Genomic DNA, 112,413 nt, shown 5'->3' on the forward strand with positions numbered 1-112,413 from the left:
TCGGCGTCGGCGATCCGGCGATCCTCAAGGCGGTCGACGATTGCGCGCGGCAGGACGGCCTGCTGCTCTGCCCGGAAGGGGGCGCGACGCTCGCCGCCTATCGCGAGGCGCTGCGGACCGGCGAGGTCGATGCCGGGGAAAAGGTCGTGCTATTCAATTGCGCCACCGGGCTCAAATATCCGATGCCGGAGGCGCCGAACTGGCTCGATCGTCACCAGCCGATCGATTTCGACGCGCTCTGACCCCTCAGGCGGCGGCGTCGCGCTCCGTCGCCGCCAGCAGCACGCCGGCCTGCGCGGCAGCCTCGCGCGTCGCCTGCGCGAGCCGCTTCACCTCCTGCGCGACGACCGCGAAACCGCGCCCGTGTTCGTTGGCGCGTGCCGCCTCGATCGAGGCGTTGAGCGCGAGGAGATTGGTCTGGGTGCTGATCGTCTCGATCGAGGTGACGATCCGCGCCACCTCCTCCATCGTCGCCGACAGATTGCCGCGTAGCGCGCTCTCCTGCGCGTAGCGGTGCGCGGCGGCGCCGGCGGCGAAGGCGCGGATGTCGACCATGCCGAACAGATGCAGCGCATTGCTCAGTTCCGCATAATCCGCCACGCGGTCGCCCAGTGCCTGCCGCATCAGCGCGTCGCGCACCCGGTAGTTCTCGATCAGGCCGTCCAGATAATCGTCCGGGTCGCCGCCGTTGGCGGCATAGCGCCGCCCGCGCGCCTCCATCTCCTGCGCCAGGGCCTCGTCGAACGGCCCGAGGAACTTGGCGCGGGTATAGGCGTGTTCGCGCTGCTCCAGCGCCTCGCGCGTCATATCGGCGGGATAGAGCCTGCGCGACAGCGGATCGTGGCAGAAGGCCTTGCACTGATCGAGCAGCGTGCGCTCGAGGAGCGACCAGATTTGCGCCAGCGCGGCGGGGATCGCCGGATCGCGGGTGATCGCGGACAGGCGATTGCGTGTATCAGGCGGAACGCTGGATGGAGACAGTGATGCCATGCCGATTTTGACTAAGGTTAAATCGTTAAATGTATCAAAACCGACGGATCGGAACGGCATCGCTCATCGGAACGGCAGCAATGTCTCATATTGGGTCAGGGGCGGGGCGCCGGGGATGATCGCGCCGTGGCGGAGCAGGAAGGCGTGCCGCACGATCTCCCCCTGCTGCTCGATGCCGTAGCGGTGCAGCGGCTGGCCGGGCTTCAGCGCATAATCGTACCGACAGAAGGGATGCCGGGCGAGCGGCAGGAAGATCCCGCGCTGATGCTGCCAGATATGCACCATCTCGTGCACGAACAGCCCCTGATCGGTCAGCGCGGCGGCCGCGAAATCGTCGCGATAGGCGGTGCCGGCCGGATGGAAATGGATGCAGCCGCTGGGCGCCATCACCGTGTCGCGTGGCTGGAAAAAGGCCCATTTGCGCCGCGCGATCCGCACCTGCGCATAGTCGATCGAGTCGTGGAAGACGCCGCGCGCCAGCGCGATTTCGCCGGGGGTGAGGGGACGCGCGCTCTCGGCCATCGGTCCGCCACCGTCAGAAGGACGGCGCCGGCGCCCCGGCGGCGACGACCACGGCCCGCGCCGCGATGCGTCGGCCGTTCGCCAGCGTGGCGCTCAGCGTCACGCGGTCGCCCGGCTTCACCGCCGGGTTGACGCCGAACAGCATCAGGTGCCGGCCGCCCGGTCCGAAAATCAGCGGCGCGTTGGCCGGAAGCGTCACCGTCGACAGCGGCGTCATCCCGGCCTGTCCGCCGCCGCCGCCGGTGCTTTGGTGCATCTCCGCGCGCAGCGAGACGTCGGAATTGGCGGCGACGATCGTCTGCGGGACGGTGCCGCCGTGGAGCGTGAAATAGCCGGCGGCCGGGCGTCCGGGGACCGCCGGCAACCGTACCCAGGCATCGGTCATCGTCAGCGGATCGGGCTTGACGCAACCCGCCAGCGTGGCCGCGATCGCCAGCGGCAGCAGATATCGCACCATCATGTGTCTCCGGACGGGAACCTTCCTGCCGCTCTATGGAATGGCGGTTCTTGCGGCAAGGCGAACCCCACCTATATCGCCCGCCGAGACGGAGAGATTGCGCTGCCGTAACGGGGCGTGTCCTCCAGTGTTTTCGTTTGTGAGGGGCTAGGGTTAAGCACGTATGGCTAAAGTAATCGGGATCGATCTCGGCACCACCAACAGCTGCGTCGCGGTGATGGAGGGCGGCAAGCCCAAGGTGATCGAGAACGCCGAGGGCGCGCGCACGACGCCGTCGATCGTCGCCTTCGCCAAGGACGGCGAGCGTCTGGTCGGCCAGCCGGCGAAGCGTCAGGCGGTGACCAATGGCGACAACACGATCTTCGCGGTTAAGCGCCTGATTGGCCGCCGCTTCGACGATCCGATCACCAAGAAGGACACCGAGCTGGTCCCGTACCACATCGTGCGCGGCGGCAACGGCGACGCATGGGTGCAGGCGGGCGGCAAGGATTATTCGCCGTCGCAGATCAGCGCCTTCACGCTGCAAAAGATGAAGGAAACCGCCGAGAGCTATCTGGGCGAGACGGTGACCCAGGCGGTCATCACCGTGCCGGCCTATTTCAACGACGCGCAGCGCCAGGCGACCAAGGACGCCGGCCAGATCGCGGGCCTCGAGGTGCTGCGCATCATCAACGAGCCGACCGCGGCGGCGCTGGCCTATGGCCTGGAGAAGCAGGACGGCAAGACGATCGCGGTCTACGACCTCGGCGGCGGTACCTTCGACGTCTCGATCCTCGAAATCGGCGACGGCGTGTTCGAGGTGAAGGCGACCAACGGCGACACCTTCCTGGGCGGCGAGGATTTCGACAACAAGCTGGTCGATTATCTGGCGGAGGGCTTCAAGAAGGATGAGGGCATCGACCTCACCAAGGACAAGCTTGCGCTGCAGCGCCTGAAGGAGGCGGCCGAGAAGGCGAAGATCGAGCTGTCGTCGGCGGCCTCGACCGAGGTCAACCTGCCGTTCATCACCGCCGACCAGAACGGGCCGAAGCATCTGGTCAAGACGATCAGCCGCGCCGATCTGGAGCGTCTGGTCGACGGCCTGATCCAGCGCACGATCGAGCCGATGAAGAAGGCGCTCGCCGATGCCGGCGTGAAGACCAGCGACATCAGCGAGGTCGTCCTCGTCGGCGGCATGACGCGCATGCCCAAGGTCCGCGAGGCGGTGAAGAACTTCTTCGGCAAGGACCCGCACACCGGCGTCAACCCGGACGAGGTCGTGGCGATGGGCGCCGCCATCCAGGCGGGCGTGCTGCAGGGCGACGTCAAGGACGTGCTGCTGCTCGACGTGACCCCGCTGTCGCTGGGCATCGAGACGCTGGGCGGCGTGTTCACCCGCATGATCGACCGCAACACGACGATCCCGACCAAGAAGTCGCAGACCTATTCGACCGCGGACGACAACCAGGGCGCGGTGACGATCCGCGTGTTCCAGGGCGAGCGCGAGATGGCGGCGGACAACAAGCTGCTCGGCCAGTTCGACCTCGTCGGCATCCCGCCGGCGCCGCGCGGCGTGCCGCAGATCGAGGTGACGTTCGACATCGACGCCAACGGCATCGTCAACGTCTCCGCGAAGGACAAGGGCACGGGCAAGGAGCAGCAGATCCGCATCCAGGCCTCCGGTGGTCTGTCGGACAGCGACATCGAGCAGATGGTCCGCGACGCCGAGCAGTTCGCCGAAGAGGACAAGAAGCGCCGTGCGGCGGCCGAGGCGAAGAACAACGCCGAAAGCCTGATCCACACCACGGAGCGCCAGCTGGCCGACAATGGCGATAAGGTGGACGAGTCGCTGAAGTCGGAGATTCAGGCGGCGATCGACGAGGCCAAGGCCGCCGTCGAGTCGAACGACGCCGATCGCATGACCGAAAAGGCGCAGTCGCTCGCGCAGGTCGCGATGAAGCTCGGCCAGGCGATCTACGAGAAGCAGCAGCAGGCCGATGCCTCGCCGCAGGGCGGTGCGACGGCCGAGGAAGCGAAGGCGGAAGACGTCGTCGACGCCGAATTCTCGGAAGTCGACGACCACAAGGCGTAAAAGGCGTAAGAAGGCCGGCTCCCGTTTTCCGGTGATCGGTCACGAAAGACCCGCAAACACTGCGACTTTTGTGACCTTTCACCGAGGACGGGAGAGGTTTGCGTAGAGGGCGGGCATGAGCACCACGGTCGACTATTACGAGCTGCTCGAATGCGAGCGCGATGCGGACGGTGCGACGCTCAAGTCCGCCTATCGCAAGCTCGCCATGAAGTACCACCCGGACAAGAATGCCGGGTGCAAGGATTCCGAGGCCAAGTTCAAGGCGGTCAGCGAGGCCTATGAGGTCCTGAAGGACCCGCAGAAGCGCGCGGCCTATGATCGCTACGGCCATGCCGCCTTTCAGAACGGCGGCGGCGGCGGTGGCGGGGCGCAGGATTTCGGCGCCTTCTCCGACATTTTCGAAAGCGTCTTCGGCGAGTTCATGGGTGGCGGGCGCGGCGGCGGCCGCGCGCAGCCCCGGCGCGGCGCCGATCTGCGCTACGACATGGAGATCAGCCTCGAGGAGGCGTTCCACGGCAAGGCGACGGAGATCACCGTCGACGTCTCCGCGCAGTGCGACACCTGCCAGGGCTCGGGCGCCAAGCCGGGGACGCAGGCGACAACCTGCCGCCATTGCGGCGGCCATGGCAAGGTGCGCGCCCAGCAGGGCTTCTTCGTCGTCGAGCGGGCCTGTCCGGTCTGCCAGGGCTCGGGCCAGGTGATCGCCGATCCGTGCGCCGACTGTCGTGGCGACGGCCGGATCGAGCGGACCAAGACGCTGGCGGTGAACGTCCCGCCGGGCGTCGACGAGGGCACGCGCATACGCCTGACCGGCGAGGGCGAGGCGGGGCCGCGCGGCGCGCCCGCCGGCGACCTATACATCTTCCTCCACATCAAGCGGCACGCGATCTTCGAGCGCGAAGGGACGACGCTGTTCGCGCGCGCGCCGATCAGCTTCACGACCGCCGCGCTCGGCGGCACGCTGTCGATCCCGGGGCTGGACGGCCGCACGCACGAGGTGAAGATTCCGGCCGGCATCCAGTCGGGCAAGCAGTTGCGCCAGCGCGGCGCCGGCATGCCGGTGTTGCAGGGGCGGGGGCAGGGCGACCTGGTCATCCAGATCGAGGTGGAGACGCCGACCAAGCTATCGACCCGCCAGCGCGAATTGCTCGAGCTGTTCCGAGAGACCGAGACGGGCGACGAATGCCCGGCGAGCCAGGGCTTCTTCGCCAAGTTGAAGAACGTGTTCGCGGGGGAATAGACGTCATCGGGCCTGTAGGCCCTCCGGGGGATGCGACATGCTGGTGATCGCGGCGACGTTCCTGATGGCCTGGGCGGCGATGCTGCTATGGCCGGGGGTCGGTTCCTCCGCGATATTGCGCGATTGGCTGGTGGTCCGACCCGCAGCGCGGCTGGCGGCGATCCGTCGGGGCGATGTTGCCGTGGCTGTCGTGATCCTTGCCGGCGTCGCTGTCATGACGCTTTGCGAGGATGGTTCGGCCGTTCGGCTGCTCCTCTATGCGGTGCCGGACGCGGCTGTGTGGATGACGTCGATCGAAGTGTCGGCGTGTATCGATGCGGCCGTCGCCGTCGCGGTGGCACTGTCGACATGGCGCGGCGGCACGCGCGCGATGGGCGGGCGTGTGCGCATCCACGGGATGCACCGCGCGACACGCGCCCCGCGCCGCACTGCCCGCAGGGCGGCTGCGAACGACGATCGGGACGGTGACCGAAGGCGCACCGCGTGACGTGGCGCTGTCAGCGGAACAGCGCGACGATCGCCTGGATCACGGTCGCACCGCCGATCGGCGCGATCAGCAGCAGCAGCATATTGATGCCGATGATGGCGGCCAGCGTATCCTGCTGCCGTTTCGACAGCTGGGGCGTCTTGCGGACGGGCTTCGGCTCCCACCGGGGCGGCGGCGGCTGGTCCCTGAAATCGACGAACATGCGCATGCTCCTGCTGCCGCATCAACGCCGCGCGCCGGCTCCGGTTCGATCGTGCCGATGCGAATCGCGCCGGGGCCCGCAACCGGCCATTGTGGGCAGGGCAGCAGACCTATCTTGCGTCGGCCGCCGATCCCAGCTCCAATCGCTTGGTCCCTTCTTCGGAGAGCCGTCATGAATCGTTCGCCCGTCGTCCTGTCGCTCGCCGCCGCCGCCGCGCTGATGCTGCCCGCCGCGGCGCCCGTCGCGGCGCCGCGGGTGAATATCGCCAAGTTCGACACTTTGCCGCAGCCGCTGCCGCTGCCCTATCACGCGGGCAATGCGAAGGCGGAGATCGCCGCGGCGCGTGCACGCGCGATCAAGGCGCACAAGCGGCTGCTGATCGATCTGGGCGGCAATTGGTGCCTCGACTGCCGCCTGCTCGCGGGGGTGATGGACCTGCCGCAGATGAAGCCGTTCGTCGCGAAACATTTCGAGGTGGTGACGGTCGACGTCGGCCGCTTCGACCAGAATCTCGACATTCCCGAAAGCTACGGCATCAAGGGGCGTCTCGCCGGCGTGCCGGCCGTGCTCATCGTCGACCCGAAGCCCAACCGCCTCGTCAACGCCGGCCGCGAGACCGCGCTCGCCGATGCGCGCAGCCTGACGCCCCAGGCGCTGGCCGACTGGATCGCGGGCTGGGTGGGGTAAGGCGCCTGCCCCCTTGCGGCCTCGCGTAAATGCCGCATCATCGCGTCGATAGCGAATGGGAGCATCTATGCGGGGCAAGGTACTGGGCGTCGACGTCAGGACGGGGGAGGGCCTCGTCGCCGGGGACGACGGGCGGCGCTATCGCTTCGCCCAGACCGACTGGGCGACGCGCGGCGAACCGGCGGTGGGCATGGCGGTCGACTTCGAAGCCGCCGATGACCGGGCGCTGAGCGTCTTTCCCATGCCGGGCGAACGCGGCGCTGTGACGCTGCCGCCCAAGCCCGAGGCGCCCGTCACCGACCGCAACAAGCTGGTCGCCGCCCTGCTCGCCTTCTTCCTCGGCACGCTCGGCATCCACCGTTTCTATCTGGGTCGGACCGGCAGCGGTGTCGTCATGCTGATCCTGTCGATCACGATCGTCGGACTGTTCGTGACGGGCATCTGGGCGCTGGTCGACACGATCCGCTACCTGATCATGTCTGACCGTGAATTCGCCGCACGCTACCCCCGCACCACCTGAACGCGACGCTGGGACGGCGGGCGCGCCCCGGCGGTCGGCCGGGGCGTCCGGAGTCGGTTAGTGTGCGATCCAGCAAAGCTGGATCGGCGCGGTACCGGCCCTCACCCCCACCCGGCCGCCCATCCAGGATACGCTGTGTGGGCGGCCGGGTGGGGGTGAGGGCCGGTACCGCTTCCACGCAGTGGATCAAACTCTAGTCCGCGCGCTTCGGAAAGACGCGGTCGAAGATCGTGTCGACATGGCGCAGGTGATAGTCGAGGTCGAAGCGCGACTCGATCTCTGCCGGCGACAGCGCCGCCGTCACCTCGGCATCGGCCTTGAGCAGGTCGAGCAGCGACAGCGCGCCATCGCTTTCCCACACCTTCATCGCGTTGCGCTGGACCAGCCGATAGGCGTCCTCGCGGCTGACGCCGGCCTGCGTCAGCGCCAGCAGCACGCGCTGCGAATGCACCAGGCCACCCATACGGTCGAGGTTCTTCTGCATCCGCGCCGGATAGACGAGCAGCTTGTCGATGACGCCGGTCAGCCGCGCCAGCGCGAAGTCCAGCGTGATCGTCGCATCCGGCCCGATGTAGCGCTCGACCGACGAATGGCTGATGTCGCGCTCATGCCACAACGCGACATTCTCCAGTGCCGGCGTGACATAGCCGCGTACCATCCTGGCGAGGCCGGTCAGGTTCTCGGTAAGTACCGGGTTGCGCTTGTGCGGCATGGCGGACGAACCCTTCTGGCCGGGGCTAAAATATTCCTCCGCCTCCAGCACCTCGGTCCGCTGCAGGTGGCGGACCTCGGTCGCCAGCCGCTCGATCGACGAGGCGATGACGCCCAGCGTCGCGAAGAACATCGCATGGCGATCGCGGGGGATGACCTGGGTCGAGACGGGTTCGATCGCCAGGCCCAGCTTCTGGGCGACATGCGCCTCGACGCGCGGGTCGATGTTGGCGAAGGTGCCGACCGCGCCGGAGATGGCGCAGGTCGCGATATCCGCCCGCGCGGCGATCAGCCGGGTCCGGCATCGATCGAATTCCGCATAGGCCTGCGCCAGCTTGAGGCCGAAGGTGACGGGTTCGGCGTGGATGCCGTGGCTGCGTCCGATCGTCGGCGTCAGCTTGTGCTCCCGCGCACGCCGCTCCAGTACCGCGAGCAGTCCGTCGAGATCGGCGATCAATATGTCCGCCGCACGCGCCAGCTGTACCGCCAGCGTCGTGTCGAGCACGTCGGACGAGGTCATGCCCTGGTGCATGAAGCGCGCCTGCTCTCCGACATGTTCGGCGACCCAGGTCAGGAAGGCGATGACGTCGTGCTTGGTCACCGCCTCGATCGCGTCGATCGCGGCGACGTCGATGACCGGGTCGGTCCGCCACCACGCCCACAGCGCATCGGCGGCCTCCTGCGGCACGACGCCCAGTTCGGCGAGCGCGTCGGTGGCGTGCGCCTCGATCTCGAACCAGATGCGGTAGCGCGCCTCCGGCGTCCAGATGGCGGTCATGTCGGGGCGGGAATAGCGGGGGACCATGGGGTTCCTTCGTCCTGTCGGGGGCACGGCTCGCCGCGTCGGTTTCGTCGCGACTCGTGGTTTCCTGCGGCGCGTTAGCAAAGTGGTCGCGCGGCGACAAACGGTCCGGTGCGGAACCGTTGAAAGCCCGTACCCGTTTACCCATATGAAATGGATGCCACGGTGGCCTAAGATCATCGTGCGTAACGTTTCGAACGACAATGGGAGACAAGCAGATGTTGAAATATGCTTTGCTCGCCGGCGCGATGACGATTGCTGCACCGGCACTTGCGCAGACGACGGCAAATCAGCCGCAGACGCAGCCCGGTCGTACCGCAATCACGCCAACCGATCCGGCGACTGTCAAGGATCAGAGCGCCACGACGCAGTCCTCGCCAGCAGCACAGCCGGCAGATGCGGCTGCGCCGGCCGAACAGGCGGCACCGCAAACCGCGCAGGCGACGTCGGCAGACGCGGCCGCGACCCAGTCGGGGAATGCGGACGCGACGGCGGTCGCTCAGCAACCCGCTACCCAACCCGCCAGCGGTCCGGCCCAGGTCGCCAGCATCGTCGACACCGAATTCCCGTCCTACGACGCGAACAAGGACGGACAACTGACGCGGTCGGAGTTCGACAGCTGGATGCTCAAGCTCAAGGAAAAGAGCGATCCCACCGCATCCGCCGATAGCGCCGCGACCAAAAAGTGGCTGGGCGCCGCCTTCACCCAGGCGGACAAGGATCGGAACAAGGAGATCAGCAAGGCCGAGCTGCTCGGGTTCCTGACCCAAGGTAAGTCCTGATCTTTCGTGAATGATCGATCGAGGGCCGCCGGAGCGATCCGGCGGCCCGTTCGCATCAGATCAGGCCCTGCGCGCGCAGGCTGACATGGCCGTGCAGCCCGATGATCAGGTGATCGTGGACCGCGATGTGCAGTCGTTTGCCCGCGTCGGCGATCGCCCGGGTGATCTCGATATCCGCGCGGCTGGGGGAAGGATCGCCCGACGGATGGTTATGGACGAGGATGACCGCCGCCGATCCGAAGTCGATGGCGCGTCGGATCACCTGGCGCACATAGACGGCGGTTTCGTCGATCGACCCCTCGCTCATCACCTCGTCGCGGATGAGCATGTTGCGCGTGTTGAGGTGAAGGACGCGGAAGCGTTCGATCGTGTGATGCGCCATGTCGGCACGCAGATAGTCGAGCAGCGCCTGCCAATTGCCCAGGACTGGGCGCTCCGTGACGTCTGCCTGGAGCAGGCGGAGGGCGGCGGCATGGGCGATCTTGATTGCCGCCGCGCTGGTCTCGCCCATGCCGGGTACGCGTGCGATCGCCTCCGCATCAGCGGTGAGTAGGCCGCCGATGCCGCCGAACTCGCGCAACAGCGCCTTGGCGAGCGGCTTGGTGTCCCGGCGCGGAATCGCGAGCGCAAGGAGGTATTCGATGAGTTCGTGGTCGAGCAGGGCCTCGCCACCATGTCCGAGTATCCGGCGACGCAGCCGCGCGCGATGTCCCGCAGTGTCGTCGGGGCTTTCGGCCATCAGGAGAGGCTAGCGCTCGGATCCCCGGAGGGGAAGGGGCAAGGCAGGGCCGCCGCGCCGGATGCGGCGGCACGGGATCGAAGGGGCTGATCCAGAGTGCCGACGCGACGGGGCATGGGGTGGAAAGAGAAGGGCGCCCGGATCGCTCCGGACGCCCGCCCTCTTGTGGCTTGTCGCCGTCACTGGCCGCCGGCGAATCGCCGGCCCGCTCGATCAGGCGCTGTAGTACATGTCGTATTCGACCGGCGACGGGGTCATCTCCCAACGCGCGACCTCTTCCCACTTCAGCTCGATATAGGCTTCGATCTGCTCCTTCGAGAAGACGTCGCCCTTGAGCAGGAAGTCATGGTCCGCAGAGAGCGATTCGAGCGCCTCACGGAGCGACGCGCATACGGTCGGCACTTGCGACAGCTCCGCCGGCGGCAGGTCGTACAGGTTCTTGTCCATCGCCTCGCCGGGATGGATCTTGTTCTGGATGCCGTCGAGGCCCGCCATCATCAGCGCCGCATAGGCGAGATAGGGGTTGGCCATCGCATCGGGGAAACGCACCTCGACGCGCTTCGACTTGGCGCCCGTGCCGTACGGAATACGGCACGACGCCGACCGGTTGCGCGACGAATAGGCGAGCAGCACCGGCGCCTCATAGCCCGGCACCAGCCGCTTGTAGCTGTTGGTGGTCGGGTTGGTGAAGGCGTTCACCGCCTTGGCATGCTTGATGATGCCGCCGATGAAATAGAGGCAGGTATCCGACAGGCCAGCATAGCCGTTGCCCGCGAACAGCGGCTCCTTGCCCTGCCAGATCGAGAAGTGGGTATGCATGCCGGAGCCGTTATCTTCCTTGATCGGCTTGGGCATGAAGGTCGCCGACTTGCCATAGGCATGCGCGACCTGGTGCACGACATACTTGTAGATCTGCATGCGGTCGGCGGTGGTGGTCAGCGTGCCGAAGGTGAGGCCGAGCTCATGCTGTGCCGCCGCCACCTCGTGGTGGTGCTTGTCGCAGGGCAGGCCCATCTCGAGCATCGTCGAGACCATCTCGCCGCGGATGTCGACGGCCGAGTCGACCGGCGCAACGGGGAAATAGCCGCCCTTGGCGCGCGGACGGTGGCCGAGGTTGCCGCCCTCATAGTCGCGACCCGTGTTGGTCGGCAGCTCAATGTCGTCGATCTTGAAGTACGAGCCGGCATAGTTCGTGTCGAACTGCACGTTGTCGAACATGAAGAATTCGGCTTCCGGGCCGACGTAGACGGTATCGCCGATGCCGGTGGTCTTCAGATAGGCTTCGGCCCGCTTCGCGGTCGAGCGGGGATCGCGGGCGTAGAGCTCGCCGGTCGAGGGCTCGACGACGTCGCAGAACACGATCAGCATCGGCGTGGCCGAGAAGGGATCGGTGTAGACCGCGTCGAGATCCGGCTTCAGGATCATGTCCGACTCGTTGATCGCCTTCCACCCCGCGATCGACGAGCCGTCGAACATCAGCCCGTCGGTCAGCTCGTCCTCGCCCAGGATCGAGGCGACCATGGTGAGGTGCTGCCACTTGCCCTTGGGGTCGGTGAAGCGGAGATCGATCCACTCGATCTCCTCGTCCTTGATCTTGTTCAGGATGTCACTGGCAGTCGTCGCCATGGTAAGCCCCTTGCTCTCGAAAAGGTCGGCCGGAACTGGCCGGTATGGGTCGGTGCGGTGCGATCGAACGCCATATGCTGCACCGCGTCAAATGACGTAGATGTCAGATCGCGTCAGATCGCTGCTTCATCGCGTTCGCCGGTGCGAATGCGCAGCGCCGTTTCGACCGGGATGACGAAGATCTTGCCGTCGCCGATGCGGCCGGTCTGCGCCGCGGCGGCGATCGCCTCGACGACGCGCTCGGTCAAGGCGTCGTCGACGACGACCTCCAGCTTAACCTTGGGCAGGAAGTCGACGACATATTCGGCGCCGCGATACAATTCGGTATGGCCCTTCTGCCGTCCGAAGCCCTTCGCCTCGGTCACCGTGATGCCGCTCACGCCGATCTCGTGCAGCGCTTCCTTCACCTCATCCAGCTTGAACGGCTTGATGATGGCTTCGACCTTCTTCACCGCGAAAATGCCCTTCATAATGCCGCTTCGCCCGGGCGGGCGACCGGTGCCGATTGTGCCAGCAGCGGACACTTCCAACAACGGGGATTCTGGGATTTATGATGCCTGTTTGCGCGGCAGCCGACCGTGATCTGCCCGCTTTTTGCGCACGTGTGTCCGTCGGACCTGCAAGAGCCTGCATCGATCCGTGATGCTTTGTGGATCGTCCAGACTGCCTACGGTCGTCGGTCGGTTGCGACGCTGCATCCGAGCAACGGCGCAGCGCGCGTCATTCAGCTACGGCGATGGGGAATCCTGGCGGTGGGATCGATCAGGAGCCGGCCGATGCCGTCATCGCGGCCCGCGCGTTACCGTGAACCGGACCAGCTTTTGCGCAAAAAGGGGGGGCAGCCTTACGGCGCCCCCCCCCCATGCAATCATGCCGTCGGCGACGGTCAGTCCTGGCGCGCGAGCCACTCCTCGAGCCACTTGATCGTATAGTCGCCTTGCTGGAATTCCGGATCGTCGAGCAGGGCTTGGTGCAGCGGAATGGTCGTCTTCATCCCGTCGATCACGAACTCCTCCAGCGCGCGGCGCAGACGGCGCAGCGCGCCCTCGCGGGTCGTCCCGTAGACGATCAGCTTGGCGATCATCGAATCGTAATAGGGGGGGACCTTGTAACCCGCATAAAGGCCCGAATCGACGCGCACGTGCATGCCGCCCGGTGCATGATATTGCTTCACCAGGCCCGGCGAGGGCGTGAAGCTGCGCGGGTCCTCGGCGTTGATGCGGCATTCGATCGCATGGCCGCGGAACTGCACATCCTCCTGCCGCAACGTCAGCGGATGCCCTTCGGCCACGCGGATCTGCTCGCGGACGAGATCGAGACCGGTGATCATCTCCGTCACGGGATGTTCAACCTGCAGGCGGGTGTTCATCTCGATGAAGTAGAACTTGCCGTCTTCCCACAGGAATTCGATCGTGCCCGCACCGCGATAGCCCATGTCGGCCATCGCCTTGGCGACGATGCCGCCCATGCGCGCGCGCTCTTCCGCGGAAATGACGGGCGAGGGCGCCTCTTCGAGCACCTTCTGGTGACGGCGCTGAAGCGAACAGTCGCGTTCGCCGAGATGGATGGCATTGCCGTTACCGTCGCCGAAAACCTGGAATTCGATGTGGCGGGGATTGCCCAGGTACTTCTCGAGATAGACGGTGGCGTCGCCGAACGCGGCCTTTGCCTCCGTCCCCGCCTGCTGCATCAGCGTCTCCAGCTGATCCTCGGACTGGCAGACCTTCATGCCGCGGCCGCCGCCGCCCGACGCCGCCTTGATGATCACGGGATAGCCGGCGCGCGCCGCGATGGTCTTCGCCTCGGCCAGGTCGCTGATCGGACCATCCGACCCCGGCACCAGCGGCAGGCCGAGCGCGCCTGCGGTACGCTTCGCCTCGATCTTGTCGCCCATGGTGCGGATATGTTCAGGCTTGGGGCCGACGAAGAGCAGGTTGTGAAGCTCTACGATCTCGGCGAACCGGGCGTTTTCCGACAGGAAGCCATAGCCTGGGTGGATCGCATCCGCGCCAGAAATCTCGGCGGCCGAGATGATGTTCGGGATGTTGAGATAGCTGTCCGCCGCCGCCGGCGGCCCGATGCAGATCGCCTCGTCCGCCAGGCGTACATGCATGGCATCGGCATCGGCGGTCGAATGTACCGCTACGGTGCGGATGCCCATCTCGCGGCAGGCGCGGTGGATGCGCAGTGCGATCTCGCCGCGATTGGCGATCAGCAGCTTCTTGATCGGACGCATGACCTTACTCGACCACCACCAGGGGCTGGTCGAACTCGATCGGCTGGCCATTTTCCACCAGGATCGCCTTCACCGTGCCGGCGGAGGTCGCGGTGATGGGATTCATCACCTTCATCGCCTCGACGATCAGCAGCGTGTCGCCCGCAGACACGTTTTGGCCGACGCTGATGAACGGCTTCGCGCCCGGTTCGGCGGCAAGATAGGCGGTGCCGACCATTGGCGACTTGACCGCGTTCGCCGACACTGTGGGGGCCGAAGCGCCCGCTTCCGCGGCCACGGGGGCGGCAGGCGCAGGGGCGGCGGCCGGAGCCGGCGCATAATGAACCGCCGGCGCGGCGGCGGCGGCCTTGCGCGCGACGCGGATCTTGCGATCGCCCTCTTCGACCTCGATCTCGGTCAGGTGCGTGGCGTCGAGCAGTTCGGCGAGCTGCCGCACGAGGTTGACGTCGACCTGCATATTGCCCCCCTGGGCGCTGTTCTGGCTATTATCAGTCATGGCGGAGCCTCCTGTCAGAACCGCGCGGCGGCTTCAAGCGCGAGCATGTAGCTCAACGCACCGAATCCCGCGATGCTTCCCTTTGCGGCGCGCCCGACGAAACTGTTGTGGCGAAAGCTTTCCCGCGCATGTGGGTTTGAGAGGTGTACCTCGATCACCGGGGTCGTCACGCTCTTGATGGCGTCGTGGATCGCAACCGACGTGTGCGTGAACCCGCCCGCGTTGAGCAGCACCGCCTTGGCCCCTTTCGCCTGCGCCTCGTGCAGCCAATCCACCAGATGGCCCTCGTGGTTCGACTGCCGCATGTCGATCGCGAGCCCGAGTTCGCGGGCGCGATCCTCCAGCTGCCCGGCGATGTCGTCGAGAGTGTCATGGCCATAGATCTCCGGCTCCCGCAGCCCCAGCAGGTTCAGGTTCGGGCCGTTGAGAACGAAGATCGTCGCGGGGACGGTGTCGGACATGTCCGCTCCTTGGGTTGCGGCACCCGGAAGCCGGGCCTAGATCGAGCGCGTTCTCCTAGCCCGATCGCCCCTCGCTTGTCGAAGGGCAGTTCTTCCCGCGCCGAACGGGCGGCGCCGGAAGGGCAGGGCTTCGACAGGCTCAGCCCGAATGGAAAGGGTGGGGCTGCGCCCCGCATAGCGACTCATGGCCCATACCGACGGCACCGTCTCCATCACCGTCAACGGCGAGCACAAGCGCGTTGCCGCCGGCCTGTCCCTCGCGCAGCTCGCGTCCGAGCTGGGACTCGTGCCGGAAAAGGTCGCGGTCGAGCGTAATCTGGAAGTCGTGCCGCGCTCGACGCTGGCCGATGTCACGGTGGAGGATGGAGACGACATCGAAATCGTGCACTTCGTCGGCGGCGGCGATCATGCGCGGGCGGTCGATACCGACAGCTGGACCGTGGCGGGTCGCACGTTCCGCTCGCGGCTGATCGTCGGTACCGGCAAGTACAAGGACTTCGCCCAGAATGCCGCGGCACTCGAGGCGTCGGGGGCGGAAATCGTCACCGTCGCGGTGCGCCGCGTGAACGTCAGCGATCCGAAGGCGCCGATGCTGACCGACTATATCGATCCCAAGAAGGTGACCTACCTGCCGAACACCGCGGGCTGCTTCACCGCGGAGGAAGCGATCCGCACGTTGCGGCTGGCGCGCGAGGCGGGCGGATGGGACCTCGTCAAGCTGGAGGTTCTGGGCGAGGCCAAGACGCTCTATCCCGACATGCGCGAGACGCTGAAGGCCACCGAGGTATTGGCGCGCGAGGGGTTCAAGCCGATGGTCTATAGCGTCGACGATCCGATCGCGGCCAAGCAGCTCGAAGAGGCGGGGGCGGTCGCGATCATGCCGCTCGGCGCGCCGATCGGCTCCGGGCTGGGGATCCAGAACCGCGTGACCATCCGGCTGATCGTCGAGGGCGCGAAGGTGCCTGTCCTGGTCGACGCGGGCGTGGGCACCGCCTCCGATGCTGCGGTGGCGATGGAGCTTGGCTGCGACGGCGTGCTGATGAACACGGCGATCGCCGAGGCGAAGGATCCGGTGATGATGGCGGCCGCGATGAAGTCCGCGATCGAGGCGGGGCGGTTGAGCTATCGTGCGGGACGCATGGGACAACGCCGCTACGCCGATCCCTCGAGTCCGCTGGCCGGGCTGATCTAAGTGCCCGTCTAAGTGCCCGCCGCTCGTCGCAAAAACTGTGCCCGTTACGGATTTGTCACGGAACCGGCACGAGCCACGGCCCGTTATTGCTGACGTGGATCAAGCGGCCCGAAAGGCGGGTCGCACGAAGCGCAGGAGGCCGGAATGGGCGAGCTGACCGACAAGATCAAGGGCAATGTCAACGAAGCGATCGGCAAGGCGAAGGAAGCGATCGGCAATCATACCGACAACGCCGATCTGGCCGCCGAGGGCAAGGCGCAGCAGCTTGAAGGCAAGGGCGAGCAGGCCAAGGGCAAGGTCAAGGGCGCGCTCGGCGACGACATCTGATCGGCGCCTAGACAGAATGACAGGGTCGTTCCGCTCCGGCGGGGCGGCCCTTTTCGTTGATCGAACAGGGGAAGAATGCATGAGGAAGACGATGATCGCCGCGGTGCTGGGCAGCATGGCGCTTTCGCTCGCGGCATGCGGCGGCAAGGGCGACGACAAGCTCGGCCATGACGTCGAAAAGGCCTATGACAATCGCGCCGACGCGATGGAACAGGCCGCCGACAACATGAAGGATCAGGCCGACCAGATCCGCAAGAGCGGCAAGCAGCAGGCGGACGCAATCGATGACGCCGATGTCAACGCTCAGGCGATGACCGACGAGCAGAAGGCGGCGCTGATCAACGGTACCGAGAAACTGCGCTGACCGAAGCGTGATCAGCCGGCGCGGCCAGCGACTTGCGTCAGCGTCGTGCCGGCGGTGATCGCCTCGACATCCGTTTTCAGATGCAGCAGCCGAACACCCTGCACGCCCTGCGCGCGTTCAAGGGCAGGGGCGAAGTCCTCGGTGCGTTTCACGGTTTCCGACCAGCAGCCGTAGGCGCGCGCCAGCGCGGCGAAATCCGGATTGGCGAGACGGGTCGCGGAGATGCGGCCGGGAAACTCCCGCTCCTGATGCATGCGGATCGTTCCATAGGCGCCGTTGTCGACCACGAGCACCAGCATCTGCGCGTCGTGCTGAACCGCGGTCGCCAGCTCCTGTCCGTTCATCAGGAAACAGCCATCGCCGGCAAGCGCGACGACGGTGCGCCCCGGGTGACGCAGCGCCGCGGCGACTGCCGCGGGGACGCCATAGCCCATCGCGCCCGCCGTCGGCGCGAGTTGCGTCCCCGGCCCCGCATAGGGCCAGTAACGATGCCACCAGCCGCTGTAATTGCCTGCGCCGTTGCATAGGATCGTATCGGCGGGCAGCAGGTCGCGCATCGCCGCGACGCAGGGGCCGAGATCCATGATCAGATCGCGGGGCCGTGGCGTCGACCAGTCGCGCCATTCGTCATGGGCCCGCCCGCCTGCATCGCGCGCTGGCAGCGCGACGGCGAGCAACGCCTGCGCGAATTCCGCCATGCCCGCGCAGATCGCGATATCGGTACGATAGGTGCGGTCCAACTCCTCTGGGTCGGGGTGAACGTGCACCAGGCGTTGTCCCGGATGGTCGGGGGTCACCAGCGTATAACCGTCGGTCGTCGCCTCACCCAATCTCGGGCCCACGACCAACAGCAGATCCGCCGCGCGGACACGCTCGACAAGCCGCGGATTGGGACCATAGCCCAGATTGCCCGCCCAGGCGGGCGACGTGTTGGGAATTGCGTCCTGCCGGCGGAAGGCGGCGGCGACGGGAATACCGACACGTTCGGCCCAGTCGACGAAATCGCGCGCCGCATCCTGGTCCCAGCCCGCACCGCCGACGATCGCGACCGGTCGCTCCGCCGAGGCCAGCGCTTCCGCCACGCGCTGCATCTGTGCCGGATCGCAGGTCTGTTGAATGCGCGCGACGCGAGGCCGGTCGACGGCTTCGACACGGTCGAACAGCATGTCTTCGGGCAGGGCGAGGACGACGGGACCGGGCCGCCCGCTCATGGCGACGGCATAAGCGCGCGCGACATATTCGGGAATGCGCCGCGCGTCGTCGATCCGCGCCGCCCATTTGGCGAGCGGGCCGAACATCGCGGCGAAGTCGATCTCCTGAAAGGCCTCGCGATCCCGCGTCGCGCGGTCGACGTCGCCGATGAACAGGATCATCGGCTGCGAGTCCTGCATGGCGACATGGACGCCGATTGACGCGTTCGTCGCACCCGGGCCGCGGGTCACGAAGGCGATGCCGGGGCGGCGGGTCAGCGTCCCGTCGGCACAGGCCATGAACGCCGCGCCGCCTTCCTGCCGACAAACCACCGTTTCGATCGCCGGCGTGTCGTGCAAGGCGTCCAGAACCGCCAGGAAGCTTTCGCCCGGCACGGTGAAAATGCGCTCGCAGCCCTGCGCGAGCAATTGGTCGACCAGAATCCGGCCGCCGGTGCGCGTTCCACTCTCCATCGCTCGTCCTTGGCGACTTTGCGCCGCCAAGTCGAGACGGCGGTCGCTCAGCGGAAGTCGAACCAGCCGCGCGGCCTGCCGTCGGTGAACGCCGGGCGCGCGCTACGCGCGGCGACCGGGGCACGGCCGGTGAGGCGTTCGGTCAGCGTCGGCCGGGCGACGACAGGATCGACGACAGGGGTGGCTGCCACCGGCGTCGCATTGGCGAGGCGCTCGTTCTCGCGCTCCAGTTCGGCCGTGCGCCGATTGGCCTCGGCCAGCCGTGTTTCGCCGTCGCGGCGATGCGCCGCATGCGCCTCGCGTTCGGCCGCATAGCGTTCCTTCCACTTGCGGCCGCCAGGATGGCTGGCGAGACCGAACAGCCAGCCGGCGATCAGCGCAAGGGCCAGCGCGGCGAACTGCGTCGGGGTGGTGAAGAGCATCGTCGGACTCCCTGTTACGGGAGCACAACGACGCTGGGCAGCGATGGTTCAGCGCCGTGCGTCGCCGCCTCGCGACCGGATCAGAACGCGTCGCTGATCGAACAGGCTGCCGGACCCAGGATGACGATGAACAGCGTCGGCAGGATGAACAGGATCAGGGGAACCGTCATGATCGCAGGCAGGCGCGCGGCCTTTTCCTCGGCGCGCATCATGCGCTCGTTACGGAACTCGCCCGACAGGACGCGTAACGCGGAGGCGAGCGGCGTGCCGTATTTCTCCGTCTGGATCATGGTCGTGACGACGCCCTTGATCGCATCGAGATCGACCCGCGTCGCCAGATTCTCGAACGCCTGGCGGCGTTCGGTCAGAAAGCCCAGTTCGATGGCGGTCAGCGTGAACTCGTCGCCCAGTTCGGGATAGGCGCGGCCAAGTTCCTTCGCCACGCGGTGGAAGGCCGCATCGACGGTCAGGCCCGCCTCCGCGCAGATCACCAGAAGGTCGAGTGCGTCCGGCAATCCCTTGCGGATCGCGTGGCTGCGCTTGGTGATCTTGTTCTTGAGGTAGATATCGGGCGCCTTGTACGACAGCACGAAGGCCATCGCGACGATGCCGTAGCGCTGCAGCGCGGAATAGTCCGCGAACGTGTCGGTGCCGTAGACGAAGAAGGTCGCGAGGCCGCCGATGACGATCGGCAGCGCGAGGCGGCCGAAGATGACCGCGACCGCCCAGTCCTTCGACCGGATGCCGGCCTGCATCAGCTTGATCTGCGCGATCTTGACCTGGCTGTCCTGCAAGACCTTCAGCGACGACAGGATGCTGCGCATCCGGTCGGCCGTATCGTTGCGCTGAACCAGTTTCGCGCGGCGTTTGGTCGACGCGGTGATACCTGCCTTCAGCTGTTCGCGCCGGTCGTTGAGCGCCTTGACGCGCTTGGACATGGGATCGCTGACGGTCGTCACCGCGTAAATCGCGATCATCACCGCGAACGCCGCGACGCCGGAGAGGATCGTCGCGACCCAAAGGACGTCGACGCCGAGGAGGGTGGGGCCGGTTGCCTGCATGTTGCCTGTCCTTGCCCGTCAGATCTCGAAGCTGACCATCTTGGCCATGATGAAGGCGCCGATGCTCATCCACAGAAGTCCGCCGAGGCCGGCGACCATCAGGCGCTGGTCGACGAAGAAGTTCTGCATGTAGCTGGCGTTGATCATCCAGATCATGCCGAACACGATGAACGGCAGCGACCCGACGATATAGGCCGATGCCTTCGACTCGGACGACATCGCCCTGATCTTGAGCTTCATCTGGCCGCGCTGGCGCAGCACGGTGGCGAGGTTCGCCAGCGTCTCGGCAAGGTTGCCGCCGGTTTCGCGCTGGATCGCGATGGTGATGACGAAGAACTGGAATTCGGGCGTGCCCAGCCGGTCGGCGGTGTCCTGCAACGCCGCATCCATGGATTTGCCGATCTTCATCTTGTCGGATACCATCCGGAATTCCTCGCCGACGGGGCCCTCGACCTCGTTGCCGACGACCGCCATCGTCTCGCTGACGGGCAGACCGGATCGCAGACCGCGCACGAGCAGTTCGATCGCATCCGGAAACTTCGCGGTGAACTTCGCGATGCGCCGCTTGATGAAATAGCCGACGATGTAATGCGGCAGGCCGGCGCCGACGAAGAGCGCGAGGAACATCGCAAGCAGGATCGGCGCGCCCTTCAGCCACAGCAACGCCGCGACGAGCGCGAACAGGCCGGCACTCGCCATGCCATATTGCCCGACGGTCCAGTCCTTGCCCGTCATCGCCAGCCGCTTTGCCAGCTGCGCCGGGTTCGGCAGCAGCTTGCCGAAGGCGACGTCCGTCCTGGTCTGCGCCCGTCCCGCGGTGATGCGGCGCATCTGCGCCTCGGCGACCGCATCCGCCTCGCCGTGCCGGCCGCGGACGGCCGCGATCCGCCGCGCCTGCGAGCGTTGCGGCGACGGCCCCGCCAGGGCGAACGCCACGAGGCCCAGCGCCAGCGTGGCACCGATCGCGAGCAGGAAAAGGGGCAGCGTATCCATGACGTTCGATCAGGGCTCCATGACCGCTATCGGCATTCGCCGGTTCACTTGCGCGGGCGCTTGGCGAGCAGCGAGGCGAGCAGCGAGGTGCCCTTGCCGCCGCTCTTGCCGGCACCCGGGACACCGGCATCCAGCGCCTCGTCGCCAACGCTCAGCACGCCCTTGACCAGGTCGAGCAGGGGCGCGACGGTCTTGGAATTCTTGCCCGCCTCCGCCATCGGCTTGCCGAGCTTCGCCGCCTGAGCCGCCAGTTTCTGGTCGAACGGCACGACATGATCGATCTTGCGTTCGATCGATCCCTCGAAATCCTTGCGGCTGATCTCGAGCTGCCCGGCGGCATGCATGCGGTTGGCGACGACGGTCACCTGCGTCTGCGGGGCGTTGGACTTGAGCCACGACAGGATGCGGATCGTGTCGCGCGCCGCCGCCAGCGTCAGTTCGGTGACGACCACCGCGGTCTGTATGTCGCTGATCAGGTGTGGATGCTGCACCAGCATCGCACGCGGAAGATCGACCACGGTGCATTCGAAGGCGGCCCGCATCTCTTCCTGCAACTGGTAGAAGGCGGCGCCGTCGGTCATCAGCGGCTGGTTGATCGGCGCTTCCGCGGACAGCACGGCGAGCTTCTCCGACGCCTTCACCATTGCCCGCTCGATGAACAGGCCGTCGATCCGGCTGGGGTTTTCGATCGCGTCGGTCAGCCCGCGGCCCGGCTCGAGATCGAGCGCCAGCGCGCCGGTGCCGAAATGGACGTCGAGGTCGAGCAGCGCGGTCGCACGCTTCTCCTTGTCGCTCATCAGCCAGGCCAGCGAGGTCGCGACCGTCGAAGCGCCGACGCCGCCGCGCGTACCGATGACGGCGGTCGAGCAATGCGGACGATCGACGACCGCCTCCGTCGCCTTGGGCGCGTTCAGCATCGCCTGTGCGTGACCGAGCGCTTCGCGCAGCATGTCGGGATGCACCGGCTTCAGCAGATAGTCCTGGATGCCGCTGGCCACCAGGTCGCGATACAGCCGGACGTCGTTGACCTGACCGGCGGCAATCACGACCGTCCCCGGCTCGCACACCTCGGCGAGCGCATTGATGTCGTTCAGCGGGTCGCCCGATTCCGCCAGGTCGACGAACAGGATCTGCGGGCTGGCCGATACCGACAGCGACTGGACCGCGTTGCGCAGCCCGCCCTTGTGCACCTTCTCGACCGTCCAGCCGAGCTCCGCGGCGACCGCGCGCAGCGTGTCGGCGGTGGTGTCGTCGCAGGCGAAGGCGGCAAAGGGTTCGCGCAGGCCGGTACCAGGCTTCCAGGGCGCGTTCATGTCACTTTCCTCCCGTCGCGGGCAGCGTACCCGTGGCGCCCGTCGCCGTGCGCTTGCGGTAATTGTCGATCGCCTTGCTGGTCAGCGCCGGATCGACGACCGATCCCGCCTCCGTCCCCCGAACCAGGTCGTCGGGACGCGCCACCATCGCGGCGAGGTTGCTGTTCACCGCGCATCCGAAATTGGACGAGGTATGCTGATCGAGTTCGGTGCTGCTGTCGCGACTCCAGTCGGGACAGCCCGGCACCGACGCCCGCATGCGGGACACGATGACGCGCACGGCGCCCTGCGCGACAGGCGCGTTCGTGACGGGCGTATCGGTCGACAGCAGCAGGCCATAGCGTGCGACGACGCCGGCAACCTGTTCATGGGCAGTGGGCGCATAGTCGCCCGGATCGTCGATCGCGATGCGGTCGCCGAAGCCGACATGCATGCCTTCCATCCAGCCGGCGAGGCGATAGTCCTCGCCGGGCGCGAGCGCGCCGCCGCGCGTCGCGAGATCGAGCGCGTAGCTGGTGCGGTCGACGACCGGCTGGTGCACGGACTCCACGCCGCGGTTCTGGGTGCCCATGCACCCGCCCAGCATCAGTGCGGGAACGGCGAGCGAGGCAAGGAGGATCGGACGGATCATCGGGAAGGTCATCCTTCGCGCGCTTAGTTGGAGAAGCCGGGGGCGGGGACGTCCGCCTTGCGGGACTTGCGATCGCTACGGGCGTCGGAGGCGGCCGGAGCGGCATCGCGCCGCGGTTGCGCCGGTACCGGAGCGGATGCGCCGTAACTGGGCGCCATGCCGGGCACGCTGCCTGGCGCCATCGACGGCACCGGGCGGCGATCGCCGCTGACCCCCGTGCCGAGTTCGCCGAGCAGCAGACGGCCGGCATCGGTGGGGGCGCGATAGCCGTCGCTCGGCAGCGCGACCTGCGACAGGCTGTTGATCGGCTTCACCAGATAGGGGGTGATGATGATGACGAGTTCGGTCTCGCTGCGCTGGAAGCCGTTCGACCGGAACAGCGTGCCGATGATCGGCAGGTCGCCGAGGAACGGCGTCTTCTGGATCGAATTATTGTGCGTGTTCTGGAGTAGGCCGCCGATCATCATGCTCTGGCCGGACCCCAGTTCCAGCGTCGTTTCGACGCGGCGGGTGGTCAGCCCGGGCACGCGGGTACCGTTCATCGTCACCGCGTTCGAGTAATCCAGCTGCGACACCTCCGGCCGCACACGCAGGCTGATGCGCCCGTCGGCGAGCACCGTCGGCGTATAGGCCAGGCTGACGCCATATTGCTTGTATTCGACCGACACGGTGCCCAGCGCCTGCGCGATCGGGATCGGCACCTCGCCGCCGGCGAGGAACGTGCCCGTCTCGCCCGACAGCGCGGTGAGATTCGGATTGGCGAGCGTCGTCACCATGCCCGTCGTCTCACCGAGGTCGAGCGCGCCGAGCAGGTCGAGGCCGAGCAGCCTGCCGGCGAAGCCCAGCGTCCCGCCGGTTGCCGCGCCCGTCAGCAGCGTGCTGCCGGTCGATGCGGTCGTGCCCCCGGTGAACAACCCTCCGCCGTTGGCCCCACCGCTTAAAGGAGTATATTGTGTCTGGGCCCGCCCCTGCGCGATGCCGAATTTGAAACCGCCGGTGCCGTCGAACGACTGGATGTTGACGCCGACCTGCTTGATGAAGCTGCGGCTCACTTCCGCGACGCGCACCTGCAGGTTGACCTGCAACGGTGTCGCCGTCTTCAGGCGGGAAAGCACCTTGGTGCTTTCGCCGACATAGGCCTGCACCAGGCGTTCCGCTTCGGCCGCGTCGCCGGGGCTGGCGATCGTGCCGGTAAGCAGGACTAGACCGTTCATCGGCGTCGCGACGATCTGTGCTTCCGGCATCGCAAGACGCAGCATCGCGCCGATCGAGTCGTAGTTGTTGCCGACGCGGACTGTGCTTGCGTAGACGACCGCGCCACCCTTGGTCGTCGCGGAGATCGTTGTCTCGCCCGGCTTCTTGCCGAAGATGTAGAGCTGGGTCGGAGAGCGGACCTGTACGTCGGCGACCGCGTCGTCGGCGACGAACACGTCGCTCATCGGGCGTGGCAGCGTGACGAGCCGACCGCGACCCGTGTTGACCTGGACGAGGCCGCTGGGGGCGCTGGGCCCACCTGGCGTCGGCCGCGCATCGGCGAGGCCGGCGGGCGTCGCCAGCACCATGGCCAGCGCGAGCGGCGCGCGTGCGAAAGGCTTCGAGGACTTGCGCATGATTACTTGTTTCCCCCGACCGGAACGACGGTCACGCTGGTGCCGCGCGCGACACGCACGACGGGACCGGTTGGTATCGCGGCCGCACCCGGTGCGGTCGCGGCGGCGCCACCCGGAGCGGGCATGCCCACCCCCTGCGCCTGCACGGCAAGCCCGGAGGCCTTGCCAGGCACGGAACTACGCTGGAAGCGCGAGACGTCAGCTCCCGTGGCGAAGGTGCTGTCGCCCGACTGCGGGCGGCTGGCGGACGCCAGCATCATCGCCTTCTCGGCCTTGGCATCGCCGTTGGCCGGCACCTTGACCGATCCGTTGGCAATCGCTTCCTCGAGCTGCGCCGGATTGTCCGCGAGGCTGCGCAGCGACAGCGACAGGTCGCCGACGGTGCGCGCCACCGCGATCTGCTCCGCCATCTTGGGCGTCGCTTCGAGCGTCACGTTGGAATAGGTGCTGACCTTGGTCTTGCCGTCTTCTCCGACGCTGTTGTCGGTGCGCTGGTCGGTCGCCAGGACCCGCACGTTGCGCATGATCGTTTCCGAGACCTTGAGCGGCTGGCCGTCGCCGCCGCCCGTGACGGATTGGGTCAGCACAAGATCGACGCGGTCGCCCGGGAAGACGAAGCCCGCGACGGCCGCCTGGCCGGAAACCGCGACCGTGACGGCGCGCATGCCGGGACCCAGCGCGGCGGCCAGGAAGCCGCGGTCGCCGGGCTTGACGAGCGCGCCCTGCGTCACCGGCTGGCCCGCGGTGATCGGGTTGCGCACGACCGTTCCCTGCAACGCCTTGAGATCGGTGCCCGCCTTCAGGAAATAGGCGCCGTCGACCAGTTCCTTGGGCCAGGGCTGGAATTTCAGCGCCGAGGCATCGAGGATGGTGCCGACCGGCAGCGTGCGAGTCGCGACCAGCACTTCCGGCCCGTCGACGGGCCGTAGGCCCGGCTGCGTCATGGCGGCGGCCTGCGGTGCGGCGGAACCGGCGAGCAGCGTGCGGGCGAAGAACGCCGTGATGCCGGCGATCAGCAGCGCTCCCACCAGCAAAACGATCTTGCGACTATCCATGTTGCAACGGGCCTTTTCTGCGCACCGGTGGTTGATCCGGCGCTAAGTATTGAGGTGGAGTGGTTAAAATCCGGTTGGTGGTCCCGCCGGGACGACCGTCAGCAGGGCTGCGGCAGCGATGGCGACGCCGTAGGGCACTTCGACCACCGCCTCGCGACGCCGCCAGCGGTGCTCGACGACCATCAGCATCGTGATCGCGCCGCCGACCACCGCCATCAGCATCAGCATCGACAGCACGCCGCCGGGCGGAAACCAGAGGGCAAGCGCGCCGATCATCTTGACGTCGCCTCCGCCCATCCATCCCGCGGCGAAGACGCCCGCGAACAGGGCGAACACCGCGGTGGCCAGACCGAATTGGATCGCCATGTCGCTCCAGCCGAGCCCGTTCGCCCACCACCATGCGGGGGCGGCGAGCGCGATGGCGGCATTCTTCCAGTTCGCGATTTCGCGCCGGCGAGCATCCTCGATCCCTGCCGAGAGCAGCAGGGCGAAAAGCAGCGCGATGACGGCCATGCCGAGAAGTTTGTCCCACCCCATCGGTGTGAACAGGTAGACGCGATGGCTTTCGAAACCGTAACCAAGGGGAGCCGATGACCCAGATCCCGTTCGATCCCCACGCGCTGCGGCGCAATTTTCCCGCAGAGTCGCGCCTGTCGCATTGGATCGCGGCCGACGGATGGCGGCATCGTCGCTTCGATTGGCCCCATCCCAACCCGCGCGGCCGCATCCTCGTCCAGGGCGGACGGGCCGACATCATCGAGAAGTTCCTGGAGGTGATCGGCCATCTCCATGCCCATGGCTGGGCGGTTACGGCCTTCGACTGGCGGGGGCAGGGCGGCTCCGGCCGCCTGGCGAAGGATCCGCACGTCGGCCATGCGGAGCGCTTCGATCCCTGGCTCGCCGATCTCTCCGCCTTCTGGAACGACTGGCGGTCGGAGGGTGATGGTCCGACCGCGATCCTGGGGCATTCGATGGGCGGCCACCTGCTGCTCCGGTCCTTGATGGACGGCGGTGTGGACCCGGATGCGGCTGTGCTGGTCGCGCCGATGCTGGGAATCCACTCGCCGGTGGGGCCGCGGTTGGGCGCGTGGCTGGCGCGGCTGATGACCCGGATCGGCGATCCGGCGCGGCCCGCCTGGCGCGTGCGCGACGATTCGCGCTCCGCCGGTCATCGCGAGCGGCTGCTGACGCACTCGCACGACCGGTATACCGACGAGGCGTTTTGGTACGATCGCGATCCCAGCCTGCGACTGGGGCCGCCGAGCTGGGCATGGATCGCGGAAGCGTTCGTCGCCTGCGCCGGGCTGCGCGACGACCCGCGCCTCGCGACGGTCCGGACGCCGATCCTGATGCTGGTGGCCGACGAGGATGGGCTCGTCGATTCGCAGGCGGCGGTAAGGGTGGCCGCACGGCTGCCGCGGTGCGAACTGGAGCATTTCGGCGCCGAGTCGGCACATGAGATTTTGCGCGAGGCCGATGCCGTGCGGTTGCGCGCCTATGGCCTGATCGAAGCGTTTCTCGCCCGGCAGACGGCGTGACCTACGACATCGCGATCGTCGGCGCAGGCATCGCCGGGGCGAGCCTCGCCGCCGCGATCGGAGACGGCGCGCGTGTCCTGCTGCTCGAAGCCGAATCGCATCCTGGCTATCATGCGACGGGCCGCTCGGCGGCTTTCTGGTCGGAAACCTACGGTGGACCCGGGGTCCAGCCGCTGACGAGCGCGTCAGAGCGGGCTCTGCGCGAGGCGGGCGTGCTCGATCCGCTCGGCGAGCTCCATATCGGTCGCGCGGACGACGCGGCGGCGGCGGACGCGTTTCTTGCTGCCTTCGCGGGCAGCGGCGTCCGGCTCGACCGCGTCGATCCGGCCGCGATGGTACCGGGCCTGTTGCCCGCCTGGACCATCGGCATTCACGAGCCGAGCTGCGCCTATATCGATGTCGGCGCGCTCCACGCGCGCTATCTCGCCACCGCTCGGTCGGCGGGCGCTACCCTGGTCGTGGACGCGGCGATGCGCAGCGCGGTCCGGCGCGGCGGCTCCTGGCGGATCGAGACCGCCGCGGGGCCATTCGCGGCGGACGTGCTCGTCAATGCGGCGGGCGCCTGGGCGGACGAGGTCGCCGTGCGGGCCGGCGTGGCACCCATCGGTATCCGCCCGTTTCGCCGAACCGTCGTCCAGTTGCGAAGCGATCCCGCCCCGCCGGCGCGGCTGCCGCTGGTCGCGGACATCGCGGGCAGTTTTTATTTCAAGCCGGAGGCCGGCGGGCGGCTCTGGCTGAGCCCGTCCGACGAGACGCCCAGCGACCCGTGCGATGCGGCGGCGGAGGAGCTCGACGTCGCGATCGCGATCGACCGCTTCGAATCTGCGGTCGACTGGCGGGTCGACGCGGTGGAACGCCGCTGGGCCGGGCTGCGCAGTTTCGCGCCCGACCGGCTGCCGGTTTATGGTGTTGCGCCCGACATGCCCGGTTTCTTCTGGTTTGCAGGGCAGGGCGGCTTCGGCATCCAGACATCGCCCGCTGCCGCCATGATCGGCGCTGCATTGTTGAAGGGCGGAACGCCCGCGGATGAGGTGTCGGGCATCGACGTCGCCCGCTATGCACCCGCGCGGTTCGCGTCTATGCCCCGATGACCACTCTCGCGAAGGAGGCCGTGATGGCGCACAAGTTCGTGATCGAGAAGAACAAGGCCGGGGAATTCGTCGCCAAGTTCAAGCACAACGGCGAATTGATCTGGTGGACCGAGGGCTATTCCAGTCGCGACAGCGCGCGCAACGCGATCGCCTCGATCCTCAAGAACGGGCCCGCGGCCGCCGTCGAGGAAGAGGAATAGCGGGCGGCGGAGGTCAGGGACGCTTCGCCGCCGCCAATGCGGCGTCGCTGGCGAGCTTGTCGGCACGCTCGTTATCCGGGTGGCCGGCATGGCCCTTGACCCAGATCCACTCGATCTCGTGACGCTGCGTCGCGGCGAACAGCGCCTGCCACAATTCGGCATTCTTGACGGGCTTCTTGTCCGCCGTCTTCCAGCCGTTCTTCCGCCAGCCGTGGATCCAGCGGGTCAGCCCGTCCATCACGTATTTGCTGTCGGTGGATAATGTCACGCGGCACGGCCGCGTCAGGACGCCCAGCGCCTCGATCGCCGCGGTCAGTTCCATGCGGTTGTTGGTCGTCATCGGCTCGCCGCCGGACAATTCCTTCTCGTGGCTGCCGAAGCGGAGCAACGCCCCCCAGCCGCCGGGGCCGGGGTTGCCCTTGCACGCGCCATCGGTGGCGATCTCGACGCGGCTCATCGGCTCGGTCATGCGAAGGCCTCCGGATGTGCGTCATACCAGTCGAGGCGACGGAGATAGGCGAGCGGATCCTTGCGCGTGACGAGCGCGTCCGCCGGTGTGTTGAGCCAATCCCAGGCCCGCGTCAGCAGAAAGCGGATGCAGGCGCCCCGCGCCAGCACCGGCATGGCCGCGCGTTCCGCCGGCGAAAGCCGGTCGCCATAGCCTTTCATCAGCGCCGCGCCGACGCCGTCCAGCGGCGCACCGGCGGGATCGAACCCCCAGGACGTATGCATCACGGCGAGGTCATAGGCGCGTAGGTCGCAGCAGGCGAAGTAGAAATCGATGAGACCCGTCACCTGTGCGTCGAGCATCAGCACATTGTCCGGAAACAGATCGGCGTGGATGACGCAGGCAGGCAGATCGTGCGGCCAGGCTGCCTCGAGACGAGCGAGCGCCGCGTCGACGCGGGCGAACAGTCCGGGGGCGATGGCATCGAGATCGGCACCGCACCGTTCGAGCAGGGGCCGCCATGCCGTGACGCCCAAGCTGTTCGGCCTCTTCCCGTCGAAATCGGCGACCGCGGCATGAAGATCGGCGAGCGCGGCACCGGCGGTATGCGCCTGGATCGGCGACGGACGCGTCAGCGACACGCCGGGCAGGAAGCGGATGAGACAGGCGGGTCGGCCGGCCAGCGTCTGGATCGCGACGCCGTCCCGGTCCTTGATCGCGGGCGGCACGGGCAGTCCGCGGGCCGCGAGATGATCGAGCAGCGCCATGAAGAAGGGCAGGTCACCCGCCTCGACGCGCCGCTCGTATAGCGTCAGGATGTACCGCCCCGCGGTTGTGTCGACGAGATAGTTGCTGTTCTCGACGCCCTCGGCGATCCCCTTCGCGGAGACGAGTTCGCCGACCCCTTCGTAGCGCGTCAGAAAGGTGGCAAGCGCCTCCGCCGAGACCTGCGTATAGACCGCCATCAGGCCCGCGCCGTCACGCCGCGGCGTCGAGCCCGCGCGGCAGCTTGAACGCGATCGTCTCCCGCGTCGTCTCCTCCTCGCGCTCGGTGATGGCAAATCGGGTGGCAAGCAGATCGACGAGCTCGCGCACCAGCATTTCCGGTGCCGACGCGCCCGCGGTGATGCCGAGCGTGCCGACGCCATCCAGAAACGTCCAGTCGATCTCCGCCGCGCGCTGGATGAGGCGCGCCGGCGTCCCCTCGCGCTGCGCCACTTCGACAAGCCGGAGAGAATTGGACGAATTGGGCGCCCCGATCACCAGCATCGCGTCGCACGCCGCCGCGATCGCCTTGACCGCGGCCTGGCGATTCGACGTGGCATAGCAGATGTCCTCTCCGCGCGGCCCCTGGATCGTCGGGAAGCGCGCCTGGAGGGCGGCGACGACGGCGGCGGTATCGTCCACCGAGAGCGTCGTCTGCGTCAGGAAGGCGAGGTTGTCGGGCTCCGTCGGCGCGAAATCGGCGACATCCTCCACCGTCTCGATCAGCGTCATCGCACCCTGCGGTACCTGGCCGAACGTGCCGATGACCTCCGGATGGCCGGCGTGGCCGATGAACACGATATGCCGCCCGGCAGCGACGAGCCGTTCCGCCTCGCGATGCACCTTGGAGACGAGCGGGCAGGTGGCATCGAGATAGTCCAGCCCGCGATTCTGCGCTGCGGCGGGCACCGATTTGGGCACGCCATGGGCGGAGAAGACGACAGGCTTGCCGTCGGGCACCTGGTCCAGTTCTTCGACGAAGATCGCGCCCTTCGCCTTCAGCGTGTCGACGACGAACTTGTTGTGCACGATTTCGTGCCGGACATAGACGGGCGCGCCGTGCTTCTCGATCGCCAGCTCGACGATGCGGATCGCGCGGTCGACGCCCGCGCAGAACCCGCGCGGCGCGGCGATCAGCAGTTCGAGCACGGGCTTGTCGGCGGCAGGCGGCGCGACGATCGGATCGATGGTTGCCATGGCGGGGCTCTACGCGATTGCTTGCACGCGCGAAAGGCGGTTCCTATGGTGCGCGCCGCCCGGCCGGGGCATCCCGGCCTGATGTCGTCGCCCGTTCGAAAAGGTACGCGTTCACCGTGAAAAGCTCGCTTCTCGCCCCTTGCGCCCTCGCGCTCGTCCTCGGCGGCTGCGCCGGCAAGGGCGAAGTGGTGGAGGGCGGCATCTCCGCCGTCCGCTCCGCCTGCCCGACGGTGGGCGTCGCCGCCGGTACCGGCGATGTCACCCTGTTCGATCCGGCGACCAGCCAGGACGAGAATGCCGTCGACGTCGTCGCCAACATGACCAACGTGCGCGGGACCTGCAACGACGCGGGCGAGCAGATCACGACCACGGTGACGTTCGACGTCCTCGCGCGCCGGACCCGAACCGACGGCGCGCGCGACGTGACGCTGCCCTATTATATCGCGGTGGTGCGCGGCGGAAATCAGGTGACGGCGAAGCGCGTCGGTCAGGTCGCGGTGCATTTCGACGCCGGCCAGGCCCGCGCGCAGACTCGCGGCGAGGCGACGAGCTACGTCAACCGGGCGGCTGCGACCCTGTCCGACGATGTGCGGCGCGAGCTGACCAAGAAGCGCAAGGCGGGCGAGGAGGACGCCGCGACCGATCCGCTGAGCCGTCCGGAGATCCGTCAGGCGGTGTTGAGCGCGACGTTCGAGGCGCTGGTCGGCTTTCAGCTGACGAACGACCAGCTGAAGTACAACGCCCAGCGCTAGCGTGTCCGTGCATGCCGCTCTCCGTCGCGCGGGGACCGGGCGGACGGGGAAGCGGTGATGCAGCGCCCTTTGGGGCGCCACCATGCCTAATCGCAGGCGCCGCCGTTTGCCGATTGACTTGGGCCGGGCGCCCCGCCAGAGATTTTTTCGTCGATGCGGGGCAACCCGCATAGGCGCGCGCGGGAGAGAGCCCAATCAGGGCCGCCGAAGGAGCAACCGCCCCGGAATCTCTCAGGCACACGGGACCGCGCGGTCGCCATCGACACTCTGGAAAGCGCCCCTTTCAGGGGCCACCGAAGGGGTAAGCCCGTACGCCGCAACGGCATCGGGTCAAAGCTCTCAGGTTCCGTGACAGAGGGGGTTTCCGGCACACGCGCGGCATGTCGCCGCCGCTGCCGCCCTTTTGAAAGGCCCTGGGTGATGAGCGACGCGGTGATCGAACAGGCGCAGGACGCCGACCTTGCCGGCGAGCCGGAGGGGGAAGAGCCCGTCATCCAGACTCTGCCGCTCGACGCATGGCATCGCGCCCACGGCGGTCGCATGGTCCCGTTCGCCGGCTACGAGATGCCCGTCCAATACAAGGGCATCATGGCGGAGCATTTGTGGACGCGCGAGAATGCGGGCCTGTTCGACGTCAGCCACATGGGGCAGGTCGGTCTGACCGGCGAGGGTGTCGCCGCGGCGCTCGAAGCGGTGCTGCCGGGTGACGTCGCCGGTCTCGCGCCGGCGAAGATGCGCTATTCGCTGCTTCTCAACGACGAGGGCGGCATCCTCGACGACCTGATGGTGACGACGCTGCCGATCGGCGATGCGCATCCGTTCGGCGAGGCGAGCCATTACATGGTCGTCAACGGCGCGACCAAATATGACGACGTTGCCTATCTGCTGGATGTCCTGCCTGAAGACATCGTCATCAACCTGATGGAAGATCAGGCGCTGCTTGCGTTGCAGGGGCCGAAGGCGGTCGATGCCTTGTCGCGGATCGTCCCAGGGGTCGAATCGCTGGTGTTCATGACTGCCGGTGCCTTCGCATGGAACGGCGCGCCGTTATGGATCAGCCGCTCGGGCTATACCGGCGAGGACGGCTTCGAAATCTCGCTGCCGGCAGAGATCGCCGACGCGTTCGCCACCGCTTTGTGCGACCAGCCGGAGGTCGAGCCGATCGGCCTTGGCGCGCGCGACTCGCTGCGCCTCGAGGCGGGGTTGCCGCTTTACGGTCACGACCTCGATCCGGAAACCACGCCGGTGATGGCGGACCTCGGTTTCGCGCTGTCGAAGCGTCGGCGCGAGGCCGGCGACTTTGCGGGTGCCGCACGCATCCTTTCGGAACGCGAGAACGGACCCGCGGTGAAGCGCGTCGGCCTGACCGTCGCCGGCCGCCAGCCGGTGCGCGAGGGCGCGAGCGTCGTCGACGCGGACGGCGCGATCATTGGCCGCGTCACCTCCGGCGGCTTCGCGCCCAGCGTCGGCGCGCCGATCGGCATGGCCTATGTGCCGGCCGCGCTGGCCGTGCCCGGAACGCCGCTCAAGCTGATCCAACGTGGCAAGCTGCACGACGCGACCGTTGCAGCGATGCCCTTCGTTCCCCACCGCTACATCCGTGCAGGAGCCAAATAAGATGAGCCGCTACTTCACCGAAGACCATGAATGGATCGACGTCGACGGCGAGACCGGAACCGTCGGCATTTCCGAATATGCGCAGGGTCAGCTCGGCGACATCGTGTTCGTCGACGTCCCTGAAGAGGGCAAGCAACTGGCCAAGGGCGACGAGGCGGCGGTGGTCGAGTCGGTGAAGGCCGCCTCCGACGTCTATTCGCCGGTGTCGGGCCACGTGATCGAGGGCAACACCGCGCTTGGCGACGATCCCAGCCTGGTCAATTCGGACCCGGAGGGCGAGGGCTGGTTCTTCAAGATCACCCTGTCCGACACGTCGGAGCTCGAGGAGCTGATGGACGAGACCGCCTACGAGGCGTTCGTCGCCAAGCTGTGATCGCGTAAACTCCCCTCCCGCTTGCGGGAGGGGCTGGGGGTGCGCCCGTCCCCTCCAGCCCCGCTCGTGACGACAGGCCCACCCCCGACCCCTCCCGCACGCGGGAGGGGGGAGTCTTTGTCTCAATGCGCTACCTGCCCCTGACGTCCCATGACCGCGAGTCGATGCTCGCGACCATCGGTGCCGCGAAGATCGACGACCTGTTCGTCGACGTGCCCGAAGCCGCCCGCCTCGGCGGCCCGATCGACGGCCTGCCGATGCATGCGTCGGAACTGTCCGTCGAGCGGCACATGACCAAGCTCGCCCGGCAGAACCTGGTCGCGGGCGAGGTGCCCTTCTTCCTCGGCTGCGGCGCCTATCGGCATCACGTGCCGGCCAGCGTCGACCATCTGATCCAGCGTGGCGAGTTCCTGACCGCCTACACGCCCTATCAGCCGGAGATCGCGCAGGGCACGCTGCAGATGCTGTTCGAGTTCCAAACGCAGGTCGCGCGGCTGCTCGGGACCGATGCGGCGAACGCCAGCATGTACGACGGCTCGACCGCCTGCTGGGAAGCGATCGGCATGGCGCGGCGCATCACCAAGCGCGGCAAGGCGATCCTGTCGTCCGGCCTACACCCGCATTACGTCAGCGTCGCGAAGACGATGGCCAAGTACACCGGCGACGCGCTCGAAACCTCGCTGCCGACGCTGAGCGCCGAGACGGACATCGAGGCGCTGATCGCGGCGATCGACGGCGATACCAGCTGCGTCGTCGTGCAATATCCCGACATCCTGGGACGCATCGCGGACCTGACCCCGCTTGCCGACGCCTGCCACGCGCAGAAGGCGCTGCTGATCGCGGTGGTGACCGAGCCGGTGGCGCTGGGCGCGATCCGCTCGCCCGGCGAGATGGACGCGGACATCGTCGTCGGCGAGGGCCAGTCGCTCGGTGTCGGCCTGCAGTTCGGCGGCCCGTACGTCGGCCTGATGGGCTGCAAGGACAAATATATCCGCCAGATGCCGGGCCGCTTCTGCGGTGAGACGGTCGATGCCGACGGCAAGCGCGGCTTCGTGCTGACGCTGTCGACGCGCGAGCAGCACATCCGCCGCGAAAAGGCGACGAGCAACATCTGCACCAACTCCGGTCTGTGTGCGCTCGCCTTCTCGATCCACATGACCTTGCTCGGCGAGGCGGGATTGCGGCGGCTGTCGGGCATCAATCATGCGCAGGCATGCCGCGCGGCGGACCGGCTGGCGAAGGTACCGGGCGTGCGGGTCGTGAACGACACGTTCTTCAACGAATTCACGATCGACCTGGGCAAGGAGGCGCGACCGATCGTCCGCACGCTCGCGGATCGCGGCGTACTCGCGGGCGTGTCGCTCGGTCGGCTGTACCCGGGCGAGGAGTCGCTGGCGAACGGTCTCGTCGTCGCGGTGACCGAGACGGTGACGCAAGAGGATATCGAGGCGCTGGCGACGGCGCTTGAGGAGGTGCTGGCATGACGATCAACCAGAGCGGCTGGAAGCCCACGTCGCCCACCGCCAAGGATGGCGGCGCACCCGCGACCTTCACGGGCAATCGCGCGCTGATGCTCGAGGAGCCGCTGATCTTCGAGATCGGTGACCTGCACACGACCGGCGTCGACTTCCCCGATGGCGACGTCGCCGGATCGCGGCTGGGCGATCTGACGCGCAAGGATTCGATCGGCCTCGCCGGGCTGTCGGAGCCGGAGACGGTGCGTCACTATACGCGTCTCAGCCGGCAGAATTATGCCATCGACCTGGGCCTGTTTCCGCTGGGATCGTGCACGATGAAGCACAATCCGCGCCTCAACGAGCGCATGGCGCGGCTGCCCGGTTTCGCCGACATCCACCCGCTCCAGCCGGTCGACACGGTGCAGGGCGCGCTGGGCGTCATCAACGAGCTGGCGCACTGGCTGATCACGCTGACCGGGATGCACGGCGTTGCGATGAGTCCGAAGGCGGGCGCGCATGGCGAGCTGTGCGGCATCCTGTGCATCAAGGCGGCGCTGGAGAAGCGCGGCGAGGGGCATCGCAAGGTCGTGCTCGTGCCCGAAAGCGCCCATGGTACCAACCCCGCGACCGCGGCCTTCGCCGGCTTCACGGTCGAGGATATCCCGGCGACGCCCGACGGCCGCGTCGACACCGCGGCGCTGGAGGCGCGGCTGGGGCCGGACGTCGCGGCGGTGATGATCACCAATCCCAACACCTGCGGCCTTTTCGAGCGCGACCTGAAGCGCATCTCTGACGCGGTCCATGCCGCCGGCGGATACGTCTATTGCGACGGTGCGAACTTCAACGCGATCGTCGGCAAGGTGCGGCCGGGTGACCTGGGCGTCGACGCGATGCACATCAACCTGCACAAGACCTTCTCGACCCCGCACGGCGGCGGCGGGCCGGGATCCGGGCCGGTGGTGCTGTCGGAAGCGCTCAGCCCCTTCGGGCCGCTGCCCTTCACCGCGCGCCACGCGAACGGGCATATCCAGCTCGTGGAGGAAGAGACCGCAGGTGACGATCATCCCGACACGTTCGGGCGGATGACCGCCTTCCAGGGCCAGATGGGCATGTTCACGCGCGCGCTGACCTACATCCTAAGCCATGGCGCAGACGGCCTGCGCCAGGTCGCCGAGGATGCCGTGTTGAACGCCAATTACGTGCTGCGCAGCCTCGAAGACACGCTGGACGCGCCGTTCGCCGCGAGCGGGCCCTGTATGCACGAGGCGATCTTCTCCGATGCCGGTCTGGCGGAGGGCTTCTCGACTATCGACGTCGCCAAGGCGCTGATCGACGAAGGATTCCACCCGATGACCATGTACTTCCCGCTGGTGGTACACGGCGCGATGCTGGTCGAGCCGACGGAAACCGAATCCAAGGCGGCGCTGGATCAGTTCATCGGCGCGCTGCGGTCGGTGGCGGAACGCGCCAAGGCGGGCGATCAGAGCCTGAAGACGGCGCCGCACTTCGCCCCGCGGGCGCGTCTCGACGAGACGCTGGCGGCGCGTAAGCCCGTGCTGGTGTGGAAGGAGAAGCCGCTCGCCGCCGCGGCGGAATAGGAAGGGGGCGGGGAGGGCGATCCCTCCCCGTTCCGATTATTGGCCGTCCGGTCGCGGCGTGCCGCTCGGACTGACCGGCTTCGGGCCGTCGGCGGTCGCCTCCAGCGAAGAATCGCCGCCGATGACGCGGTACAGCGTCACGCGGTTGGTCGCGTCGGTCAGCTGCGTCGCCACGAGCGTGCGCTGCGCCGAATAGTAGGACCGCTGCGCGTCCAGGCTGGACAGGAAGGTATCGATCCCGCCCTGGTAGCGCGCGTTGGTCAGCCGCAGCGTCGTCGCCGCGGCGGTCTGGAAGTTGGTGTTGGCGCGCAGCTGGTCGGCGATCGTGCCCTGCCGGGCGAGGGCATCCGCCGTCTCCTGGAACGCCGTCTGGATCGCCTTTTCGTACGTGGCGAGCGCCGCGTCGCGCTGCGCCTCGGTATAGCGGACATTGGCGCGCGCGGCCCCGCCCTGGAAGATCGAATAGCTGACGCTGGGTGCGATCGAATAATTGAACGCGCCGCTCGAGAAGAGCGAGGACAAGGCGTTGCTGGCGAAGCCGAGCACGCCGGTCAGCGACAGGCGCGGGAAGAGCGCCGCGCGCGCCGCGCCGATCTGCGCATTATAGGCGCGCAGCTGATATTCCGCCTGCACCACGTCGGGCCGGCGCAGCAGGATCGAGCTGTCAAGACCGGCTGGCAGGGAGGCGATCGTCGGGCGCGCCTCCTCGATCGACGCCGGCAACAGGGCAGGGTCGACCGGGGCGCCGACGAGCAGCTGGATCGCGTTCACGTCCTGAGCGACCAATGTCCGCTGCAGCGCCAGGTCGGCGTTGGCGGTTTCGAGGATCTGCTGCGCCTGCGTCAGGTCGGTGCGGGCGCTGACACCGCCCTGCAGCCGCGCCTGGGTCAATTGCACGCTCTTCTGCGCGCTGGTCGCGGTATCCTGCGCGATCTTGAGCAGGCTGCGGTCGGACGCATAGTCGAGCCACGCGGTGGCAAGGTCGCCGACCAGCGTCAGCCGCGTCGCGCGCGCCGCGGCTTCGGTCGCGAAATAGCGGTCGAGCGCGGCACGCGACAGTGACCGCAGCCGGCCGAAGAGGTCGATCTCGAAAGCGGTCGTGCCGATGTTCGCCGAGAAGCTGCTGCCCGAGCTGCTGGTCGTGACGGTGCCAGCGCCGGTCCCGTTGCCCGAACCGGCGCCGGTGCCTGTGCCGACATCGGTTCCGGTCCCCGTTCCGGTCCCGGTTCCCGTTCCGGTGCCGGTGCCGCCGGTTCCTGTCCCGGTGCCATTGCCGGTGTTGCCGCCGGTCGCGATGGTGCTCGCGCCGCGACCGCCGTCCGAATAGGTGTAGCGGCCATTGGCGCTGATCGTCGGCAGGATGTTCGCGCGCTGTATACGATATTGCGCGCGCGCCGCGGCGATATTGGCCGCCGCGGTGCGCAGATCGCGGTTGTTTGCGAGGGCCTGGTCGATCAGACGCTGGAGCCGTTCGTCCTTGAAGACATCGCGATAGGAGATCGCGGGCAGCGTCGCTTCCGATTGGCGCAGATAGGCATTGCCGACCGGCCAGGAGGCCGGCACGGGCAACTCCGAGCGGACGTACTTCGGCTCCATCGAGCAGCCCGCCAGGCTCGTTGCGGCCAGGGCGAGGGTCAGGACGAGGCGGCGCATCATGCAGGCTCCGGTGCGTGGGGCGGTGTCGTGGCGGGCGGCATCGGCGGAGCGGGCGGCGTGCCGCCGTCGCCGTCATGGCCGCCGCCGTGACCACCGTGATGCCCGGTGGGCTTGCCGCGCAGCTTCGCCAGCCCGTCACGCACACCGCGACGGACGAGGACGAAGAACAGCGGGATGTAGAAGATCGCGAGCACCGTCGCGGTCAGCATGCCGCCGATCACCGCGGTGCCGATCGCGATACGGCTGTTCGCGCCGGCGCCGGTCGAGATGGCGAGCGGCAGCACGCCGAAGATGAAGGCGAAGCTGGTCATCAGGATCGGGCGCAGACGAATCTTGGCCGCTTCGAGCGCGGCGTCGATGACGCGTGCGCCCTTTCGCTCCGCCTGTTCGGCGAACTCGATCATCAGGATCGCGTTCTTCGCCGCAAGGCCCATCGTCGTCAGCAGGCCGATCTGGAGGTAGACGTCGTTCGTCAGCCCGCGCAGCGTCACGAAGGCGATCGCGCCGATCAGGCCCAGCGGGATGACGAGCAGCACGGCGAAGGGGATCGACCAGCTTTCGTACAGAGCCGCAAGGCACAGGAAGACGACCAGGATCGACAGGCCGTAGAGCAGGGGCGCCTGCCCCGACGAGAGCCGCTCCTGATACGACAGGCCGGCCCAGGCGACGGATACGCCGGGGATCTTCGCCGCCAGTTCCGCCATTCGCGCCATGGCGTCACCCGAACTCTTGCCGGCGGCCGCCGAGCCCTGGAATTCGTAGGACGGAATGCCGTTGAAGCGCGACAGCGTCGTCGGCGCCTGTCCCCAGCCGATCTGCGAGAAGGACGAGAAGGGCGCCATCTGGCCGTTCGAGCCGCGCACGAACCATTGCTTCAGGTCGTCGGGCTGCGCCCGGTACGGGGCGTCGCCCTGCACATAGACGCGCTTGACGCGGCCACGATCGATGAAGTCGTTGACATATTGGCCGCCCCAAGCGGTGGACAGGGTCGAATTGGCCTGGCTCTGCGTCAGGCCGAGCGCGGCCAGCTTCTGGTTGTCCATGTTGACCTGGAGCGTCGCGATGTCGGGCAATTCGGTCAGGCGGACCGAGCGCAGCGTCGGGTCGGCATTGGCAGCGGCCAGCAGCTGGTCGCGGACCGCCTCGAACTTCTCCTGGCTCATGCCGCTGATGTTCTGCAGCTCCATGGTGAAGCCGTCGGACTGGCCGAGACCGCGCACCGCCGGCGGGACTAGCGCGAACACCTGCGCGTCGCGCAGACCGCGGAAGGCGGCGGAGGCACGCGCCGTGATGGCATCGGCGGTGTTTTCCTTGCCCTTGCGGTCCGCCCAGTCGGTTAGGTTGAGGAAGCCCTGACCCGTGTTCTGGCCGCTGGTGCCGCCACCGCCGCCGCCGGCCACGGTGAAGATGACCGACGTGTTCTTGCCTTCGTTCTCGGCGAAATATTTCTCGACCTGCTGCTGCACCTCCAGCGTGCGACCCTGCGTCGCGCCGGCGGGAAGGCGGAACTGGACGAGGGCCGCGCCCTGGTCTTCCGTCGGCAGAAAGCCGGTCGGCAGCCGCAGGAACAGCACCGCCAGCAGCGCGACGATGCCCGCATAGATGAGCAGGAACAGCCACTTGCGATCGACGACATGCTGCACGCCGGCCGTATAGCGCGCGACGCCGCGATCGAACCGGTCGTTGAAGCCGTGCTTGGCGCGTTCCAGTGCATGCGCGACCCGCGGCAGCTTGCGCTCGAGCCAGGCGTTGTTCTCCTGGTTCTTCTGCTTCAGCAGGGTCGCGGTGAGTGCGGGCGACAGAATCAGCGCGACGAGCACCGAGAGGACCATCGCCGCGACGATGGTGATCGAGAACTGGCGGTAGATGACGCCCGTCGACCCGCCGAAGAAGGCCATCGGCAGGAACACTGCCGACAGGACGAGCGCGATGGCGATGAGCGCGATGCTGATCTCGCTCATCGATTCGATCGTCGCCTCGCGCGGCGACATGTCGGGATTTTCCTCCATCAGACGCTCGACGTTCTCGACGACGACGATGGCGTCGTCGACGAGCAGGCCGATGGCGAGAACGAGGCCGAACAACGTTAGCGTGTTGATGGTGAAGCCGGCGACGTAGAAGACGGCGAATGTGCCGAGCAGCACGACCGGTACGGCAATCGTCGGCACCAGCGTCGCGCGCCAGCTCTGCAGGAAGACGAACATGACGATGACGACGAGGATGATCGCCTCGACCAGCGTCTTCACAACCTCTTCGATCGACAATTTGATGAAGGCGGTGGTGTCGTTGGCGTAGGCGACCTTGAGGCCGGCCGGGAAGGTCTTGGCGACGCGATTGACCTCCGCCTTCACGAGCTCGGCCGTCTTCAGCGCGTCGGCGCCAGGCGAGAGCAGCACAGCGATGCCCGCGCCCGGGTGGCGGTTGATGCGGCTGACCGCGGCATAGCTCTCCGCGCCCAGTTCGATGCGCGCGACGTCGGACAGGCGTACCGTCGCTCCGTTGTTCAGCGTCTTGACGATGATCTGGCGGAACTGCTCGGGCGTCTGCAGGCGCGACTGCGCGGTCACGGTCGCGTTCAGCATCTGGGTCGTCGGCATCGGCGTGCCGCCGATCTCGCCGGCGGCGACTTCCGTATTCTGGTTCTGGATCGCGGTGACGATGTCCGACGGCATCAGCTGATAGGATGCGAGGCGGGCGGGATTGAGCCAGATGCGCATCGCATATTGCGATCCGAACACGTTGGTGTCGCCCACGCCCTGGATTCGGCCGAGCGGATCCTGGAGATTGGAGACCAGATAGTCCGCGACGTCCTGGTTGGTCATCCGGTCCGTCTCGTCATAGACGCCGGCGATCAACAGGAAGTCCGGGTTGGACTTGCGCACGACCAGGCCTTGCTGCTGCACCTGCTGCGGCAGGCGCGACACGCCCTGCTGCACCTGGTTCTGCACCTGCACCTGCGCGATGTCGGGATTGGTCCCCTTCGAGAAGGTGGCGGTGATCGTCACCGATCCGCGGCTGGACGAGGAGGACTGGAAATAGAGAAGGCCGTCGATGCCGGTCAGCTGCTGCTCGATGACCTGGGTGACCGAATTCTGCAGCGTCTGTGCGGACGCGCCGGGGAAGGTGGCGCGGATCGACACCTGCGGCGGCGCGACGTCGGGATATTGCGCGATCGGCAGCGACAGGATCGCGCCGATGCCCGCCAGCATGGTGATGATCGCCAGCACCCATGCGAAGATGGGGCGATCGATGAAGATGCGACTGATCATCGGTTCAGCGTCCGCCCTTGCCGGCCGCGCCGCCCTTTTCCTGCGCCTGTTTCATTTCCTCGGGGGAGGGGGGCTTTACCGTCTGCGGCGAATTGGCCGGTACCGGCTTCAGCGCCTGGTTGGGCTTCACATTGGCGAGACCCTGTGTGATGACCTTGTCGCCGGCGTTGAGCCCCTTGGTCACGACCCAGTTCGTGCCCTGCGTCCGCTCGGCGGTGACGGTCCGCTGCACCGCCTTGTTGTTCGGGCCAACGACGAACAGCGTCGCATTGCCCTTCGGATCGCGCGACACCGCCTGTTGCGGCACCAGGAATGCGCGGGTGTTGATCGCCTGCGCGAAACGCGCACGTACGAACATGCCGGGCAACAGCAGGCCCTGCGGGTTGGGGAAACGGGCGCGCAGCGTGACGGTGCCCGTCTGCGTGTCGACCATCGTCTCCGCGAATTCGACCGTCCCGGTCTGGCCATAGTCGCTGCCGTCTTCCAGCAGCAGCCGCACCTGCGCGGATGCGGGAATGACTCCGCCCGACGACAGGCTGCGACGCAGGCTCAGCAGATCGGCGGCGGATTGCTGGATGTCGACGAACATCGGGTCCAGCCGCTGGATCTGCGCCAGCGGATCGGTCTGGCTGGCGGAGACCAGCGCGCCGACGGTGTAGAGCGATCGTCCGATGCGTCCGGTGATCGGCGCCGGTACGGTGGTGAAGCTCAGGTTGACGCGGGCGGTTTCTAGCGCGGCGCGATTCTGCGCGACGGAGGCCGCTGCCTGCCGCGCCGACGCGACGGCATTGGTATATTCCTGCTTCGAGACCGCTTCGATCTGCGCCAGCGGGCGATAGCGTTCCGCCTGGATGCGTGTCGCTTCGGCATTGGCCTGTGCGCTCTGTACGTTGGCGGCCGCCTGGTTGACCGACGCGCGATACAGGCGCGGATCGATCTCGTAGAGCGGCTGCCCCTTTCGGACGATCGTCCCCTCGGTGAAGAATCGCCGGCGAATGATGCCGTTGACCTGCGGCCGCACGTCGGAGCTTTCGTAGGCGCTGGTCCGGCCGGCCAGTTCGGTCACCATGGCCGCATCGGAAGGCTGGACCACGACATAGCCGACGGTGGCCGGGCCTTGGCCGGCGCCACCGGCGCCGCGACCCTTGGCCTGCGACCCTTCGCCGCCGCCGCAGGCCGACAGCGCAAGCGCGGTGGCAAGGGCAAGGGCGGTGGCGGACGAAAGACGGCGTCCGCGAATCGATGCTGTGTTCAAGGCTCGTGTACCTGCTCGAATCTCGGCTCGCGCAGCCGCGACCGCGCGGTAATGCGCAGGTGCGGCGAACGGTTGCATTGGCGCCGTGCAATGACGAACAACCGCAGGGAAAAGCAACCCGCGCGCGGCGTTTATAATGTCGCAAAATGTCGCAATGGGGAAAGACGGCTGCCATGAATCGGATGATCGGGGCGCAGGACAACGGCGATGCCGACAAGCGCGCAGCGGCCGCGGCGGCGGTCGCCGAGGTGTGCGACGGCATGCTCATCGGCCTGGGCACGGGGTCGACCGCGACCCACGCGATCCGGCTCATCGGGGCGCGGGTCGCGGAAGGATTGCGTATCCGCGCGGTGGTGACCTCGCGCGCGAGCGAGGCGCTTTCACGCGACCTAGGTATCCCGTTGCTCGATTTCGCCGACGTACCGCGGGTCGACCTCACTATCGACGGTGCGGACGAGATCGACGCCCGACTGTTCGCCATCAAGGGAGCCGGAGGCGCGATGCTGCGTGAAAAGGCCGTCGCTGCGGCGTCCGCACGGATGGTGGTGATCGCCGATGCCAGCAAGCGGGTCGATGCGATCGGTGCCCATGCTCGCGTGCCGGTCGAGATACTGCCCTTCGCGCGGGCGTCCGTACTCGCCCGTCTCGGCGAGGCGGCGGTGCTGCGCATGGCCGGCGACTCGCCCTACGTGACCGACAATGGCAATCTGATCGCAGACTGTCGGCTGGACCTGTCCGACCCGCGCGGACGCGCGGCCGAGCTCGCGGCGATCCCGGGTGCGCTGGGGCACGGCCTGTTCCTCGACGAAGTCGATGCCGCCTATATTGCGGACCAAGGTGTCGTTTCGCGGCTGGAACGGGACAGCGGCGGCGGCTAAGGCGCTCGTCGAGACAGGCAACCGGATCGGGCGCGCCGCGTTCGAACCGCGACAAGAGCGAGGCCCCTTTTCCCATGTCCGATACCATGTCCGACCCCCAGACCTCCGGCGCGGGTGCGCAGGACCCATCCCTTCGCGAGGACGGATCGATCGAGCGCCTGACGATCGACACGATCCGCACGCTATCGATGGATGCCGTGCAGAAGGCGAATTCCGGCCACCCGGGTACGCCGATGGCGCTGGCGCCTGTCGGCTACACCTTGTGGGCGAAGTTCCTGCGCTACGACCCGGCGCACCCCGACTGGCCTAACCGCGATCGGTTCGTGCTGTCGGTCGGTCATGCCTCGATGCTGCTCTACAGCCTGATCTACCTTGCCGGGATCGAGGAGATAGATGGCGAGGGTAACAAGACGGGCCGTACGGCGCTGACGCTCGACGACCTGAAGGGTTTCCGGCAGCTGTCCTCCAGGACGCCCGGACACCCCGAATATCGCCACACCACCGGCGTCGAGACGACCACCGGCCCGCTGGGCGCGGGAGCGGGTAATTCGGTCGGCATGGCGATCGCCGAGCGATGGCTGGCCGCGCGCTACAACAAGCAGGGCTTCGCGCTGTTCGACCACGACGTCTATGCGCTGTGCGGCGACGGGGACATGATGGAGGGTGTTTCGGCCGAGGCGGCGAGCCTGGCGGGACACCTGAAACTGTCGAATCTGTGCTGGATCTACGACAGCAACCACATCTCGATCGAGGGCGGCACCGACCTCGCGTTCGACGAGGACGTGGGCAAGCGGTTCGAGGCCTATGGTTGGAACGTCATCCATGTCGACGATGCGAACGACACAGCGACCTTCACCAAAGCGATCGAGACGTTCAAGGCGACCGACGACAAGCCGACCTTCATCGTCGTCCATTCGGTGATCGGCTGGGGCAGCCCCAAGGCCGGCAGCGAGAAGGCGCATGGGGAGCCGCTCGGCGCGGACAATGTCAAGGCGACCAAGCGAGCCTATGGCTGGCCGGAAGACAAGGACTTCTACGTCCCCGAGGGCGTGGCGGAGCATTTCCAAGGCGCGCTGAAGGATCGCGGCGGCGCGTTGCGCGACGCCTGGGTGGCGATGTTCGACCGCTATCGCGACGAGCATCCCGAGTTGGCGGCCGAGCTCGACCAGATGCTCAAGGACGAGCTCCCCGAGGGCTGGGACGCCGACGTCCCCGTCTTCCCGACCGACGAAAAGGGCCTCGCCAGCCGCGATTCGGGCGGCAAGGTGCTCAACGCGCTGGCCGGCAAGGTGCCGTGGCTGATCGGCGGCTCGGCCGATCTGGCGCCGTCGACCAAGACCGACATCAAGGGTAAGGACAGTTTCGAGGCGTCGAACTATGGCGGCCAGAACTTCCATTTCGGCGTGCGCGAGCATGGCATGGGCGCGGTGGTCAACGGCATGTCGCTGTCGCACCTGCGTGCCTATGGCTCCACCTTCCTTGTCTTCGCTGACTATATGCGCCCGCCGATCCGGCTGTCGGCGATCATGGAGCTGGCGAGCATCTGGGTGTTCACGCACGATTCGATCGGCGTGGGCGAGGACGGACCGACGCACCAGCCGATCGAGCATCTCGCCTCGCTGCGCGCGATCCCCGGCCTCGACACGATCCGTCCCGGCGATGCCAACGAAGTCGCCTATGCCTGGCGCGCGGCGCTGGAGGATGCCAGCCGGCCGACCGCGCTGATCTTCTCGCGGCAGGCGCTGCCGACGCTGGACCGCGAGAAATACGCGCCGGCGGACGGCGTGCTGAAGGGTGGTTATGTGCTCGCCGATAGCGACGGCACGCCCGACGTCATCCTGCTCGCGACGGGCAGCGAGCTGTCGCTCGTGGTCCAGGCGCACGAGAAGCTGAAGGCGGAGGGCGTCAACAGCCGCGTCGTGTCGATGCCGAGCTGGTATCGCTACGAGCTGCAATCGGAGGAATATAAGGAAAGCGTGCTGCCGAAGGCGGTGAAGGCGCGTCTGGCGGTCGAGCAGGCCGGTCCGATCGGCTGGGACCGCTATGTCGGCTATGAAGGGCGCCAGATCACCATGTCGACGTTCGGCGCCTCCGCCCCCATATCCAAGCTGCAGGACAAATACGGCTTCACCGTCGACAATGTCGTCAAGGTGGCCAAGGAAATGCTGGAGACGAAGTGATGAGCACGCTCAAGGATCTCAGCCAGGCAGGCACGGCGGTATGGCTGGACTTCGTCGACCGCAAGTTCCTGGAAGCCGGCGGCCTCAAGAAGCTGGTCGATGAGGATGGCTTGACCGGCGTCACGTCCAACCCGTCGATCTTCGAAAAGGCGATGGGCCACGGCGACGCCTATGACGCGACGCTCGCCGAATTCGACAAGGCCCATCCCGGTGCCGCGACGATCGACCGCTACGAGGCGCTCGCGATCCAGGACATCAAGGCCGCGGCCGAGACGCTGAAGCCGGTTTATGATCGGCTCGATGCCAAGGACGGCTACGTCAGCCTGGAAGTGTCGCCCTATATCGCCGATGACACGGATGCGACGATCGCGGAGGCCGAGAAGCTGTGGCACGCCGTCGATCGGCCGAACCTGATGATCAAGATCCCCGGCACGCTCGCGGGCGCGCCGGCGATAAGCGCGACGATCGCCAAGGGCATCAACGTCAACGTCACCTTGCTCTTTTCGAAGGACGCCTACATCCGCGTCGCCGAGGCTTATGCCACGGGTCTCGAGGAACGCGTGCGCCAGGGTCAGCCGATCGACCGCATCGCCAGCGTCGCCAGCTTCTTCGTCAGCCGCATCGATTCGGCGATCGACAAGGAGATCGACCGGCGCATCGGCGAGAACGACCCCGAAGCGGAGGCATTGAAGGCCGTTCGCGGCAAGGTCGCGATCGCCAATGCGAAGCTCGCCTATCAGTGGTTCCTCGACTTCGAGAAGTCGGACCGCTGGCAGGCGCTCGCCGCCAAGGGCGCACAGCCGCAACGCCTGCTCTGGGCGTCGACGGGCACGAAGGACAAGGCCTATCCCGACACGCTCTACGTCGACACGCTGATCGGGCGCGATACGGTCAACACGATGCCGCCTGCCACGATGGACGCGTTCCGCGATCATGGCACGGTCGCCGAGACGCTGACCGCCGATGTCGCCGATGCACGGCACGTGCTGAACGAGGCGGAGCGGCTCGGGCTCGATCTCGGCGGTGTCACCGACCGCCTGGTCGAAGAAGGCGTCGCGTCCTTCGCCAAGGCGTTCGACGACCTGCTGGGCTCGATCGCGGCAAAGCAGCCCGCCGCCGCCTGACGCATCTTCCTTCCGCCGCGGCGCAACACATTGCCCGCGGCGGAGTTTGACGCTGCATCATCTTCCCCACGGGACATGGCAAACATGAAGATCGGTTTGGTCGGACTCGGCCGCATGGGCGGCAATATCGCGCGGCGCCTGATGAAGGCTGGGCATGAGGTGGTCGCCTTCGACCGTGCCAAGGACGCGGTCGACAAGCTCGCCGTGGATGGCGCGATCGCGGCGAACTCGCTCGACGACATGCGCGACAAACTGGACACACCGGCGATCTGGTGGGTCATGCTGCCCGCGGGTGGTCCGACCGAGGATACGATCCAGGCGATCGCCGAGGGCGCACGCGACGGCGACGTGATCATCGACGGCGGCAACAGCTTCTACAAGGACGACATCCGCCGGGCCAAGGCGCTGCGCGAAAAGGGCGTCCATTACGTCGATGTCGGTACGTCGGGCGGAGTCTGGGGGCTGGAACGCGGCTATTGCATGATGATCGGCGGCGACGCGGACACGGTGACGATGCTCGATCCGATCTTCGAAGCGCTTGCCCCCGGCTACGGCACCATTCCCCGGACCCCCGGACGGGAGGGCGACGATCCCCGCGCGGAAAAGGGCTACATCCACGCCGGTCCGGCCGGCGCCGGCCATTTCGTCAAGATGGTCCATAACGGGATCGAGTATGGCCTCATGCAGGCCTATGCCGAGGGCTTCGACATCCTGAAGGGGAAGAGCAGCGAGAAGCTGCCAGAGGACGAGCGCTTCGACCTCAACCTGACCGACATCGCCGAAGTCTGGCGGCGCGGCAGCGTCATTTCGTCCTGGCTCCTCGACCTCACCGCCATCGCGCTCGCGAAGGACGGAAAGCTGGAACAATTCAGCGGCAGCGTGGCCGATTCCGGCGAGGGTCAGTGGACGATCGATGCCGCGATGGAAGAAAAGGTCCCGGCCAACGTGCTGACCGCCTCGCTGTTCGCGCGCTATCGCAGCCGCGTCGAGCATACGTTCGGCGATCAGGTGCTGTCGGCGATGCGCTTCGGTTTCGGCGGCCATGTCGAAATCCCGCAATGATCGGCCGGCGATGAACCCGATCCGTTTGGTCATCTCCGATATCGACGGCACGCTGGTCGACAAGTCGAAGCAATTGACGGCGGCAACTGCGGATGCGGTGCTGCGGCTCGAGCATGCAAAGGTCGGCTTTTCCGTGATCAGCGCCCGCCCACGGTCGGGTATCATGCCGATCGCCGAGACGTTGGGGATCGATGCGCCGATGGCGGCCTTCAACGGCGGCATCATCTTCCGCCGCAACGGAACGGTCGAGGAGCATCACGTCGTCGACCCCGACGTGGTGCGCGGTGTGCTCGATCTGGCGAGGGAGGAAGCCGTCGATATCTGGCTGTTCGCCGACGACCGCTGGTATGCGTCGCGGGACGAGGGCGTGCACGTCGAGCACGAGCGGCTGGCCTCGAACCAGAACCCGATCGTCACCGACGATTTCTCCCCCTATCTGGACCGAACCGACAAGGTCACCTTCGTCAGCGACGATCATGCGCTGCTGAAGGGACTGGCCGAACGATGCGCGCCGCATGCGGCGCGGGCGACCATCGTGCAGAGCCAGGTCTATTATCTCGACGTCACCGCGCTCGCTGGCAACAAGGGCGATGGCGCGCGTGCGCTGGCGCGCGCGTTCGACGTGCCGCTCGACGCGGTGGTGGCGATCGGCGACCAGTTCAACGACGTCCCGATGCTCGACATCGCCGGATTTGCGATCGCCATGGGCAATGCACCCGACGCGGTGAAGGCAAAGGCCGATGACGTTACCCTCGCCAACGACGCCGATGGCGTCGCCCACGCGATCGACACCCTGATCTTCCCCCGAATTGGAGTTTCCGCATGAAAGAGTTGGTTGCGTTCGACCTCGATGGAACCCTGGCCGAAAGCAAGCAGCCGTTGCAGGAACCGATGGGGGAGGCGCTCGCCGACCTGCTCGGTGTCGCGCATGTCGCGGTGATTTCCGGCGGCGACTGGCCGCAATTCGACAAGCAGGTGGCAAGCCGCCTGCCGGCCCGCGCCGACCGTACGAAGCTGTGGCTGATGCCGACGACGGGTACAAAGCTGTATACCTATCGCGACGACACATGGTCGCCCGTATATGCCGAATTGTTCGACGATGAGACCAAGGCGAAGATCCTGAAGGCGTTCGACGAATCGCTCGAGGCGACCGGCTTCGTACCAGAGAAGACCTGGGGCGAGCGGATCGAGGATCGCGGCAGCCAGATCACCTTTTCCGCGCTTGGCCAGCAGGCGCCGATCGACGCGAAGGAACATTGGGATCCCAAGTTCGAGAAGCGCAAGGTCATCCAGGCCGATCTCAAGAAGCGGCTGCCCGGCCTGTCGATCAACATGGGCGGGGCGACGTCGATCGACATCACCCGCGAGGGCGTCGACAAGGCCTATGGGCTCAAGAAGCTGCGCGACGCGAGCGGTATCCAGCTCGACAAGATGATGTTCATCGGCGACGCGATCTTTCCGGGCGGCAACGACTATCCTGCCAAGGAGCTCGGCCTCGACACGGTCAAGGTGCGCGATCCGGAGGAGACGCTGTCGGTCATCGCCGCGATCGTCGCCTGCCAGAAGTAAGCGCGGTCGTTCGGTCGAATATCACCGCCTCGATACCGTCCCGGCTTTTGCCGGGGGGTGGGTATGACGGGTCGGCGTCGCCGGGATTTCCCCCGCAGTGAAAATCCCGGTGACGGACCCCGCGCGGCGCGATAATCGCGGGCGCCATGATCAAGCATGCTCTGCCCGTCACCCGCGCCGCCGATTTCGCCGCCTGGTACCAGTCCGTCATCACCGAGGCCGACATGGCCGAGGAGTCCGGCGTACGCGGCTGCATGGTCATCCGGCCATGGGGCTACGGCATCTGGGAGCGCATCCAGCGCCTGCTCGACGATCGCATCAAGGCGACGGGGCACGAAAATTGCTATTTCCCGCTGTTCATCCCGCTGTCCTATTTCGAGAAGGAGGCGGAGCATGTCGATGGATTCGCCAAGGAGATGGCGGTCGTCACGCATCACCGGCTGATCGGTGACGGCAAGGGCGGCCTCACGCCCGATCCCGAGGCGAAGCTGGAGGAGCCGCTGGTCGTACGCCCGACTTCGGAGACGGTGATCGGCACTGCTTTTGCCCGCTGGGTGCAGTCCTGGCGCGACCTGCCGGTGCTCATAAACCAATGGGCCAATGTCGTGCGCTGGGAAATGCGCACCCGCATGTTCCTGCGCACGGCCGAATTCCTGTGGCAGGAGGGGCATACCGCGCATGCGACGGTCGACGAGGCGCGCGGCGAGACGCTGCAGATGCTGGAGGTCTATCGCAGCTTCGCGGAAGATTGCCTGGCGATGCATGTCATCGCGGGCGAAAAGCCGGAAAACGAGCGCTTCCCGGGAGCGGTCGAGACCTGGTCGATCGAGGCGATGATGCAGGACGGCAAGGCGCTGCAGGCCGGCACCAGCCATTTCCTCGGCGACAATTTCGCGCGCGCGCAGAATATCCGTTTCCAGAATGCCGAAGGCCAGTTGGAGCATGCGCAGACGACGAGCTGGGGCGTGTCGACGCGGATGATCGGCGGCATGATCATGGTGCATGGCGACGACGACGGCATGCGCGTGCCGCCCCGCGTCGCGCCGTGGCAGATCGTCATTGTGCCGATGCTGCGCGACCAGCCGGAGGACGAAGCGCTGCTCGGCTATTGCCGCGACCTGCAGAAGGAACTGGCCGCGCTGACCGCTTTGGGTGAACCGGTGCGGGCCATGGTGGATGCGCGCGCGCAGAAGGCCGCGACCAAGCGCTGGGGCTGGGTGAAGAAGGGTGCGCCGATCGTAATCGAGGTGGGCGGTCGCGACATGGCGGGCGGCAACGTCTCGGTCATCCGCCGGGACCGGCTGTATCGTGAGGACGGCAAGCTCGATTCGGTCGTGACCCCGCGCGGCGACTTCGTCGCCGGGGCCGCGGACCTGCTGGAGGCGATCCAGGCCGAACTGCATCGGCAGTCGACCGAGGCACTGCGCGCACAGATCGTGCCGGTGGACGATTGGGCGGGCGTCGAGGCGCATTTCGCCGATGGCGTTAAGAATCCCGGCTGGGTCGACGTGCGCTGGTCGAAGCCGAGCGGCGCCGCGCTTGATGCGGTGGTCGAGCGGCTGAAGGCGCTGAAGCTGACGATCCGCAACGCGCCGGCGGGGCAGGGGGCGATCGAGGGCGTGTGCGTCTTCACCGGCGCGCCTGCGGTCGAGCGCGTGCTGCTGGCGCGGGCCTATTGAACGACGCCGCCGCGCCCACCGACCGGGGGGGGCGTGCGACGACGGGCATGACGGGGTCGGGGGCGCGCTACCCGTCGTAGCGCGCGCCGACATGCGCTTCGCCGCGCTTGGCGGCCAGCTCCACCTGGCGGTGTCGCTCGGCGGCGCGGGCCTTGGTCTCCGCGTCGCGGGTCGCATGACAGCGGGGGCAGGCGACGCCCTCCTGATACAGCGGTGACCGGCGGTCCTCTTCGCTCACCGGCATCCGGCAGCCGCGGCATAGGCCGTGCGTGCCGGCCTGCAGGCCATGGCCGACCGCGACCCGCTCGTCGAAGACGAAGCATTCGCCCAGCCAGCGGCTCTCCTCCGCAGGCGTTTCCTCGAGATATTTGAGGATGCCGCCCCTGAGGTGGAAGACGTCGTCCACCCCCTCGCTCTTGAGGAACGCCGTCGCCTTTTCGCAGCGGATGCCGCCGGTGCAGAACATCGCCACCCGCTGCCTGCCTGCGAGCAAGGCGTCGCGATGCTCGCGGAACCAACGCGGAAAATCGCGGAAACTGGTGGTGCCGGGATCGACCGCGCCGGCGAAGGTGCCGACCGCGACCTCGTAATCGTTGCGCGTGTCGATGACGAGCGTCGCGGGATCGGCGATCAGCGCGTTCCAGTCGGCAGGATCGACATAGGTGCCGGGAGCGGTGGGATCGATGTCGGGGACGCCCATCGTCACGATCTCGCGCTTCAGCCGCACCTTCGTGCGGTGGAAGGGCATCGCGTCGGCGCCCGAGAACTTGACCTCAAGCGTGGCACAGCCGGGCAGGGCACGGACGTGCGCGAGAACCGCGTCTATTCCCGCACGCGTACCGGCGATGGTGCCGTTGATCCCTTCGCGCGCGAGCAGCAGCGTGCCGCGTACGCCCTCCGCCTCGCATAGCGCCAGCAGGGGCGCGCGCAGGGCGCCGGGGTCCTCGAAGCGGGTGAAATGGTACAGAGCGGCGACGGTTAGGGTCATGACGGGGGCCGCTTTAGCCGCTCCGCACGAACAAAACGATGACGAACCGTGCCTGCACGCCTATCTCCCACAGGTGGCGAAGAAACCAAGACCCGGCCTGCCGACGCGGCAGCAGATCCTCGACTTCATCGAGTCCTCCGATGTCCCCGCCGGCAAGCGCGAGATCGCGCGCGCCTTCGGCCTGTCCGCGCAGGACAAGATCGCGCTCAAGGCGCTGCTGAAGGACATGGCGGACGAAGGGCTGATCGATTCCGCGCCCGGCCGCGCGTTCCACAAGATGGGTGGCCTGCCCAAGGTGACCGTTCTGCGGATCGCCGACATCGACGACGGCGGCAATGTCTGGGCGGTCCCGGAGCGGTGGGAGGCTGACGGTCCCGCACCGCGACTTCGGGTCCGCGAACGCAAACGTGGCGCACTGGGCGTCGGTGAGCGCGTACTGGCGCGGACCGAGGAGGCCGGCAACGGCTGGATCGCGCATCCGATGAAGACGCTTGCCCGCGCCGGCGAACAGGTGCTCGGCGTGCTGCGCGAAGAGGCCGGCCGCTTCTGGCTGACCAGCGTCGACAAGAAGGAGCGGCGCGAGTTCGCCGTTTCCGATGCGGGCGGGGCGGGACCCGGCGATCTGGTGCTGGCCGAGAAGGGTGGTCGTCCTCCGCGCATTACCGCACGGGTGGTCGAGAAACTGGGCGATCCGTTCGCGCCAAAGAGCTTCTCGCTCATCGCGATCCACAAGCACGACATTCCCGACGTCTTCGCCGCCGAGACGCTGGACGAGGCCGCGCGCATAGCGACGCAGCCGTTGGGCGACGATCGCGAGGATCTGCGCCACCTGCCGATCGTCGCGATCGATCCCGCCGATGCGCGCGACCACGACGACGCGGTCTGGGCTGCCCCGGATGACGGTCCCGGCAACGAGGGCGGGTGGAAGGCGATCGTCGCCATCGCCGACGTCAGCTTCTACGTCCGTCCGGGCGCCGCGCTCGACCGCGAGGCGCGGCGGCGTGGCAATTCGGTCTATTTTCCCGATCGCGTCGTGCCGATGTTGCCGGAGATATTGTCGGCGGACGTCTGCTCATTGAAGGAACAGGTCGATCGTGCGGCCCTGGTCTGCCACCTTCAGGTCAGCAAGGCGGGCACGCTCAAGGGCTGGCGCTTCACGCGTGCCGTGGTGCGGATTGCGGCGAACATCGCCTATGAGGAGGCGCAGGCGACGATCGACGCCGGGGACGGCGCGATGATCGACGCCCTGCGGCCTCTATGGGAATGCTGGCGCGCGCTGGCGGCCGCACGCGACAAACGCGAGCCGCTGGACCTCGATCTGCCGGAAAGGCGCGTCGTGCTCGACGAAAAGGGGCGACTGCTGTCCGTCGCGCCGCGCGAGCGGCTCGATGCGCATCGGCTGATCGAGGATTTCATGATCGCCGCCAACGTCGCCGCCGCCAAAGCATTGGAGGCGAAGAAGGCGCCCGTGATGTACCGCGTCCACGAGCCGCCCGCGCGCGAGAAGCTGGTCGCGCTTAAGGACTATCTGGAGACGTTCGGTGTTCCCTTCGCGCTCGGCCAGGTGATCCGACCCGCGACGTTCAATCACATCCTGTCGCGCATCGGCGATGCCGATTTCCGACCACAAGTGATGGAGCAGGTGCTGCGCACGCAGACGCAGGCCTATTATGCGCCCGCCAATCAGGGGCATTTCGGTCTTGCGCTTGGCTCCTACGCGCATTTCACCTCGCCCATCCGGCGCTACGCCGACCTGCTCGTCCACCGTGCGCTCGTCGGCGCCTATGCGCTCGGCCCCGGCGCTCTCACGTCGGACGAAGCCGCCGGCATGGAGCGGATCGGCGAAGCGATCAGCGGACTGGAGCGGCGGGCGATGGAGGCGGAGCGCGAGACGCTCGATCGTTATGTCGCGGCCTATCTTGCGGAACGCGTCGGAGAGACGATGCCGGCCCGGATCACCGGCGTGCAGAATTTCGGCTTCTTCGCGACCGTCGAGGGGATAGGCGGCGATGGGCTCGTTCCCGTGCGCGACCTGGGCGGCGAATATTTCCGCTATGACGAGGCGGCGCGGCAACTCGTCGGCGAAAATAGCGGGGACGTCTATGCGCTTGGCCAGCGGCTCGACCTTCGGCTGGCGGAGGCCAACCCGGTCTCCGGCGCGCTGCGGTTCGAGCTGCCGGGCGGCAAGGGCGCGGCGCCGCCGCCGCGCTACGGTGACAAGACCACCCGCCGCGACCGCGTCATCGGCAAGCGCGGGCGGCCGGGTAACATCCGTCACCAGGGGCGGCGGCGATGAGCGCGCTGCGTATCGTGCCGCCAACGGGCCCGCGCGTCCGCGCGCATTATCTGGTCCGCGGTTCGATCGCTCCCCATTTCGTCGAGGCCGGCGCCCTGTCGATGAAGGATGCAATCGCGTTCTCGCCGCCGGACCCGCGGCAGGCGAAGGAACTGGCGGCTATGGTCGCCGACGGATCGATCCGCACCTTGGGCAACGGTCGCTTCTGGTTCGACATGGACGCCTATGAGGCGGCAGCCGATGCCCGCAGGCGGCGGAATTTGCCAATTCTCATACTGGCGGCCCTGATCGTCGCAGCTGTGGCGGTGCTTTTCTACAGCGGTTGACGGGCAAACGCATCACGGCCCCGGGCGTCGCCGGGCAGGCGTTGAGGCGGCTTCCGCTCAACCTGCGGTGAAGCGCAGTCCCGCCTTCGCTTCCAGCCGGTCGCGGAGCGTTTTCCCGAGCAACGCGCCCGGCGTCCAAACGCCGCCATCACCCGGCGTCTCCACCAGACAGCGCGCGGTTTCCGCGATCATCTTGCTCGTCGAACCATAGCCGGGATCGCGATCGCCCGTCACGACCGCATCGAAGCGCGCGCCATCGGGCATCAGTCCGACGAACAGCAGGTCGTAATAGCCGGTCTCGCGCTCTTCCTTGCTCGGGCCTTCCCCTGGCTTGGGGCCGCCGCTGCCAGAGAAGGGATTGAACGTGGCGATCGCCTCCGCCGCCGCCTTCCCCATGTCGCCGAGGCCGGCCACCATCATCTCGTCGTAGACGAAGTCCGTCCCATAGGGGTGGCCGAGCAGGAAATTGGTGCGATGCACGTTCTTCGTGTTGATCACCGCCATCACGAAGGGCGCGACCCAGGTGTTCAGGGTCGCATCGAACTCGGGCAGCATGCCGGTCGGCTGATGCGGGCCGCTGAACCCCGGTGTCAGCGCGAAGGGATTGGTGAGCAGGCCGATGGTGGCGGGATCGCGCGCGGCGGCAGCAAGCGTCGCGCGCGCGCTCGCGGCGGTGCCGCCGGAGAAGGTGCCCTTCATCGCGCGCACGCGCCCCTTCACGCGCGGTGCCGGATGGCCGTATTTGGCGCGGGCGCAATCCTGCAACGTCTGTACGCCGAGGTCGAAGGGGATCGAATCGAAGCCGCAGCTGAACACGATGCGCGCGCCGGTACGCTGCGCCTCGGCATGATGCGCGTCGATCATGTGGCGCATCCAGGCGGGTTCGCCACAGAGGTCCACATAAGCGGTGCCGGTGGCCGCACAGGCGGCGACGAGCTGATTGCCATAGAGCTGGTATGGCCCGACGGTGGTGAGCACGACATGCGTCCGTTCCGCCATCGCCGTCAGTGCAGCAATGTCGTCGGACTCGGCGACGAGCAGCGGCAGGTCGGCAGGCGCGCCGATCAGGTCGCGAACCTCCTGGAGCTTGGCGAGGCTGCGCCCCGCCATCGCCCATCGCGGCGCCTCTTCCGCGACGAGATATTCCGCCACCAGTCGGCCAGTGAAGCCGGTGGCGCCGTAGACGATGATGTCGAAGTCGCGCATGCAATCCCCTCCCGCTCGCGGGAGGGGCTAGGGGAGGGAGTTAGCCACCTGCGCCGCTGGTTTCGAACCTATGGTATGCCCCCGGACCAACGCGCTCGCAAGCGGCGGCATGCGCTGGGGGCATGCCGCACGCGCTATGCCGCCTCGTGGAACTGCAGGCTGGCGAGCCGCGCATAGAGGCCGCCCCGTCCGATCAGTGTGGCGTGCGTGCCCTCTTCCACGATCCTGCCAGCGTCCATCACCACGATCCGCTCCGCCGCCCGGACGGTGGCGAGCCGGTGCGCGATCACCAATGTGGTCCGGTTCTCCATCAACCGTTCGAGCGCCTGTTGCACCAGCCGCTCGCTTTCCGCATCGAGCGCACTCGTCGCCTCGTCGAGCAGCAGGATCGGCGCATCGCGGAGCAGCGCGCGCGCGATGGTGATACGCTGGCGCTGGCCGCCCGACAGGCGGGCGCCGCCTTCGCCGAGGAAGGTGTCGAGCCCCTCGGGCAGCGCGCGCAGGAAGTCCGCGGCGTTCGCCGCCTCCGCCGCCGCCCACAGCATGTCGTCGTCCGCCTGCCAGTCGCCATAGCGCAGGTTGTCGCGCGCGCTGGCGCCGAAGATGACCGTCTCCTGCGGGACCATGGCCATCTGCGCGCGGATGGCGGCCGGATCCGCGTCGGTCAGGTCGACCCCGTCGAGGAGGATGCGGCCGGCCGCGGGATCGTAGAAACGCTCGGCAAGCTGGAACAGCGTCGACTTGCCCGCGCCGGACGGACCGACGACGGCGACGGTCTCGCCAGGGCGGATCGCCAGGCTGAGCCCGTCGAGCGCGGCGACCTCGGGCCGTGTCGGGTAGCGGAAGTGAACGTCGTCGAAGGTCAGGGCGCCGCGGACCGGCACGGGCAGCGGCATCGGCGCCGCCGGCCGCGTGATCTCCGGCTGTTCCGCCAGCAGCTCCGCGATGCGGCTTGCGGCACCGGCGCCGCGCAGCAGGTCGCCATAGACCTCGGTCAGCGCCCCGAAGGCCCCCGCGACGATGCCGCCCGTCATCACGAAGGCGAACATGCCGCCCCCCGTCAGCCGTCCGGCGGCGACGTCGGCGACGCCTTCCCAGACGACGAGGGTGATCGATCCGAAGATCAGGCCGATCATGATCGCGGTCATGATGGCGCGGAGCAGGACGCGCTGCTTCGCCGCGGCGAAGGTCGCGTCGACCGCGCCGTGGAAGCGGTTGGCCTCGCGCTCTTCCTGGTTGAAGGCCTGGACGATCTTCATCGCGCCCAGCGTCTCGGTCACCATCGCGCCAACGTCGGCGATGCGATCCTGCGAGTTGCGCGAATGCGCGCGGATGCGGCGGCCGAAGATCGTCACCGGCAGGATGACGAGCGGGATGCCCAGCAGCAGCATGCCGGCCAGCTTGGGCGACAGGACGAACAGATAGACCATGCCGCCGATGCCGGTTGCGGTGTTGCGCAGCGCGATCGAAACGGTGCCGCCGACCACCGTCTCGATCAGCGTCGTGTCGGAGGTGAGGCGGGAGGCGATTTCCGACGGGCGGTTCTCCTCGAAGAAGCGCGGCGTAAGCCCCAGCAGGTGGCGTTGCACCTGCAGGCGGATGTCGGCGACGACGCGCTCGCCGAGCCAGGACACGTGGTAGAAGCGGATCGCCGTCGCGATCGCCAGGACCGCGACGATCATCAGCAGATAGTGGAAGGACGACGTCACGGTGCCCGAAGCGCCCGGGCCGAAGCCGTTGTCGATCACCCGCTTGAAACCATAAGGGATCGCGATCGTCGCCAGCGACGTGGTCATCAATGCCAGCAGCGCGACGACGAGCTGGCGCGGGTAGCGCAGCACGCGCTCCCAGACGAGGCGGAGGTCGCCGAGGCGGCGGCCGGGGGGCGGGGAAGCGGCCATGATGCCGACGCGCCTAGCAGCGGGCGGCCGGGCGCTCAACGGCATGCGCGTTCGAGCGGAGTCGTCGAGCGCCCGGCGCCTGCGCAACAATTCGTCGCAATGCGCCGTTAAGGGCAAGTTGGTTACGGACACGACAACCCGATTGGGCTAAGAGGCGCCATGCTATACGATGCCTATGAATTGCAGCGCTCGATGCTTGCCGGCGCGAGCGCGATGGCGACCTTCAGCGCGGGCCTGCTGCAGAATCCCGCCAATCCCTGGTCGTATCTGGGCGGCGGTTCGATCGTCGCGAGCGCGCTCGAGGTCTTCGCCCATGCCGCCGCCCCGCGCGGCAAGCCGGCCTTCGGGCTGACGCACACCGTCATCGACGGGCGCGAGGTGCCCGTGCACGAGGAGATCGTGCTGCAGAAGCCGTTCGGCCAGCTCAAGCGGTTCCGGCGCGAGGGCGTGGAGGGCGGCCCGCGGCTGCTCATCGTCGCGCCGATGTCCGGGCATTTCGCCACCCTGCTGCGCGGCACGGTCGAACGGATGCTGCCGATCGCGGATGTTTACATAACCGACTGGCGCGACGCGAAGCTCGTGCCGGTGTGGGAAGGCTGCTTCGACCTCGACGATTACATCGACTATCTCGTCGCCTTTCTGGAGGCGATCGGCCCCGACGCGGGCGGGCGTGGGGCGAACATGCTGGCCGTGTGCCAGCCTTCGGTGCCCTGTTATGCCGCGACCGCGCTGATGTGTGCCGACGGCAATCCGTGTCGTCCGCGTACGCTGACAATGATGGGTGGGCCGATCGACACGCGCGAGGCGCCGACCGCGGTCAACACGCTTGCGACCGAGCGTCCGCATGCCTGGTTCGAGCAGAACGCGATCGCGACCGTGCCGATGACCTATCCCGGCGCGGGGCGGAAGGTCTATCCGGGCTTCCTTCAGCTTGCCGGCTTCATGTCGATGAACCTCGGCAACCACATGGTCAGCCATTGGGAGATGTTCAAACACCTCGTCCAGGGCGATGGCGAGGGAGCGGCGGCGACCAAGGCATTCTACGAGGAATATCGCTCGGTTTGCGATATGACCGCCGAATTCTACCTGCAGACCGTCGATCTCGTCTTTCAGACGCATGCCCTGCCGAAGGGCGAGATGATGCATCGTGGGCGCCGCGTTGATCCGGCGGCGATCAAGGACGTCGGCCTCCTCGCGATCGAGGGCGAGCGCGACGATATTTCGGGCCTGGGCCAGACCAAGGCGGCGCTGACGCTCGCCACCTCGCTGCCGGAAGCGGACAAGCGCTATCTGATGGTCGAAGGTGCCGGCCACTATGGCATCTTCAACGGATCCAAGTGGCGCAATCGCGTTGCCCCCGTGGTCGAGGACTGGATGGCCGCGCACGCCGGCTGATCGCCTCGCCAACGATCACAAAAAGGGGCGCAGGATCACAGGATCCCGCGCCCCTCTTCGTAAGGCGGCTGCGATCAGGCGACCGAGTCGACCACCGCGTGGCTGCTGGATTCATCGCCGCGGATGGTGCCGCCGAACAGCATCTTCACGCGACCCGACAGCGAGATGTCGGTTTCCCAAAGCTCGGCGCTGTCGATGTCGAAGCGCAGCAGCGTGAGGTTCGGGTCTTCCTTGCCGCCGGGGAACCATGCCTCCACCTGATTATTCCACAGGCGGTCGATCTGAGCGCGATCGTTATCCTGCGAGACGGTTCCGGCCAGGCAGGCGAAGAAATCATGGCCCTTCCCGACGAACTGCGCCATCGCGTCGCCGCCGCTGGCGATGCGATTGTCGCGGCCGCTGAAGAAGAACAACGTGTTGGGACGCTCGTCGTCCAGTTGCGCGGTCATCGGTTCGCTGTGCTCGCCATTGGTCAGGCCGATCATCACGAACGGACTGTCCTTGAGCTTGGACAGGAACTTGTCTGCAATTTCGCGCGGGTCGTCATGGTCGGCCATCGTCACTCTCCCGAAACGTGAGGTTCGCAGCGGAGAACGAGCACGGCGGGGCTTGGTTGCGCGATAGGGACGCGACGGCCATGCCGCCGCTTGACGCCTAACCTGTCGTTACCCCAAGCGCGAAACCGGGATGACGGTTTCCAACGTCGGCCGGAGTCAAACGGTATTCACCGGACCGGCGGCCTCGGCCGTCATCATCATGAACACGCGTGGAAGGCACGCGCAGGGGCGGTGTATGCGCTGCAGACAGCCCCCAAACGTTGGAGCCCCGGCCGTTGCAACGACCGGGGCTGGCAGGATGGCGGGATGACGTCGCCGGCTCCCGCTCAAGCCCTTTCGGCCTTAATGCTTCAGCCTCACAGCACCTCGAACAGCCCGGCCGCGCCCATGCCGCCGCCGACGCACATCGTCACCACGACATATTTGGCACCGCGGCGCTTGCCTTCGATCAGCGCGTGGCCGGTCATGCGCGCGCCGGACATGCCATAGGGATGGCCGATGGAGATCGCGCCGCCGTTGACGTTGAGCAACTCGTCGGGAATGCCCAGCTTGTCGCGACAGTAGAGCACCTGCACCGCGAACGCCTCGTTGAGTTCCCACAGGCCGATGTCGTCCATCGTCAGGCCGTTCTTCTCGAGCAGCTTCGGAATGGCGAAGACGGGGCCGATCCCCATCTCGTCCGGCTTGGTGCCCGCCACCGCCATGCCGACATAGCGGCCGAGCGGCGTGAGGCCCCGAGCCGCGGCGACGCTTTCCTCCATCAGCACGCTGGCGGACGCGCCGTCGGACAGCTGGCTGGCGTTGCCGGCGGTGATATGCCCCTCCGGACCGACGACCGGCTGCAAAGACTGCAGCCCTTCCAGCGTAGTTTCGGGACGGTTGCCCTCGTCCTTCGACAGCGTGACCTCGGTCTTGGTCACCTCCTTCGTCGCCTTATCGACCACGTCCATCACACTCGGAAGCGGCACGATCTCGTCGTCGAACTTGCCCGCCGCCTGCGCCGCGGCGGTGCGCTGCTGCGACTGGAGGCCATAAGCGTCCTGCGCCTCGCGGCCGATGCCGTAGCGCTTCGCCACCACTTCCGCGGTCTGCAGCATCGGCATGTAGATGTCGTCGTGCATCTGGATCAGCTGCTTATCGGGCTGCACGCGCATCTGCGGCGTCTGCACCAGGCTGATGCTCTCCACCCCGCCGCCGATGGCAACGTCCATGCCGTCCTGTACGATCTGCTTCGCCGCCGTGGCGATCGCCATCAGGCCGCTGGCGCACTGGCGGTCGAGCGACATGCCCGCGACGCTGGTCGGCAAGCCTGCCCGAAGTAACGCCTGGCGGGCGATGTTGCCGGCCTGATATCCCTGTTGGAGCGCGGCGCCGATGATCACGTCCTCCACCTCGCCGCCCTCGAGCCCGGCGCGCTTCACCGCATGCGCGATCGCATGGCCAGCGAGCGCCTGGGGCGTGGTGGCGTTGAATGCACCGCGATAGGCGCGGCCGATCGGGGTGCGGGCGGTGGAGACGATGACGGCGGAGCGCATGATCGAAATATCCCTAAATTCGCACGTCTCGGTGCGGTGAAAATGTCGACGAACGTTTAGACGAAGGCTTGGCTGATCCATTCCGCGATGAGCGCGGGCTTGTCCTGCCCCTCGATCTCGACGGTGAATTCGGATGTTTGCTGGAATTGACCGGGGCGCTTCTCGGCGAAGTCGAGTAGCTTGAAGCGACCGCGCACGCGGCTGCCGGCCCGCACGGGAGTCAGGAAGCGGACCTTGTTGCCGCCGTAGTTGACGCCCATCCGCATGCCCGCGAGCCGCGGTGCGTCCGGCGTCTTCGCCGCCAGCGCCGGCATCAGCGACAGCGTCAGGAAGCCATGTGCGATCGTGCCGCCGAACGGCGTCGCCGCGGCGGCAACGGGGTCGATATGGATGAACTGGTGGTCGCCCGTCGCCTCGGCGAACTGGTCGATCATCGCCTGCGTTACCTCGATCCAGTCCGAGACGCTTTCCGTCCCCACGCGGGCGCGCATGTCGTCGGGCGTCAGATCTGCCACGGTCCATCCCTTCCTACTGCTTCCGCCTCTCTAGTCGAGAGCGTCGGCTGACGGCAAGATCAAAGGACCGCATTTTGGAAAACCACGGCCAAGCCGAAGGGGCTGGCCGTTAAGCGGCACACCCGTTGTTCGAAACCGGCCACCGCCGGCCCCCTAGCGCGGTTGGGGATCGGCGGCGTAGGGCATGACGAGCCGGCCGTCGGGCGCGGCCGTGTAGGTGGTCTGCGTCGGATAGGCGATGCCGATACTGTCCGCAGCGAAGCGGCGGATCAGCGACACCATGATCCGGTCCCGCATCGGATGCGCGGTCGCCCAGTCGTTCCCCGGAACGTCGAACTGCAGCGCGAAATCGAGGCTGGATGCGCCGAAGGTCTCGAAGCCGGACCGCGCCACTTTGCCGCCCTCCGCTTCCACGATCTCGCGCAGCAGGGCGGGGATACGTGCGAGCGTGTCGGGCGGCGTTTCGTAGGTGACGCCGACGGTAAAGCTCAGCCGGATGTGATCGCGCACCGCCGTGTTCAGGATTTCCTTGTCGAGGAGCTGGCGGTTCGAAATGATGCGAAGTTCGCCGGTAAACGCGCGGATGCGCGTCGATTTGAGCCCGATCGACTCGATCGTGCCACTGCTGCTTCCGTAGCTGATCGTGTCGCCGCGGCGGAACGGGCGATCGAAGATGATCGCCAGCGCGGCGAACAGATCGGCGAAAATACCCTGCGCGGCCAGGCCGATGGCGATGCCGCCCACGCCCAGGCCGGCGACCAGTCCCGTGACGTTGACCCCGAGATTGTCGAGCACCACGACCAATGCGACGGCGAAGAGCGCGACGGACACGAGCAGGCGGATCAGCCCCAGCGCCGAGAGCAAAGCCTCGCCCGAGTAATTCTCCGCGCTGGTGCGATGTTCGATCCCGCCCAGGATGAGCTCGCGTGCCCAGATCGCCGCCTGGAAGACCCAGGCGACGGTCCACAGGAAGTTGATCGTCAGCGCCACCTGGTCGGGCGCCCCCGCATAACCGGCGACGAGTTTTGCCGCGAGCATGACGATGAAGACGTTGTTGGTGCGCGCGATCGTCCGTCCCAGCACCTTGCCCCATCCGCGCAGCGATGCGTCGTGGCGGCACAGGCGATCGCCGAGCCGGCGCAGGCCGTGGAGCGCGAGCACGATCACCGTGCCGGCGGCGAAGGCGACCAGGATCTGCAGCCAATGGTCGTGCAGCCAGCGCTGGCTTTCGCTGACCAGGCCGGTGACCTGCTGGGGGACCGAGCTGGTGTCGAGAATGGGCTGCTTGGCGGCTGAGCTCTTGGCCATGCGCTTCCTGTTGGTTGGGCATCCGTGCCGTGGCCGATGCGGGAATGGGACGCGTCGGTTTCCCGTCGCGGTGGACCGAGCCGACGCGCGCGCGCGCGGCGGCCCCGACGCGGGCGAGGACTAGGCCGCCTTCTTCATGTCTTGCGGCCGCAATGTCACCGGTGGTTCCGCGGCGGGCGTACCGGCCTCGAGGAAGGCGATGAGGCCACGTTCCTGGCGTGTCAGCCAGCGCCCGGCGCGCGGCATCCGCAGCGCACGACGAAACGCGCTCTGCCCCGTCTTCACCAGTGCGATCAGGGACGGGTGGACGTAACTTTTGCGCGCGATGGCGGGTGTGTTGCCGAGCCGCGCCACCACCGGTTCGAGCATCGCCTTCAGGCTGAGGTCGGCTTCGGCGCCGGCGAGCGCCTCGAACGCGCAGACGCTGGCGCCCCAGGTCCGGAAATGCTTGGCCGAGAAGGTGCCGCCCGTCGCCTCGCGGATATAGGCGTTGACGTCCGACGACGTGACCGGATGCGCGGCGCCGTCGGCATCCACCCAAGCGAAGAGGTGCTGGTCGTCGAGGTCCTGCATGCGGCGCACGGTCGCGGCCAGCCGCTTGTCGGTCACCTTGCAGTCGCGTTCCTTGCCCGACTTGCCCTTGTAGCGCAGCTTCAGCGTGTCGCCGCTCACCTTGCCGTGACGCTTGCGCAGCGTCGTCGCGCCGAAACTCTTGTTCGCCTGCGCATACGCCTCGTTGCCGACGCGGATGTTGCTGATGTCGAGCAGCCGGACGACCGCGGCCACCGCGCGCTCCTTCGTCAACCCGCGCGTCGCCAGGTCCGCCTCGACGCGGCGGCGCAGCTTCGGCAGCGCATGGCCGAATTCTGCGCAACGCTCGTATTTCGCCGCCTCCTGCGCCTCGCGAAAGTCGGTGTGATAGCGATATTGCTTCCGGCCTTTCTCGTCCCAGCCTACCGCCTGGATATGCCCGTTGGGCTTGGGACAGAACCAGGCGTTCGCATAAGCGGGCGGCAGGCCAATGCGATTGAGCCGGTCGATCTCGTCGCGATCGGTGATCCGGCTGCCGTCGGTGCCGAAATAGGCCCAGCCGTTTCGCACCTTCTTCCGCGTGATGCCGGGTTTGGAATCATCGCAATAGACGATGCGGGCAGGCACCTCAGTCTCCCAATTTAAACAATGGGTTGTGGACCGTGGAAAATGCGCGGTCCGTCGCTTCGTTCCGGAACGGCCGGCTCGGGCAGGTGTTGGGCAACCCGCGATCCCCCTCGCATCCCCATTGGAGTGTTCCCGACATGGCCGATCTCAGCCAAGCCCGCGTTCTCATGCTCGCCACCGACGGTTTCGAGCAGGATGAATTGTTCAAGCCCCGCCAGGCGCTTCTCGATGCCGGTGTCCAGCTGACGCTGGCGTCGATCAAGACCGATGCGATCCAGGGTGTCATCCACGACAGCGAGAAGGGCGACAGCATCACCCCCGACATCACGCTCGATCAGGTCGACACGGACGATTACGATGCGCTCGTGCTGCCGGGTGGCGTCGGCAACCCGGACAAGATGCGCCTGCAAGACCGCGCGGTCGAAATCGTCACGGAGTTCATGGAGGACGACAAGATCGTCGCCGCGATCTGCCACGCGCCGTGGCTGTTGGTCGAGGCGGACGTCGTCGACGGCCGTCGCGTGACGAGCTGGCCCTCGGTGCGCACCGACCTCGAAAATGCCGGCGCGGAGATCGCCGACGAGCAGGTGGTCGTGGACGGCAATCTGATCACCAGCCGTAAGCCGGACGATATTCCGGCGTTCAACGACGCGATCATCCAGGCCCTGACGCAGGAACTGGCGGACGCCTGACACGGCTTCGCAGCGTCCCTTCCCGTCAGGGGAGGGACGCTGCGTTGACCCATCGCTGCGCCGGCCGCTCCCACAGGTGATAGAGCGCGACGGAAGCGGCGAACACGATCCCGAGATAGGCGGCGATCGCGGCCGGCGGCACCGGGCCGGGCTGGTGGACGAAGGCGAGCTTGAACGCCTTCCACAGCAGAAAATGCGACAGATAGGTCGCATAGCTGATGTCGCCGAGATAGTGGATCGCCCGCGTTTCGAGCGGGTTCCCGGCACGCCCGGCGGTCAGCGCCAGCGTAAGCAACAGCGCGGCGAACGCTGCCGGTACGACCGCGGTCTCCGGCGCGCCGGCCACCCAGGCGGCGCAGCACAGCAGCAGGATCGTTGCAGGCCACAGGAACGAGTGGCGTCGCAGGAACAGCGCCGCCACCACGGTGCCGCAGCCGAATTCGGAAAGGCAGCGCGTTAGCCCGTAATGGGGAATGTCGCTACCGAGCGACGGCTGATCGCGCATGACGACATACAGCACCGCGAGCAGGGCTACCGCGACCGCGACGAGTAGGACGGTCGGCAGCCGTCGCCAGTCCGCCGCGCAGGTGAGCAGGGGAAAGAGGATATAGGCGGCGGCCTCGCAGCTGATCGACCATGCCGGATCGTTCCAGCGCAGCGCGTCGGTGATGCCCCAGTTCTGCACCAGCAGCAGGTGCAGCGGCAGCTCCGCCAAGGGGAAGGCGGGATCGTGCCGTCCGGTCGTGGCCAACGCCAGCGCGATGGCGGCCGCAAAGCCCAGCATCAGCGCGTGCAGCGGCCAGATGCGCGCGACCCGCTTGCGCCAGAAGAGGGGGGCCGCGCCCATGCTGCCGTCATGCAGGCGTGCGCCCCAGGTCAGCCAGATGACGAAGCCCGAGAGCAGGAAGAAGAAGTCCACCGCCAGATAGCCTTTGGCGAGAAGCCCTTCCGCGGCGGGTGGTAGGCCAGCGATCGAAGCGCGGATATGGTAGAGGACGACGGCCCAGGCGGCGAGCCCGCGCGCGCCGGTGAGCGCACGAAGCTCCGTCATGCCGGTAGCGCCGGGGCGGGGGGGCGACGCCGGGCGAAACCGCCCGTGTCCGCCGCCTCCTTGCGGCGGCGCGCCAGATAGGTGTCGAGGCCGATCTGCGCCCCGATCAGCATATAAATGAACGGCTGGAAGGCGATGGCGATGAAGGCGGCGCCGAGCAGGTAGACGCAATGGGCGGTCTGCAAGGCGGCGGCGAGCGGACCCGCCCAGGCGAACTCGCCATCGCGCTCGCGGTAGCGACGGCGGAGCACCTCCATGCGGAACAGCCCGATCAGGCTGATCGACACCCAGATGGCGAGTCCCGGATAGCCCTGTTCGCCCAGCATCTCGAAATAGGCGCTGTGATAGCCGCGTGCCTTGTCGGTCACGGCGGTGTCGGTGACGGCGCCCGCCGGACCCGCGGCAGGATCGGCCTTCCTGATCTCGTAGCGGATGTGGTTGCCGCGGTAGGCGTCGAACCCGCCGCCGAACGGATGCGACTTGGCATAGTCGATCGTCCAGGCCCAGACCGCGACGCGGGTGGAGGCGGATTCATCCGCCTGGTGGTTCTCTATCGTGCTCATCCGTTGCGTGAAGGAGGCGGGCAGGAAGGGGACGGCCAGCGCCGCGGACGCGCCGATCAGGCCGAGATAGAGGAATTTGCGCCGCGCATTGCGGATCGACAGCAGCGCGACGAGCACGATGCAGAGCAGGCCCGTCCGCGTCGAGGTGCCGACCGGAATCAGCAGGCAGGCGAAGATCAGCGCCAGGCAGAAGCCCTTCACCCGCCAATCGGGTGCGAAGATCGTGCCGTGCCGCATGAACCAGGCGATCAGCGGCACGATGGCGATCGCGACGGTCGAGATGGTCGACCCTTCGTACAGGCCCGAATTGTTGTTCACCATCAGGTCCAGCTGGCCGTAGCCGCCGCCGCCGGCCAGCGTCTTGATGCCACCGACGATGATGATCGACGCCGCCGACACGATCATGAACAGCAGCAAGGCCTCGATCCGCAGCCGCGTCCGCAGCGTCAGCGGCAGGAAGGCGGCGAAGGCCAGGCATTTCCACACCCAGTCCCATTTGTCTTTCGCGTCGAGCGGAAAGTCCGCACCCAGCGTCGTCGCCCAGCAATAGAGCATCAGCAGCACGATCAGGCCCTGGCGCGGCGCGAAGCGGCTGTCCGCCTTGTTGTCCGCAAGCAGCCAGCCGCCGACCGCGAGCGCGACGGCGATCAACGAGATCGGTACGCTGTTGAGCAGGAAATAGGTCAGTCGCTGGGGCGAGACGATGTCGATGTAGACATAGGCGAGCACGAGCAGGAACGGCCGGCGGAAGCCCATGCCGAAGATCGCGGCGAGGAAGGCGATGAAGACGAGGTCGCGCATGCGGGGCGGCCGCCGTCAGTCCCTTGCCCGCCAATGGCGGGGCGGGGGGGCTTCCGAATCGAGATCGGGGCGTCGCAGCAGCCGCCATGCGGCGAGCAGCAGCAGCGCATGCGTCAGGCCGAGCGCGAAATTGTCGATCATGCGGCCGCGCCTTCCCTGCGTTCGGCATCGCCGGCGCCATTTGGCGTCTCGATCCCCTGCGAGGCGGACGCCTTACAAGGGCGTCGGTTGACGCGGCGTTAAGCGCCTTGGGTGCATGGCCGGCGCGATGCGCATCCTCCATATTCTCGACCACGGGCTGCCCCTGCAGAGCGGCTACACCTTTCGCACGCGAGCGATCCTGAAGGCGCAGGAAGCGCGGGGCTGGCAGGTCGCGGCCGTGACCGGCCCGCGTCAGAAGGCGTATGACGACGCCGTGGAAGCGGTGGACGGGCTTACCTTTCACCGGACGCCGCTGGTCGGCGGTGGCGGCCCGATCGCCGAGGCGCGCGGCATCGTCGCCTTCGCGCGCCGGATCGACGCGGCGGTCGACGCCTTCCGCCCCGACATCCTCCACGCGCATTCTCCCGCACTGGACGCGGTCGCCGCCTGGCTGGTCGCGCGCCGCCGCGGCTTGCCGCTGGTCTACGAGATCCGCGCCTTCTGGGAGGATGCGGCGGTGGGCAACGGCACGGGCCGCGAGGGCTCGGCACGCTATCGCGCGACCCGCGCGCTCGAAGACTGGGCGGTGGCACGGGCGGACGCGGTGACGGTGATCTGCGAGGGGCTTCGCGGCGACCTGATCGCGCGCGGCGTGGCGTCGGACAAGATCGCGGTGTCGCCCAATGGCGTCGACCTGTCGCTGTTCGGCGCGCCGGTGCCGCGCGATCCCACCCTCGCGGCCTCGCTGCAGCTGGAGGATGCGGAGACGATCGGGTTTATCGGCAGCTTCTACGACTATGAGGGACTGGACGATCTCATCGCCGCGATGCCGGCGCTGGTCGCGCGGCGGCCGAAGGCGCGGCTGCTGCTCGTCGGCGGCGGCCCGATGGAGGATGCGCTGCGGGCGCAGGCGGCGACATCGCCCGCGGCAGACGCCATCCGATTCGTCGGGCGCGTTCCCCATCACGAGGTGGAGCGTTACTATGCGCTGGTCGACGTCCTCGCCTATCCCCGCAAGAAGATGCGCCTGACCGATCTCGTCACCCCGCTGAAACCGCTCGAAGCGATGGCGCAGGGGCGCCTGGTCGCGGCGTCCGACGTAGGCGGCCACCGCGAGCTGATTCGCGACGGCGAGACGGGGACGCTGTTCGCGCCGGACGATCCGGGCGCCATCGCGCAGGCGCTCGCCGCCCTGCTCGACGATCGGTCCGGCTGGCAAGCGCGGCGCGAGCGGGCGCGCACCTTCGTCGAACAGGAACGTAACTGGTCGTCAAATATTTGCCGTTACGAACCGATTTACCAACGGCTTAGCGCGTAACCACGGGATCGATCATGGCAGCCTTGCCCCGCACCACCCTGACCTTCGCCGCCATCGCGCCCTGGATCGCGCCGATCGGCGGCGCGATCGCGGGCGCGGCGGCCGCCGGCACGTTCCTGCTCGTGCCCACGGCGATGCTGGAGGACTGGGTATGGCGCAGCGGCATCGCCGCGCTGCTCCCCGTCGCGCAGCCGCCACTGGGTGCGACGGCGCGCATCGTTCTCGCGCTTGCGGGGGGAGGCGTCGCCGCCGCCGTGCTGTGGTCGGCGCTGTTCCTGCTCTTCGGGCCGGAAGGCCTGCTCGCGCCGAAGCCGCGCGCGCCCGCGGAGGCTGGCGCGCCGACGCTGCGCCGCGCGGACGCCCATCCCGATGCCCCGGCACGCCGGCCGCTGTCGGCCAGCGACCTGGGCGCACCCATGCCCCCGCCGACCCAGCCGCGCGATCCCGTGGCACCGCCGCCACCGCCGGTCGAATGCGACCTTCCCGCCGACCTCGACCAGCCGCTTGCCGCCTTCCACCCCGGCGCGGTGCCGGCCGTGCCGCGCGAGCCGCTGCGCGCCGTCGCGCCGCTGTGCCCGCCGACCGTGCTGTCCCGCACCCCCGTCGCCCTGGCGCAGGGGGAGCGAATCGCGACCGTCGAATTGCCGCGCAACGCCGATGCGGCATCGGAAAGCCCCTCGATCGAATCGCTGCTCAAGCGTCTGGAACAGGGCGCCCGCCGCCGCCCCGCGCGCGCCTGACAATAAAGCGTGCCCGACAAAAAAGCCGGCCCCGCATTGAGGCGGGACCGGCAGTAGCCGAGGGCAGCGAGGGTTCAGCGCGGCCGTCCGGAAGGCGATGACCTTAGAAGTCGAAGCTCAGCTGCAGGCGTCCGCTTCGCGGCGCCTGATAGCCCGTCACGGTGTGGTAGAAGGGCGATGCGGCGCCAGGGCGTGTCGTCCCGACCTCGTTGTAATTGATTTTGCCGGCATAATTCAGGATGTTGAAGACCGATGCGCGCAACGTGAGCGCGGCCTTTCCGATCTCGAAGCGATAGCTGACGTCGAGATCGTTCGTGAACGTCCAATCACTTTGGAAGACCGAACCGCGCTGAACAAGCTTCGCCGGATACGTCACGCTGGGATCCGTGTTGATCGAGCCGTCCGGCTTGACCTGGCAGTATAAGCCTGCCGCGCCGTATACGAAGGAATACGGGTCGACGGACTTTGGAACCGTTCCGATGCAGCCGAACCGGCGTGGCGAATACGCCTGCAGGTTGAGGCCGACGTTGAGCCGGTCGAAGAAGAGATAGCTGCCCGACAGCTTGAAAACGTGGCGCTTGTCGTTCGGGGAATAGCCGAACGTGCCATAGGTGAGGCCCGGCTGGTCGAAATCGGTGGTGAGGCCCGTGTCGGTCTGCCCGTTGTCGGTCTTCACGCCTCCTTCGTAATTCCCGATCGTCTTCGAATAGGTGTAGGACGCATCAAGGCTCCAGATGCCGTCGAAATGCCGATGCGCTTCGAACGTCATCGCCTTGTACGTGCGGACGGCGCGGGGATACCCCAAATCGGCGGCGCTGAACGTGAGAGTCTTGGCGCTGTTTTGTCCAGGCAGAGGGCTGTTCAGGGTGATCGTCGCCCCGAGGCCCGGGTTGATCAACACATATTGATTGAAGCCATCCCAGATGTCGCCGCAGCCCGTGATCTTGTTGGCAGCGCAGTATTTGTTGACCGCCGCGTCGATCGCGGCATCTTCGAGCACCTGGTTTAGTTTCGTATAGGTGAAGAAGGCGCCAATCCGCCACTGCGACCCCAACCGCTTTTCGTAGCCGACAATATATTCGTCGACGGACTGAGGCTTGAGCGTGCGGGAGACCGCCGCCTCGACCGGCACCGGACTTCCGTCGCCGGTGACATCGCAATTCTTTATCCCAGTGTCCGGACAGGTTGCGGCGCCAGCATAAAGGACCGGCGCTCCGAGGATAGGGACTTTGTTGTTCGCGAGACCGTTGAACAAATAGGTGGCTGTCCAATAGGATTCGCCGCCGGTCAACCGGATATTCGTGTTGGCTGCCACGGGAATATAGAGACGGCTGAAGCTACCATAGATCTTGTCGGTCTGATTGCCCAACGGATCGATCGTGAACCCTATCCGCGGCCCCCATTGATCGCCGGATTTGTAGAAGACTTTTTCCTGACTGTTTTTGTTTGTGAATCGATCGTTGCGAATGCCAAGATTGAAGTTCAGGCGATTCGCGAATAGTGACCAACTGTCCTGGATATAGAAGGCGTCGTTCCGCGAGGTAAACAGTCCGCCGTTGGCATAATAAGTGCGGGTCACGTAATTTGTGCCGACAGGTATGCCCGTTGGATCATTGGCCTGTGCGGTAAATATGGAGTAGGTCAGGCCGCCCCCTCCTCCGACGGACAGGGCCGTCGCGGACAAATCTTCGCGGTCGAACCCGAATTTGACGTGGTGGGCGCCCAATATATTGAAGTACAGGTCGGTGTCGGCTCTGTAAAACTTTCGTATATCCTCATTATTCGTGACGCCGCCACCCGGTATGAGCAAAGTCACCGGCGTGGAACCGCGTGCATCCGAGACGCTCGGCGAATTCGTATTGCTGGCGTTGAAATTCTGTCCGAAACTTATATTTTGGTTGCGGCCATAGGCAGCTGAGATGGTTAGCCATTTTGCGAAGCGGCCGGTGTATCGACCGACATAATTTTCGCCGCCGAACCGCGAATAGACCCGCGACGAATAGGGGCCATCCGTATTCGTGAGGTAATTGTAGCGATTGGCGACGGTCGATGTGTCGCCAAACGTGTCGGTCGTCGAATTGCCTGAAGTGTTGAAGTACGTAAATTCAAGCCGCTGCCCATCAGTGATGACGGCGTCGATCTTGCCAGCGTAGAAGGGCGATTGGGTGTGCGCGTAACTGCGAGACGTTCCGAGGAAGCTGTTCGCGGGAGCCCCCGTGGCCGCATTGGCAGTGTAAAAATACTGCCGGCCTGCCGATACGGTCGAGGAGTCGTTCGTCTGGTAAAGGCCGTAGAAGAAAAGGTGGTCTTTCCAGATGGGGCCGGAAAGCTGGAAGATCGTCGACCTTGCGGAAATGCGCCCGCCGTCATTGTCGCTACTCAGCGTGTCGGGAGCGAGCGACCGTAATGCGTTGGGATTCCAGGTGAAAAGCAGTCCACCATGGAAGTCGTTCGATCCCGATTTGGTGGTCGCGCTCGTAAAGCCGCCAGTCGAACGCCCGTATTCCGCGGCGTAGCCGCCAGTCTTCACATCCAATGTCTGGTAGAATTCGAACGGTATGGCGACAGGAGACAGACTTCTGCGGAAGTCGGTGATGTTGAGGCCGTTGACGAAATAAGCGTTTTCCGACACGGCGCCGCCGTTGACGGAGGGCAGTCCGTTGAAGGCGCCGGAGCCGCCAGCCGTGCCTGGCGCCTGCAGGATCAGCGCGGTGAGGTTTCGCGCGATCGGAACGCGCGTGGCGACGTCCGCGACGTTGATGACGGATCCCGTCGTGGTCAGGTCGAAATCGACTGATGCGACGCGTCGACCCGTGACAGTGATTTCACCCGTGCTGCGGACCAGTCGAAATTGATTCGCCGCGTTGCCGGCCACGAGCGTGATGCCGGATTCTGTATAGGTATCGAAATCCGGTGCTTCGACAGTGAATTGATAGGTTCCGTTTCGAAGCTCCGGGATCGTATACGCGCCGCTGGTGGACGTCTTGGCGGTCTGGGTGAAACCCTGATCGAGCGAAAGGACCGTCACGGTTGCGCCGGCGATCGGCTTCCCCTCCGCATCCACGACGGTTCCCGAGGCGGCGAAACTTGAAAAGCCCTGTGCTTGGACGACGGGCGATTCGATAAACGTGCCTGCAATGGTCATCAGGCCGCAAAGTGTCGATGCAAGAAGCCTCTTGCGGAGGCTCCGCTCACGGTAGTTCAGCATTTTTCTGTTCCCCTCTGGGCGCTCCCCAGCGCCCCCGATCCGGCGTGAGCCGATAAGAGGGAGAGTATTAGCAGGCCAAATGGCGGGGCAAGTCCAAAACGGACTTGAGCGAATAAAGGTCAAATTCGGACAAAAGGTGTTGCAATTCGGCAACAATGAGGGGTGGCCGGCGTTCTTGCAAGGAGTTGAAAGACGAGTATCGCATTAGGGCTTGTCGGTTCAGGCCGCTGTGATAGCTCTTCAAAAAATCGGTATGTAGGAGAGCGCGATGGCCGATCTTCCGGCGATGGGGCATGCCTCGGCAAGCGAGCGGGGCGCTTCGCGCTACGCCTGGTATGTGCTGGCCATCCTGTTCCTCGTGTATGTGCTCAATTTCATCGATCGGCAGGTGATTTCCATTCTCGCGGAGGACATTAAGCGAGACCTCGGCCTGCACGACGAGGACCTGGGCTTCCTGTACGGGACGGCCTTCGGCGTATTCTACTCGCTGTTCGGGATCCCGCTGGGCCGCCTGGCCGACAGCTGGCATCGCGTGCGGCTGATGACGATCGGACTGGCGCTCTGGTCGACGATGACCGCGCTGTCCGGGTTTTCGCGCAGCGGCGGCCAGCTGGCGGCGGCGCGCATCGGCGTCGGGGTCGGGGAGGCCACGGCGAGCCCCGGGGCCTATTCGCTGATCTCCGACTATTTCCCGCGGCGACTGCGCGCGACGGCGCTCGCCATCTATTCGGCCGGCCTCTACGTCGGCGGCGGCTGTTCGCTATTCATCGGCGGGCTGATCGTGCAGGGCTGGAACCGCGCCTATCCCGCGGGCGGCCCGATGGGTCTGGTGGGCTGGCAGGCGGCGTTCCTCGCGGTGGGTCTGCCCGGGCTGCTCGTCGCCGCATGGATCGCGACGTTGCGCGAACCGATCCGCGGCGCGGTCGAGGGCCTGCCCGAGCCCGCGCGTCATCCGGCGCCGTTCCGGGCCTTCCTCGACGAGCTGCTGACGATCATTCCGCCGCTGACGCTGATCGGGGCCGCGCGCGGGGGCGCGCGGGCGCTGGCGGTGAACCTGCTGGCGCTCGGCCTCGTCGCCGTCGCCGTCGTGCTGCTGCGCGCGGCGGGCGAGCCGCTGCCGCAATGGCTGGCGATCGGCACCGGCGTCTATGCGGTCTTCTCCTGGGCGAGCGCGCTCAAGCGCCGCGACCCGGCGACCTTCGCGCTGATCGTCGGCACACCGGCCTTTCTGTGCACGGTGGTCGCCTATGGCCTCAATGCCTTCCTGAGCTATGCGGCCAGTTTCTGGGCGGCGCCCTATGCCATGCGCACGCTGGGCGCGACGCCGGCGGAGGCGGGATTCCTAATCGGCGGCAGCGGCGCGCTTGCCGGGTTCGTCGGCGTATCGCTGGGCGGGGTCATGGCGGATCGGCTGCGACGGACCAACCCCGCGGGGCGGCTCGCCGTCGTGCTGTTCGGGGCGACCGTGCCCATCCCGTTCCTGGTCGGCGCCTTCACCGCCTCGGCGGCATGGGTCTTCTATCCGTGCCTGTTCCTCTCGGGCCTGTGCGCGAGCGGCGCGCTCGGCGCCGCGGCGGCGACCACGCAGGATCTCGTCCTGCCGCGCATGCGCGGCACGGCGACGGCGACCTTCTTCATCGGCACGACGCTGATGGGCCTCGCGATGGGGCCCTATCTGGCGGGGCGCGTGTCGACGCTGACCGGAAGCCTGTCGACGGGGATGATGGCGCTGCTGCTCGCCACGCCGATCACGATCGGCTGTGCGATCGCCGCCTATCGCCTAGTCCCCGCCGCGGAGGCAAGCCGCGAGGCCCGCGCCCGGGCGGCGGGGGAGGAGATCTGATCAGGCGGCGGCGAAGACGCCGCTAGTGATCATGCGGCGGCGAAGACGCCGCAGGCGATCCGGCCGCCGCTGTTGCCCGACGGATCGGTCGTCAGGTCGTCCGGCCCCGCATGCACGACGATGGCGGCGCCGTCGGCGTCCAGCAGGCCGGCCATGGTCTGGCCGGGTACCGTCACCCCCAATGTGCCGCGACCGTCGTTGCCGACGACGAGATTGGGCAGGTCGCCTTCATGCGGCCCCTGGGGGTTCATCGTCCCGTGCTTGGCCATCGTCGGGTTCCAGTGGCCACCCGCGGTGGTGAAGTCGGGCGCGTCGCAGCGGCCGACGGTATGCACGTGCGCACCATGGGTCCCGGCAGGCAGCCCCTTGACGTCGAGCGTGTAGCGGATGCCGCCCGCGACCTCCGTCGCGGTCGCGCGCCCCGCGTCGACGCCCGCCGCGGTGCGCAGCATGGCCACCGCCCGTGCACCGCCGGCGACGGCATCGCCCGTGCGCACCTTGGGTTCCTGATTGCAGGCGGAGAGGGCGAGGGCGGACAGGCCGGCAAGGATGAGCGCGCGCATGGAAGTCTCCCGGGACGAAGCCGTCCTTACGAACCCGTCATGACCTTCAGGGTTCCGCGTGGCAAGCGCGTAGCGAGTCACGCTCACCCCGTGGCGAGCGGCCAGCGCAGCACCGGGGCATAGCTGGCGCCGCTCCCGCCCAGCCGGCTTTCGTACAGGATGATATGACCGGGCTCGAACGCGGGAGACGTCAGTCCGGCGTGCACCGCCAGCCACCCTTCGATCTCCGGCGCATGGCCCGCACTGCGCGAGAAGCGCGCGAGCGTGACATGCGGCAGGAAGGCGCGCGACTCCGCCGGGAGACCGGCACGGACGCATGCCTGCTCGACCTTACGCCGGAGGTGGCGCAGCGCGTCGGACGGCGCCACACCGGCCCAAAGCGCCTCGGTCCGGCCGCGATGCGCGAACCGTCCCACCCCGGCGAGCGTCAGCCGCGGCGCGGGTGCGTGCACCGCGCCGAGCGCGGCGGCGACGTCCTCCGCCACCGGACGATCGACATCGCCGACGAAGCGGAGCGTGAGGTGGAGCTGCTCGTCGTCCTGCCAACGCGCGCCGGGGACCCCGCCGCCGCGTTCGAGCAACGCCGCGCGGATGGCAGGTGGTGGGCGCAGGGCGACGAACAGGCGAGGCATCGGGCGCTCCTATGATCCGCGACGGCATAGCCGGTCCGGCAACCGACGATAAGGGAGGATTGGCGGGCGGCAGGGGACCTTTGGCACGGTCGCGTGTTGAGGGTGCTTGCCCCCGCCCGACGAGGAGTGTGTGGAATGCGTTTGGGTTCGATCGCACCGACCGTGCTTGCCCTGTCCCTCGCGAGCGGCGCGGCGGCCGCCAGTATCCCCCTGAGGCCCGGCGACTATGGTGCGATCGGCCTGGCGTGCGACAACCAGCCCAATGCCACGACGATGAGCTTCGATGGTCGCAGCTTTTCCTATGCCCATGCCAGCAAATGCACCGACACCGTCACCAGGCGGTCGGCGGGGACGCTGACGATCCCGGAAACCTGCCGCGCAGCGGGCGATGGCAGCCCGGCGAAAGCCAACACCGCGACGTTCGGACTGCGCCGTCAAAGCGCGACGCGCTTCGTCCTGATCAAAGGCGAAAGCGCCACGTCGTTCCGCCGATGCGGTCCGCCCGGCTATTTCAACAGACATTGAGGCGATACGCGAAGCGGGTGACAAGTCGCCGCATCGGAGGCAGGGATAGGGCATGACGCCCATGCTTCCCATCATCGCGAAGGCGCGGCGGCGTCTGCGCGGGCCGGCCTGGCTGCGGTGGCTCGGCGGACAGGTTCGGTCGGTCGAGATCCTGTTCGTCGCGCTCGCCATCCTGATCGGCATGGGCGCCGGCGGGCTGACGGTGGTGCAGGGCGCGCTTGCGCGCACCGTGCAGCACCTTCTGTTCGACCTGCCCGAGAACGTCCGGCTGAGCGGAGCGCCACCGTTGCACTGGCCGCAGCTGCTGATGCTGCCGATCGGCGGCGCGGTGCTGGTCCTGTTCAACCGGCTGGTGCGGGCGCGACGACGCTCACTGGTCGATGCGGTGGAGGCGAATGCGCTGCACGGCGGCCGCATGTCCGCCGCCGACAGCGCGGTCGTGTCGGGCCAGACGATCCTGTCGAACGGCTTCGGCGCCTCGGTGGGACTGGAGGCGGCCTATGCGCAGGCGGGCGGGCTGCTCGCGTCCCTGGCCGGCCATTGGCTCAAGCTGCGCCGGGGCGACGTGCGGACGCTGGTCGGCGCCGGATCGGGCGCGGCGATCGCTGCGGCCTTTGGCGCGCCGATCGCGGGTGCCTTCTACGCATTCGAGGTGGTGATCGGCGCCTATACGCCGGCGGCGGTCGCGCCCGTCGTCGCCGCCGCGCTGGCGGGCGCGCAGACCGCACGACGACTGGGTGTCGTCCCCTATATCGTCAACGTCCAGCGCGGTCCGGAAATCCACACGTTCGGCTACCTGCTCTACGGCGGGCTCGGCGTGACGTGCGCGCTGATCGGGATCGCCATCATGCGCGGCGTCGCGCTGATGGAGGCGCGGACGCGCGCGCATCTTCCGGGCTGGTCGCGGCCCATCGTGGGCGGCGCGCTGATGGCGGGGCTCGCGGCGCTGTCCCCGCAGGTGCTCTCCGCCGGGCACAGCGCGCTGCACATCGACATCATGGCGAGCGTGCCGATCGCCTTCGTCGCCGGCATCCTGCTCGCCAAGGCGCTGGCGTCGATCGTGTCGCTCGGTTTCGGCTTCCGCGGCGGGCTGTTCTTCGCGTCGCTGTTCCTCGGCACCTTGGTGGGGCATCTCTATGCCGGCCTGCTGGGCTGGGTCGCGGGCCAGTCCATCCTTAACGCGGGCAATGCGGCGATGGTCGGCATGGCGGCGCTGGCAGTGGCGGTGGTCGGCGCGCCCTTCACTATGACGATGCTGGTATTGTCCGCCACCGGCAATTTCAGCCTGACCGGCGCGGTGCTGGCCGCCAGCCTCGTCTCGTCGACGATCGTGCGCCAGCTGTTCGGCTATTCCTTCTCGACGTGGCGCCTCCATCTGCGCGGCGAGACTATCCGCAGCGCGCGCGACGTCGGCTGGGTCAAGACGCTGACGGCCGGGCGGATGATGCGGCGCCAGCCCAATATCGTGCCAGGCGACACGAGCATCGGCGAATTCCGCCGCCGCTTCCCGCTGGGGTCGACGAGCCGCGTCGTCCTGACCGACGCCGTCGATCGCTACGCCGGGATCGTCAGTCCGATCGCCGCGCATACGGAGGGCCTCGATGCCGCCGAGCCTGTCGCGACGCTGGCGGGCGCGGCCGACATGGCGCTGACCCCCGATCTCGACATCGCGGCAGTGATGCGGCAGTTCGACGCGGCGCAGCGCGACGAACTGGCGGTGATCGACCGCGACGGACATGTGCTCGGCCTGCTGACGGAGGCGCATGTCCGGCGGCGCTACGTCGACGAACTGGAGAAGGCGCAGCGCGAGCTGTTCGGCGAACGCTGAACGCCACGGACGCAACGCGGCGATCGCGCGTGCATCGGGGTCGGCGTACGGACCCCGAAGCCTGTCTGTAACGTTGTGTTGCACATCGTCGAAACGAGGCCCGGTTTCGCTTGAAAAGCGTTCGCCGCGGGCCGATATTTCGTCCATCCGGCATTCGGCCGGACAAAGGAGTTCTGGATACCATGGCAAACTGGTCCGACCCCCGGCAGAGCGCCGCGCCGTTCGGTGCCCCGCGCGCCGGCACCGCGCGCAGCGGCGCCTATGACGCGGGTCTGCGCTCGTACATGCTGTCGGTTTACAATTACATGGCCTCGGGCGTGCTGCTGACGGGCATCGTCGCGCTCGCCTTCGCGATGTCGGGTGCCGCCGCGGCGGTCTTCTCGAACGGCGCGCTGCGCATGATCCTGATGCTGGCGCCGCTGGGTGTCGTGTTCGCGATGAGCTTCGGTCAGGGCCGCTTTTCGACCGGCACGCTGAGGGCGCTGTTCTGGGCCTTCGCGACGCTGATGGGCCTGTCGCTGTCGACGATCTTCCTCGTCTATAGCGGCACCTCGATCGCGGGTGCCTTCTTCGCCACCGCGGCGGGCTTCGCCGGCCTCAGCCTGTACGGCTATACGACCAAGAAGGATCTGTCGGCCTTCGGCACCTTCCTGATCATCGGTCTCGTCGGTCTGATCGTCGCCAGCCTGATCAACCTGTTCCTGCAGTCGGGGCCGCTGAACCTGGTGATCAGCTTCATCGGCGTGCTGCTGTTCGCCGGCCTTACCGCCTATGACACGCAGCGCACCAAGAGCCTGTATTTCCAGGTCGCCGGCACGGACATGGTCGGTAAGGTCGTGGTGCTGTCGGCGCTGTCGCTGTACCTCGACTTCATCAACATGTTTCTGTTCGTGCTGCGGCTGTTCGGTTCGCAGCGCAACTGATCCCGGCACAGGCGGTCGGTCCCCCGGGACCCGATCGACGAAGGGCCCGGCGGCGAACCCGCCGGGCCTTTTGCATGTCCGGACCATATCGCCCCGACCCCGATCGCGACGGAACGTTAGCCGACAAGCCGTCGTTTCATGCGCAACGTCATTTCGAGGAGGGTGCGATGGGTAACGAAGACACAATGGATCAGCGGGCGCTGGACAGCCTGGCCGTCGCGCCGCCGGAGCCCGACGACCAGGGGCGCGACCCGCGCCAGGATGCGGGTCAGGACGAGTCCATCGCGAAGCGGCTCGAGAAGGATCCCGAGAACCGCGATGCGCGGCTCGATGCGGGACTGGATGAATCGATGGACGCCAGCGATCCGCCCGCCTCCACGCAGCCGATCCACAATCACGGACCGGCGCCTTCGTCCGGCTATGACGAGGAAGCCGAGAAGGCGCGCAGCGGCCAGGCCTGACGTGGTCATCACGCGGCGCCGGGCACCGGACTAGTCCGCAGGCTGACCTTTTGTTGCGTCAATGGCGCATATGATTGCATTTGCGGCGAGTCGAAGCTCGGCTCGTCGCATTGTTTGTTGCGGCGCAGCAGTTTTCGTGATGCTTTTATGACGTCGGGCGGGCGTCGTTCAGGCATTGGTTAACCATCTTGGCGCATGATCCCTATCCGACGACACGAACGGGCGGGGTGACACAATGGGTGCAGCCAAGAAGCCGGCCGAGGGCGCGATGACGCTGGCCGAAATGAAGGAATTCGCTGGGTTCGCCGCATCGACGCAGCGCTACATCCGCCGCAGCCTCGATATCGGCCTGGACCGCGACGACGCCATGGCGCGCTGGTCGCGCGACGTGGTCGAGGCGGCGAGCATCCGCGCGCAGGCACGGCTGTATCGCGCCTTGCCGGAAATCCGGCAGCGCGTGCCGGACGACGCCGATTTGTCGCAGATCGAGCCTTTCCTCACCCCCGTGACGACGCTCGCCGCGTTCGACCTGGGGCAGGGGCGGCTGACCAGCTTCTCCGCCTTCCGCTTCCTGTACGAGCGGCTGATCGGCGCGCAAGTGCGGCCGTGGCTGCCCAGCGCGTTCTGCGGTGCCGCGGCGCTGCCGCATCTGCACCCGGAGGTGCGCCGGAAGCTGCTGCAGTCGATCAGCGAGGCCGCGGCGACAGCATCCGGCTGGTCCAACCGACAGCCGGTCTTCTATCCGAAGTGGGTGGAGAAGGTGGATACGGGCTCCGCGACGCTGTCGCACTGACCGCTCGGAGTTTGATCCACATGCGTGGGGGCGGAACCGGCCCTCGCCCCCACCCGGCCGCCCATCCAGGACACGCTGATTGGGTAGGCCGGGTGGGGGGCGAGGGCCGGCTCTACGCCGATCCAACCTTGCCGGATCGCACGCTAGAACCCGCGCCATCGGGGGGTGGCGACGGTCAGCGGCAGGCGCGCCAGCCGAGCGGGCCGCGATCGGCCTGGTCGAGGTGAAGATGGTCGCGATGCGCGGCGTTATAGTCGGGCGAAAGCACCGTGGCGTAGAGGCTGCAGGCGCCATCGCGCACGTCGTGGAGGAAGGCGGCGCTGGCATCGGACCCCTGCCAGTCGCGCGCGACGGTGATCCGCCGGCCGTCGGCAAGTCGAAAGCCCGCGATGTCGATCGCGTTGGCGCGGGCGTGTTCGCTCCAGGCACCGCTCTCGCGGCCGTAGAGGCGGCGGCACGCATAGCTGCCGAAATGATCGATCGACGCGATCGGCATGCCAAACCGCGCCTGCGCGGCGGGTTGCACGACGTTCCATTCCCATAGTGCCAGAGCCGCCGCGACCAGGCAGGCGATGCCGGGTCCGGCCGGCCGCAGCGCTATCCCTATCGCGCCACCGCGGTCGAGGCGGATCGCATCGGCATAGCCGCAGGTCGCACCGTCGCGTCGTGCCGGCAGGGCGGTATATCGTACGCCGGCGGCGCCGAGCAGCGCGCGGCATTGCGCCGGGTCGGTACGCAGGGCGGCGAGCTTGCGCCCTGTCGACAGGCCGATCGGCGCGGCAAGATCGAGGGGCGTCCAGGGAAGGTCCTGGGGCCGACAGCGCAGCATCGCGAAGCCGACCAACACCGTCGCAGCGGCGATGAGCAGGCCGAGCGCAACGCCGACCACGCGGCGCAGCGCGCGCATCACTGCCGCCGGACGTGGTCGATCGGTTCCCCCGTCACGGGATAACCGGCATCGGCGGGGATGCACAGGTGCGGCACGCCGCCCCGCGTCTCGACGAAGGGGGTGATCGTGCGGATCGGAACGTCGGCGGCATGGGCGCAGGCGTCGGCATAGCTGCCGAATTGGGCCAGCCGTTCCAGATTGCGGCGCGTGGGATAGATGATCGTCATCTCACCCGCGTCCGCCGCCGCCAGCGCATCGGCGGCGGTGGTCCACAACAGGCGGACATTCTCCGTTCCGTCCACCGCGACGTCCGCATCTGCGGGGGGCTGGGCGAGGAAGAAGAGCGTGTCGAATATCCGCATGCCCGGATGGTCGGGCAGCCAGCGCGCGAAGGCGGTCAGCCGATCCGGCGCCAAGGTCAGTCCCTCGGCGGCGAGCAGCCGGTCGAAGGCGGCCCCGGCGTGAAGCTGCCGCCGAACGGCACGGATCACCGCAGGCGCGGGCTTGGGGGTGATGCCGATGGCAAGGCCGACTTCCTCCAGCGTTTCCCGGATCGCCGCGATCCGCGCCGCACCGTCGCTGCCGAGGCCCAGGCCGGTCGCCATGGCGACGTCGCCCGGATCGATGCGCCCACCCGGGAACACCATGGCGCCAGCGGCGAATGCCATGGCTGCCCCCCGCTCCACCATCAGAATCTCGGGCGGTCCAGAGGCGCGCTCGCGCAAAATGATCAGGGTGCTGGCAGGAATGGCAGGGGCGTTCATGACCGCTTCAAACGCATCGGCGGCGTATGTGGGTCAAAGCCGTGGCGCCATGCTAACCCTGTATAAAACATTGATCTAAGATAAAGCTTATGGAGCGCGCCTCGCGAAGGAGAGCGCGGTGCCTCGATATCACTTTCATATCCACGACGGGACCACGATCACTGATCAGGCCGGACGCGAACTGCTGGATCTGGCGGCGGCCCAGCGCGTCGCGATCCGGCTCGCGGGCGAGGCGCTTGAACAGGTCGACGATTTCTGGTCGGGGCACGAATGGCGGATGCAGGTTACCGACGCGCATGGTCTGACGCTGTTCCTACTGGATTTCGTCGGCACGCTCGCGCCGGCTGCGCTGATAGTCCAGCCTGATATCGGATAGAAGGCGCGACGCTGGCGGAGTGGGTGGTGGAGCTGAGGGGAATCGAACCCCTGACCTCTGCAGTGCGATTGCAGCGCTCTCCCATCTGAGCTACAGCCCCGCACTCCGCCCCGGCAAGGCCGGGAGCGACGCCATTAGCGGGGCTTCCCGCCCGATGCAACAGGCCCGCGGGGCCACGTGCGAAAATCTTGCGACAAAGTCCATGCGACGAACCGACGCCGAAAAGCGCCGTTTTGCGTCGTTGTGCGCGCGCAACGATAGGAACGAAGCGGCGACTTTGACGCTTGTTAGGTCCGGACGCAGGAGCGCGGGAACGACGCTCCGCAGCCGCAGGACGACCATCCGAAGGAGACGATCATGGGCTACGAACGCTACCCGCGGGGCACCAATCCGCAGGGCGACTATTACGGCCGCTCCGACACGCAGGACTACGGACACGACTATGGCTCGGGCCGCAGCTACAGCTATTCAAGCGCGCGCGACTATGAAGCCTCCGGCGCCTATGACAACGACCGCGACTATGGTCGGCGCGAATACGGCAACCAGCGTTACGAGCAGCGCGATCGCTTCAATCGCGATCGGGATGCGCAGGGTGGCCGCGGCTATGGTCGCGACGACGCCTATGGCCGCAGCGACGCCTATGGACGCGGTAGCCGCGACGACAGCTACGGACGGGGCAGCCGCGACTGGGGTCAGTCGGACAATCGCTTCGCGCAGCAGAACCGCTACGGCGCCGACCAGGATCGTTACGGCGCGCGGCAGGACTATCATGGCAGCTACGGCCATGACGGCCGCCGCTTCCTGGACGTAGGTCAGAACCGCCACGCCGACGACGACAATTATCGCGGGCGATACGACAATCGCGGCAGCTACGGCGAAGGTCGCAGCGCCGGCCGCCCGTCGTCGCAGCAGGGCGGTTATGGCCGCCAGCCGCAGGGTTACGATTATGATGAGCGCGGTTTCTTCGCCCGCGCCGGCGACGAGGTCCGCTCGTGGTTCGGCGACGAGGATGCCGAGCGCCGCCGCGAGATGGATTCGCGTTACGACGAACGCCACGCCAATGATCGCGAGGACGATTACGGCAATTGGCGTCGCGGCCAGATCGCCTCGCTCGATCGCGACTACGACGAATATCGCCGCGAGAACCGCACGAAGTTCGAGAACGAGTTCAGCTCGTGGCGGACGAACCGTCAGGGCCAGCGCGATTCGCTGAACAAGGTCGAGGAGCATATGGACGTCGTCGGCAGCGACGGCGAACATGTCGGCACCGTCGACAAGGTGCGTGGCGACCGCATCCTGTTGACCAAGAACGACCGCGATGCGGGCGGCCACCACCACTCGATCCCGTCGAGCTGGCTGAAGACGGTCGATGGCAAGGTGACGCTCAGCAAGACCGCGGCCGAGGCCAAGCAGGCATGGCGTGATGAGGAGCGGAACCAGGCGATGTTCGGCTACGGCGACAGCACGCAGGACGGTGGCCAGCGCGACGCGTCGAACACCCGCACCGACCGCACGACGGCCGCGTCCGTGACCGGTAGTCAGTCCACCTCGGGTCAGGCAACGTCGGGTCAGTCCACGACGGGGCAGGCGGACGCAGAGACGTCGACGGACGGAAAGAATCTTAACCGCAGCTTCCCCGGCACTTACTGAGCTCGGGAGATCTGCGCGCACCGGATCCGCAAGGATCCCCAGGAGAAAGCCCGGGGGCGATGTCCCCGGGCTTTTTTCGTAGCGAATCAAAACCTAAAAGATCAGATTGGCTAGAGAAGGAGAATCAGCATGGCACGAGCATGGAGCCTGAAGTCACGCCCGCAGGGGATGCCGACGATGGACAATTTCGAACTGGTCGATCTCGGCCGGCGGGAGCTGGCGGACGGCGAGGTCCGGATCGCCAACAGCTGGTTGTCCGTCGACCCGTACATGCGCGGTCGCATGAACGACGTGAAAAGCTACACGCCGCCGTTCGAGCTTGGAAAGCCGATGCAGGGCGGCGCGATCGGCCGCGTCGTCGAGAGCCGGTCCGACCGCTACAGCGACGGTGACATGGTGCAGCATTTCGCCGGCTGGCGCGATGAAGCCGTGCTGCCCGCGGATCAGGTCCAGCCGCTGCCGCAGCTCGACGTCGATCCGCAGGCCTTCCTTGGCCAGCTGGGCATGCCCGGGATGACCGCCTATTTCGGATTGACCGAGGTCGCGGGCCTGAAAGAGGGCGACACCGTGTTCGTTTCGGCCGCGGCGGGCGCAGTCGGATCGACCGTGGTGCAGATCGCGAAGGCGAAGGGCTGCCATGTCATCGGATCGGCCGGCGGCGCCGACAAATGTGCCTGGGTCCAGTCGCTGGGTGCCGATGCGGTGATCGACTACAAGAGCGGGACGCCGGTCGTGAAGGCCCTAGGCGAGGTCGCGCGCAACGGCATCGACGTCTATTTCGACAATGTGGGCGGCGAGCATCTCGACGCGGCGCTGGCGCATGCCAATGTGCATGCACGCTTCGCAATCTGCGGCATGATCGACGTGTACAACAGCGCGAAGCCGACCGCGCTCCGCTACCTGGCGCGGCTGATCGGCAACCGGGTTCGGATGCAGGGATTCATCGTCAGCGACTATGTCGGCAAGGCGGCGGACTTCTACCGCGACATGGGCGGCTGGCTCGGCGAGGGCAAGCTGCAGCGGCAAGAGACGGTGTTCGACGGACTGGAGCGGGCGCCGGACGCATTCCTGGCGCTGTTCTCCGGCGGCAACACCGGCAAGATGCTCGTACGGGTATGAGCGCTCCCGGCGCCCCGCCCGTGCGGACGGGGTGCCGATGCGGCGAGGGCCTTATACGGCTCCGTTGAACGTATCGCACTGGGCGGGGTCGCCGGTTTCGAACCCGTGCTTCAGCCAATAGACGCGCTGGGCGGACGTGCCGTGCGTGAAGCTGTCAGGCACGACGCGGCCCTGCGCCTCCTTCTGCAGCGTGTCGTCGCCGATCGCGTTGGCGGCGGTCAGGCCCTCCTGAAGATCGGTCGAATCCATCCGGTCGCGGTTCTTCGCGGCCCAGACGCCGGCATAGCAATCCGCCTGCAGTTCGAGACGTACCGACGCGGCGTTGCCCTCCGCTTCGCCGGACGAGCGCTGGATGCGCTGCACCTGATCGGACGTGCCGAGCAGGTTCTGGATGTGATGGCCGAATTCGTGCGCGATGACATAGTCCTGCGCGAAATCGCCCTTCGCGCCGAAGCGGTTCGCCAGTTCGCCGAAAAAGCTGGTGTCGAGATAGATGTCATGGTCGGTCGGGCAATAGAACGGCCCCATCGCCGATTGCGCCGCGCCGCATCCGGACACGCCGCTGCCCGAATAGAAACGCAGGCCCGGCTTCTCGAACCGTGCGCCCTGCTGGGCGAAGATGGCGGCCCAGGTCTTCTGCGCCGACTGGAAGGCGTTGCATGCGGACTTCGCGCCGGCGTCGGTGGTGCAGAGGCGCGTGACCTCCGCGGCAGAGCCGCCGCGATCCTGCTGCGTGACGGATGGCGTACCGCCTCCGCCACCACCGAGCATGCCGCCGATATTGCCAAGGCCGCCGAAGACGGCGAGCAGCAGCAGCACGACGACGATACCGCCGCAGCCGAAGCGACTGCCGATCAACGGCAGCAGGCCGAAGAGCAATCCGCCGCCGCCCCCGCCACCCCCGAAGCCGCCGCCCGAGCGCGCCTCCCCGACGTCGATGTCGTTGGGATCGAAATCGTCGAGGCGCATGGGCAGGTCTCCGTTGTGCTTGCGTCACGAAATGCGCGGGGACGCAGGCGGTTGCAACAGGGCCCGAACGAAGGGCATGACGCACAGCAAAGAACGGAGAATGCGCCAATGTTCCTGAAGGGCAAGACCGCCGTCATCACCGGCTCCACCTCCGGCATCGGGCTTGCGTATGCCCGCGCACTTGCGGCGGAAGGGGCGGCGGTGGTCATTAACGGCTTCGGCGATGCCGACGCGATCGAGGCGGCGCGGGCGGAACTCGCGTCGGCGAGTGGCGCGGGCGCGCTCTACGACGCGGCGGACATGACGAAGCCCGAAGAGATCGGCGCGATGATCGATGGTGCCGCGCGCGAGCTGGGCGGGGTCGACATCCTGATCAACAACGCCGGCATCCAGCACGTCGCCCCGATCGACGAATTCCCGGCGGAGAAGATGGAGGCGATCGTCGCGATCAACATGACGAGCGCCTGGTACGCCATGCAGGCGGCAGTGCCGCACATGAAGGCGAAGGGCTGGGGCAGGATCATCTCCACCGCCTCGGCGCACAGCCTCGTCGCCAGCCCGAACAAGTCGGCCTATGTCATGGCCAAGCACGGGCTGGTCGGGTTGACCAAGACGGTCGCCTTGGAGACGGCGACGCATGGCATCACCGTCAATTGCATCTCGCCCGGCTATGTCTGGACGCCGCTGGTCGAGGCGCAGATCCCCGACACGATGAAAGCGCGCGGACTGACGCGCGATCAGGTGATGAATGACGTGCTGCTCGCGGCGCAGCCCACCAAGGCATTCGTCACGCCCGAACAGGTCGCGGCGCTCGCACTGTTCCTGTGCGGCGATGCGGCGAAGGCGATCACCGGGGCGAACCTGTCGGTGGACGGCGGCTGGACGGCGATGTGACGGCGCCTGGAGTGTGATTCCCTTGCGGGAAACTACCGCCCTGATCCAGCCTTGCTGGATCGTGCACTAGCGCCGCGGTGCGGGCGCCGGGAGCGGCTGTACCACGCCAGCCGACGCGGCCGGCGTCGGCAGTGCAGCCGATGCGGGGGTGGCGGGATTGACGACGGTCGCCGGCCCGCCCGGTCCCGGCGCGACGACGACCGGAGTCGCCGTCAGCGGCGGTAGTGAGGCGAGGTACGCCTTGCCGTGCAACTTCACCGGCACGATCGCGCCGGGATTGGCGGCGGCCACCGCCTGAAGATAGGAGCGTGGCTTCTTCATCAGCTTGGGCTGGTCGAGGCCCGTCAGGCCGGCGATCCGCGCCGCTTCCTTGACGAAATGGATGCAGTTGCGGGTGTTGAGATTGTAATGGCCGTCGCCCGTCTTATCGTCCCAGGCGGCGATGAGCTTGAGCACCGCGGCATATTGCGCGTCGGTCAGCACGACCGAGAATTGCGCGTCGCTGCCGGCGATGTACGTGGGCTTGGAGATGTCGAGCCGACCGGGCACCGTACCCATCAGGATCGCGGGAGTCACCGCCTTCGCCGTGAAGCCGTAATTCGCGTCGACGGGATCGCCACCCGCGTCCGGCACACCCCGCAGCGTGAAGAAGGCATGCGGAAAGCTGTTGCCGAACTCGTGGCTCCAGAAGGTGATCGTCACGGCCGCCCAGGCCGGCGAGGCGCCGACGAGGGCGCCGAGCGTCAGGAGCAAGGCAAGCAGCGGGCGCAGGAAGAAGCGGAACATGGTCGCAATTCTAGCCGATGTCACCGCGCGCGTCAGCCGGCCATGCCGTACGCCGCGACGTCGCTGATCGCATTTTCGCGCTTTTCCGGTCGTATGTAGATCGAGCTCAACGACGGAACCGCCGCCCGCAGCTGTTCCTCTAGCGTCTCGATCAACGTTTCGCCTTCGCCCATGGTGAGGGCGTCGTCGAAGTCCGCGCTGACCGCGACGAAGATCGCATCGGGCGCGGTATGGATCGTGCGGACGTGGTTGACGCCCGACACCGCCGGGTGCGCGGCGACGATGGCGCGCACCGTCTCCACCACCTTCGGATCGGCGCGCTCGCCAATCAGCAGCCCCTTCGCCTCACGCGCGAGGAGCACCGCGACGAGCCCCAGGATGAGCCCGATCACGATCGACGCGATGCCGTCGATCCGCGGGTCGGCGAAAGCGTGGCTCGCCCACACGCCGATCGCGGCGATGACGAGGCCGGCCAGCGCCGCCGAATCCTCGAACAATACGATGAAGCCGGCGGGATCCTTGGAGCGGCGGATCGCCTGCCACCAACCGGCGTCCCCCTTCGATGCGCGGAATTCCCGCATCGCGAGAAACCATGACGATCCCTCCAGCACGGTCGCGATGGCAAGGACGATGTAATTGACGAGCGGATCGGTCAGTTCTTCCGGCTCGACGATATGCAGATAGCCTTCGTAGACGGACACGCCGGCTCCAACCGCGAAGATCAGGATCGCGACCACGAACGCCCAGAAATACAATTCCCTGCCATAACCGAACGGGTGCACGGCGTCGGGGGGACGCTTGGCGCGATGCTGGCCGTAAAGCAGCAGGATCTGATTTCCGCTGTCGACGCAACTGTGCACGCCCTCGGTCAGCATGGACGAGGAGCCGGTGATCGCGGCCGCGACGAATTTCGCGACGCCGATGCCGAGATTGGCGGCGAGCGCGCCGTAGAGGACGATGTTTTCGCGGATGCGCTGCGCGAGGCCGTGGGTCATAGGCGACTTAACGCGGCCGGGGCGCCGACGGTGCCGTGACGCCATGGTGTTGCTGCCCGCGCCGACAGCGGTGCCATGACGACCCGTAGCTGCGGGGCGGCCGCGCTTCGCCGCCTTGGCCCAAGAATGGGAATGCCCGCCGGTGGACTCCACCAGCGGGCACCTTTCCTCCCCAGGAAACTTTCGAAGACGCTGATATCGCCCGTTTCGCTCTACGCCATCCGGTATGGACGCGCGCTGGCGGTCATGATGTGTACCGCATTTGTAGAACAGCGAGTGGGACTGTAACGAATTGACAAGTGGGTCCGCCTAGCGTCAATCGCTCGCGGTCGGAGGGAAGGAATATGGCGGAACGCAAGCTGTTCGCGGGACATGCTGTGCGGCGGGTGCGGCGGCAGGCAGGGCTGACCCAGGCGGCCATGGCCGAGGCGATGGCCATCTCGCCCAGCTACCTCAATCTCGTGGAGCGCAACCAGCGGCCCTTGTCCGCGGCATTGCTGGTCAAGCTCGCCGAATCCTATGACTTCGATCCGCGTGCGCTGACCGCGGGGGAGCCGGGGGGCGGCGAGGCGGCGCTCCGCCGGCGGCTGGCCGATCCGATCTTCGCCGACCTCGAGATCGATCGGAACGAGCTGGCGGAATGGATCGCCGGCGCGCCGGGTGGTGCGGAGGCGTTCGCGCGGGTCTACGATCGGCTCGGCGCGGGCGGCGGCAGCGGGGTCGCGCCGGAGGGCGTCGATCCCGTCGGCGAAGTCCGCCGGGAGATCGAGCGCTGGCGCGGACATTTCCCCGACCTGGACGGTCTGGCGGAGAATCTCGCCGACGAGCTGCGCCTGGGGGCAGGCGACCTCTATGGCGCCATCGCCGAGCGTCTGCGCGTCAAGCATCAGCTGACCATCCGTATCCTGCCGGTCGAGGTCATGCCCGACCTGCTCCACCGCCTCGATCTTCACGCGCGCCAGCTGCAGCTGAGCGAGACGTTGGATCCCGCTTCGCGGACCTTTGCGGCCGCATATCAGCTGGCGCTGATCGAGGCGCGGGGGGAGATCGACGCGCTCGCCAAGGGGGCGGGGTTCGCGGATCGGGCCTCCGAACGGCTGTTCCGGCGCCACCTCGCCAGCTATTTCGGCGCGGCCGTGATGATGCCCTACGCCCGCTTCCTGCGGGCATGCGAATCGACCGGATACGATTTCGAACTGCTGCAACGGCGTTTCGGCGCCGGGTTCGAGCAGGTCGCGCACCGGCTGACCACGCTGCATCGGGTCGGCGCGCGGGGATTGCCGTTCTTCCTGATCCGGATCGATCGCGCGGGCCAATGTTCGAAGCGGTTCGCGGGCTCCAGCGCCTCACCGCTGGCCGAGGCGAAAGGCCGATGCCCGTTGTGGCGCGTGCATCACGCCTTCGACCGGCCCGGTGACCTCGCGGTTCAGCTGGTCGAATTGGAGGACGGCGCGCGCTGGCTCACCGTGTCGCGCACCGTGACGCCGCAACGTCGCCGCTACGGCGCGGTGGTCGCGGAATTCGCGGTCGGGCTCGGCGTGCCGGCCGACGTCGCGGGCGGGCTGGCGGTCGCGCGCGGCATCGATCTGAAAGGCGACGCGACGCCGATCGGTCTCGGCTGCGCCGCCTGTCATCGCGGCGATTGTCCGCAACGCTCTGCTCCACCCGCCGGAAGGCCGCTCCTGATCAACGAGCGGGACCGGGGCGTGTCGGGGTTCACCTTCGCGGGCGATTGATGAAATATATTTACAAAATTACAAACGGCCCGGCCCGATGTTGACTTGGAAACGCGCTATTGGAGCAGTTTTTTCGTAATCCGGCTGTGAAGTGACATACAGAGGCTGCACTTACACAGCGAGGCAGCGACATGACCTACCAGCAAGCCATCGGACACGCGCGACAGGCGATCGAAACCCAACCTGCCTGGGGCGGCATCGATGCGGAGGCCGTGGCGCGGATGCGCCTGCAGAACAGATTCCGCACCGGGCTGGATATCGCCCGCCATACCGCCGCGATCATGCGCCGCGACATGGCGGCCTATGACGCCGATTCCGCCGCCTATACGCAGTCGCTGGGATGCTGGCACGGCTTCATCGGGCAGCAGAAGCTGATCGCGATCAAGAAGCATTTCGGGTCGACCAAGGGGCGCTACCTTTATCTGTCGGGCTGGATGATCGCGGCTTTGCGGAGCGAATTCGGCCCGCTGCCCGACCAGTCGATGCATGAGAAGACCAGCGTGCCGGCCCTGATCGAGGAGCTGTACACCTTTCTCCGGCAGGCGGATGCGCGGGAACTGTCGTTGCTGTTCCGCGACCTCGACAAGGCGCGGGCGGCCGGGAACGACGTTGAGGCCCAGCGCGTGCAGCAGGCGATCGACAATCACGAGACGCACGTCGTGCCGATCATCGCGGATATTGATGCCGGCTTCGGCAACGCCGAGGCGACCTATCTCCTGGCGCGCAAGATGATCGAGGCCGGCGCCTGCGCGCTGCAGATCGAGAACCAGGTCAGCGACGAGAAGCAGTGCGGCCACCAGGATGGCAAGGTCACCGTGCCGCACGAGGATTTCCTGCAGAAGATCCGCGCGATCCGTTACGCCTTCCTCGAGCTGGGCGTCGAGGACGGCATCATCGTCGCGCGCACCGATTCGCTGGGTGCGGGCCTCACCAAGCAGATCGCCTATTCGCGCGAGCCGGGCGATCTCGGCGACCAGTATAACGCTTTCCTCGATTGCGAGGAGGTGACCGACCTGTCGACGCTGCGCGGCGACGTCGTCATCGAACGGGACGGCAAGCTGATGCGGCCCAAGCGGCTGCCGTCCAACCTCTTCCAGTTCCGCGAGGGCACGGGCGCGGATCGCTGCGTGCTGGATTGCATCACGTCGCTGCAGAACGGCGCGGACCTGCTGTGGATCGAGACGGAGAAGCCGCACATCGAGCAGATCGCGGGCATGGTCGACCGCATCCGCGCCGTGGTTCCGGATGCCAAGCTCGTCTACAACAATTCGCCGAGCTTCAACTGGACGCTCAATTTCCGCCAGCAGGTCTACGACCACTGGGCCGGGGAAGGGCGCGACGTCGCGTCCTATGACCGGGCGCGGCTGATGAGCGCCGATTATGACGATACGGCGCTGGCGGCGGAGGCGGACGAACGCATCCGCACGTTCCAGAAGGATGCCAGCGCACGCGCGGGGATCTTCCACCACCTCATCACGCTGCCGACCTATCACACGGCGGCGTTGAGCACCGACAATCTCGCCCGCGAGTATTTCGGTGAGGCGGGGATGCTGGGTTACGTCAAGGGCGTCCAGCGCCGCGAGATCCGTGAGGGCATCGCCTGCGTCAAGCACCAGAACATGTCGGGCAGCGACATCGGCGACGACCACAAGGAGTATTTCGCGGGCGAGGCCGCGCTCAAGGCCGGCGGCGCCCACAACACGATGAACCAGTTCGCCGCCTGACGGGAAGGATCGTCACCCCGGTGCGCGCCGGGGTGACGTGTCGCGTCACGCGCCGGCCGCGTCCAGCCGACCGACCTGTTCCTTGGTCAGGTCCAGCGTCATCGCGGGCAACAGGTCGCGCAATTGTTCGACACTGGTCGCGCTGGCGATCGGTGCGGTCACGCCTTCCTGCGCGATCAGCCAGGCTAGCGCGATCTGCGCCAGCGTCGCGCCGGTCTCGGCGGCGATGTCGTCCATGACGCCGAGCACGGACGCGCCCTTGCCTTCGAGCAGGTCGCCCATGCGATTGCCGCGCACGCTCTTACCTAGATCGTCACGACTGCGGTATTTGCCCGTCAGGAAGCCGGAGGCGAGACCGTAATATGGCAGCACCCCGATGTTCTCGGCGATGCAATAATCCTCCAGCTCACCCTCGAACTTGTGGCGGCTGACCAGATTATATTCGGGTTGGAGCACATGATAGCGGGGCAGGCCGTTCGCTTTCGCGGCATCGTTGGCCGATTTGAGACGCGCGGCGTGGAAATTCGAGGCGCCGATGACGCGGACCTTGCCGGCGTCGACCAGCCTGCCGAACGCTTCGAGCACCGCTTCCTGCGTAACGCTCTCATCGTCCTGGTGCGCGTAGTAGAGATCGATGCGGTCCGTGCCGAGCCGCTTCAGCGAGGCCTCGGCCGCCGCGGCGATGCGCGCGGGCGCGAGCTTCTCGCCGCCTTCCCCCGGCAGCATGCCGACCTTGGTCGCGAGCAGCACCGCATCGCGCTTGCCGCTCGCCTTCAGCCACTCGCCGATCATCGTCTCGGATTCGCCGCCCTGATGGCCGTCGACCCAGGCGGAATAGACATCGGCGGTGTCGATCATCGTCCCGCCGCCCTCGACGAACGCGTCGAGCACCGCGAAGCTGGCCGCGCGGTCGGCCGTCCAGCCGAATACGTTGCCGCCGAGCACCAGCGGGGCGATGCGCAGGTCGGTGGAGCCGAGGCGTCGGAGGGGCACGGTCATGCGGGGTCGCTTCCGTTCTGGTAGGGGTCGATCGCGTTGAGGTCGACGCTGTTGGCATCCAACATGTCCGCCGCCTCGTTCAGCTGTCGCGCCTCGTCAGCGGTGATGGCGCGGGCCGGCTCGTCCGGCGCCTGGCGACAGGCGGTGGCGGAAAGTCCGAGGAGGGCGGCTGACATCAGGCGGAGCATCATGACCGGACTGTGCGATCCATTAGCGTGTCCGCACAAGCGATAATGCTCGGACCGCCGGCCGGAACACCGTCATGCCGCGCCGCGTCGTAGTGCGTTCGGGCAGCATGACGGCGGTCGCTATCAGTCCTTCAGCGCGCGGCCGGCCTTTTCCAGCGTGTTGCCGGTGGCGTCGGCGGCACGATCGGCACCGTTGCTGATGGCACGGCCGGCATCGTCGGCACCGCGGTCGATCGCGCGGCCCGCGCGGTCGGTGGCGTTGGCGATGTGATCGCCGGCACGGTCGAGCCCGCGCTCGGCCTTGCCGAAGGCTTCGTCCGTGGCGGAGGACACGTCGCTCGCGGCATTGCGGGTGGTCGCGCTCGCATCGGCGGCGATCGCGTTGCCCGCCTGCTCAGTCTGCTCCTGCGCGTTCCGGCTGCATGCGCCGAGCGCGAGCGCGGGGATGGCCGCGAGAAGAACGATCCGCTTCATTCTATGTCTCCCTTTCAGTTGATCCAGGTGTGGTGCAACGCCGCCCGCGCGTTTCGGCTCCGCGTTGACCACATATAAAGATATCTTTATATGTTGATCCCGTGAGCCAAGCCCTCGACATATTCCGCGCCCTTGCCGACGCGACCCGCCTGCGGATCTTCTCGCTGCTGCGGTCGATGGAATTGTCCGTCGGGGAACTGGCGCAGGTGCTGGGCCAAAGCCAGCCGCGCGTATCGCGGCACGTGAAGATCCTGTGCGACGCGGGTCTTGCCGAGCGACGCAAGGAGGGAAGCTGGGTATTCGTCGCCCTCGGGCGGCAGGCCTCCACGGCGCCGGTCGCCGCGGCGCTGGACCAATGGCATGCCGAGCAGCCCGATCACTGGGCGGTGGCCGATGCCGCGCGTCTTGCCGCGGTGCGTGCGGATCGCGCGGCGAGCGCGGCGCAGTGGTTCGAGGGACATGCCGGCGATTGGGATGCGATCCGCTCGCTGTATGTGGCGGAGGAACAGGTCGAGGCGGCGATGGCGGCGCTGATCGGTCCCGCACCGATCGGCCAGCTGATCGATATCGGAACGGGCACCGGGCGCATGCTGGAGCTGTTCGCGGGACAGGCCGACGCGGCATTGGGCATCGACCGTTCGTCGGAAATGCTGCGGCTCGCGCGGGCGAAGCTGCACGACCGATCGAACACCGAATTGCGCCAGGCGGACCTTTATGCGCTGCCCCTCGGCGACGGCGCGGCGGATATTGCCATCCTGCACCACGTCCTGCACTTCGCACAGCAGCCGGGGGCGGCGATCGCCGAGGCGGCGCGCGTGCTGGGGCCGGGCGGGCGGCTGCTGATCGCCGACTTCGCACCCCACGACCGGGAGGAGCTGCGCACGCGCGACGCGCACACCCGGCTCGGGTTCGCGGATGCGCAGATCGCGGGCTGGTTCGGCAAGGCCGGGCTCGGCCTCGCGGAAACTCGCACGCTGGAAGGCGGCGATTTGACGGTCACCTTGTGGCTGGGCGTGAGACCCGGCGCGCGACTGCGTGAAGTGCCTAGGAAAAGGGTTGGTGTGGCATGACGATTTCGGTGAACCAACTCGAGGAAGCGCAGATCGCCCTCAAGGCGCCGCTCTATGCCGACGTGGCGGGCGACCTGGACGTGTCGTTCGAGTTCTTCCCGCCCAAGACGGACAAGATGGACGCGCAATTGTGGGACGCGATCCGCACGCTCGAGCCGCTCGAGCCGAGCTTCGTCTCCGTCACCTACGGCGCGGGCGGATCGACGCGCGAGCGGACGCATGCGACGGTGGCACGCATCCAGCGCGAGACGAGTCTCGCGGCGGCCGCGCATCTGACCTGCGTCGAGGCGACGCGTGAGGAGATCGATCAGGTCGCCAACGAATATTGGGCGGCGGGCGTCCGCCACATCGTCGCGCTGCGTGGCGATCCGCCCGCGGCGGGCACGCGCTTCCAGAGCCATCCGGGCGGCTACGAGAATGCGGCCGCGCTGGTCGCTGGACTGAAGCGCCTGCACCCGTTCGAGGTGTCGGTGGCGGCCTATCCCGAATGCCATCCGGACTCGCCGAACCCGGCCGCCGACCTCGACAATCTGAAACGCAAGATCGATGCCGGCGCGACGCGTGCGATCACGCAATTCTTCTTCGAGCCGGAAACATTTTTCCGGTATCGCGATGCCGTGGCCGCGGCGGGCATCGATGCGGAGATCGTTCCGGGGATCATGCCCGTGGCGAACTTCGCGAGTGTCCAGCGAATGAGCGCGATGTGCGGGACCGACGTGCCGGCCTGGATGGCCCGTCTGTTCGAAGGGCTCGACGACCATCCTGCGACGCGGCAGCTGGTCGCCGCGACGCTCGCCGCGGAGCTCAGTCGCAAGCTCTATGCGGGCGGGGTCAAGGCCTTGCATTTTTACACGCTCAACCGCGCGGAACTCGCCTTCGCGATCTGTCACCTGCTGGGCGTGCGGGCGAAGGACCGGGCCGCGGTGGTGGCGGCTTGACGTGAAACAGGCCCCTCTCCTTCCCGGGAGGGGTAGGGGGTAGGGCCCGTCCGCAAAAATGTCGGACCCGGTGAGGCGCTGGCGCCCCACCCCAACTTCTCCCCTCGAGGGGAGGGGCTTGAAGGATGAGACAATGACGACACGCGACATCTTCCTGGCGGAAGCCGCCAAGCGCATCCTGATCACCGATGGCGCCTTCGGCACGGAGATCCAGAACTGGAAGCTCTCTGAGGCCGATTATGCCGGCGACCTGGGCCTCGGTCACGACCAGAAGGGCAACAACGACATCCTCGCGCTGACCAAGCCGGACGTGCCCGCCGCCATCCACCGGGCCTATTTCGAGGCGGGGGCGGACATAGCCGAAACCAATACCTTTTCCGCGAACAGCATCAGCCAGGCCGATTACGGCGCCGAACATCTGGTGCGCGAGATCAACTACGAGAGCGCCAAGCTCGCGCGGTCGATCGCGGACGAGTTCCAGGCGAGGGACGGGCGCCCGCGCTTCGTCGCGGGTGCGATCGGCCCGACCAACAAGACGCTGTCGCTGTCGCCCGACGTCAACGATCCCGGGTTTCGCGAGATCGACTTCGATTATCTGAAGGGCGTCTATCGCGAACAGACGGACGCGCTGCTGGATGGCGGCGCGGATTTCGTGCTGATCGAAACGGTGTTCGACACGCTCAACGCCAAGGCGGGGATCATGGCCGCCCTCGATGCGGGGCGGGATCGCGGTCGCGACGTGCCGATCATGCTCTCGATGACGCTGACCGACCTGTCGGGGCGCAACCTGTCGGGCCATACGGTCGAGGCATTCTGGCATGCGGTGCGGCACGCGAAGCCGCTGACGATCGGGCTGAACTGCTCGTTCGGCGCGGAACAGCTGCGGCCGCACGTCCGGACGCTCAGCGAAATCTGCGATACGCTGATCATGGTCTATCCCAACGCCGGCCTTCCCAATGAACTCGGCGCCTATGACGAGGCACCGGCCACGACGGCGGGGCTCGTCTACGAATGGGCGGGGGCGGGGCAGGTGAACGTCCTCGGCGGCTGCTGTGGCTCGACGCCCGCGCATATCGCGGCGATCGCGGAGCGGGTGAAGGGCGTGGCACCGCGCGTCATCCCGACCCCGCCGGTCCGCACGCGCCTCGCCGGCCTGGAGCCGTTCACGATGGCGGCCTAGCACTCTCCTCCCGCTTGCGGGAGGGGCTGGGGGTGGGCCTGTCCCCTGGCGACGCAACCTCAAGACAGGCCCACCCCCGACCCCTCCCGGAAGCGGGAGGGGGGAAGAAAGTTGCGATGACCACCAGCTCCTCCACCCAGTTCGTCAACATCGGCGAGCGGACCAACGTCACCGGATCGGCGGCGTTCAAGAAGATGATCATGGCGGGCGACTATGCCCGTGCGGTCGAGGTCGCGCGCCAGCAGGTGGAGAATGGGGCGCAGGTGGTCGACGTCAATATGGACGAAGGCCTGCTCGACGCGCACCATGCGATGACGACCTTCCTCAAGCTGATCGCCGCCGAGCCCGACATCGCGCGCGTGCCGATCATGATCGACAGCTCGAAGTGGAGCGTGATCGAGGCCGGGCTCAAATGCGTGTCGGGCAAGCCGATCGTCAACTCGATCAGCATGAAGGAGGGCGAGGCGCAGTTCCTCGAACAGGCGCGGCTGTGCATGGCCTATGGCGCGGCGGTGGTCGTCATGGCGTTCGACGAAGTCGGGCAGGCCGATACCAAGGCGCGCAAGGTCGAGATCTGCGAGCGCGCCTACAAGCTGTTGATGACGATCGGCTTCCCGCCGGAGGACATCATCTTCGACCCCAACGTCTTCGCGGTCGCGACGGGAATCGAGGAGCACAACAACTACGGCGTCGACTTCATCGAGGCGTGTCGCGAGATCAAGGCGCGCTGCCCGCACGTCCATATCTCCGGCGGGTTGTCGAACCTGTCGTTCAGCTTCCGCGGCAACGAACCGGTGCGCCGCGCGATGCACTCGGTGTTCCTCTACCATGCCATTCCCGCCGGCATGGACATGGGCATCGTCAACGCAGGCCAGCTCGACGTCTACGATACGATCGATCCGGAACTGCGGATCGCCTGCGAGGACGTGATCCTCAACCGCGATCCGGAGGCGGGGGACCGGCTCGTCGCGCTCGCCGAGCGGTTCCGCGGCACCGATGCGGTGGCCGAAAAGGCGGCGGCCGAGTGGCGTGGGCTCGATGTGACGAAGCGGCTCGAATATGCGCTGGTCAAGGGCATCGATGCCCATGTCGTCGACGACACCGAGGAAGCGCGCGCCGCGATCGCCGCCAGGGGCGGCCGGCCGATCGAGGTGATCGAGGGGCCGTTGATGGACGGCATGAACGTCGTCGGCGACCTGTTCGGCAGCGGCAAGATGTTCCTGCCCCAGGTCGTCAAGTCCGCGCGGGTGATGAAGAAGGCGGTCGCGCATCTGCTGCCGTTCATCGAGGCGGAGAAGGCGGCGGGGTCGCGCGCCAAGGGTCGCGTCATCATGGCGACGGTCAAGGGCGACGTGCACGATATCGGCAAGAACATCGTCGGCGTCGTCCTGCAGTGCAACGGTTTCGAGGTCGTGGACCTGGGTGTGATGGTGCCCTGGGCGAAGATCATCGAGGCGGCGAACGAGAACGATGCCGACATGATCGGCCTGTCGGGTCTGATTACTCCCTCGCTCGACGAGATGGTGACGGTCGCCGAGGAAATGCAGCGCGCCGAGATGCGCATGCCGCTCCTGATCGGCGGGGCGACGACATCGAAGGTGCATACCGCGCTGCGCATCGCGCCAGCTTATGACGGGCCGGTGGTGCATGTGCTCGACGCGAGCCGCGCGGTCGGCGTCGCGACGACTTTGGTTTCCGACACGCAGCGCGACCCCTATGTCGCCGACATCGCGGCGGAATATCAGAAGGTGCGCGATGCGCGCGCGGGCAAGGGGCAGAACGACCTGCTGCCGCTCGCCGAGGCGCGGGGGCGGGGTTTCGTCGCTGACATGATGCTGAAGGCGCCCGCGCCGAACCGGCCGGGCGTGCACGTCTTCGATGACTGGAATCTCGAGGACCTGCGGCACTACATCGACTGGACGCCATTCTTCCGCGCTTGGGAACTGGCGGGCAATTTCCCCGCAATCCTGGACGATGCGATCGTCGGCGAAAGCGCGCGTTCGCTCTATGCCGATGCGCAGGCGATGCTCGATCGCATCGTCGCGGAGAAGTGGCTGACCGCCAGGGGTGTCGCCGCGCTGTGGCCGTGCCGCCGCGAGGGGGACGATGTGGTGCTGGACGAAGGCGCGCGCCTTCCCTTCCTGCGCCAGCAGATCGCCAAGCGCGAAGGGCGCGCGAACATGTGCCTCGCCGATTTCATCGATCCGGCCGGGGACTGGATCGGCGGCTTCGCGGTCGGCATCCACGGGATCGAGCCGCATCTCGCCACGTTCAAGGCGTCGCACGACGATTACAACGACATCCTGCTCAAGGCGCTCGCCGACCGCCTCGCCGAGGCATTCGCCGAGCGGCTGCATGCGCATGTCCGCACCGATCTGTGGGGCTATGCGCAAGGCGAGCAGCTGACCAACGAGGCGCTGATCCGCGAGCAATATCGTGGCATCCGTCCGGCGCCGGGCTATCCGGCCTGTCCGGAGCACAGTCTCAAGCAGACCTTGTTCGACCTGCTCGATGCCGAGGCGAAGGTCGGCATCGAGCTGACGGAAAGCTTTGCGATGCTGCCGACGGCTGCGGTCAGCGGCTTCTATTTCGGCCATGCGCAGGCGGAATATTTCGGCGTGGCGCGGATCGGCGAGGACCAGGTGTCGGACTATGCGGCGCGGCGTGGCGTCGACGTTGCGCAGGCGACGCGCTGGCTGCGCCCCAACCTGGACTAAGGTGCGATCCAGCAAGGCTGGATCGGGGCGGTGCCGGCCCTCAAGCTCACCCGGCCGCCCACAGCATATCCTGGATAGGCGGCCGGGTGGGGGTGAGGGCCGGCACCGCTTCACCCTTGTAGCCCAAGGACATGGGGCGGATCGACACGTCGCGCGGGCTCCCTCCGGCATCGCGCGATCGGATTTGGGGGGAGGGGTCGCGCACGACGACCCGCGTACCGCTTTGTTAACCATCTCTGCCTAGGACGGGACGCGAGGGGGATCATCCGGATCCTGCCTGCGCGCCTGGGCACGACGATGGAATTGACCTGCTACCTTCATCCGAGCTGGCACCCCCGGATCCGTCCGGCCGGGTCGAAGCGCGAATGGATGGACGCGACGCCTGAAAGCTTCGCCTATCGCTGCCTGCCGCTGGCGATCGCCAACGCCCATGGCTGGGAAGTCGGCAGTCCCTGCGCCTTCCGCGCGCGCTGGAACGGCGGCCAGGGCGTCGATGCGGTCGAGATCGAGGTCGAGGGTGAGGTGCCCGAAAGCCAGCGCCCGGTCTCGCTGTTCGGCAGCGGCACGATCACCTTTCACATCGAGGGGCTGATCCGCACGTCGCCAGGCTACAATCTGTGGGTCGGTGGCCCGCCCAATGCCGCCAAGCACGGTATCGCGCCGCTGACCGGCGTGATCGAGACCGACTGGTCGCCCTATACCTTCACGATGAATTGGCGCTTCACCGCGCCGGGCGAATGGGTGCGGTTCGAGGAGGACGAGCCCTTCTGCTTCTTCTACCCCGTCGAGCGCGGGTTGATCGACCGGGTCGAGGCCCGGATGCGGCCATTGTCCGATGCGCCCGAGTTGGAAGAGGCGTTCATGGCCTGGAGCGCGTCGCGCGATGCCTTTCAGGAGCATGTCGCGCGCACCCAGCCGGAAGCGCCGTCCGACCGCTGGCAGAAACTCTATTACCGCGGCGTCTGCCCGAACGGTGAACCCGGCGCGGCGGACCATCAGGCGAAGCTGCGGCCGCCTGCATTCCAGAACGCACCCGAGAAAGGACGATGTCCCATGGCCACACAGGCGAAGGCGGTCGTCGCCGCCGTTTCCGATCCCAATCCCGTCGCCGCGCAGCGTCAGGCGTGGCGCGAGCGAACGCAGAAGCGCCAGGCGGCGCTATCCGACGGGCTGACGGCCATCCCGATTCTGCCGACGATACCGGCCGAGACCTTCCTCGACCTGTTCTACGCGCCGGGCGTGCCGGTGCTGATCGAGGGGCTTGCCGCCAACTGGCCCGCCGTCGGGCAATGGACGCCGGAATATCTTGCCGAGAAGGTCGGTCATGCGGAGATCACCTATCAGGGGGGACGCAATGGCGCGGCGGATTTCGAGCTGGCGAAGGATCGCCACATCCGCACCATGCCGTTCGACGCCTATATCGACGCGGTGACCGGCGGGGAGACAGGCAACGACGCCTATATCACCGCCTATAACAGCACCGCCAACAAGGCGGCGCTGGCGCCGCTGATGGCGGATCTGGGGCAGGTACCCTATCTCGACGAGGCCGAGGGCATGCTGTGGATAGGCCCGCAGGGCACGTTCACGCCGCTCCACCACGACCTGACCAACAATCTGCTCGTGCAGGTGACCGGCGCCAAGCGACTGCATCTGATCCCGCCCAGCGAGACGCATCTGATCGCCAACACGCGGCACGTGTTCAGCGACGTTCATGACATCCTCGACGAGGAGAAACTGGCGCAATATCCGGCGGCTCGGCAGGCGGTCTGCTACGAGATCGACATCCTGCCTGGCGACGGATTGTTCATCCCCGTCGGCTGGTGGCACCAGGTCCGCTCGCTGTCGTTCAACACGATGCTGACCTACACCAATTTCCTGTGGCCGAACGACGCCTACAAGGATTTTCCGGCCGACCAGTGATGAGGGCGGGCGGGGGCTAGAACCCCCGCTTGGCCAGGCCGGGATCGCGGCGCAGCAGCGGCGCGACCATCGGGATGGTCAGCATCGTGCTCGCGACCGCCATCAGCAGCAGCGCGGTGAACGTCTCGTTGGTGATGATCTTCTTGTCGAGCAGGATGTTGACGAAGATGATCATGATCAGCGCCTTGGTCTGAAGCAGCCAGCCGATCGCCTTTGCATCGCCCTTTGGCCAGCGCAGGACGCGTCCGGCGAAGGCGACGCCAAGCAGCTTGCCGCCGACGCTGGCGACGAGCAGCAGCGCCGCCGCAGCGAACACTGCTGGTCCGCCCACGCCCCATTGCGTCTTGAGCCCGGTCGACAGGAAGTAGACAGGCATCACGCCGAGCAGGATCGTCTGGCGGAACCGGTCCATCCGCGCCTCTCCAAACCAGCGCGCGTCAAGGACCGCACCGGCGAGAAACGCGCCGACCATGAAGTGCAGTCCCGCCCAATCGGCGGTGAAGCCGCAGGCCGCCAGCCAGATCAGCCCGACGTACCAGCGGTCGTTCTCCGGAATCGCGCGCAACAGCCGGCGGATCGCCCAGGTGGCAAGCGCGAAGCCGAGCAGGAAGCCGCCCTGCCGCCCGACACGCTGCCAGTCGAGCAGGATGAGCGCCAGCACGCCCCAGATCGCGATATCGTCGAGGCTGGCGTAGCGCAGGACCCGCTGGCCTAGGGGCGCGCGCAGGATCGCCAGTTTCTCCATGAACAAGACGAGGATCGGCAGCGCGGTGACCGCGCAGGCCATGCCGATGCCGAGCACCACCTGCCATTGCGCGCCCTCGGGCCCGCGCCATCCGGGAAAGCGCAGCATGACGAGCGCGGCGAGGCTGCCCGCGATCAGGGGGACGCCGAGGGCCAGGCCCGCCGTGACGCCCGTCTCGCGTCGCCGCTTCCACGCCTCGCCGACGTCGAGTTCCAGTCCGGCGACCCAGACGAACAGCATCACCGACCACCAGGCGATACCGTTGAGCGCGCCCAGCGTCGGCGCGCCGAAGACGAATGCATAATAACTGGGGAAGAGCGCGCCCAGGATGCCGGGGCCGAGCAGGATGCCGCCGACGATCTGCACCACGACCAAGGGCGCCCAGTAATCGGTCCGCCCCAGCCGCCAGACGAGATAGGGCCCCGTGAAGATGATCAGGATGGCGAGGAGGAACACCTCCGTCGGCGCCATAGGCATCGCAAATCACTCCCCCGTCTACCCCGAAAGGCCGCTTATCGCGTCGGTCAGGGCAGGTGCAATCCCGTGGCGGCGATGTCCCGATAGAGGACGGTCCGCCCTGCCTTTCCGCTCCCTCGGCGATGGCGGGGTGCGTTAACCGCGAATGCGGCTTTCCGCCCGCTCCGGCACCGGGCAGGAACAGTGCAAAGGAGTTGTCCGATGCGTGCCGCCCTGCTCACCCTCATCGCCTGCGCTGCCCCCGCGATCGGTGCCGACGCCGCCCCGGCAGGCCCTGCCGCGCCCTTCACGATCGCGGAAACCGGACAGACGTTCACCAACCTCCAGGACGCGGTGTCGTCGATCCGGATGGGGACGGGGACGATCCTGATCCGGCCCGGAGTCTACCGGCAATGCGCGGTGCAGCAGGGCGGCCGCATCACGTTCAAGGCGATGCAGCCGGGCACCGCGATCTTCGAGCGCCAGGCGTGCGAGGACAAGGCCGCGCTGGTGCTGCGCGGGCAGGGATCGGTGGTCGATGGCCTCGTCTTTCGCAATTACAGCGTCAGCGACGGCAATGGCGCGGGCATCCGGACCGAGATGGGCGACCTGACCGTCACCAATGCCATGTTCCTGGACAGTCAGGAGGGCATCCTGGGTGGCGAGCCGACGGGGCAGCGGATCGTCATCGACCGCTCCACCTTTTCCGGCCTCGGCCAGTGCGACCAGACGGTCAATTGCTCGCACGCCATCTATCTCGCCAATCGCGGCAGCGTGACGGTGACGCATTCACGGTTCGAGCGGGGCACGGGCGGCCATTACGTCAAGCTGCGCGTGCCGCACGTCGCGATCAGCGACAACAGCTTCGACGACACGGGGGGGCGGAAGACCAATTACATGATCGACCTGTCCGAAGGCGGCACGGGCACGATCGCGCGCAACATCTTCGTACAGGGGCGCAACAAGGAGAATGCGTCCGCGCTGATCGTCGTCGCGGCGGAAGCGCGGACCTACCCGGCGACGGGCCTCGCCATCGAGGGCAATGACGCGCGCATGGCGCCCGGTGCGCCCGGCAATCCCGCATTCGTCGCGGATTTCACGCACCAGCGCCTCGCGATCGGCGCCAATCGGCTGGGCGCGGGGATCCGGCCGTTCGAGACGCGGTAAGCCGCGAAGCTGCCAGCCGGCGGCGGATGCCGCATCACTTCTCCGGCGGCGGCAACTTCAGCGTCAAGGACGCCTTCGGCGTCGCCTTCGCCTGCGGCGCCGGCTGCGCCTGCGAGACTGACTGCGGCGCGTCGCCGCCATAAGTCCGCGCCTCCAGCGTGGCGAGCCGCTGTTCGAGAAGCTTGGTATCGAGCGCCTGCTTGCCGTCCTTCAGGTCTGACACCTCCGCCTGAAGTTGGTCGACCTGATTTTGCAGCGTCTTGATGCGGACGTCCGTCTCGATGCCGTCGATCGCCTTCTGCTCGGCCGCCTCCGCCGCCTGGCGCGCGCCGTCATCGCGCGGTTCGGGCACGGGCTGGCTGCGGTCGCAGGCGGTTAGGAGCAGCAAACAGGCGAAGGGCAGGGCGCGCATCGCATCGTTCTAGGGGCTGATCCACCGACAAGGAAGCGGCGCAGGAGCACGCACCCTGCGCGCCCCGCCACGCTGGCGACACGTCGTGGATCGCGACGGCGGCCGGAATGCTGCGCAGGGGCTCGGGCGCCTTGGTCAGGATATGGCCGAGCGAGACCATGCCGGACGCGCGGTAACGCCTATCGCGGCTCGTTCGGACAGATCGAGGTCGCGCCCGGATCGAGGTCGAGGCAGCGGCCGTCGAGGCCATGGACGGGCAGGGCAATCGTCGCCGCAAGCGTCGGCGCGATGTCGACGGTCTCCACCGAAAGCGGCTGTTCGAAGCCGGTCATGCCGCGGCGCCAGAACAGGATGGGCACGCGCCGATCGTAATCCCATGGGCTGCCGTGAGTCTCGACATAACCGGTGGCGGGCGTCTCGATCGTGGTGACGCGCGGCTTGAGCAGGACGAGCAGGTCGCCGGAGCGATCCGGGTCGAAGGACGCGCGGGCCCGCTCGGCGAGCGTCCAGGTTTCCGGCGGGGTGGTGGCAAGAGGCGTCGCGGCGATCTGCGCGCGCGTGAGCGCGGCGGCGACCTGTGGCAGGGCGGCGAAGCGACGCTGCGCCTCGGCAAGCACGCGCGCGCGTGTCGCGGGCGGCAGATCGCGGTCGACGTAGACGTCGCCCTCCGCGCCGAGCAGCGCGGGACCCTTGAGGCCCAATGCCTTGACGATCGCCGCATCCACGGTCTTGATCGAGGCATCCGCGGAGACATGCTCCTCCATCGGCATCGCGCGCTGCTGCTGCCGCTCGGTCATGTCATGCGCGCCGTGATCGGCGGTCAGCATCACCTCGTAATCGATCCCGAAGCTGTCCAGGGCATCCAGGAAGCTGCCGATCGTCTGGTCCAGCTGGTCCATCTGGATGCACATCTCGGTGCCCTGGGTGCCGAGCGAATGGCCGATATAGTCGGTCGCCGACGCGCCGATGTCGATGATGTCGGTCTGCGGCCCCTTGCCCAGTCCCATGTCCTGGATGAGCCCGGCAGCGATCGCAAAGACCGCCGCGTCGCTTGCGGGGGAGGCGCGGAACGCCTTCAGATCGCCCGCCGCGCGTTCGAAGCGCCCCTGGCCGTAAGCGCGGCCGGCGACGGTGATCGGGCGATCGAGCGGCTTGCAGAAGCCCGGCAGCGGCAGCGCCGCCTGCGGCCGCGCGATCATCGCGGCGACCGCGTCGCGTCCGCGCTGTACCGCGCGCGGCACCGCGCGGCCCGCATAGCTGGTGTAGGTCTTGCCGTCCCACCACCACAATTCGTCGACCTTGTGGCCGCCCATCATCACCGCGGCACGATCCTTGCCCGCGACCGAGACGACGCGCGTGCGGGGATCCGCCGCCTTCATCATCTCGCCCAGCGTCGGCACCTTCAGATGCGTGTCCGAGACGGTGTAGGTGTCGTGGTTCATGCCCGCGACGCTTTCGTCCTCGGCGCAATAGACGATCTTGTCGGCGCGTGGCGCGGACTGGTTGATCCAGTTGTTCGCGACAATGCCGGTATGCGCCGGTCGCATGCCGGTCAGGATCGTCGAGTGGCCAGGGCATGTCTCCGTCGCGGCATGGCTTTGATAGCCGGACGGAAAGACCGCGCCGGTCAGAAGACGGGCGAAGCCGCCGGTGAAGTGATTGCGATATTGCTGGAACAGGTCGGCGGAGAATTGATCCACGGAAATCGCGACGATCAGCTTGGGCGGTGTACGCGGAAACAGCGGCGTGATCGGCGTCGGCGCAACGGCGGGCGGGGGCGGCGCTGTCACCGTCGGCGGGGGCGATGCCTGCTGCGCGGCGGCAGGGGCGAGCGGAAGCAGGGTTGCGGCGGTCGAGAACAGGACGGCGGCGAACATGGCCTTCATCGCGAAGATAACCTTATACTGGATCGTCGAGTCCGCTATGGTCGCAATCAATGGGACGGGCAACGACCGCAATGCGCGCACTGTGTGGCGCCGTGATGACGCTGATCGCACAGGCGGCGATCTGGCTTGGACTGGGCCTCGCGCCGGCGGCGGCGGACAGCCTCCCGCCAGCGGGCGGGGCGCCGCATCTGGCGATGTCGCTGGTCGCGGACAGCGACGCGCCACGCGCCGGCCAGGTGGTGACGCTGGCGCTCGATACGCGGCCGGCGAAGGGCTGGCACGGCTATTGGCGCAATCCGGGGGATGCGGGTTTCCCCCCCAGCTTCGACTGGACGCTGCCGAAGGGCGCGTCGGTCGACGCACCGCAATGGCCGGTGCCGACGACGCTTGTCGTCGCCGGGCTGATGAATTTCGTCTACGACACGCCCTATGCGCCGCTGGTCGCGGTGCACGTGCCGGCAGGCCTGGCGGCGGGCACGAAGCTGCCGATCCGGCTGCACACCAGCTATCTCGTCTGCACGGACACGATCTGCGTGCCCGAGCAGCAGGATCTTGCGGTCGAATTGACGGTCGGCGACGGGGCACCGGCCAATGGTGCTGCGTTCGATCGCTGGCGGGCGGCGATCCCGAAGCCGCTGGACGCCGCGGCGACCTACCAGGTCGAGGGCGACAGGGTGACGATCGCGGTGCCGCTGCCGGCCACCGCGAAGGTCGATCATGCGTACTTCTTCGCCGGCACGCCGGGCAGCCTGAAATATGCCGCGCCGCAGACGGTGACGCGCGACGGTGACCGGCTGGTGATCGCGACGCAGGGCGCACCGAGCGGGCGGATCGAGGGCGTACTCCGCATCGGCCGCGATCTCGGCCTGTCGGTACGGGTGGCGCCGGGAACGGTCGCGGCGACGTCCGGCCAGGATGCTGCGGCGAGCGGTGGCTTGGCGGCCGTGCTCGCGGCGTTTGCCGGTGCGCTGCTGGGCGGCCTGATCCTCAACGTCATGCCTTGCGTCTTTCCGATCCTCAGCCTGAAGGCATTGCACCTCGCGCGCGGCGGCGCCGACGAGCGGACGGCGCGCGTCGACGCGCTCGGTTATACGCTGGGCGCGGTGCTGACCTGCGTCGCGCTGGGCGGCGTGATCCTCGCGCTGCGGGCGGGCGGGTCGGCGATCGGCTGGGCCTTCCAGCTGCAGGACCCCCGCGTCATCGTGCTGCTCGTCGCGCTGACCTTTGCGATCGGCCTCAACCTGCTGGGCCGGTTCGAAGTGCCCGCGCCGCAATTCGCGACGCACGGGGGTGCGCTCGGATCGGTTGCCACGGGCGCGCTGGCCGCCTTCGTCGCCACGCCCTGTACCGGGCCGTTCATGGGGGCAGCGCTCGGCGCGGCGCTCGTGCTGCCGTGGCCGGCGGCGCTTGCGGTGTTCGCCGGCCTGGGGCTCGGGCTCGCGCTGCCGTTCCTGGCCATCGGGTTCGTACCCGCTCTGCGCCGCTTCCTGCCGCGACCGGGTGCGTGGATGGAGCGGCTGCGTCGCGTCCTCGCGATACCGATGCTGCTGACGACGGCGGCGTTGCTGTGGCTTCTGTGGCGGCAGGCGGGTTGGCTCGGGCTCGGCGTCGGGATCGCGGCGGCCGTGCTGGTCGCGATCGTCCTCGTCGCGGGCGGGCGGCGGCAGCATCGCGGCGAGGGCTTCGGTCTGCCACTGGCGTTCGCAGCCATCGGGGCACCCCTGGTACTTGCGCTGGTCGTGACGGGCAATGCCACGGTCCATGCCGAGACCGGCGGCACGGCGTTCAGCGAAGCAAAGCTTGCGCAACTGCGGCGAGAGGGCAAGCCGGTGTTCGCCTATTTCACGGCTGACTGGTGCCTGACGTGCAAGGTCAACGAGCGTGCCGCGATCGACACCCAGGCGACGCGCGCAGCGTTTGCCCGCAACAAGGTGCAGGTCCTCGTCGGCGATTGGACCGATGGCGATCCCGTGCTCGGCCGGTTCATCCAGGCGCACAATCGCGCGGGGGTGCCGCTGTACCTCTATTACGCGCCCGGCGCGGCCACGCCGCAGGTTCTGCCGCAGGTGCTGACGCCGGGGATGCTCGCCGCGCTTCGTTGAGACCGGCCGTCCCCCGCTGCGGCCGTAGGCGAGGGGATAGGGCCGGCCCAAAAGCAATTAACCGTATCGCAAGGGCGATGGCTTAGCCCCGCGCATCGTGGGGCGTTTCCGTATCTCGATCCTCGGCCAGTCGCTGCTGGGCCTGACATTGCTCGCCGCATCGTCGTGCGTGCCGCCCACGGCGAAGCGGGTCACGGTGGCGCAGGCGGTGCCGCCGGCCAGCCCGCGCCAGTTGCTCCGCGATCTCGCGCTCGACGCGTCGGCGACCGCGAATCTGCCGCGCGCGCTGGGTCTCGACCCGTCGGACGATGCCGCCCCCGCCTTCGTGCAGGCGGCGCCGGGGTTCCTGGCAAGCGCCCGCAGCGAGGAGGATGCCCGCCGCGCCGCGGACTGTCTGACCGCAGCCGTCTATTACGAGGCGCGCTCGGAACCGATCGACGGGCAACGGGCGGTGGCGCAGGTCGTGCTCAACCGCGTGCGCGACCGTGCCTTTCCGCACAGCGTCTGCGGCGTGGTCTACCAGGGCTCGCAGCGGCGCACGGGATGCCAGTTCTCCTTCACCTGCGATGGATCGATGAATTACCGCCGCGATCCGCTCGCCTGGGCGCGCGCCGCGCAGGTCGCAGCCGCCGCCTTGTCCGGCCAGGTCTATGCGCCGGTCGGTTCGGCGACCTTCTACCATGCCAATTACGTGCTGCCCTGGTGGGCAGGCAGCCTGACGCGGATCGGTTCGGTCGGAGCGCATATCTTCTACCGATGGCGCGGCGCGATGGAGCGGGCCCTGAGCTTCCGAGCGGACTATGCCGGTGTCGAGCCCGGCATCGCCGCGCCGCGCCTGGCGGCGACGCCGGGCGCGGCCACCGCAGCCTTCTACCGCGATGCGTCCGACGACACGGGGGTCACCGTTCATCGTGGGAGGATGACCGCCTCTGCCAACACGACCGCGACCCCGCGCCCGTCGATGCTGACGAGCGGCGGCGTGCGGGTCCATTTCGGCCGCGGCGCGCCCGAGCGCGAGGTCACGGCGGACGGCGTCGTGATCGAGGCGGAGAGCGACCCGATCTGAGCGGTCAGCCCGCCGCCTGATCCGGCCCGTCTTCCATCAATCGCCAGCCGGTGGGGCCAAGCACCTCGATCGGGCGATAGCGCGTCTTGTACGCCATGCGTTGCGAGCCCTTCACCCAATAGCCGAGATAGACATAGGGCAGCCCGGCGTCGCGTGCGCGCAGGATGTGATCCATGATGATGAAATTGCCCAGCCCCGCCGGCGCATCGTCGCCGGCATCGAAGAAGCTGTAGATCATCGAAAGACCGTCCGCCTGCTGGTCGGTCAGGCATGCGCCCACCAGCTGCCCGCGACCGCCGTCCGCCGCCGGCAGCCGATATTCGATCACGAGCGAATTGACGGGCGAGTGTTCGACCATGTCGGCATAATCGTCCTCGTCCATCCCCGCCATGCCCCCGCCAGGGTGGCGTGCCGAGAGATAGCGCCGCAGCAGCTGGAACTGCTCGTCCGTGGCCCAGGGACGACAGGCAGTGACGGTCAGGCCGGCATGACGCTTGAGCAGCTTGCGCTGCGTGCTGTTCGGCTCGAACTGCTGTGTGACGACGCGGACCGAAAGACAGGCTGCGCAATTGGCACAAGACGGGCGATAGGCGACCCCCTGCGACCGACGGAAGCCGATGCGGCCGAGCGCGTCGTTCAACTCCGCGGCATGGGGGCCGGTCAGTTCGGTGAAAACCTTGCGCTCCTGCCTGCCCGGCAGGTACGGACAGGGTGCAGGGCTGGTGACGAAAAAGCGCGGAAAACGAAATGGCGCGGTCACCGCCGGTCAGCTCCCATCCGAGAAAGTGTCGGAACGGCCCGACCCGCCCGATAGCGTATATGTATAACCCGACACCTAGTGGAAAGCGCCTTTACCATAAAAATGGGTTAATCCGTTCTGAAGCATTCTCTTGCGCATCGCAGCAAAAACAGCGCGCGACAGGGGAACCTTTCTGTCATTGATCTGGTTTACCCGGTCCAGGGTTTTGTAGAGGTGTATTCATGAGCAAGTTTCTAACGGGTTCCGTCGCCGCTCTGTCGCTCCTTGCGTCTGCGCCCGCTTTCGCGGCGCCCGCGAACCCGGCGGCGTCGCTGTCGATTTCCCCGTCGGTCCGCGCCAGTGCGCCGACCGCCGGCAAGAGCAAGCTCGGCGGCGGTGGCGGCGTGCTCGCCGCGATCATCGCTGCGGGCGTCGTCGCGATCGGCGTCGTGGCGGTCGTCAACGACAGCAACTCCGACAGCAACTGATCGGCATTGCATAGCGGGAAGGGGCGTCGCGGCAAAGGTCGCGGCGCCCCTTTCTCGTCGCGGGCGGATCGGGGCCCGAAAGCGGCGGCCTTCAGGCCTGCTCGACGAGGCTCGTCTCGTAGCCGCCCTCGCGCAGCGCGGCGATCAGCCGGCTCAGATGGTCGCGATCGCGCGCCTCGCATTCGATGTCGGTGATCAGCCCCTTCGCGGGCAGCGACGTGAAGATGCGCTGGTGATAGACCTCGATGATGTTGACGCGCTGCGCGTCGAAGATGCGCGCGACGTGATAGAGCGCGCCGGGTTGATCCTGCAGCCGGATGCGCAGGCGGGCAAGGCGGCCGGACCGGGCGAGGTCGCGGAGCAGCACGTTGGCGAGAAGCCGCGTGTCGATATTGCCGCCGCACAGCACGATCCCGACGCACCGCCCGGCGAACCGTTCGGGATAGGCGAGCAGCGCGGCGAGCCCCGCGGCGCCCGCACCCTCGACAACCGTCTTCTCGATCTGCAGCAGCAGGCTGACCGCTTCCTCCAGATTGCGTTCGGCGACGAGCACGATGTCGTCGACCAGCGCGGCCACCATCGCCGCGGTGATGCCGCCGGGCTCCTTGACCGCGATTCCTTCCGCCAGCGTGTCGCCTGCACATGGCAAATGCGTGCCACGGATGCGATTGTACATGGAGGGGAACAGTTCGGCCTGCACGCCGATCACCTCGACGTCATGCGGCTGCGCCCGCGCGACCGTCGCCATGCCGGAGATGAGCCCGCCGCCGCCGATCGGCGTCAGCAGCGTGTCGAGTTCCGGCACGTCCTCAAACATCTCGAGCGCGACGGTTCCCTGGCCGGCGATGACGCGGGGATCGTCGAACGGGTGGACGAAGGTGAAGCCGCGCTCCGCCTCCAGCACGCGGGCATGCGCATAGGCGGCGTCGAACGTCTCGCCTTCGAGCACGACGGTGGCGCCATGCCCCTCCGTCTGCACGACCTTCACCGTCGGGGTGGTGCGGGGCATGACGATCGTGGCGGGAATGCCGAGCCGGTTGGCGTGATAGGCGACGCCCTGGGCATGATTGCCCGCTGATGCCGCGATCACGCCCTTGGCCCGCGCCGCGTCGGACAGCTGCAGCAGCGTATTGAGCGCGCCGCGCTCCTTGTACGCGGCGGTGAACTGCAGATTTTCGAACTTCAGATATACCTTCGCCCCGGTCATCTGGGACAGTGTCCGGCTGACGAGCGTCGGCGTGCGGACGATCGAATCGCGAATGCGGCCATGCGCCGCGTGAACATCATCGATGGAGACGGGGAGGACGGCGGCGTCGACGCTCAGGGTA

Annotated in this window: 105 protein-coding genes, 1 tRNA gene and 2 riboswitches (2 of these 108 cut by a window edge); of the genes, 52 read left to right on the forward strand and 54 right to left on the reverse strand. The window is 67.3% G+C overall.

The features are described from left to right. Positions 1 to 242, forward strand: partial view of a threonine synthase gene (locus tag RF701_RS14655; protein ID WP_308815390.1) — the final stretch only. Its footprint begins 997 nt before the window's first position; only the last 242 of its 1,239 coding nucleotides appear in the window; its start codon lies beyond the left edge, outside the window; it ends in the stop codon at positions 240 to 242. A 4-nt stretch (positions 243 to 246) separates the two neighbouring features. On the opposite strand, the gene RF701_RS14660 is transcribed toward RF701_RS14655, so the two are convergent. The 3 genes from RF701_RS14660 to RF701_RS14670 all read right to left on the reverse strand — a co-directional run bounded on the left by RF701_RS14660 (position 247) and on the right by RF701_RS14670 (position 1,969). Next, complete coding sequence (locus RF701_RS14660; protein ID WP_308815391.1) at positions 247 to 990, reverse strand: methyl-accepting chemotaxis protein; 744 nt, start codon at positions 988 to 990, stop codon at positions 247 to 249. Positions 991 to 1,053: 63 nt separating this feature from the next. Further along, complete coding sequence (locus RF701_RS14665; protein WP_308815392.1) at positions 1,054 to 1,512, reverse strand: vgr related protein; 459 nt, start codon at positions 1,510 to 1,512, stop codon at positions 1,054 to 1,056. 13 nt (positions 1,513 to 1,525) lie between these two features. Continuing rightward, positions 1,526 to 1,969 (reverse strand): copper chaperone PCu(A)C, encoded by a 444-nt coding sequence (locus RF701_RS14670; protein WP_308815393.1) that lies wholly within the window; start codon positions 1,967 to 1,969, stop codon positions 1,526 to 1,528. Positions 1,970 to 2,132: 163 nt separating this feature from the next. Between RF701_RS14670 and dnaK the strand changes: the two genes are divergently transcribed. From dnaK to RF701_RS14685, 3 genes are all read left to right on the forward strand, one after another. After that, on the forward strand, positions 2,133 to 4,040 hold the full coding sequence (gene dnaK / locus RF701_RS14675; RefSeq protein ID WP_210356903.1) for a molecular chaperone DnaK: 1,908 nt from the start codon (positions 2,133 to 2,135) through the stop codon (positions 4,038 to 4,040). 115 nt (positions 4,041 to 4,155) lie between these two features. Continuing rightward, positions 4,156 to 5,280 carry a molecular chaperone DnaJ gene (gene dnaJ / locus RF701_RS14680; protein WP_210356902.1) on the forward strand — a complete coding sequence of 375 codons (1,125 nt, stop codon included), beginning with the start codon at positions 4,156 to 4,158 and terminating at the stop codon, positions 5,278 to 5,280. A 37-nt stretch (positions 5,281 to 5,317) separates the two neighbouring features. Continuing rightward, entirely contained in the window at positions 5,318 to 5,767 is a 450-nt protein-coding gene (locus RF701_RS14685; protein WP_308815394.1) for a hypothetical protein, read from the forward strand. 10 nt (positions 5,768 to 5,777) lie between these two features. On the opposite strand, the gene RF701_RS14690 is transcribed toward RF701_RS14685, so the two are convergent. Further along, complete coding sequence (locus RF701_RS14690) at positions 5,778 to 5,969, reverse strand: hypothetical protein (protein ID WP_203308449.1); 192 nt, start codon at positions 5,967 to 5,969, stop codon at positions 5,778 to 5,780. 171 nt (positions 5,970 to 6,140) lie between these two features. Between RF701_RS14690 and RF701_RS14695 the strand changes: the two genes are divergently transcribed. Both RF701_RS14695 and RF701_RS14700 read left to right on the forward strand, forming a co-directional pair. Then, entirely contained in the window at positions 6,141 to 6,656 is a 516-nt protein-coding gene (locus tag RF701_RS14695) for a thioredoxin family protein (RefSeq protein WP_308815395.1), read from the forward strand. Between the two features lie 67 nt (positions 6,657 to 6,723). After that, positions 6,724 to 7,176 carry a TM2 domain-containing protein gene (locus RF701_RS14700; RefSeq protein WP_203308447.1) on the forward strand — a complete coding sequence of 151 codons (453 nt, stop codon included), beginning with the start codon at positions 6,724 to 6,726 and terminating at the stop codon, positions 7,174 to 7,176. Positions 7,177 to 7,369: 193 nt separating this feature from the next. On the opposite strand, the gene purB is transcribed toward RF701_RS14700, so the two are convergent. After that, positions 7,370 to 8,692, reverse strand: coding sequence for an adenylosuccinate lyase (purB, locus tag RF701_RS14705; RefSeq protein ID WP_308815396.1), 1,323 nt, complete (start codon positions 8,690 to 8,692; stop codon positions 7,370 to 7,372). A gap of 230 nt (positions 8,693 to 8,922) precedes the next feature. Between purB and RF701_RS14710 the strand changes: the two genes are divergently transcribed. Further along, positions 8,923 to 9,471 (forward strand): EF-hand domain-containing protein, encoded by a 549-nt coding sequence (locus RF701_RS14710; protein WP_308815397.1) that lies wholly within the window; start codon positions 8,923 to 8,925, stop codon positions 9,469 to 9,471. A gap of 55 nt (positions 9,472 to 9,526) precedes the next feature. On the opposite strand, the gene radC is transcribed toward RF701_RS14710, so the two are convergent. The 6 genes from radC to aroQ form a co-directional block, all read right to left on the reverse strand. After that, positions 9,527 to 10,210: a DNA repair protein RadC gene (gene radC / locus RF701_RS14715; protein ID WP_308815398.1), complete on the reverse strand. Its 684-nt coding sequence runs from the start codon at positions 10,208 to 10,210 to the stop codon at positions 9,527 to 9,529. A 213-nt stretch (positions 10,211 to 10,423) separates the two neighbouring features. Then, the gene (glnA, locus tag RF701_RS14720; protein ID WP_203308443.1) at positions 10,424 to 11,836 is read right to left on the reverse strand and encodes a type I glutamate--ammonia ligase; all 1,413 of its coding nucleotides are present in this window, start codon (positions 11,834 to 11,836) and stop codon (positions 10,424 to 10,426) included. A 113-nt stretch (positions 11,837 to 11,949) separates the two neighbouring features. Beyond that, entirely contained in the window at positions 11,950 to 12,288 is a 339-nt protein-coding gene (locus RF701_RS14725) for a P-II family nitrogen regulator (RefSeq protein WP_115377572.1), read from the reverse strand. A gap of 434 nt (positions 12,289 to 12,722) precedes the next feature. Further along, positions 12,723 to 14,072 (reverse strand): acetyl-CoA carboxylase biotin carboxylase subunit, encoded by a 1,350-nt coding sequence (gene accC / locus RF701_RS14730; protein WP_210356896.1) that lies wholly within the window; start codon positions 14,070 to 14,072, stop codon positions 12,723 to 12,725. A gap of 4 nt (positions 14,073 to 14,076) precedes the next feature. Then, positions 14,077 to 14,568 (reverse strand): acetyl-CoA carboxylase biotin carboxyl carrier protein, encoded by a 492-nt coding sequence (gene accB / locus RF701_RS14735; protein ID WP_308815399.1) that lies wholly within the window; start codon positions 14,566 to 14,568, stop codon positions 14,077 to 14,079. A gap of 14 nt (positions 14,569 to 14,582) precedes the next feature. Beyond that, positions 14,583 to 15,029, reverse strand: a complete 447-nt coding sequence (aroQ, locus tag RF701_RS14740) for a type II 3-dehydroquinate dehydratase (RefSeq protein WP_308815400.1) — start codon at positions 15,027 to 15,029, stop codon at positions 14,583 to 14,585. Between the two features lie 184 nt (positions 15,030 to 15,213). On the opposite strand from aroQ, the gene thiS reads away from it, so the two are divergent. The 3 genes from thiS (at position 15,214) to RF701_RS14755 (ending at position 16,912) form a co-directional block, all read left to right on the forward strand. Then, positions 15,214 to 16,221, forward strand: a complete 1,008-nt coding sequence (thiS, locus tag RF701_RS14745) for a sulfur carrier protein ThiS (protein WP_203308439.1) — start codon at positions 15,214 to 15,216, stop codon at positions 16,219 to 16,221. A gap of 144 nt (positions 16,222 to 16,365) precedes the next feature. Then, positions 16,366 to 16,548, forward strand: a complete 183-nt coding sequence (locus RF701_RS14750) for a CsbD family protein (RefSeq protein WP_203308438.1) — start codon at positions 16,366 to 16,368, stop codon at positions 16,546 to 16,548. Between the two features lie 79 nt (positions 16,549 to 16,627). Continuing rightward, a complete protein-coding gene (locus tag RF701_RS14755; RefSeq protein ID WP_308815401.1) occupies positions 16,628 to 16,912 on the forward strand; it encodes a hypothetical protein in 285 nt (94 codons plus the stop codon). Positions 16,913 to 16,923: 11 nt separating this feature from the next. On the opposite strand, the gene RF701_RS14760 is transcribed toward RF701_RS14755, so the two are convergent. The 9 genes from RF701_RS14760 to RF701_RS14800 all read right to left on the reverse strand — a co-directional run bounded on the left by RF701_RS14760 (position 16,924) and on the right by RF701_RS14800 (position 26,174). Continuing rightward, on the reverse strand, positions 16,924 to 18,576 hold the full coding sequence (locus RF701_RS14760; RefSeq protein ID WP_308815402.1) for a thiamine pyrophosphate-binding protein: 1,653 nt from the start codon (positions 18,574 to 18,576) through the stop codon (positions 16,924 to 16,926). Between the two features lie 47 nt (positions 18,577 to 18,623). Further along, the gene (locus RF701_RS14765; RefSeq protein ID WP_308815403.1) at positions 18,624 to 18,998 is read right to left on the reverse strand and encodes a hypothetical protein; all 375 of its coding nucleotides are present in this window, start codon (positions 18,996 to 18,998) and stop codon (positions 18,624 to 18,626) included. 80 nt (positions 18,999 to 19,078) lie between these two features. Further along, on the reverse strand, positions 19,079 to 20,059 hold the full coding sequence (locus RF701_RS14770) for a type II secretion system F family protein (RefSeq protein WP_308815404.1): 981 nt from the start codon (positions 20,057 to 20,059) through the stop codon (positions 19,079 to 19,081). Between the two features lie 18 nt (positions 20,060 to 20,077). Then, entirely contained in the window at positions 20,078 to 21,052 is a 975-nt protein-coding gene (locus RF701_RS14775; RefSeq protein WP_203308434.1) for a type II secretion system F family protein, read from the reverse strand. A gap of 44 nt (positions 21,053 to 21,096) precedes the next feature. Further along, positions 21,097 to 22,365, reverse strand: a complete 1,269-nt coding sequence (locus RF701_RS14780) for a pilus assembly protein CpaE (RefSeq protein WP_308815405.1) — start codon at positions 22,363 to 22,365, stop codon at positions 21,097 to 21,099. Between the two features lies 1 nt (position 22,366). Next, on the reverse strand, positions 22,367 to 22,996 hold the full coding sequence (locus RF701_RS14785; RefSeq protein ID WP_308815406.1) for a CpaD family pilus assembly protein: 630 nt from the start codon (positions 22,994 to 22,996) through the stop codon (positions 22,367 to 22,369). Between the two features lie 23 nt (positions 22,997 to 23,019). Beyond that, on the reverse strand, positions 23,020 to 24,606 hold the full coding sequence (locus tag RF701_RS14790; RefSeq protein ID WP_308815407.1) for a type II and III secretion system protein family protein: 1,587 nt from the start codon (positions 24,604 to 24,606) through the stop codon (positions 23,020 to 23,022). Positions 24,607 to 24,608: 2 nt separating this feature from the next. Next, positions 24,609 to 25,661, reverse strand: a complete 1,053-nt coding sequence (gene cpaB, locus RF701_RS14795; RefSeq protein ID WP_308815408.1) for a Flp pilus assembly protein CpaB — start codon at positions 25,659 to 25,661, stop codon at positions 24,609 to 24,611. A 63-nt stretch (positions 25,662 to 25,724) separates the two neighbouring features. After that, positions 25,725 to 26,174, reverse strand: coding sequence for a prepilin peptidase (locus tag RF701_RS14800; RefSeq protein WP_246847963.1), 450 nt, complete (start codon positions 26,172 to 26,174; stop codon positions 25,725 to 25,727). A gap of 77 nt (positions 26,175 to 26,251) precedes the next feature. Between RF701_RS14800 and RF701_RS14805 the strand changes: the two genes are divergently transcribed. From RF701_RS14805 to RF701_RS14815, 3 genes are read left to right on the forward strand one after another with little or no spacing between them, the layout of a single operon-like run. Beyond that, positions 26,252 to 27,199: an alpha/beta fold hydrolase gene (locus RF701_RS14805; protein ID WP_210356886.1), complete on the forward strand. Its 948-nt coding sequence runs from the start codon at positions 26,252 to 26,254 to the stop codon at positions 27,197 to 27,199. Continuing rightward, complete coding sequence (locus tag RF701_RS14810; protein WP_308815409.1) at positions 27,196 to 28,290, forward strand: FAD-binding oxidoreductase; 1,095 nt, start codon at positions 27,196 to 27,198, stop codon at positions 28,288 to 28,290. Before RF701_RS14805 ends, RF701_RS14810 begins: the two co-directional genes overlap by 4 nt. 23 nt (positions 28,291 to 28,313) lie before the next feature. Continuing rightward, the gene (locus RF701_RS14815; RefSeq protein WP_308815410.1) at positions 28,314 to 28,490 is read left to right on the forward strand and encodes a DUF1508 domain-containing protein; all 177 of its coding nucleotides are present in this window, start codon (positions 28,314 to 28,316) and stop codon (positions 28,488 to 28,490) included. Positions 28,491 to 28,503: 13 nt separating this feature from the next. Here RF701_RS14815 and rnhA read toward each other — a convergent pair whose 3' ends face one another. From rnhA to ispH, 3 genes are read right to left on the reverse strand one after another with little or no spacing between them, the layout of a single operon-like run. After that, the gene (rnhA, locus tag RF701_RS14820) at positions 28,504 to 28,959 is read right to left on the reverse strand and encodes a ribonuclease HI (protein WP_308815411.1); all 456 of its coding nucleotides are present in this window, start codon (positions 28,957 to 28,959) and stop codon (positions 28,504 to 28,506) included. Continuing rightward, entirely contained in the window at positions 28,956 to 29,903 is a 948-nt protein-coding gene (thrB, locus tag RF701_RS14825; RefSeq protein WP_308815412.1) for a homoserine kinase, read from the reverse strand. The genes rnhA and thrB overlap by 4 nt, the downstream gene beginning before the upstream one ends. Before the next feature lie 13 nt (positions 29,904 to 29,916). Further along, positions 29,917 to 30,900, reverse strand: coding sequence for a 4-hydroxy-3-methylbut-2-enyl diphosphate reductase (gene ispH / locus RF701_RS14830; RefSeq protein ID WP_210356883.1), 984 nt, complete (start codon positions 30,898 to 30,900; stop codon positions 29,917 to 29,919). Positions 30,901 to 31,016: 116 nt separating this feature from the next. Between ispH and RF701_RS14835 the strand changes: the two genes are divergently transcribed. The 5 genes from RF701_RS14835 (at position 31,017) to gcvPB (ending at position 36,697) form a co-directional block, all read left to right on the forward strand. Next, the gene (locus tag RF701_RS14835; protein ID WP_210356882.1) at positions 31,017 to 31,652 is read left to right on the forward strand and encodes a hypothetical protein; all 636 of its coding nucleotides are present in this window, start codon (positions 31,017 to 31,019) and stop codon (positions 31,650 to 31,652) included. Positions 31,653 to 31,822: 170 nt separating this feature from the next. Next, positions 31,823 to 31,906: riboswitch (glycine riboswitch) on the forward strand. Positions 31,907 to 31,909: 3 nt separating this feature from the next. Next, positions 31,910 to 32,017, forward strand: a riboswitch (glycine riboswitch). Positions 32,018 to 32,072: 55 nt separating this feature from the next. Next, positions 32,073 to 33,269: a glycine cleavage system aminomethyltransferase GcvT gene (gene gcvT / locus RF701_RS14840; protein WP_308815413.1), complete on the forward strand. Its 1,197-nt coding sequence runs from the start codon at positions 32,073 to 32,075 to the stop codon at positions 33,267 to 33,269. A gap of 1 nt (position 33,270) precedes the next feature. Further along, positions 33,271 to 33,642 (forward strand): glycine cleavage system protein GcvH, encoded by a 372-nt coding sequence (gcvH, locus tag RF701_RS14845; RefSeq protein ID WP_210356880.1) that lies wholly within the window; start codon positions 33,271 to 33,273, stop codon positions 33,640 to 33,642. Positions 33,643 to 33,767: 125 nt separating this feature from the next. Next, complete coding sequence (gene gcvPA, locus RF701_RS14850) at positions 33,768 to 35,126, forward strand: aminomethyl-transferring glycine dehydrogenase subunit GcvPA (protein WP_210356879.1); 1,359 nt, start codon at positions 33,768 to 33,770, stop codon at positions 35,124 to 35,126. After that, positions 35,123 to 36,697, forward strand: a complete 1,575-nt coding sequence (gcvPB, locus tag RF701_RS14855; RefSeq protein WP_308815414.1) for an aminomethyl-transferring glycine dehydrogenase subunit GcvPB — start codon at positions 35,123 to 35,125, stop codon at positions 36,695 to 36,697. Before gcvPA ends, gcvPB begins: the two co-directional genes overlap by 4 nt. Before the next feature lie 36 nt (positions 36,698 to 36,733). Here the strand turns inward: gcvPB and RF701_RS14860 are convergent, their stop codons facing one another. From RF701_RS14860 to RF701_RS14870, 3 genes are read right to left on the reverse strand one after another with little or no spacing between them, the layout of a single operon-like run. Further along, positions 36,734 to 38,353, reverse strand: coding sequence for an efflux transporter outer membrane subunit (locus RF701_RS14860; protein WP_308815415.1), 1,620 nt, complete (start codon positions 38,351 to 38,353; stop codon positions 36,734 to 36,736). Next, positions 38,350 to 41,622, reverse strand: coding sequence for a multidrug efflux RND transporter permease subunit (locus tag RF701_RS14865; RefSeq protein ID WP_308815416.1), 3,273 nt, complete (start codon positions 41,620 to 41,622; stop codon positions 38,350 to 38,352). Before RF701_RS14865 ends, RF701_RS14860 begins: the two co-directional genes overlap by 4 nt. Before the next feature lie 4 nt (positions 41,623 to 41,626). Further along, positions 41,627 to 42,877: an efflux RND transporter periplasmic adaptor subunit gene (locus RF701_RS14870; protein WP_246847962.1), complete on the reverse strand. Its 1,251-nt coding sequence runs from the start codon at positions 42,875 to 42,877 to the stop codon at positions 41,627 to 41,629. A gap of 182 nt (positions 42,878 to 43,059) precedes the next feature. Between RF701_RS14870 and rpiA the strand changes: the two genes are divergently transcribed. The 7 genes from rpiA (at position 43,060) to RF701_RS14905 (ending at position 51,369) form a co-directional block, all read left to right on the forward strand. After that, entirely contained in the window at positions 43,060 to 43,755 is a 696-nt protein-coding gene (gene rpiA, locus RF701_RS14875) for a ribose-5-phosphate isomerase RpiA (RefSeq protein ID WP_210357793.1), read from the forward strand. Between the two features lie 86 nt (positions 43,756 to 43,841). Next, a complete protein-coding gene (gene tkt / locus RF701_RS14880) occupies positions 43,842 to 45,935 on the forward strand; it encodes a transketolase (protein WP_374758657.1) in 2,094 nt (697 codons plus the stop codon). Continuing rightward, positions 45,935 to 47,059, forward strand: a complete 1,125-nt coding sequence (gene tal / locus RF701_RS14885) for a transaldolase (protein ID WP_308815418.1) — start codon at positions 45,935 to 45,937, stop codon at positions 47,057 to 47,059. The genes tkt and tal overlap by 1 nt, the downstream gene beginning before the upstream one ends. Positions 47,060 to 47,089: 30 nt before the next feature. Beyond that, positions 47,090 to 48,121, forward strand: a complete 1,032-nt coding sequence (gnd, locus tag RF701_RS14890; RefSeq protein ID WP_308815419.1) for a phosphogluconate dehydrogenase (NAD(+)-dependent, decarboxylating) — start codon at positions 47,090 to 47,092, stop codon at positions 48,119 to 48,121. 10 nt (positions 48,122 to 48,131) lie between these two features. Next, complete coding sequence (locus tag RF701_RS14895; protein ID WP_308815420.1) at positions 48,132 to 48,947, forward strand: Cof-type HAD-IIB family hydrolase; 816 nt, start codon at positions 48,132 to 48,134, stop codon at positions 48,945 to 48,947. Next, entirely contained in the window at positions 48,944 to 49,690 is a 747-nt protein-coding gene (locus RF701_RS14900) for an HAD-IIB family hydrolase (RefSeq protein ID WP_308815421.1), read from the forward strand. The genes RF701_RS14895 and RF701_RS14900 overlap by 4 nt, the downstream gene beginning before the upstream one ends. Before the next feature lie 146 nt (positions 49,691 to 49,836). Continuing rightward, entirely contained in the window at positions 49,837 to 51,369 is a 1,533-nt protein-coding gene (locus tag RF701_RS14905; protein ID WP_308815422.1) for an aminoacyl--tRNA ligase-related protein, read from the forward strand. 67 nt (positions 51,370 to 51,436) lie between these two features. On the opposite strand, the gene RF701_RS14910 is transcribed toward RF701_RS14905, so the two are convergent. Further along, a complete protein-coding gene (locus tag RF701_RS14910) occupies positions 51,437 to 52,357 on the reverse strand; it encodes a rhodanese-related sulfurtransferase (RefSeq protein ID WP_308815423.1) in 921 nt (306 codons plus the stop codon). Positions 52,358 to 52,430: 73 nt separating this feature from the next. On the opposite strand from RF701_RS14910, the gene RF701_RS14915 reads away from it, so the two are divergent. Further along, positions 52,431 to 54,653 (forward strand): VacB/RNase II family 3'-5' exoribonuclease, encoded by a 2,223-nt coding sequence (locus RF701_RS14915; RefSeq protein WP_308815424.1) that lies wholly within the window; start codon positions 52,431 to 52,433, stop codon positions 54,651 to 54,653. Continuing rightward, on the forward strand, positions 54,650 to 54,979 hold the full coding sequence (locus tag RF701_RS14920; RefSeq protein ID WP_308815425.1) for a hypothetical protein: 330 nt from the start codon (positions 54,650 to 54,652) through the stop codon (positions 54,977 to 54,979). The genes RF701_RS14915 and RF701_RS14920 overlap by 4 nt, the downstream gene beginning before the upstream one ends. 57 nt (positions 54,980 to 55,036) lie before the next feature. Here RF701_RS14920 and RF701_RS14925 read toward each other — a convergent pair whose 3' ends face one another. Together RF701_RS14925 and RF701_RS14930 are read right to left on the reverse strand one after the other, a co-directional pair. Beyond that, a complete protein-coding gene (locus RF701_RS14925) occupies positions 55,037 to 56,185 on the reverse strand; it encodes a saccharopine dehydrogenase NADP-binding domain-containing protein (RefSeq protein WP_308815426.1) in 1,149 nt (382 codons plus the stop codon). A 134-nt stretch (positions 56,186 to 56,319) separates the two neighbouring features. Next, positions 56,320 to 58,086: an ABC transporter transmembrane domain-containing protein gene (locus RF701_RS14930; protein WP_308815427.1), complete on the reverse strand. Its 1,767-nt coding sequence runs from the start codon at positions 58,084 to 58,086 to the stop codon at positions 56,320 to 56,322. 159 nt (positions 58,087 to 58,245) lie between these two features. Between RF701_RS14930 and RF701_RS14935 the strand changes: the two genes are divergently transcribed. Further along, complete coding sequence (locus RF701_RS14935; RefSeq protein WP_308815428.1) at positions 58,246 to 59,481, forward strand: polyhydroxyalkanoate depolymerase; 1,236 nt, start codon at positions 58,246 to 58,248, stop codon at positions 59,479 to 59,481. Positions 59,482 to 59,555: 74 nt separating this feature from the next. Here RF701_RS14935 and RF701_RS14940 read toward each other — a convergent pair whose 3' ends face one another. The 5 genes from RF701_RS14940 to RF701_RS14960 form a co-directional block, all read right to left on the reverse strand. Further along, complete coding sequence (locus RF701_RS14940; RefSeq protein ID WP_210356863.1) at positions 59,556 to 60,038, reverse strand: pyridoxamine 5'-phosphate oxidase family protein; 483 nt, start codon at positions 60,036 to 60,038, stop codon at positions 59,556 to 59,558. A 356-nt stretch (positions 60,039 to 60,394) separates the two neighbouring features. Then, positions 60,395 to 61,573, reverse strand: a complete 1,179-nt coding sequence (locus tag RF701_RS14945; RefSeq protein ID WP_210356862.1) for an acetyl-CoA C-acyltransferase — start codon at positions 61,571 to 61,573, stop codon at positions 60,395 to 60,397. Between the two features lie 56 nt (positions 61,574 to 61,629). After that, entirely contained in the window at positions 61,630 to 62,064 is a 435-nt protein-coding gene (locus RF701_RS14950) for a MaoC family dehydratase (RefSeq protein ID WP_210357792.1), read from the reverse strand. Positions 62,065 to 62,241: 177 nt separating this feature from the next. After that, complete coding sequence (locus RF701_RS14955) at positions 62,242 to 63,396, reverse strand: mechanosensitive ion channel family protein (protein WP_308815429.1); 1,155 nt, start codon at positions 63,394 to 63,396, stop codon at positions 62,242 to 62,244. 120 nt (positions 63,397 to 63,516) lie between these two features. Continuing rightward, positions 63,517 to 64,554 (reverse strand): DNA topoisomerase IB, encoded by a 1,038-nt coding sequence (locus RF701_RS14960; protein ID WP_308815430.1) that lies wholly within the window; start codon positions 64,552 to 64,554, stop codon positions 63,517 to 63,519. Between the two features lie 137 nt (positions 64,555 to 64,691). Here RF701_RS14960 and RF701_RS14965 point away from each other — a divergent pair, with 137 nt between their 5' ends. Next, positions 64,692 to 65,246, forward strand: coding sequence for a type 1 glutamine amidotransferase domain-containing protein (locus RF701_RS14965; protein ID WP_210356859.1), 555 nt, complete (start codon positions 64,692 to 64,694; stop codon positions 65,244 to 65,246). A gap of 25 nt (positions 65,247 to 65,271) precedes the next feature. Here RF701_RS14965 and RF701_RS14970 read toward each other — a convergent pair whose 3' ends face one another. The 3 genes from RF701_RS14970 to RF701_RS14980 are packed head-to-tail and all read right to left on the reverse strand — an operon-like array spanning position 65,272 to position 67,802. After that, positions 65,272 to 66,297, reverse strand: a complete 1,026-nt coding sequence (locus RF701_RS14970; protein WP_308815431.1) for an acyltransferase — start codon at positions 66,295 to 66,297, stop codon at positions 65,272 to 65,274. Beyond that, a complete protein-coding gene (locus RF701_RS14975; protein ID WP_210356857.1) occupies positions 66,294 to 67,661 on the reverse strand; it encodes a putative O-glycosylation ligase, exosortase A system-associated in 1,368 nt (455 codons plus the stop codon). The genes RF701_RS14970 and RF701_RS14975 overlap by 4 nt, the downstream gene beginning before the upstream one ends. 15 nt (positions 67,662 to 67,676) lie before the next feature. Next, complete coding sequence (locus RF701_RS14980) at positions 67,677 to 67,802, reverse strand: hypothetical protein (RefSeq protein ID WP_275298220.1); 126 nt, start codon at positions 67,800 to 67,802, stop codon at positions 67,677 to 67,679. A 127-nt stretch (positions 67,803 to 67,929) separates the two neighbouring features. On the opposite strand from RF701_RS14980, the gene RF701_RS14985 reads away from it, so the two are divergent. Together RF701_RS14985 and RF701_RS14990 are read left to right on the forward strand one after the other, a co-directional pair. Then, a complete protein-coding gene (locus RF701_RS14985; RefSeq protein WP_210356856.1) occupies positions 67,930 to 69,120 on the forward strand; it encodes a TIGR04063 family PEP-CTERM/XrtA system glycosyltransferase in 1,191 nt (396 codons plus the stop codon). 14 nt (positions 69,121 to 69,134) lie between these two features. Next, positions 69,135 to 69,860, forward strand: a complete 726-nt coding sequence (locus RF701_RS14990) for a hypothetical protein (protein WP_287980432.1) — start codon at positions 69,135 to 69,137, stop codon at positions 69,858 to 69,860. Positions 69,861 to 69,963: 103 nt separating this feature from the next. Here the strand turns inward: RF701_RS14990 and RF701_RS14995 are convergent, their stop codons facing one another. Further along, the gene (locus RF701_RS14995) at positions 69,964 to 73,068 is read right to left on the reverse strand and encodes a TonB-dependent receptor (protein WP_308815432.1); all 3,105 of its coding nucleotides are present in this window, start codon (positions 73,066 to 73,068) and stop codon (positions 69,964 to 69,966) included. Between the two features lie 268 nt (positions 73,069 to 73,336). Between RF701_RS14995 and RF701_RS15000 the strand changes: the two genes are divergently transcribed. Further along, positions 73,337 to 74,911, forward strand: a complete 1,575-nt coding sequence (locus RF701_RS15000; protein ID WP_308815433.1) for an MFS transporter — start codon at positions 73,337 to 73,339, stop codon at positions 74,909 to 74,911. Positions 74,912 to 74,940: 29 nt separating this feature from the next. On the opposite strand, the gene RF701_RS15005 is transcribed toward RF701_RS15000, so the two are convergent. Beyond that, positions 74,941 to 75,474 (reverse strand): superoxide dismutase family protein, encoded by a 534-nt coding sequence (locus RF701_RS15005; protein WP_210356853.1) that lies wholly within the window; start codon positions 75,472 to 75,474, stop codon positions 74,941 to 74,943. Between the two features lie 83 nt (positions 75,475 to 75,557). Beyond that, the gene (gene thpR, locus RF701_RS15010) at positions 75,558 to 76,106 is read right to left on the reverse strand and encodes an RNA 2',3'-cyclic phosphodiesterase (protein ID WP_308815434.1); all 549 of its coding nucleotides are present in this window, start codon (positions 76,104 to 76,106) and stop codon (positions 75,558 to 75,560) included. A gap of 135 nt (positions 76,107 to 76,241) precedes the next feature. On the opposite strand from thpR, the gene RF701_RS15015 reads away from it, so the two are divergent. From RF701_RS15015 to RF701_RS15035, 5 genes are all read left to right on the forward strand, one after another. Beyond that, a complete protein-coding gene (locus tag RF701_RS15015) occupies positions 76,242 to 76,631 on the forward strand; it encodes a hypothetical protein (RefSeq protein WP_308815435.1) in 390 nt (129 codons plus the stop codon). Positions 76,632 to 76,692: 61 nt separating this feature from the next. Further along, positions 76,693 to 78,459, forward strand: a complete 1,767-nt coding sequence (locus tag RF701_RS15020; RefSeq protein ID WP_374758659.1) for a chloride channel protein — start codon at positions 76,693 to 76,695, stop codon at positions 78,457 to 78,459. Positions 78,460 to 78,641: 182 nt separating this feature from the next. Beyond that, entirely contained in the window at positions 78,642 to 79,382 is a 741-nt protein-coding gene (locus RF701_RS15025; RefSeq protein ID WP_308815437.1) for a Bax inhibitor-1/YccA family protein, read from the forward strand. A gap of 167 nt (positions 79,383 to 79,549) precedes the next feature. Beyond that, positions 79,550 to 79,843 (forward strand): hypothetical protein, encoded by a 294-nt coding sequence (locus RF701_RS15030; RefSeq protein WP_210356849.1) that lies wholly within the window; start codon positions 79,550 to 79,552, stop codon positions 79,841 to 79,843. 235 nt (positions 79,844 to 80,078) lie between these two features. Continuing rightward, positions 80,079 to 80,636: a hypothetical protein gene (locus tag RF701_RS15035; protein ID WP_203308389.1), complete on the forward strand. Its 558-nt coding sequence runs from the start codon at positions 80,079 to 80,081 to the stop codon at positions 80,634 to 80,636. 175 nt (positions 80,637 to 80,811) lie between these two features. Here the strand turns inward: RF701_RS15035 and RF701_RS15040 are convergent, their stop codons facing one another. Together RF701_RS15040 and RF701_RS15045 are read right to left on the reverse strand one after the other, a co-directional pair. After that, the gene (locus tag RF701_RS15040; RefSeq protein ID WP_308815438.1) at positions 80,812 to 81,543 is read right to left on the reverse strand and encodes an extensin family protein; all 732 of its coding nucleotides are present in this window, start codon (positions 81,541 to 81,543) and stop codon (positions 80,812 to 80,814) included. After that, a complete protein-coding gene (locus tag RF701_RS15045; protein ID WP_308815439.1) occupies positions 81,543 to 82,289 on the reverse strand; it encodes an NUDIX hydrolase in 747 nt (248 codons plus the stop codon). Before RF701_RS15045 ends, RF701_RS15040 begins: the two co-directional genes overlap by 1 nt. Positions 82,290 to 82,407: 118 nt before the next feature. Between RF701_RS15045 and RF701_RS15050 the strand changes: the two genes are divergently transcribed. Continuing rightward, positions 82,408 to 82,665 (forward strand): DUF6894 family protein, encoded by a 258-nt coding sequence (locus tag RF701_RS15050; protein WP_308815440.1) that lies wholly within the window; start codon positions 82,408 to 82,410, stop codon positions 82,663 to 82,665. A 24-nt stretch (positions 82,666 to 82,689) separates the two neighbouring features. Here RF701_RS15050 and RF701_RS15055 read toward each other — a convergent pair. Next, a tRNA-Ala gene (locus RF701_RS15055) sits at positions 82,690 to 82,765 on the reverse strand. Between the two features lie 257 nt (positions 82,766 to 83,022). On the opposite strand from RF701_RS15055, the gene RF701_RS15060 reads away from it, so the two are divergent. After that, a complete protein-coding gene (locus tag RF701_RS15060) occupies positions 83,023 to 84,315 on the forward strand; it encodes a DUF2171 domain-containing protein (protein WP_308815441.1) in 1,293 nt (430 codons plus the stop codon). Between the two features lie 129 nt (positions 84,316 to 84,444). Next, a complete protein-coding gene (locus RF701_RS15065) occupies positions 84,445 to 85,434 on the forward strand; it encodes an NADP-dependent oxidoreductase (RefSeq protein WP_308815442.1) in 990 nt (329 codons plus the stop codon). A gap of 51 nt (positions 85,435 to 85,485) precedes the next feature. Here RF701_RS15065 and RF701_RS15070 read toward each other — a convergent pair whose 3' ends face one another. Continuing rightward, complete coding sequence (locus RF701_RS15070) at positions 85,486 to 86,403, reverse strand: neutral zinc metallopeptidase (protein ID WP_308815443.1); 918 nt, start codon at positions 86,401 to 86,403, stop codon at positions 85,486 to 85,488. A gap of 108 nt (positions 86,404 to 86,511) precedes the next feature. Here RF701_RS15070 and RF701_RS15075 point away from each other — a divergent pair, with 108 nt between their 5' ends. Next, positions 86,512 to 87,297, forward strand: coding sequence for a 3-hydroxybutyrate dehydrogenase (locus tag RF701_RS15075; protein WP_308815444.1), 786 nt, complete (start codon positions 86,512 to 86,514; stop codon positions 87,295 to 87,297). Between the two features lie 66 nt (positions 87,298 to 87,363). Here RF701_RS15075 and RF701_RS15080 read toward each other — a convergent pair whose 3' ends face one another. Both RF701_RS15080 and RF701_RS15085 read right to left on the reverse strand, forming a co-directional pair. Beyond that, positions 87,364 to 88,083, reverse strand: a complete 720-nt coding sequence (locus tag RF701_RS15080; protein WP_308815445.1) for a hypothetical protein — start codon at positions 88,081 to 88,083, stop codon at positions 87,364 to 87,366. Between the two features lie 32 nt (positions 88,084 to 88,115). Next, positions 88,116 to 89,078 carry a cation diffusion facilitator family transporter gene (locus tag RF701_RS15085; protein WP_308815446.1) on the reverse strand — a complete coding sequence of 321 codons (963 nt, stop codon included), beginning with the start codon at positions 89,076 to 89,078 and terminating at the stop codon, positions 88,116 to 88,118. 344 nt (positions 89,079 to 89,422) lie between these two features. Here RF701_RS15085 and RF701_RS15090 point away from each other — a divergent pair, with 344 nt between their 5' ends. Both RF701_RS15090 and RF701_RS15095 read left to right on the forward strand, forming a co-directional pair. Next, on the forward strand, positions 89,423 to 90,814 hold the full coding sequence (locus RF701_RS15090; protein WP_210356839.1) for a short-chain fatty acyl-CoA regulator family protein: 1,392 nt from the start codon (positions 89,423 to 89,425) through the stop codon (positions 90,812 to 90,814). A gap of 131 nt (positions 90,815 to 90,945) precedes the next feature. Continuing rightward, positions 90,946 to 92,538: an isocitrate lyase gene (locus RF701_RS15095; protein WP_308815447.1), complete on the forward strand. Its 1,593-nt coding sequence runs from the start codon at positions 90,946 to 90,948 to the stop codon at positions 92,536 to 92,538. A gap of 45 nt (positions 92,539 to 92,583) precedes the next feature. Here RF701_RS15095 and RF701_RS15100 read toward each other — a convergent pair whose 3' ends face one another. From RF701_RS15100 to RF701_RS15110, 3 genes are all read right to left on the reverse strand, one after another. After that, positions 92,584 to 93,537 carry an aldo/keto reductase gene (locus RF701_RS15100; RefSeq protein ID WP_308815448.1) on the reverse strand — a complete coding sequence of 318 codons (954 nt, stop codon included), beginning with the start codon at positions 93,535 to 93,537 and terminating at the stop codon, positions 92,584 to 92,586. Beyond that, a complete protein-coding gene (locus RF701_RS15105; RefSeq protein ID WP_203308377.1) occupies positions 93,534 to 93,713 on the reverse strand; it encodes a hypothetical protein in 180 nt (59 codons plus the stop codon). The genes RF701_RS15100 and RF701_RS15105 overlap by 4 nt, the downstream gene beginning before the upstream one ends. Positions 93,714 to 93,848: 135 nt before the next feature. Further along, complete coding sequence (locus tag RF701_RS15110; protein ID WP_203308376.1) at positions 93,849 to 94,199, reverse strand: hypothetical protein; 351 nt, start codon at positions 94,197 to 94,199, stop codon at positions 93,849 to 93,851. Between the two features lie 101 nt (positions 94,200 to 94,300). On the opposite strand from RF701_RS15110, the gene RF701_RS15115 reads away from it, so the two are divergent. The 5 genes from RF701_RS15115 (at position 94,301) to RF701_RS15135 (ending at position 102,024) form a co-directional block, all read left to right on the forward strand. Then, positions 94,301 to 95,269 carry a metalloregulator ArsR/SmtB family transcription factor gene (locus RF701_RS15115; RefSeq protein WP_308815449.1) on the forward strand — a complete coding sequence of 323 codons (969 nt, stop codon included), beginning with the start codon at positions 94,301 to 94,303 and terminating at the stop codon, positions 95,267 to 95,269. Continuing rightward, positions 95,266 to 96,207, forward strand: coding sequence for a methylenetetrahydrofolate reductase [NAD(P)H] (metF, locus tag RF701_RS15120; protein ID WP_308815450.1), 942 nt, complete (start codon positions 95,266 to 95,268; stop codon positions 96,205 to 96,207). The genes RF701_RS15115 and metF overlap by 4 nt, the downstream gene beginning before the upstream one ends. A 133-nt stretch (positions 96,208 to 96,340) precedes the next feature. After that, entirely contained in the window at positions 96,341 to 97,387 is a 1,047-nt protein-coding gene (locus RF701_RS15125) for a homocysteine S-methyltransferase family protein (protein ID WP_287980401.1), read from the forward strand. A 116-nt stretch (positions 97,388 to 97,503) separates the two neighbouring features. After that, positions 97,504 to 100,104 (forward strand): methionine synthase, encoded by a 2,601-nt coding sequence (gene metH, locus RF701_RS15130; protein WP_308815451.1) that lies wholly within the window; start codon positions 97,504 to 97,506, stop codon positions 100,102 to 100,104. A 297-nt stretch (positions 100,105 to 100,401) separates the two neighbouring features. After that, positions 100,402 to 102,024: a DUF6065 family protein gene (locus RF701_RS15135; RefSeq protein ID WP_308815452.1), complete on the forward strand. Its 1,623-nt coding sequence runs from the start codon at positions 100,402 to 100,404 to the stop codon at positions 102,022 to 102,024. A 16-nt stretch (positions 102,025 to 102,040) separates the two neighbouring features. On the opposite strand, the gene RF701_RS15140 is transcribed toward RF701_RS15135, so the two are convergent. Continuing rightward, positions 102,041 to 103,240, reverse strand: a complete 1,200-nt coding sequence (locus tag RF701_RS15140) for a cation:proton antiporter (protein ID WP_308815685.1) — start codon at positions 103,238 to 103,240, stop codon at positions 102,041 to 102,043. 207 nt (positions 103,241 to 103,447) lie between these two features. Here RF701_RS15140 and RF701_RS15145 point away from each other — a divergent pair, with 207 nt between their 5' ends. Continuing rightward, positions 103,448 to 104,392, forward strand: a complete 945-nt coding sequence (locus RF701_RS15145) for a right-handed parallel beta-helix repeat-containing protein (protein ID WP_210356832.1) — start codon at positions 103,448 to 103,450, stop codon at positions 104,390 to 104,392. A 34-nt stretch (positions 104,393 to 104,426) separates the two neighbouring features. Here the strand turns inward: RF701_RS15145 and RF701_RS15150 are convergent, their stop codons facing one another. After that, positions 104,427 to 104,804 carry a hypothetical protein gene (locus RF701_RS15150; RefSeq protein WP_210356831.1) on the reverse strand — a complete coding sequence of 126 codons (378 nt, stop codon included), beginning with the start codon at positions 104,802 to 104,804 and terminating at the stop codon, positions 104,427 to 104,429. A 179-nt stretch (positions 104,805 to 104,983) separates the two neighbouring features. Further along, a complete protein-coding gene (locus tag RF701_RS15155; protein ID WP_308815453.1) occupies positions 104,984 to 106,690 on the reverse strand; it encodes an alkaline phosphatase family protein in 1,707 nt (568 codons plus the stop codon). Between the two features lie 95 nt (positions 106,691 to 106,785). Here RF701_RS15155 and RF701_RS15160 point away from each other — a divergent pair, with 95 nt between their 5' ends. After that, complete coding sequence (locus RF701_RS15160; protein ID WP_308815454.1) at positions 106,786 to 108,792, forward strand: protein-disulfide reductase DsbD domain-containing protein; 2,007 nt, start codon at positions 106,786 to 106,788, stop codon at positions 108,790 to 108,792. Positions 108,793 to 108,889: 97 nt separating this feature from the next. After that, complete coding sequence (locus RF701_RS15165) at positions 108,890 to 109,858, forward strand: cell wall hydrolase (protein WP_308815455.1); 969 nt, start codon at positions 108,890 to 108,892, stop codon at positions 109,856 to 109,858. 4 nt (positions 109,859 to 109,862) lie between these two features. Here the strand turns inward: RF701_RS15165 and RF701_RS15170 are convergent, their stop codons facing one another. Continuing rightward, positions 109,863 to 110,618 (reverse strand): arginyltransferase, encoded by a 756-nt coding sequence (locus RF701_RS15170; RefSeq protein WP_203308367.1) that lies wholly within the window; start codon positions 110,616 to 110,618, stop codon positions 109,863 to 109,865. Positions 110,619 to 110,839: 221 nt separating this feature from the next. Between RF701_RS15170 and RF701_RS15175 the strand changes: the two genes are divergently transcribed. Continuing rightward, entirely contained in the window at positions 110,840 to 111,085 is a 246-nt protein-coding gene (locus RF701_RS15175) for a hypothetical protein (protein ID WP_308815456.1), read from the forward strand. A gap of 91 nt (positions 111,086 to 111,176) precedes the next feature. Here RF701_RS15175 and RF701_RS15180 read toward each other — a convergent pair whose 3' ends face one another. After that, positions 111,177 to 112,413, reverse strand: the 3' portion of a protein-coding gene (locus RF701_RS15180; protein ID WP_203308365.1) for a threonine ammonia-lyase. Its footprint extends 5 nt past the window's final position; only the last 1,237 of its 1,242 coding nucleotides appear in the window; its start codon lies beyond the right edge, outside the window; it ends in the stop codon at positions 111,177 to 111,179.

The sequence above is a fragment of the Sphingomonas sp. GV3 genome (assembly GCF_031082075.1).
GTDB lineage: Bacteria > Pseudomonadota > Alphaproteobacteria > Sphingomonadales > Sphingomonadaceae > Sphingomonas > Sphingomonas beigongshangi.

Excerpts from the sequence above, each read along its gene's own strand:
- RF701_RS14865 (WP_308815416.1), bottom strand. The coding sequence starts at position 41,622 with ATGATCAGTCGCATCTTCATCGATCGCCCCATCTTCGCATGGGTGCTG.
- rpiA (WP_210357793.1), top strand. The coding sequence starts at position 43,060 with ATGATCGGGGCGCAGGACAACGGCGATGCCGACAAGCGCGCAGCGGCC.
- RF701_RS14780 (WP_308815405.1), bottom strand. The coding sequence starts at position 22,365 with ATGAACGCGCCCTGGAAGCCTGGTACCGGCCTGCGCGAACCCTTTGCC.
- RF701_RS15015 (WP_308815435.1), top strand. The coding sequence starts at position 76,242 with ATGCGTTTGGGTTCGATCGCACCGACCGTGCTTGCCCTGTCCCTCGCG.
- RF701_RS15035 (WP_203308389.1), top strand. The coding sequence starts at position 80,079 with ATGGGTGCAGCCAAGAAGCCGGCCGAGGGCGCGATGACGCTGGCCGAA.
- RF701_RS15075 (WP_308815444.1), top strand. The coding sequence starts at position 86,512 with ATGTTCCTGAAGGGCAAGACCGCCGTCATCACCGGCTCCACCTCCGGC.
- RF701_RS15030 (WP_210356849.1), top strand. The coding sequence starts at position 79,550 with ATGGGTAACGAAGACACAATGGATCAGCGGGCGCTGGACAGCCTGGCC.
- RF701_RS14970 (WP_308815431.1), bottom strand. The coding sequence starts at position 66,297 with ATGACGGAGCTTCGTGCGCTCACCGGCGCGCGCGGGCTCGCCGCCTGG.
- RF701_RS14940 (WP_210356863.1), bottom strand. The coding sequence starts at position 60,038 with ATGGCCGACCATGACGACCCGCGCGAAATTGCAGACAAGTTCCTGTCC.
- RF701_RS14975 (WP_210356857.1), bottom strand. The coding sequence starts at position 67,661 with ATGCGCGACCTCGTCTTCATCGCCTTCCTCGCCGCGATCTTCGGCATG.
- purB (WP_308815396.1), bottom strand. The coding sequence starts at position 8,692 with ATGGTCCCCCGCTATTCCCGCCCCGACATGACCGCCATCTGGACGCCG.
- RF701_RS15105 (WP_203308377.1), bottom strand. The coding sequence starts at position 93,713 with ATGTCAGCCGCCCTCCTCGGACTTTCCGCCACCGCCTGTCGCCAGGCG.
- RF701_RS14765 (WP_308815403.1), bottom strand. The coding sequence starts at position 18,998 with ATGCTCTTCACCACCCCGACGCAGTTCGCCGCGCTGGCCCTTGCGCTG.
- RF701_RS14815 (WP_308815410.1), top strand. The coding sequence starts at position 28,314 with ATGGCGCACAAGTTCGTGATCGAGAAGAACAAGGCCGGGGAATTCGTC.
- aroQ (WP_308815400.1), bottom strand. The coding sequence starts at position 15,029 with ATGTCCGACACCGTCCCCGCGACGATCTTCGTTCTCAACGGCCCGAAC.
- RF701_RS14900 (WP_308815421.1), top strand. The coding sequence starts at position 48,944 with ATGAAAGAGTTGGTTGCGTTCGACCTCGATGGAACCCTGGCCGAAAGC.
- gcvPB (WP_308815414.1), top strand. The coding sequence starts at position 35,123 with ATGACGATCAACCAGAGCGGCTGGAAGCCCACGTCGCCCACCGCCAAG.
- RF701_RS14935 (WP_308815428.1), top strand. The coding sequence starts at position 58,246 with ATGCTATACGATGCCTATGAATTGCAGCGCTCGATGCTTGCCGGCGCG.
- RF701_RS15045 (WP_308815439.1), bottom strand. The coding sequence starts at position 82,289 with ATGAACGCCCCTGCCATTCCTGCCAGCACCCTGATCATTTTGCGCGAG.
- tal (WP_308815418.1), top strand. The coding sequence starts at position 45,935 with ATGAGCACGCTCAAGGATCTCAGCCAGGCAGGCACGGCGGTATGGCTG.
- RF701_RS15070 (WP_308815443.1), bottom strand. The coding sequence starts at position 86,403 with ATGCGCCTCGACGATTTCGATCCCAACGACATCGACGTCGGGGAGGCG.
- RF701_RS15060 (WP_308815441.1), top strand. The coding sequence starts at position 83,023 with ATGGGCTACGAACGCTACCCGCGGGGCACCAATCCGCAGGGCGACTAT.
- gcvT (WP_308815413.1), top strand. The coding sequence starts at position 32,073 with ATGAGCGACGCGGTGATCGAACAGGCGCAGGACGCCGACCTTGCCGGC.
- RF701_RS14700 (WP_203308447.1), top strand. The coding sequence starts at position 6,724 with ATGCGGGGCAAGGTACTGGGCGTCGACGTCAGGACGGGGGAGGGCCTC.
- RF701_RS14785 (WP_308815406.1), bottom strand. The coding sequence starts at position 22,996 with ATGATCCGTCCGATCCTCCTTGCCTCGCTCGCCGTTCCCGCACTGATG.
- RF701_RS14920 (WP_308815425.1), top strand. The coding sequence starts at position 54,650 with ATGAGCGCGCTGCGTATCGTGCCGCCAACGGGCCCGCGCGTCCGCGCG.
- RF701_RS15090 (WP_210356839.1), top strand. The coding sequence starts at position 89,423 with ATGGCGGAACGCAAGCTGTTCGCGGGACATGCTGTGCGGCGGGTGCGG.
- RF701_RS14860 (WP_308815415.1), bottom strand. The coding sequence starts at position 38,353 with ATGATGCGCCGCCTCGTCCTGACCCTCGCCCTGGCCGCAACGAGCCTG.
- RF701_RS14910 (WP_308815423.1), bottom strand. The coding sequence starts at position 52,357 with ATGACCCTAACCGTCGCCGCTCTGTACCATTTCACCCGCTTCGAGGAC.
- thrB (WP_308815412.1), bottom strand. The coding sequence starts at position 29,903 with ATGGCGGTCTATACGCAGGTCTCGGCGGAGGCGCTTGCCACCTTTCTG.
- RF701_RS15150 (WP_210356831.1), bottom strand. The coding sequence starts at position 104,804 with ATGCGCGCCCTGCCCTTCGCCTGTTTGCTGCTCCTAACCGCCTGCGAC.
- RF701_RS14755 (WP_308815401.1), top strand. The coding sequence starts at position 16,628 with ATGAGGAAGACGATGATCGCCGCGGTGCTGGGCAGCATGGCGCTTTCG.
- RF701_RS14995 (WP_308815432.1), bottom strand. The coding sequence starts at position 73,068 with ATGCTGAACTACCGTGAGCGGAGCCTCCGCAAGAGGCTTCTTGCATCG.
- RF701_RS14990 (WP_287980432.1), top strand. The coding sequence starts at position 69,135 with ATGGCAGCCTTGCCCCGCACCACCCTGACCTTCGCCGCCATCGCGCCC.
- RF701_RS14950 (WP_210357792.1), bottom strand. The coding sequence starts at position 62,064 with ATGCGCGCCCGCGTGGGGACGGAAAGCGTCTCGGACTGGATCGAGGTA.
- tkt (WP_374758657.1), top strand. The coding sequence starts at position 43,842 with ATGTCCGACCCCCAGACCTCCGGCGCGGGTGCGCAGGACCCATCCCTT.
- thiS (WP_203308439.1), top strand. The coding sequence starts at position 15,214 with ATGGCCCATACCGACGGCACCGTCTCCATCACCGTCAACGGCGAGCAC.
- RF701_RS15140 (WP_308815685.1), bottom strand. The coding sequence starts at position 103,240 with ATGGCGCCGACGGAGGTGTTCCTCCTCGCCATCCTGATCATCTTCACG.
- RF701_RS15135 (WP_308815452.1), top strand. The coding sequence starts at position 100,402 with ATGGAATTGACCTGCTACCTTCATCCGAGCTGGCACCCCCGGATCCGT.
- dnaJ (WP_210356902.1), top strand. The coding sequence starts at position 4,156 with ATGAGCACCACGGTCGACTATTACGAGCTGCTCGAATGCGAGCGCGAT.
- metF (WP_308815450.1), top strand. The coding sequence starts at position 95,266 with ATGACGATTTCGGTGAACCAACTCGAGGAAGCGCAGATCGCCCTCAAG.
- RF701_RS15005 (WP_210356853.1), bottom strand. The coding sequence starts at position 75,474 with ATGCGCGCGCTCATCCTTGCCGGCCTGTCCGCCCTCGCCCTCTCCGCC.
- radC (WP_308815398.1), bottom strand. The coding sequence starts at position 10,210 with ATGGCCGAAAGCCCCGACGACACTGCGGGACATCGCGCGCGGCTGCGT.
- RF701_RS14955 (WP_308815429.1), bottom strand. The coding sequence starts at position 63,396 with ATGGCCAAGAGCTCAGCCGCCAAGCAGCCCATTCTCGACACCAGCTCG.
- RF701_RS14670 (WP_308815393.1), bottom strand. The coding sequence starts at position 1,969 with ATGGTGCGATATCTGCTGCCGCTGGCGATCGCGGCCACGCTGGCGGGT.
- accB (WP_308815399.1), bottom strand. The coding sequence starts at position 14,568 with ATGACTGATAATAGCCAGAACAGCGCCCAGGGGGGCAATATGCAGGTC.
- RF701_RS14695 (WP_308815395.1), top strand. The coding sequence starts at position 6,141 with ATGAATCGTTCGCCCGTCGTCCTGTCGCTCGCCGCCGCCGCCGCGCTG.
- RF701_RS15155 (WP_308815453.1), bottom strand. The coding sequence starts at position 106,690 with ATGAAGGCCATGTTCGCCGCCGTCCTGTTCTCGACCGCCGCAACCCTG.
- metH (WP_308815451.1), top strand. The coding sequence starts at position 97,504 with ATGACCACCAGCTCCTCCACCCAGTTCGTCAACATCGGCGAGCGGACC.
- RF701_RS14965 (WP_210356859.1), top strand. The coding sequence starts at position 64,692 with ATGGCCGATCTCAGCCAAGCCCGCGTTCTCATGCTCGCCACCGACGGT.
- glnA (WP_203308443.1), bottom strand. The coding sequence starts at position 11,836 with ATGGCGACGACTGCCAGTGACATCCTGAACAAGATCAAGGACGAGGAG.
- RF701_RS15085 (WP_308815446.1), bottom strand. The coding sequence starts at position 89,078 with ATGACCCACGGCCTCGCGCAGCGCATCCGCGAAAACATCGTCCTCTAC.
- dnaK (WP_210356903.1), top strand. The coding sequence starts at position 2,133 with ATGGCTAAAGTAATCGGGATCGATCTCGGCACCACCAACAGCTGCGTC.
- RF701_RS15110 (WP_203308376.1), bottom strand. The coding sequence starts at position 94,199 with ATGAAGCGGATCGTTCTTCTCGCGGCCATCCCCGCGCTCGCGCTCGGC.
- RF701_RS14985 (WP_210356856.1), top strand. The coding sequence starts at position 67,930 with ATGCGCATCCTCCATATTCTCGACCACGGGCTGCCCCTGCAGAGCGGC.
- RF701_RS14790 (WP_308815407.1), bottom strand. The coding sequence starts at position 24,606 with ATGCGCAAGTCCTCGAAGCCTTTCGCACGCGCGCCGCTCGCGCTGGCC.
- RF701_RS14690 (WP_203308449.1), bottom strand. The coding sequence starts at position 5,969 with ATGTTCGTCGATTTCAGGGACCAGCCGCCGCCGCCCCGGTGGGAGCCG.
- ispH (WP_210356883.1), bottom strand. The coding sequence starts at position 30,900 with ATGGCAACCATCGATCCGATCGTCGCGCCGCCTGCCGCCGACAAGCCC.
- RF701_RS14665 (WP_308815392.1), bottom strand. The coding sequence starts at position 1,512 with ATGGCCGAGAGCGCGCGTCCCCTCACCCCCGGCGAAATCGCGCTGGCG.
- RF701_RS14685 (WP_308815394.1), top strand. The coding sequence starts at position 5,318 with ATGCTGGTGATCGCGGCGACGTTCCTGATGGCCTGGGCGGCGATGCTG.
- RF701_RS14925 (WP_308815426.1), bottom strand. The coding sequence starts at position 56,185 with ATGCGCGACTTCGACATCATCGTCTACGGCGCCACCGGCTTCACTGGC.
- gcvPA (WP_210356879.1), top strand. The coding sequence starts at position 33,768 with ATGCGCTACCTGCCCCTGACGTCCCATGACCGCGAGTCGATGCTCGCG.
- RF701_RS14800 (WP_246847963.1), bottom strand. The coding sequence starts at position 26,174 with ATGGCCGTCATCGCGCTGCTTTTCGCCCTGCTGCTCTCGGCAGGGATC.
- RF701_RS15175 (WP_308815456.1), top strand. The coding sequence starts at position 110,840 with ATGAGCAAGTTTCTAACGGGTTCCGTCGCCGCTCTGTCGCTCCTTGCG.
- RF701_RS14760 (WP_308815402.1), bottom strand. The coding sequence starts at position 18,576 with ATGGAGAGTGGAACGCGCACCGGCGGCCGGATTCTGGTCGACCAATTG.
- RF701_RS15025 (WP_308815437.1), top strand. The coding sequence starts at position 78,642 with ATGGCAAACTGGTCCGACCCCCGGCAGAGCGCCGCGCCGTTCGGTGCC.
- RF701_RS14905 (WP_308815422.1), top strand. The coding sequence starts at position 49,837 with ATGATCAAGCATGCTCTGCCCGTCACCCGCGCCGCCGATTTCGCCGCC.
- accC (WP_210356896.1), bottom strand. The coding sequence starts at position 14,072 with ATGCGTCCGATCAAGAAGCTGCTGATCGCCAATCGCGGCGAGATCGCA.
- cpaB (WP_308815408.1), bottom strand. The coding sequence starts at position 25,661 with ATGGATAGTCGCAAGATCGTTTTGCTGGTGGGAGCGCTGCTGATCGCC.
- thpR (WP_308815434.1), bottom strand. The coding sequence starts at position 76,106 with ATGCCTCGCCTGTTCGTCGCCCTGCGCCCACCACCTGCCATCCGCGCG.
- RF701_RS15020 (WP_374758659.1), top strand. The coding sequence starts at position 76,693 with ATGCTTCCCATCATCGCGAAGGCGCGGCGGCGTCTGCGCGGGCCGGCC.
- RF701_RS15040 (WP_308815438.1), bottom strand. The coding sequence starts at position 81,543 with ATGCGCGCGCTGCGCCGCGTGGTCGGCGTTGCGCTCGGCCTGCTCATC.
- RF701_RS15065 (WP_308815442.1), top strand. The coding sequence starts at position 84,445 with ATGGCACGAGCATGGAGCCTGAAGTCACGCCCGCAGGGGATGCCGACG.
- gcvH (WP_210356880.1), top strand. The coding sequence starts at position 33,271 with ATGAGCCGCTACTTCACCGAAGACCATGAATGGATCGACGTCGACGGC.
- RF701_RS15095 (WP_308815447.1), top strand. The coding sequence starts at position 90,946 with ATGACCTACCAGCAAGCCATCGGACACGCGCGACAGGCGATCGAAACC.
- RF701_RS15160 (WP_308815454.1), top strand. The coding sequence starts at position 106,786 with ATGACGCTGATCGCACAGGCGGCGATCTGGCTTGGACTGGGCCTCGCG.
- RF701_RS14775 (WP_203308434.1), bottom strand. The coding sequence starts at position 21,052 with ATGGATACGCTGCCCCTTTTCCTGCTCGCGATCGGTGCCACGCTGGCG.
- RF701_RS15080 (WP_308815445.1), bottom strand. The coding sequence starts at position 88,083 with ATGTTCCGCTTCTTCCTGCGCCCGCTGCTTGCCTTGCTCCTGACGCTC.
- RF701_RS15000 (WP_308815433.1), top strand. The coding sequence starts at position 73,337 with ATGGCCGATCTTCCGGCGATGGGGCATGCCTCGGCAAGCGAGCGGGGC.
- RF701_RS15125 (WP_287980401.1), top strand. The coding sequence starts at position 96,341 with ATGACGACACGCGACATCTTCCTGGCGGAAGCCGCCAAGCGCATCCTG.
- RF701_RS14660 (WP_308815391.1), bottom strand. The coding sequence starts at position 990 with ATGGCATCACTGTCTCCATCCAGCGTTCCGCCTGATACACGCAATCGC.
- RF701_RS14750 (WP_203308438.1), top strand. The coding sequence starts at position 16,366 with ATGGGCGAGCTGACCGACAAGATCAAGGGCAATGTCAACGAAGCGATC.
- RF701_RS14930 (WP_308815427.1), bottom strand. The coding sequence starts at position 58,086 with ATGGCCGCTTCCCCGCCCCCCGGCCGCCGCCTCGGCGACCTCCGCCTC.
- RF701_RS14980 (WP_275298220.1), bottom strand. The coding sequence starts at position 67,802 with ATGATCGACAATTTCGCGCTCGGCCTGACGCATGCGCTGCTGCTGCTC.
- RF701_RS15100 (WP_308815448.1), bottom strand. The coding sequence starts at position 93,537 with ATGACCGTGCCCCTCCGACGCCTCGGCTCCACCGACCTGCGCATCGCC.
- RF701_RS14895 (WP_308815420.1), top strand. The coding sequence starts at position 48,132 with ATGAACCCGATCCGTTTGGTCATCTCCGATATCGACGGCACGCTGGTC.
- rnhA (WP_308815411.1), bottom strand. The coding sequence starts at position 28,959 with ATGACCGAGCCGATGAGCCGCGTCGAGATCGCCACCGATGGCGCGTGC.
- RF701_RS14770 (WP_308815404.1), bottom strand. The coding sequence starts at position 20,059 with ATGCAGGCAACCGGCCCCACCCTCCTCGGCGTCGACGTCCTTTGGGTC.
- RF701_RS14805 (WP_210356886.1), top strand. The coding sequence starts at position 26,252 with ATGACCCAGATCCCGTTCGATCCCCACGCGCTGCGGCGCAATTTTCCC.
- RF701_RS14945 (WP_210356862.1), bottom strand. The coding sequence starts at position 61,573 with ATGCGCTCCGCCGTCATCGTCTCCACCGCCCGCACCCCGATCGGCCGC.
- RF701_RS15145 (WP_210356832.1), top strand. The coding sequence starts at position 103,448 with ATGCGTGCCGCCCTGCTCACCCTCATCGCCTGCGCTGCCCCCGCGATC.